Source organism: Photobacterium alginatilyticum (assembly GCF_009910675.1).
GTDB lineage: Bacteria > Pseudomonadota > Gammaproteobacteria > Enterobacterales > Vibrionaceae > Photobacterium > Photobacterium alginatilyticum.
Window position 1 is genome coordinate 230,685 of record NZ_RSEJ01000003.1, and the last position, 96,543, is coordinate 327,227.

Sequence of the window (96,543 nt, forward strand, 5' to 3'; positions counted from 1 at the left end):
GTCAACACTTCCTTCTTGTCTGTGACTGGAGTCATCTTCCATAGTACAAGTTGAAGAAACGGTCACCTCACTACCGCTTATGTCTTTCATTGAGGCTTTTACTTCAAGAGTTCTGACATGATGATCAGTTGAACCGTAGGTGACACTGTATCCCTGAACTGCTACGGAGGCATGAATTACGGATGTGCCGAAGTTAACTGGTTGGGTTTCACCTGACTTTACAGATACAGTTTTAAACTTTGTAATAGACATATTTTATTTTCCCTATTAGTAATAAGTGTTTTTGTAGCTATATCTTTCGCAATAGCTACTTATTCATAATTGTTTGATTGTTGTTTTAAATCTCTTTGGCGGTGTTAAATTAAATCTTTAATTTCTTTGAGTCTATTACAGATTATTACACCTAAGTTAAATACATATAACGCCATGAAAAGTTTATTTTATTTCACCTAATAAAAGTGGCTTGCAAGTGGCAAAAATTAATACTATTAAAGCTTGCATTGTTGAGGAGAGAGTATGAGTTCACCTCACACCCTCTTTTAATTTTATTGATTATAAAAAGATAAAGATACAGCTAAGCCGCTAAGCCGCTAAGCCTCTGGTATCTATCTCTAAGTGACTTCCTTTGATTATCTGATAGTCATTAATAGCAAGCCTGATGCGACCGCGCTTTCTTTCTATAAGATCTGGAATCATAATTCCTGTTGTTTGTCGTAACTCTGAAAGCTGCTTACGGGCACGATGTACCTGTATGTTAATGTGGGTTTCGGGTAATCCTAAGTCTTTTGTCAGCTGTTCAATTGAACGCCAGCCTTGCGAAGGCTCGGGTACATTTTGTTTTATATCTTCTGCCTTGTAGCGCGCGAGAATTGCGGTTAAGTAATGGTGGCTTCGAGCCTGACAATCGATAGACTCACTGGCACTTTGAATCATTAACTCGGTCAGTTCCTCATCTTGGCTAATATTAAAGACATAGCAAAGGTCATTTTTTTCTTGTGCTGACAGGCACAAGGTGTCCATATTTTCAGGGGATTCACACTTAAATAACTGCCATGTCTGCTTTGAGAACTTAAGTTGCTCCCCGTCATGTAAGGGGCTAAGTATACTGTTTTCAAAATGTTCACATTGCCATTGCTGAGACTCTTGATCATAAAAAACCACAAGCTCAGGAGAGGATTCATCGGGCAAAAAGTGATAGTGCTCAAGGTAAATGGGCTGAATGTCATGATCATCGCCACGTTCTTGGGAGGTAGGCAGCAAGATGTCCTTTGGCGGCTCTAGGCTTCTAACAATGAACGGAGTACATTGCGCACTCGAGAAGGTAATTTGATCGTTGATATGAAGCAATTGCGGGTGATTTGCCTTAATCAACTTACCGTTTACTCGTAACCCATTCTTACTTAAATCTCTGATATACCAGTGCTTTTGGAATTCAATAACAGCATGGATTCTCGACACATCCGGAAGTGCAATTGTCGTATCTACGGAAGAGGATAGGCGCCCGAACTGGTGGAAAGCTTTGAGGTAAACTGGGCTTGAGTATTTTTGATTAGTCAGAAAAGCCATGTTTTTTCTCACTCTATTAATTGCCAAATGTCGCTGAGATCAACTTGTGTAGCTAGTTGCATAGTAAATGGATTCTTGGTCTATAAGTGTATCCAACATTTCGAGATTTTGTTGGTAGTTTGGTAGCGTTTGAATAAGTTTCTCCATTGCTTTATTTAACTCGGACTCAACAACAGCCGTTGACTCAGAATTTGTCTGCCATTGGTTTTGTACTTTCAAGCATAAGGAATTATCTTCAGGGTTTATCCATAAAGAGGTTAATGTCCAGCCTGTTTCACGAGCGAGAGGAGGGAAAATAAGATTCGACATTTCTTTGAATTTCAGCTCATTTTCACGCTTGATTTCCAATGCTGCGATTAGGTTGAGTGACAGGTTCTCATTCATTATTTTGCTCCTTTCTGTAGGTAGTAGTGATAATCTTGCGCTATGGCTTCTGCCAGCTCTTGCCGGGACGTAAAGCCCAGTATTAGATATAAATCGTTTGGATCTTTTGTTGTGACTGTGTTTTGTTTTCGAGCTATATACCAATCCCACAATTCCTGCTCAGTTAGTGCTAAGTCGGAAAGAGGCTGTGGTGGATAAGCACGTTTGAACTCAATTTTCTTCTGGTATTCAGCGAACTGGTTTGTCAGCTTCAATATATCTAGCATCTCACTGGCTGTTTGGTGATCACAGTGATCTAACCAAGCCAATAGAGATTGGGTTTCCACTAAGCGATCGAATTCATTGGAACTGATTTGTTGGGAATTAGCCCAGTGAGCGAGTTTGGGAAAGTCTAATTCTTGTTTTTCGAGCGCAGATTGATGGAAAGCAAGCTCTAAAAGTGTACTCTTCTTCAGGTTATTTGTATCAGGGAGATGAGATACGGCAGAACGCAATGCGGCTTTTCTGGCTATAGCCTGTTGTTTATATTCGTGGTAGCGACCTTCGAGTTTGAGCTCTCTGTCTAACTCTTCTGCTGTAATTGAGTTCATTTCAAGCTTGCGTTGCTGATCTAATTTCGACACGAGCCTTTCCCAAGCGTCTGTTTTGGCAAAGTGGCTTCTTTTTTTATCAGGTATTATTTTATCTGCGTTTGAACTTGCTAAAGATTGAAGTAGTGATAACGCATCTTGTTGCTTTATATCAATAGGGTGGCAGTCGATAAAGTCACACAGAGGTTGTGATTTTGCTTTATCCATTAGCTTTTTAGCGTACTGTTTGAGAATGTCAAAGGAGCGTTTGGGGTAGTGGAGCTCTTTCAAGGCAAGTACAAGCTGAGCTGACTCATTAGCACCAATAATGTGCTGAGCAACAGCCGCATCTAGCGTCGCTCTAATATTAATCATGGGGGTAGATAGGCTAGGGTAGCCGAGTTCTGCAGGGCCATGAATTAAAGCAACTTCGTCGTCATCTTCTAAATGTCCAGAATGGAACTGTTCGAAGACAAAGCCAAAGCCTTTCATACCAAGGCTTGATAATTCCGCGGCTCGTAACGCGCCCATACTGGAACAGCCGTATACGTTTATTCCCAGAGAAATGGCGTACAGTATTTCTTTGTGCCAAACAGCTGGCACACTTTCAAAATAACCATCAATCAAAACAATACTATCAGGCTTATCATGCGTAGCTAAATATAGGTCACCTTGCTTCGCTGGTGGGCGGCAGTCCGCTTGAATAATGGTTGAAATCTTATCTGCGGTAAGGGTTGGCCCTGAGAATATGATAGTCCTCATTTTTCCCCTCCTTGAGTCAGTGAAATTTTAAGCTTAAGTGCACGTTGGCCCCTAACATATCCTGGTGACTCGTCAATCCCCTCCAAGCCAGGAACAACAACTCTGACAACAGGAATCTGATAGTCATCTTTTGTCAGGTTAACAACCCCGACTTGTTTTAACCCTATGTTATTAAGTTTGTGCAGAATAAGTTCAATGTCGTGCTCAAAGTGTTCAAAGTTCCAGCTAAGGATATCCTGAAAGCTTCTTGCGCCGTGAGTTGAGGTTGAGTCGATACATCTAATTGATGAGGTCGAAGTCTGGTAGTTGTTAGCTTCAATGTCATCTCTTGAGCCTGATATCATGGTTAACCGGGTTTGAGCCGCTTCGGTGAGTGCTCTTAATAACGCAATACTTTTACAGGGATGAGTGCCTGAGCCTGCAGACGGATAGTGGGGACCAGGTGTATTGCTTTTTGGTGCAATTTTGCAGTAGAAGCTTGGTAACCCTATATCTGATGTGACATCCCAAATCTGGATATTTATATCAGCTGCCTGGTATTTTCTTATTACCGAAAGGCAATCTAAGTCATCGACAGTATCAAGCTTGAGGAGGCGAGTGTCTTGTTGGCTTAAGTGATCCTTTTCTATTCGCCACAAGGCGAGGGCGTCTCGTTCTATGACTTCACACAGCCCATGTACGATTGCTTCCTCTGTACTATTTCCAGACGCAAGACCATTGGAGCTCATAACAAATGTTCCGCTTCCCGTTGGGAGTGGAAGTGTGTAATTACAGTGAGTGACATCATATGGAATGTAGATAGGTGTATTGGTAAAGAGTTCTTCACCCTCGATCCAGAGGCGCTGACGGTGCTCAGAAAAAGTACCGAAAGCCAATCTAGGCAAGTCAGTGACATCGACAACATGATGCTTTGACGACATTTGGTTATAGCTTGCTAACTTCAGAGGTAAATCAATGTGCTCTGCGTGGTAGGTTTCTATCGCTTCCATCGCCCCCGATACTTTTGCAGATATGAGATCCAGCCCCTTTCCTTGAGCAACAGATATCGCGCAAGACGCTGGACGACAAACCGTGACGACAGGGATCCCAATATGGTCTAGCCCTGTAATATTCGCAATACGGGTGATCCCCATCTCTTTTAAGAACGGGGAAATCTTATCGAAGGTAGATTGTGGAGACCGCGAGCGATGGGTTCCCCTCTGATGTTTTTTTGAGATCATCAAATATCCTTGGACTTAAGCAGTAATAGCCAAGCAAAAGCTTGGCTATTTGTTCTATTGCGACTTGTTATTTAAGGAAGCTTTGGAGGTTTGCTACCGTACAGACGGTTCCAACAAGCAGACTCTCTTCTTGAACATCTTTAGGATTAACGGCGCCGACTTGGACGCCGGCATCGCGATAATAGCGAGCCAAAGACTGTGCCGTGAGCGTGTTACTCTGCTCTTTTATCGACTCCAAGTAGGGGATGAGATCATCGCGATGATTGTGAATCGTGGCCTTCATCTCTGAGATGGCCTGTTGCAATTCGTTTAGGTCTTGTTGCTTTCCTGCCTCGAGATTTAAAGCATCTAAGCGATCAAGGTCATCAGTACTGAGATAGTGAATATGGTAAGGGTAAAATTCGTTATCGTCTCTTACCATCAAAGGATTGACGTAAGATACGATGTAGAGGTTCTCGCCAACAGCCTCTTTGAGTTGCTCCAGGGCTGAAGTGGGGATGTGGTCATTGGCAAAGCTCACTATTGGCTGGTCTGAATTAGGCTCTAAGTGACTGATTGGAGTATCCGGTACAAATGAAGGTTGGGAACTTTCACGCAGCGGAGCTCGTAGTCTGTTTAGTTGCAAAACGCGCAAATCGAGCAAATAGCCCGGCTTTAAGTCGTCGCGATTAACTCCTGCCGGGCACTGAGCCTTATCTAAGTTCCAAGGAACGATTTTGGTAAGTGCAGGGCCAATGATGTTAATCTGTTGTAACTTCTGTCCCTGATTCTGAGAGCCAAAGAAAAAATGGTAATCCGTTTCACTATAGCACCATTCAATTCGCTTAATCTCTTTGGCGGTATAGTCTTTGTGATTGATAAGAGTTGCTCGTTTCCCATCTTTTCTTATCACATAGATATCTTGCGAGCGGAGAGTAAGGTTTCCATTCTCATCAATGTATGGGCTTAACTCATTTTGCAGCTCTTCTAAAGATAGTTTTTCCATAATTTATCCTTGTTTATAGATAACCTAGCGTTTTTGAATGATTTAATGCCAATAATACAGACTGCTGGCAGTACTTTTGTTTACCTATGATGTTTCTACTATTAATGGCCTCCTTTAATGGGCTAATAACTGATTCCGGTAGTGCGTGTTGGCTCGAATCAAGTATGGTTTTGATTATATTAATGACACGATGGTGGGTGATATCTTGGGAAATAAAAGACACTGAACTGGCGATAAGTTCGAGTTCAATAAGTAAAGCCAACCATTGCAGAGGAAATGGAAATTCATTCGATAATGCTTTCCAAATATGGTTGCATTGTTTTATTAGTGTCTGACTGTGTTTATAGTCACCATCCTTGTAAGCGAGCCACGCTTCGGTGGCATTTGCTATCGCAATATAGTCATCCATACCCGAGTTCTGAGCAAACTCTTTCGCCTGACTTAAGTATTGGCGAGTTTCTATTCTATTCCCTTGGAGTCGAAACAGTACGGTTAGATAAGCTAAACAGCGAGTCTTCAGTGTAGTATCCGCGTATTCAGTTGCATTATTCAGTGCTTGTATTAAGTACTTTTGAGCGTCTGTATATTGCTGGCTAAATAAGCAGGTAAAGCCAAAAGTAAACAGGCAGTTATTTTGTAGCGGATAGTCCTCTGTTTCCTGAGATGCGATAAAGGCATGTTTTGCCAATTCCACATGTTGTCTCGTTAAGGCATAGCGAGTGTGACGAAATTCATACTGTAATTTGGCATCATAGAACTTTGCTTTAGCAGTAGGGTTGTCGAAGTCGACTACGTTTTCTTCAATGAGGTTGATGACGCTGAGCATATCCTGTAACTGGTTGCGCCAATAAAAGACATAGAGCTTTGCCATTTGCACAGACAACCACATTTGATGCCAGTATTTATCGGCTAACATGTCAGCATTTAATAAAGACTCTGCAGTCAAGTAGGCTTCTATAGCTTGTTCATGTAAGTGGTGAGTTTCCAGAGACTTACCATAATTTAGGAACAAACTTGCTTTTAGTAAGTTGTCTTCATCACAGCTTTCTTCAATAGCTGCAAGGTAATGCTGACGAGCTTGGGTATGTTTGGCCAGTCGAACCAAATTATCACTTAAACCAATAAGCGCTTGTATTTTTGTCTTCTTTGAAACGTGCTCAGAAATATCCTCGCTAGAGAGAGCGAGCGCTTTTTCATAATAGGTAATTGCATCTTCCACAATAGACGAGTGGGAAGATTGTTCTCCCGCTTGTAAGTAGTACGGTACCGCAAGGCTAGGGCGCTGGGCTTTTGCCCATTGCTCTGCAACCATGGCCGAAGAGTATTCCCCAGTATTGAAATCTTGTTCCATGGCACTTGCAATGTGGCTATGGATTGTTGGTTGTATGGTCGTGCTTTCATAAACGGCATCACGAACGAGTGCGTGCTTAAATTGATATTGGTTACCGTCTATATTGCGCTGAATATAGATTAATTGAGCTCTCTGAAGTTCTTCTAAATCAGATTGAAGTTGGATTGCATCTTTGTCAGACGCTGCATAAATCAACCGCTCACTAAACGTTCTACCAATCGCTGCAGCGAGTTGAGCCGTGTCTTTAGCGAACACAAGCCCATCCAGCTTTTGCTGTAATGACTCTCTTAGGTTTTCGGGTACCCGCGACTCAGGTTCAGAGACTACAAAGTCCAGCTGACCATTTACTTTTTTTATGAGCGCATTTCTTTGGGAGTAAGTAACTAATTCTTCAAGGAAGAGAGGGTTACCATCGCTTCGTTCGGTAAGTAAGTCTTCGACTTTTTTACTCACGGGTTGGTTATCAAGCAAATACCGAATGAAGCTGTGGCAGTCGGATTCTGTAAGTGCAGTTAATTCAACTATTGAGCAGTTTGACTCGACGAGCGCGCCAGGAAGTGGATTACGCGAACTATTTAGCCAGTGAATATGATGTTCTGCTAACCAGTCGGAGGCCACAAAATAATGAATAAACTCGACTGTTGTCGCATCAGCCCAGTGCAGATCTTCACACACAAAGAGTGTCGATGTTCTATGACCGTCACTTTGCTTCTCTCTACTGATTAAACAGAGAAGATGCGAAACAGCAATAAACAACAGCTTTTTTTGTTCATTAAGAGAGAGATTATCAAGAGAGTGATTTATCAGCTGTGCACTGTAGGTACTGAGACGGGAGTATGGCTGAAGCCATGCCCACAAAATAGCTGTGCAGTTTTCTCTTTCAACCAAAGGTGCTGATAGAGAGCTCATTGCCTGAGTTAAGTGGCGATCCGCTTCGGGACTGTTGAGATCAAAATACGCGGTGATGAGGTGTAAAATCGGGTATAAGGCGTTTGTTTTATACTCAGGTAAGCACTGGAGTGTCACCACGCTTGTATTTTTGTAGCTCTCTTTGAGTCCCAACAGGAGACGAGATTTACCGATACCAGCATCTCCGTGTAAGTGGAAGAGAGGCGTGGTGCTGCTAGGGCTATCTAGTAATGACAGTTTATCGAAGACATCTTGCCGACCAAACATTGCCCCGTGGGATTTGACAGTGCGCAAAAAGCCGAAAGATTCGGAGAATCGTTCGCCTTTGAGAAAATATTTTTGCAATGATGAAGATACTGATACACCTTCTTGTGGTTCGAATATAAGTTGTTCGCTGAGCATGCCTTGAAACTGGGCAGAGCAAACGATCTCATCTGGCTTTGCATTTCTAGCTAAAGACATGGCATCTGTTGCTACTCTTCCTTCTGGAATATTTCCGCCAATGCTTCGCATCATTCCTTTTGTGAGCCCAATTCTTAGCTCTAGATTCACGCCGTGCTTTTCAAACAGCTGTTCTTGTTTACTGTTTAAGTTATTCCAGATGTCGAGCGCAGCTCTCGCACAGAGGCGGCTGTCATTGTCACTCACGACAGGGTAGCCAAAATAGAATAGAGTGGTGTCGCCAATTGTACCCACTTGGCTTGCTCCATAACGCAATGCAATGTCTACACATTGGTGATGTTGGTCAGCCAAAAGCATTTCAATGATGTCTTGCTTTTCATAGGTAATGTAATCAGGTGTGCCTTCTGGCTCTGTCAAAATGACACACAGTGCAGAGATTTGTTTTCGTTCAATAAACCGAGAATAAGTTGATGAGTAGGTTCCCGTTTGAGTCGCGAGAATTTCTGTTGCATGAGCGCCCGCCTCATTGTTTAGCTTGGCAGAGGAAGGTACTAGGTCGGAGAAATTGAGTTTTTGAAACTCGTTATATAAGTCGACAGTATTTCCTGGGCGTTCAAGGGCTTTTTTATGCAGTACACGTCTAAAAAATGATGCTGAATGATGCCCAGCTAAGATGCCTAAGGGAACATTGGTAGAACTGAGTTGATGGTAAAATACCGTTGCAGCGCTAGTGCCTTTAATTGTTGAGACGCCAGTTAAGCACTCGATAAACACGAGTCCCCAAACATATATGTCAGTTTGGGGTAGCGATGGTTCTCCTCTTAGCTGTTCTGGAGCACTATATTTGGGGGTACCGAGCACTTCATCATTTAAGGTCAGCGTTTGAAAGTCAGTTTGCTTGGCATCGCTTTTAAGTGTACTGATACCAAAGTCGAGGATTTTAACATGCAGCTTAGCCCCAACTTTAAATAGCATAATGTTGGCTGGCTTAATGTCTCTGTGAACAATACCTAGTTCATGGGCATGAGCTAATGCATCAAGGACGCAGGCCATGATCTCCGCAGCATCTGTAGGCAGTAGCGGACCTTGAGAGTCCAAATGATCCTTTAGTGTTTCACCATCGACATATTCGTAAACGGCGTATAGCAGTCCATCACCCTGCTGACCTTTATCAATGAGAGAAACAATATTCGGATGATTAAGGCGACGCACCAGATCACACTCTCTATTAAAGCGTGCGATGCTCCTTTGCTTCTTCTGCTGAGACTCAGCTTCATTCAATCTTAGAAACTTGATCGCGACAAGTTTTTGAGTGCGTATTTGCCTTGCCTTATAAACTTGTCCGAAACCGCCTTCACCAATTTTCTCTAAGATGGTGTAGTTAGTAGAACAAAAGCGATCTTCTATAGTATTAAATGTTCCTTGCGCCTGATTCATGATATCGCTCTTGAAAGCCACTGATTCGTTAATCTTTAATTGGATAGCTTTGACTGAGTTATAGCTAACAGTGATGCATAGTACAAAACCAGGTGCATAACCACTAATGGTTTTGTGATGAAGTGTTAAGAATGTGATTTTTTTGGATGATTGTTTGAACGTTAAGTGCGTTATTTTCGTAGCGCATTGGAGCCGATGTGTTTTGGAGGTCGTTGAACTTGTGTAGGACAAGACATCCGTTGAGGCTTGCCCTGCAGTTGAATGAGCTCTGGAAGTCCCCCGGTAGTACGCATCCTAGTTGAGTTCTTAAATCAACAGCTTGTCCAGTACTTCAGAATCCGAGCTGCAGAAGTCAGCGCTGGTTTCCATCTCCGCTAGTGCGAAGTCGATAAATGTTCTGGCTGCGAGTGAGAGGTTGGCTAGTGGCTGATAAACCATCCAGCCATGGCCGACAAAAGGCTCAATATGGTCGAATAATCGGATTAATTCACCATGTTCTACATAACGGTTGGCGAGTTGCTCTGGCACATAACTAATGCCTCTGCCAAGGATACAGGCTTCAATGATTAGCGGCATGCTGTTCATGATCAGATCACCGGAAACTTCCAGTAATTCAGGTTCTTTGCCAATAGGTAGGCGTTCAAGGATATGGCCGTCGGGAAAGCGAAAACGGATAACGTTATGATTATCAATATCAGCAAAATTTGTCGGTAACCCGTGTGTCTCAATGTAATCTGGGCTTGCATATAGTCCCAGGTGAGCGGAGATAAAAGGGCGGGCGATGAGGTTTGGCTCATCTATCTTTTCACCGATGCGAAACGCCACATCAATGTGATTGTTCACTAAGTTTTTATCCTCAGTGCTGCTGATAACCTCGACAGTGAGTTTCGGGTGACGATCCATAAACTTGAAAATCGTGCTGCCAATGTTGAGCAGGTTAGGAAGAGGCAGTACCTGAATACGCAGATGACCGGTGATTTCCTGCTTAGGTGCTGTGGCTTTTTCTATACTGAGTTCGAGCTGGTTAAGAGCGGATTTGGAGTTTTCATAAAGAATGTTGCCGGCCTCGGTTAGCAATATCGAACGGTTCTGCCGGTGAAACAGCTGTAAATTTAGCTCATCTTCAAGCCCTTTTAAGCGTCGGCTGATACTTGATTTTGGCAAATTAAGGATTTTTGCAGCCTGGCTCATACTGCCGGTTTCTACTATTTGATGGAATAGTTTGAGGTCTTCCGTCTTCACTTTGTATTCCTAATTCGTATTAAATTGACCATCGTCCCGAATACCGGAACCGAGAGTCCTTAATCGTCTTGTATTTATGAACACTCTAGCACGATAGAATCGTTAGAGAAATCACAAAAATGGAAAGACTTTTATGAAATCAGCCTCTTTGAGCGCTCTCGCTTTACTGATATCAAGCACTCTTCTTACAGGGTGTGGCTTTGCTGAAAGTGCAGCCCCACAAGAAGATAAAACGCGTCCGGTAAAGCTCATGACTATCGGAGATGCATCTAGCCAACAGACTCGAATTTTCCCGGCCAGAGTAGCGGCCAGCCAGCAGGCTGATTTAGCATTTCGAATCGGTGGTGAGTTAGTCAACCTTGATCTGGTTGAAGGGCAAAAAGTGGAAAAGGGCCAGCTATTGGCGCTGTTGGATGATCGTGATGCCAAGAATGCCTTAATGGATGCGGAAGCCAATTATGAACTGGCAGCCGTCGACTTTAAGCGTAAAGAAGAGATCTATAAGCGCAAGCTGATCTCCAAGGCGGAATACGATACAGCCAAAGCAACACTTAAGTCAGCAAAGGCGGCATTGGCAGCGGCTCGTGACCAGCTTGACTATACACGACTGACCGCACCGTTTTCCGGTATTGTCGCGAAGGTCGCTCTGGATAACCATCAGATGATCCAGCCGACGCAGGTGGTTGTCTCACTTCAGGGAGACAAGCAGTTAGATGTGCAAATTCAGGTACCTGAATCTTTGTTACTGACGTTGAACGACAACGGTCTTAGCGAAGAGTATCAGCCTCTGGTTCGTTTCGGATCACAGAACAGCCTTTACCCGGTTAACTATAAAGAACATGCCAGCAAGGTTAGCCCAGGTACCCAGACTTACGAGGTGGTATTTAACCTTGTTCGTCCGGAAAGCCTCAATGTATTACCGGGCATGAGTGCCGAGCTGTTACTTGATATGGCGGTAATGAACCAGGAGACGAGCTCAGTTATTGCCGTGTTGCCCCAGAGCGCCATATTTCGAAGTGACGAAAAACAGCAAACTAGCGTCTGGCGCTACAATGTGGAAAACCAGAAGCTGGAATCAGTAGAAGTAACACTCGGACAGGTACGTGCGAAGGGAATTGAAGTACTGTCTGGCATCAATAAAGGCGATCAGATCGTCGCTGTCGGGGCCAGTGTGTTAAAGCAGGATATGGATGTGAAACCACTTCGTTGGGAGCGGGGCGTTTAATCCATGAATGTTGCTCATTACAGTATTAAGAACAAAGTGATCAGCTGGATGTTTGTCTTGCTGATGTTAATTGGCGGGGCTGTTTCATTTACGGGGCTTGGCCAGCTGGAATTTCCGGAGTTTACCCTCAAAAGTGCGCTGGTTGTTACGCCGTACCCCGGCGCCTCGCCGGAACAGGTAGAAGAAGAAGTGACGCTGCCGCTGGAAGATGCCATTCAGCAGATGCAGCAGGTAAAACACATCACATCGATAAACAGTGCTGGGCTGTCCCAGATTGAAGTGGAAATGCAGGAGCGTTACGACGTGACTATGCTGCCGCAAATTTGGGACGAGCTGCGCCGCAAAGTCAATGATGCTGTTGTAAAGCTGCCGCCGGGTGTTGTTCCGCCTATGGTCATTGATGATTACTCAGATGTATTTGGTATTCTGATGAACATCAAAGGTGAAGGGTATACATATCGTGAGCTTGAGAACTATGCCGATTTTCTGCGCCGTGAACTGGTACTGATCGATGGCGTAAAGAAAGTCTCTGTGGTTGGCGGACCGCAGGAGCAGGTTGTTGTTGAAATCAGCCAGCAGAAGCTAGCCGCAATGGGGCTGGATCAGAATTATATCTACAGCCTGATCCAGACTCAAAATGTGGTTTCTAACGCCGGTAAGATCCGCATTAGTGACGGCCGAATCCGAATTCATCCGACGGGGGAGTTTTCGGGCGTGAAAGAGATGGAACGTCTGTTGGTCAGCCCTCCGGGTAGCGGTGATTTGGTTTATCTGGGTGATATAGCCAAGGTCTATAAAACGATAACGGAAACGCCAGACCTGCTGTACCGCAACATGGGAGAGCGTGCACTGTCGCTGGGCATTTCGTTCAGCACCGGAGTAAATGTCGTTGATGTCTCCAAGGCGATAGCCGATAAAATCGAGCAGCTTGAGAGCCGTCTGCCAATGGGGATGGTATTGAATACTGTCTATGACCAGGGGGCTGTGGTCGATGTCTCGGTCACCGGATTTTTGGTGAACCTTGGCCAGTCAGTCGCCATTGTTATTGTTATTCTACTGGTGTTTATGGGGCTCCGTTCCGGGCTGCTAATGGGAGCGGTATTGCTGTTGACCATCTTTGGTACCTTCATTGTGATGAATGTGCTGGGGATACAGCTGCAAATTATCTCTCTGGGGGCATTGATCATTGCGCTCGGGATGCTGGTTGATAATGCCATTGTGGTAACTGAAGGTATTCTGATTGGCATACAGCGGGGCCAGACACGATTAGAAGCCGCTGGTGATGTGGTAAAGCAAACCCAGTGGCCATTGCTTGGCGCGACCGTAATTGCCATCCTGGCGTTTGCACCGATTGGCTTGTCTCAAGATGCGACCGGTGAGTTTTGTGCGTCATTGTTCAAAGTACTGTTGATTTCGCTATTTATCAGCTGGATCACTGCGATTACGATTACGCCGTTTTTCTGTTATTTGCTGTTTAAGGATGGCAACACCAGCGGCAATGAGCCTCAGGAGCTGTATAAAGGCTGGTTCTTTAATGCCTACCGCGGCATTTTGACCTTTGCCATGCGTTTTCGTGTACTGACTATCTCGACTGTGGTTGCGATGCTGGTTGCTGCCTTGTTCGGGATGGGCTATGTCAAAAATGTATTCTTCCCACCGTCCAATACCCCGATTTTCTTTGTGGATGTCTGGATGCAGGAAGGAACAGATTCACGCGGTACAGAAGCCTTTGTCAGTGATCTAGAAAAAGATTTGATGGCATATGATCAGCAGCATCATATGGGATTGAAGAATCTGACCTCTGTGATAGGCCAGGGCTCGCAGCGATTCGTATTACCTTATACGCCTGAAAAAGGGTATGCGGCTTATGCGCAGTTGATTATTGAAATGAATGACCGGGAATCACAGGTGGCTGCAATGCCTGGATTGACGGCGTATCTGAATGATAATTACCCTGAAGCCCATTTCCGGGTCAAGATGTTGGAAAACGGTCCGACACCTGCGGCGAAAATCGAAGCCCGTTTTTACGGAGAAGATCCGATTGTGCTTCGCCAGTTAGCTGCTCAGGCAGAAAAAATCATGAGGGATGAGCCATCTATTACCAATATTCGTCATGACTGGCGCAATCAGGTATCCGTTGTTCGACCACAATTAAACCCTGCTCAGGCAAGGGAAGTGGGGATCAGCAAGCAAGATCTCGACAATGCGTTATTGATTAACTTCAGTGGTAAATCGGTCGGCACATATCGTGAGCAGAGTCATCTGATGCCGATTGTTGCTCGTGCGCCCGAACAGGAGCGTTTGGACGCTGATAGTTTGTTGAAACTTCAGGTATGGAGTACAGAAAATACTGCTTTTGTCCCAGTGACTCAGGTAGTCAGTGATTTCGAGACTGAATGGGAAAACCCGCTGATCATGCGCCGTGATCGTAAGCGAATGATATCGGTGCTGGCTGATCCAGGGTTGGACAGTGGCGAGACGTCTGACTCATCGCTGCGTAAAATTCGCGATAAGGTAGAGGCGATTGCTTTGCCGGAAGGTTACGAGTTGGAGTGGGGGGGAGAGTACGAAACTTCCCGAGATGCTCAGGCGAGTATTTTCAGTTCGTTACCTATGGGATATCTAGCCATGTTCTTGATCACCGTGGTGCTGTTTAACTCAGTGAGAAAGCCATTGGTGATTTGGTTTAATGTACCGCTGGCAATGATTGGTATTACATCCGGTTTGTTATTGTTTAACGCGCCACTTAGCTTTATGGCAATTTTAGGTATGTTGAGCTTGAGCGGGATGATTATTAAAAACGGTATTGTATTGGTTGACCAGATCAATGTTGAGCTTGCCGAAGGCCAGAGTGAGTATGCGGCTGTTTTTGATTCATCGGTAAGTCGTGTTAGACCTGTTTGTATGGCTGCAAGTACGACAATGCTAGGGATGATCCCATTGTTCTTTGACCCGTTCTTTACCGCAATGGCAGTAACTATTGTATTTGGGTTGGGCTTTGCAACCATACTGACATTAGTGGTACTTCCGGTAAGTTACGCAATGATCTTCCGTATACCGAATCAGCAGCCATCGAATGATGAAAGTTTGGAAATGGCTTCCGTCCAGTAATTAATAAGAGGGGTAACTCTCCTCTTTTTTAACCAGGAAGAAAAAATGAAGCAATTAGTTATGCCAATTGTATTTCGCGCTATAGTCTTTGCTTTCGTTGTTATAGTTCCTTCTATTGTTGGCTTTTGGTTGTCAGGATATTTGGAAATATATTTTGCAAGTGGTATCCCTCAGGTTCAGGTAGTAGTTAAACCGCCCAAAATTCACCTATAAAAATAGTTTAATAACGTAATTAAATGCTTGTTTAATATCTATGCAGTAATGGCGTTTTGCCAGTTAATCACATCGATATCCACAGTCTATGTGATTAAGTTGTTAAAATGCATAGGGTCTTATTTGTTATGGTTATTATTGATACACATGGCAATAAGCATGGTTATGTTCAGCTATGATTCAATATTACGATGCTATATTTATTTTCAAGGCTTCATAGGAGCCACTGCTAATTGTTATTGTTATTTCTTTCTTTGCTGGGCCGGATGCCCAGCTTTTTTTTGCCTGTAATAAATGCTGCCAATAAGTCAGCTGCTTTTCAACAATTTAAATCTTGTTTAGCGTCATGTCAGCTAAAAGGAATGATGTTATTCCTTAATATTATTATGGTAATTAAACGTTGGAATAAAAAAAGGCGCCTGGAAGAGCGCCAAAACGTAGCAAAAACTTAATGAATGATCTGCTGTAAAAAGTTTTGGGTGCGATCAAATTGGGGGTTACTAAAGAACTCTTCCGGACTGTTTTGTTCAATGATCTCGCCGGCATCCATGAAGATAACGCGATCGGCTACTTCCCGGGCGAATCCCATTTCATGAGTCACACACAACATTGTCATACCGTCGGAAGCAAGTTCGACCATTACATCAAGCACTTCACGCACCATTTCCGGGTCCAGTGCCGATGTTGGCTCGTCAAATAACATCACCTGAGGTTGCATACATAGAGACCGAGCTATTGCTACCCGCTGTTGCTGGCCGCCAGATAACTGGCCGGGAAATTTGTGGGCTTGCTCAGCAATTCTTACCCGTTTCAAGTAATTGATCGCAAGCTCTTCAGCCTCTTTCCTGGGTATTTTCTTAACCCAGATAGGGGCCAGGGTACAGTTTTCCAGTACGGTCAGGTGGGGGAATAGATTAAAGTGCTGAAAGCACATGCCGACTTCCCGGCGAACCAATTCAATATTTTTTAAGTCTTCGGTCAGTTCTGTACCAGCGACTGTGATTTGCCCGAGTTGGTGTTCTTCCAAGTGGTTGATGCACCTGATCATGGTTGACTTCCCTGAGCCTGATGGCCCGCAGATCACGATCTTCTCTCCTTTTTTTACATCTAAATTGATGTCTTTGAGAACATGGAACTCACCGTACCATTTGTTGACTTTCTGTAGCCTGATCACTGAATCGGGGGCTACGGTCTGATAAACGCTCTTCTTTAACATGTTAACTTCCTTGTGAACTATCGATGGCCGGTGTGGAGCCTGTTTTCCAGATAAAGGCTATAACGAGACATACTGAAGCACATCAGCCAGAAAATAAGTGCTGCAAACAGATAACTTTCAGTCGAGAACCCGAGCCAGGCCGGATCACTGTTTGCGGACTGGGCAATGCCAAGGACGTCGAACATACCGATGATCAGTACCAGGCTGGTATCTTTCAGCAAGGCGATAAAGGTATTCACAATTGACGGGATACTGATTTTTAGCGCCTGAGGCAGAATTACCAAGCGGACTTTCTTCCAGTATCCCAGCCCGAGTGCGTCGGCTGCTTCGTATTGACCTTTGGGTATTGATTGCAATCCGCCGCGGATAGCCTCAGCCATATAGGCGGAGTTAAATAGCACAACTCCGATCAGGGCTCGCAGTAGCTTGTCGATTTCACTGCCACCCGACAGGAATAGGGGGAGCATGACAGAAGCCATAAACAATACGGTAATCAAAGGCACGCCGCGCCAAAACTCTATGTATACCGTACTCATACTACGTAGTACCGGCATCTCTGAGCGGCGGCCAAGCGCCAGTACAACACCAAAAGGCAATGAGACCAAAATACCTGTTAGTGCAATGATTAAGGTAACCAACAATCCACCCCACATATGGGTGTCAACGACAGGCAGGCCGGGAATACCACCGTAAAGCAATAAGGCTGTCAGCACAGGAAACGGCAGCATGATAACGCCTAGCGCCCACTTCTTATGAGGGATCCGCTCAACCAGCAGCCAGACAAGCAGGCTAGCCAGTAAGGCCAGGAACAGTATTGGTCGCCAGAGCTCATCTTCGGGGTAGAAGCCAAACATAAACTGTTCAAAGCGCGCCTGGATGAAGACCCAGCAAGCGCCTTCCCGGGAACAGGCATCGCGGCTGGAGCCAATCCAGTCTGCATCAATGACGGCCCACTGCGATATGCTGCTGGTTCCAATAAAGGTGATGGCTATTAGCACAGCGGTGATGAGCGTATTTAACGCGCTGGAGAACAGATTCTTTCTCAGCCAGGCTGATACACCCGTCATTTGAAATGGTGGCGGCTCAGACGGTGAAAAGTGAAATTTCTTCATAGTTTTTACCTCTCAACCAAGGCTATTTTTCGGTTATATATGTTCATCAATAACGATGTTAGTAAGCTCAGAGCCAGATAAACGGCCATGGTCATGGCGATGACCTCTATGGCTTGCCCGGTCTGGTTGAGGGTCGTTCCGGCAAAAACTGACACGAGATCTGGATAGCCGATAGCCATGGCCAGCGATGAGTTCTTTACCAGATTGAGGTATTGGCTGGTTAGGGGAGGAACAATTACCCGCATTGCCAGGGGAATGACAATCAGGCGCAAAGTATGGCTGGTTTTCAGCCCTAACGAACCGGCGGCCTCGGTTTGACCGTGGCTGACTGCATTGATACCTGAACGAACAATCTCAGCGATAAATGAGGCAGTATAGATACAAAGTGCAATCAAGAGAGCGAAGAGCTCAGGCATTACGCTTATACCACCTCTGAAGTTGAATCCTTTAAGCTCTGGGTATTCAAGACTGATGGGTTGACCCGCGATGAAATAGACAAGGCTGGGTATGATCACTATTACCCCTAGCGAATAGCGCCAGGCAGGGATTTGTAGCCCTTTATCTCGTTGCTGACGGTGAGCCCAGAGGTGGATGACCACCGCAATGTTTATGGCGAGCAGCAGTGCTGCAACGACCATCTGATAGCCAGATTCGAACAAGGGGGCAGGAAGGAAAAGGCCACGAACATTGAGGAAGGCGGCCTCACCGATTGCCAGACTCTGTCGTGGTGATGGAAGAGCCTGTAGCACCACGAAATACCAAAATAAGATCTGCAGCAGTAGTGGGATATTTCGAAATACCTCGATATAGACACTGGCCAGACGGTTGAGCAACCAGTTGTTCGATAACCGGGCAATGCCCACGATAAAGCCGACTATAGTGGCGAATAATATTCCCAGTACAGCTACCAGAGCGGTATTTAACAGCCCCACCAAAAAAGTGCGGCCGTAACTATAAGTCTCGTCATACTCGATGAGAGACATCCCGATCCCAAAGCCTGCTGTCTGGTCCAGAAAGTCAAAGCCTGTTGCAATACCTCTCTGATCGAGATTATCCAAAGCATTGCCAATGATGGTGTAGAGAAATGCGCCCACACAAGCGATGAGTAAGGTTTGAAAAAAGAAGGCTCTCAAACCTGGATGATAAGCTAACGACCGTACACTGACAGGTTGCTGGAGGCGGTTAGGTCGCGTGTTTTCTTTCCGTTCAGGTATCAGTTTGTTTATTCTGTTATCACGAGTGTTGGTGTCTCGTGTTTTATTGCTCTGATGAGCTGTGTTTTTCTGGCTGACAGAATCAAATCCTGCTTCACTCAATGCCATACGACTACCCTGTTGATTCTACCGAGATTAAGCCCATGAGCTGGAACATGGGGGTGGCGGATGGGGAGATCTCCCCATCGCGAGCTTCGAAAAAGCGTGCCTATTGCCTTTAGCGCACTGGTGGTGCGTACATGATGCCGCCTTCTTTCCATAATGCGTTTAGACCCCGGGCAATTTTCAAGGGCGAGCTGGTACCTACCGTACGATCAAAGCTCTCGCCATAGTTGCCAACTTGCTTAATCACCTGATAAGACCAGTCATCCGTTAGGCCAAGGCCCGTGCCTTTGGGACCATCCAGTCCAAGCAGGCGACGGACATTGGGGTCTTTGGATTTCATCATGATTTCAACATTTTGCTGGGATACGCCGTATTCTTCGGCATTGACCATCAGGCTGAGCGTCCACTTAACGATGTTGAACCACTTGTCGTCGCCTTGGCGTACAACGGGGCCAAGTGGCTCTTTAGAGATGACTTCGGGCAGGACAACCGCTGATTTCGGGTCCGACAACTTAATACGCAGGGCATAGAGCTGGGATTGATCGGAAGTCAGGACGTCGCAGCGACCGGCCTCAAAGCCTTTTGCGGTTTGATCTGACGTATCAAATACCACAGGCTTGAAACTCATGCCGTTAGCGCGAAAGTAGTCTGCTAGGTTTAATTCTGTTGTGGTGCCAGACTGGATACAGACGGATGCACCATCTAGCTCTTTGGCTGAGCTTATGCCGAGATCTTTGCTGACCATAAACCCCTGGCCGTCATAGTAGTTCACCCCGACAAAATTAATCCCAAGGGCACTATCTCGCTGAAGTGTCCAAGTAGTGTTCCGGGAAAGTACATCAATTTCTCCGGACTGGAGAGCGGTAAATCGCTCTTTTGCCGTCAGTGGAATAAATTGGACTTTATTGGCATCTTTCAATACCGCGGAGGCAACGGCGCGGCAGAATTCAACATCAATGCCTTCCCATTTTCCTTTCGCATCGGTGCTGGAAAACCCCGGTAGCCCGGTACTGACACCGCACTTTAATACACCGGCTGAGTGCACCTTTTTCAAGGTAGCTGAGCTGTCATTGGGAGCAGCCAAAACGCTGGTGGAAGCGCAAGCCAAGAATAATGACGACGCGATAAGAGTTGTGGGGAAATATCTCGATTTTTTCATTATGACATCCTGTCTGTAGTGCTAAATAAATGGATTTATATTTTTGTTAGTTTTTCAAATGTCTTCTAATAATGGTTACCACTGCCTTTAAATTAGTGATGTTGTTTCTAACGGAATTATTATGTTCTCGTATTTAATAGAGCAACAGGTGTGCCAAAATATAAACTGGGAGATTGTTTTGTTGTAATTAGTTTTATTCACTGGGTTTCTATTATATGGTGATTTAATCTACTGATATTTTGTTGTTTTTTGGTGGTCAGGTCTTCAGTGTGGAGTTATTAAAACGTTGGAACTATTATGGTGCAAAGCGTGCACCACTAAAGTGTTAGTTTTGGTGTAGGTTGCACTATATTGCGGCAGTTAAGTTCAAATGGGTGGTTAACAATTGGTTAATTCAATAGGTGATAAAATAACAGTTGATGAAATAAGGTGCTTGGTTATTATTTAAGTATGTTATGTGAGGAAGGAATCAACATGATTAAGAAACGAGTATTTAAAACGAAAGATGAAGTCGAAGTGACATTTGAATGGCCTGTCGATGATGATATTGATGTGATTTCCCTTGTCGCTGATTTTAACCAGTGGGAAGTGAAGCCGATGTCGTTAAATAAGCGAACGAAAACATTTAAATATAAAGTGAGGCTTGGAAAAAACCAAAGCTATCAATTTCGCTATTTGCTCAATGATAACGTATGGGAAAATGATCCTGATGCCGATAGCTTAGTGGAGAACGATTTTGGCAGCAAAAATAGCCTGCTGTCTACCTATTAATCGTGCTGACTATCATCGGTAGAAGCCGTTAGGCCTCTTGACTACAGACCGTATTCAAGAGGCTTAACCAAGGCGATGGAAACAGTGATTAGTCGCTGAAGTTGGTGCTTAGTTAAGGAATATCCTTTAAACACTACTGGCTATCTCTTTGACTTTTGAGATGTGCTCTTTAAGACCATGGTGATGGGAGTGATCGAAAATATCTTTGTCTCTACCGCAAACCAGACACTTTCTTCTTGGCATCTGGCAACCTGCTCTGGAAATTGTGTGTCCGTCAGTATCGGTGACATTCAAATCCATGAGCTGACCGAGCTTATGTGAATGCTCAATTTTTATCATTGCTGCCTTGAGAAGACTGGCTGAGGGAGTATCAATAACAAAAATGGCTTCAGGCCCTGTCGGCTTGTAGAGAATTTGCCTGGTTGTTACCGTCCAATCTCGCTCGGTACAGGCATTGTATAGAGCTTCAATACCCTGATCGAAGATAGTGTGTGAAAGGGCGGTATTATCGATGTTGTTCGGTATTTTAACGGTGAACGTGACTAAAGGCTGGCCATGACTTTTCAGCCACTCCTGCTGTCTATGTATTCTGTCTTCGACATTCACAAGGTGATCGAGCCAGCCAGTATCAGTCCTTCTATTTGCTCTGGAACGTTTAGCCATCATAATTTTTCTCCCATCAATTGTTCATATCTCAAAATCATTAACCTTGGCGATGTTTGCAGCCTGTTAAGGTGAATGCTTACTTGTCGACTCGCAGCCTTCGCAGGTAACTAACGTTAATGTACATTCAGCAAATTACAGGCCAGGTTTGGTTGTTAATGAACTTTCTTTGGGTTGAATAGATAGTGATGACTACGTTTAAAACAGGAACTATTTAATCATTCTGTTCAGGGGTGGTTTCTATTATATTCGGAGTGTTAATTCCTACTTTCTGCTTTGGAATTAGAAAATTAGTCTTCGAGGTAATAATGAGTAAATTAAATCTGAGTTGATAATCCTCGTCTATAAATAAATTAGCATCAGTGCAGATTGATTCTAAGCCATATCACACTATGGGTGATGTATCTTTACAGGGCTCAGTTGCTTCATTCAGGTGCGTCATAATTAACAAGCACTAGCTGCGCCGGGTGGTGCTGGGCGTAACTCCTACCACCTTTTTATAGGCTCGACTAAAAGCGGCTTCTGATTGATAACCTAGATTCAATGCAACTTCTAATATACTTTCTTTACTATGAACCAGTTGGCTAGTTGCTAGTGCCATACGCCACTGGGTTAAGTATTGTAGTGGTGATTCTCCTACCATCCGTTTGAAATGTTCAGCAAATGAGGTGCGTGACATCCCAGCTTCAGTGGCTAACTGGCCGACTGTCCAGCTTTTCTCCGGTTGATTGTGAATGCATATGATGGCTTTGCTGAGTCGTTTGTCGTGAAGTGCTGCTAGCCACCCATTATTATCCGTATCTAGTGTATCTAACCAGGCTCTTAATGATTGAATTACTATTATATCAGCCAGCCGAGTGATCACCGCTTCACTGCCGACACCAGTGCATTTGGCTTCAGTAGCCAGCATATTCATCGTGTTTTTAATGGTTTGGTTGTACTGGTGATGATCAGAATCGATCTGCACAAATTGTGGCATGAGTGCCAGCAGACGAGAGGCAATAGGGTGTTCAAAGCTCACGGCACCGCATAGTAGTACGGTTTTTTCACCTTTGCCGCCATAACGTAATATCTCGTAGTGCTTAGTTAGTTGCTCTATCGGCAAATCAAAGAGCGGAGCGCAATGTGAAGAGGCATGATCGAAGATGTGATGGCCTAATCCGTGCGGTACCATCAAAAAATCACCCTTCGATAGCTGTGTCGTTTGCCCCTTAACCATTACGTAGCAGTGTCCTTGTACCACGATATGAAACATTAGTGACTGCGGTATAGCAGGCATTTCCATTCCCCATGGCGAGGTCAGCTCTGAATGGGTATAAAACACACTCTTCATTGTTAGCAAATGAAATACATCACCTAAGGGATCCGGGTTTGGTGCATCTGTTTTTTGATGAACAGAATGGCGTTTTTGCTGTGCTATTGATTCAAGGCTTTTGATCATCGATGAAAATAAATTGCCGGACGATAAATCAAGAATAGCGTACTAATGGCAACTATTCATCCGGGAAGCCTCGTTATAGTTATCCTGTAAACCAAGTTACAGGAGAATATTATGAAGTCATTTCATTCATCAAATGCAGCCGCCGTCCCCATTCTGGTTGTCGGTGGTACGGGCAAAACAGGGAAGCGTGTTGTCCAAGGCTTACGTAATCACAATATTGCGGTCCGGGTCGGTTCGCGCACAGCATCGCCAGGCTTTGATTGGGATAACCCTGCCACATGGGCACCTGCGCTGCATGGAGTACGTGCTGTATATTTAACCTATTTTCCAGACCTTGCAGTCCCCCAGGCTCCTGCAGCAATCAGTAATTTTTGCGAACTAGCCAGGCGAGAGGGGGTAGAGCATATCGTTTTGCTTTCTGGCAGAGGTGAGCCAGCGGCTCAGCAATGCGAGCAGATCGTTCAGGCATCGGGCATGGCGTGGACAATCGTACGAGCGAGTTGGTTTAACCAAAATTTTAGTGAAGGTGCTTTCCACGACATGGTTCAGACTGGGACCATAGCATTGCCAGTGGGCAATGTCGGTGAACCGTTTGTCGACGCTGACGATATTGCCGATGTAGCAATTGCTGCTTTAACTCAACAAGGCCATGAAGGTCAGTTGTATGAAGTTACCGGACCTCGATTGCTTACCTTTGACGATGTTGCTACAGAGCTGAGTTCTGCTACCGGAAGCAATGTGCAATTCATGCCAATCTCTGTAGATAGCTTTATAAAGACAATGCTCCAGCAACAGGTTCCGAAAAATACCATTGATATGATGCTGTTCTTGTTTAGCGAAGTATTGGACGGAAGAAACGAAAAGGTTTGTAACGGTGTACAGCGAGCCTTAGGGCGTCCCGCGAAAGATTTTTCCGAGTATGCTGCGAGCTTACCTAAAGCGATGAAGGCGTAATAGGGAGAAAAACCATGCCACAGTACCTGATTGTTGTTGTTTATATTTTCGCAGTGGTATCGACTGGTATGATGGCCGGCATCTACTTTATTTTTTCAAACACCGTGATGCCCGCACTGGCAGGTATGGCCAAAGCCCCCGCGGCTGAGGCCATGCAGCTAATCAACAGACTCATTTTGAATCCACTATTTTTTGTACTTTTCATAGGCTCAGCACTGGCCGGTGTAACAATAGTGGCTTTCACGTTGGTCGGGAGCGGTAACTTAGGTGGTTATATTGGCCTTTGTGCTGCCTTATTGATGGTTACTACATTTATATCAACAATCGTATTTAACGTGCCGCTGAATAACAAATTAGAGGAAGTTGAGCTTAACATGGTAGAGGAGAATGAAATCTGGAGACTTTACCTCGATAGCTGGGTTAAGTGGAATCACTTTCGAGCTTGGTTGAGTGTTATATCGGCTATTTTGTACAGTGTTGAATTTGTAGGATTCACACATTGATAGTGCTGGTTTACCCGTTACCTGAAACTAAGTATCGGTAGGTTACGACCTGTGTTTGTCGTGCAAGGTGAAACCGGTTGATAGCTGTTCATTAATATTCAGCATCGATCTCATCTTGCAGCTTTTCTAGCTCATCCAGTATTCGGATGAACTTCATACCAAATGGAGTCACTTTGTACTCCACCCTTGGTGGAAGTTCGTTGTAGGCAATACGTTCGAGAATCCCAAACTCTACGTTTCTCTTCAGGCAGTCATTGAGTACTTTCGTACTGAGTCCTTCCGCACTGCGTACCATTTCTCCCGGGCGGTTAATACCGTTAGCTAGAAGTTGGTAAACGGTAAGCGACCACTTGCAACCGTAAATAGTCTCGACCATCCGCGCCGACTTCGCCGGGGATAATTTTCTCGAGAATTTTTTTTCATTTGTATTCATAAAGATGTACCAAAAAGTGCCTACCTAACCAATTTGTGCCCACTTTTCAGCAAGCTATGGGCGGGCCTAAGATTAAACCACCTAATCGAGACAAAGTGAAACAAGAGCGGAGAAAAGGCTATGGATTTTAATAAGACAGGTGTTGCGTTAATTGTTGGCGGGTCAAGCGGAATGGGCTTCGAGACCGCAAAAGTATTGGCAAAGCATAGTGTAGAGGTGGTGATTGTTGGTAATAATGAGGCCAAGTTAGAACAGGCGCTTACTGAGCTTAATGCGATCGGTCGGGCATCAGCCATTCAGGCAAACCTTTATGAGAAAGAAAGCCTGGAAAAGCTACTTGCGTACATCAACCAGCCAGAGACCAAGGTCGGATACTTGGTCAATGCCGCCGGGTATTTCAGTCCTAAGCCGTTTATTGAGCACAGTGAGGATGACTACGAGATCTACATGGGATTGAACAAAGCGATGTTTGTTATCTCACAGGCCGTGGCAACGAATATGTCACGTCATGGTGGCGGTAATATAGTCAATATTGGTTCGATGTGGGCACAGCAGGCGATCAAGGCCACGCCATCTTCGGCTTACTCTATGGCCAAAGCTGGCCTGCATGCCTTAACACAGCATATGGCCATGGAGCTGGCCGATGTCGGTATCAGGGTGAATGCAGTGTCGCCGGCAGTCGTTAAAACACCTATTTATGAAGCGTTTATTGATCCGGCAGATGTTGACGAGGCATTGGAAGGCTTTAACGGTTTTCATCCTATTGGCCGGGTCGGTAAAGCCGATGAGGTTGCCCAAACTATCGCTTTTTTATTGTCTGACCAAGCGCAATGGGTGACTGGCGCTATCTGGGATGTTGACGGAGGGGTGATGGCAGGCAGGAACTGATCCCCGCCTCTACGTAGCGCGCGGTTATTGAACTTAAATAGAGCGGCGGGACTTTTCACACCAGCTTGGCTATGCCGTCAGCTCAAACTCAACTCGTTTGCTTTCTTGCCCGTTAAGGATGATAGAAACCTGATGGGTGCCGGTATAGAGCTTTCTTGTTGTGATTGGCTTGAAGTTCTGCTTTCTCTTTATTTCGTATATCCGGCCAGGTTCAATTTCTCGCTCACTGATCTTAAAGACTTTACGCGAAAGATCGCCATTATGTTTTTTGTAGTAAAGCCCATATTCTAGGCGGAGCATTGTCGGTGATACTCCGCGGTTCAACAGTGAAAAGGTAAACTCCAACTGATTGCCAATTTGTACAGCAGGTGTCGTCACTCTAAAATCGGATAACTCAATATCTGTACTATCAAAGCCGAATAATTGAAGAACGTCAGGGTTCCCTTGCTTTAACAATGTCCGGCAGGCATGTTTGACAAGTGCATCGGTTTCCTTGCTGCTACCAAGCCATTCTCTAGCTCGTGCGATAACGAACTCCGGGTTGTCTTTAGAGATATCATTGAGGTTGTTGGCCGCACTTCTTCTGACCACTTCGCAGCTGTCATTTTTGAGGTTGTCTAATATAGGCCCGATGGGTTTGGGATCCTTTTTCAGGCTCGGCAGGGCCATGGCCCATGGCAGTCTGGGTCTTGTCCCTTCACTGGCAAGTCGTCTCACCTTGTTGTTACTATGGGTTGACCAGCTGAGCATCTGTTTTAGCATTTTATCTTGGTATTTCACTATGTACGGTCTGACAGCAAATTCGCAGCTGGTAAACTGGGTAACATACTCCAATGTCGAAATTGAATTTTCGTAGTCATCAATCCCATACATAGCGATGTACTCAGGGAAAAACATGTACTCAATGCTTTTCTCTCTGATGTCTGCCGAACGCAGGTTATCAATGAGCTGCTTGATGGTTTCTGCGGCGTCGCCGAAGTTTGCCGGTAGAAAGTGATGCAGAACTGTTGCGGTATGAGTCATTCGCTCTTTTAGCTCGAGTTCGGCAAATGCATCGTTGAAGATCAGTGTATTAAATCTCTCCTTGTCAAATGAAGGGAGAGTCAGCGCCAGGATCTGTGAAAATTCCTCATAAAAGGATTTTGAATAGATATCTTTGAATAAATTACTCATAACGTCCTGTTGTATGTATTTTCTTTATTTCTGCCCTTAGCCATCTACGAAGACGCTCGAAGCGCTTTGTTTCGGCGAAGCTGGCAGAGCAGACTAACCAATAGCTCGATTGCATGTTAACCGGCGGGCCGACTTTTTCCAGAAAGCCCGCTTCGAGGTCGTTTTCAATCAGCAGCGTTCGGCCTAGTGCGATGCCCATTCCGCTTATGGCCGCCTGGAGCATCAAGTCGGCGCGGTCAAACGGATGTTGGCGGGCGCTTACATCAGCAGCTGAATGGATTTGGGAGAAGTAATGAGACCAGCTGAATTCCGTGCTATCGACCTCTCCGCGTCTGTCAGACAACAATGGGGTGTCGGTAGCAAGCCGGCTTTTCTCGTCATTGCTTTCATTTGTTAAATCGGGATGACGTGCCAAGAATGCCGGGCTTGCGACGGGCTGGAGCTGGCATTGAGTCAGGCGGATAGAATACAGGCCGGGGTAAGGGCCGACTCCGAAACGAATCGCCACATCGGCCTCGCCTTGGTGCAAATCGACTAGGTCATCTCTTACTTCAAGTGAGATGGCCAATCCTTCTGCATTTGCCTTGGGGAGAATTGAGACGGCCCATTTCATCGCCAAAGATGATGGTAAAGAGAGCCTGATTGAGCCGGATGAGTCGCTCCGTTCTAATTTATCCAGAGCAGGTTGCCATTTGGACATAGACTCGATGGCGGCTGAACATAATATCTTTCCTGCCTCGGTGAACTGGAGGTGTCTTGTTGTGCGCTCGAAAAGCGTCAGCCCCAGTACCTCTTCCAAAGCCCTGATCCTATGACTGACCGCGGACTGCTGTACGTTGAGTCTTTCAGCCGCTTTGGTGAAGCTTTTTTCTTCGCCGATGGCCGCAAGCAGAGGGGATGCCTGCGCTAGTTTAAGAAGAAGATCGTTCCGGCTCTTATTCATGAGTAAACCTCATGTTCTTATGAGTTCCAAATGTTTATTGACTACTTATATCATGAAACGAATCAAAGCCGGAGTGAATGATAGAAGGAATACTTTATGACACAGTCTCATACCAATGTACGACGAGTGCGGGCGCAAATCGTCAATGGATTTGTTACGGGAAAAATTGGTGGCAACCCTGCCGGTGTTGTTCTGGATGCGGATAACTTGAGTGAAGAAGATATGCTTAACATCGCGGCTCAGGTTGGCCTGTCAGAAACGGCTTTTGTTTCTCAATCGGATGCTGCTGATTTTAAGTTGGATTTTTTCACCCCTAATCGACGTATTGCACATTGTGGCCATGCCACGATCGCCACCTTTTCCTACCTCACAGAGATCGGGCGAGTTTCAGAGGGGGAAACATCAAAGGAAACGGTCGATGGGCCACGTAAAATTCTTATTAAAAATGGTGCTGCTTTTATGGAACAACTGGCGCCGACATATCGCAAGCCAAGTGACTGGCAAAGCCAAGGAGTAACCGTTCAGGATGTACTCGCTTCTCTCGGACTAAGCGAGGGGGATTTGGATTCTCGTATCGACCCTGTTCTTGTTAATACAGGTAATAGTTTTATTGTTGTCGCCGTTACTGACACTAGCGTTTTAGGCGCTATAACCCCCAATTTTTCACAAATTGCCGATATTAGCGAGAAGCTTAATTTGATCGGTTATTACGTTTTCACAACTGAAACAGAGTCAACAGACCGAGATGCAACCACCCGAATGTTCGGCCCGCGTTTTGCGATAGAAGAGGAGTCTGCCACCGGAATGGCTGCAGGGCCGTTGGCCTGTCTGCTTTATGATTTTCTGGATCTTAAAAAAGAGACGTTGATGATCGAGCAGGGGAATTTCATGCATCCTGCCTCACCAAGCCAGATCTCAGTGGAGCTAATTATCGAGAATGCACAGATCAAAGGGCTCATGGCGGGAGGTTATGGCAAAGTAATGGCGCAGTTGGATATTACTCTTTAGCTAACGCTTTCACGCAATCAGTTTACTTTAAGTAAACTGATTGCGTATTACGTCCGTTTATCCGCAGTCGTCTAGGCTGTCTTTAAATACGCTTCGCGTACTTTATTTAATACCAGCCCTAAGCAGACGATCGCGCTGGCACCGATTAATACCGGCGTTATCAAAAAAGGCCAGCTTTGCCCGGTTAACATGATAAGCATAGGGTTTGCGCCCGCTGGCGGGTGGGTGGTCTTTGTTAGCAGCATTGTGGTGATGGCAAGTCCTGTTGCTAACGCCAGTGACCACGGATACACGCCAATAAACTCAACAAAAAGTACACCGATAAGCGCTGTAAGGAAATGGCCGGCAATGACATTCTTAGCCTTGGCAAGGGGACTGTCGGGTAGACCGAATACTAATACGGCGGTTGCACCAAACGGTGCCATTAACCATAGCCCGGTATGTGTCAGGTTATCGAGATAGGATAGGACGCCGATAGCCAGTGTGGCGGCGATACCTGCCGCGATCGGAAACAAAGCTTTGTTCATTTTAGTTCCTCAGTATGATTGGGAGACAGAGTTGTCTACTCATCAGGGTAGACAACTCTGTCTCCTTGTGTCAATCTGTTTCTAAAAAGGAGTTGCGAGATGAATGAAAAAAAATTGTTGCTGGTTAAGACGGCTCTGCGTCTTTTTTACTCTGCAGGGGTCAATTCGGTGGGTATCAACGAAGTCTTAAAAGAGTCGGGAGTGGCCAAGAAAACCCTCTATAACCACTTTGCCAGCAAAGAAGAGTTGGTGATGGCAACGCTGCAATATCGGGACGATATCTTTTACCGCTGGGTTAAATCGTGTTTAGACAGTGAGGTGTCCGCTAAACAGTCTATCATTGCCTTGTTCTCTGGGCTGGATGACTGGTTTAATGATCGGGTCACTGAGCTTGATGAATTCAAAGGTTGCTTTTTCATTAACACAGCAGCTGAATTCAGCGATCCGGCTTCGCCTGTCAGAGCGTACTGTCTGCAGCACAAAGAAAAACTTCGAGAGCTAATAAGGCTGAAGGTGAGGGCGCTTTCGCTTGAATCAGAAAAAGAGATGTTGGTAGTTGATACTATTTGTTTGCTCAAGGAGGGGGCCATTGTTTCTGCATTTGTCGGTGGTGACAGAAAGGCAGCGTCGAAGTGTATTCCAACGGTCTCAACGCTGATTGAGTTAGAGTGCTAATCTAACCCGTGGACTAATACGATAAGCGGGTTACTGTAAAATTTCTGAGTTTATTTTTCATAGCTCGAAATTATCGTTGTACTTTTCACCGAGCTTTCAAAGTAACGTGTTTTAACGTTTAGGTACTCTGCATCAGAAAAAAAAGCTTCCATGTCCGTTTGTTTAGGGAAGCTGATTGTAAAGACGCGATTAATGTCTTTGTTCTCGACTTCAGATTGCAGGACTTCGGAAACTTTGAAGTCATAGCCAAAGCGACCGCCAAATTGCGACAGGATCGGTTTCATTGCTGTTCTGTATTCTTGATATCGGCGATCATCAATAACGTTAAGGCCGACTAACAGTTCATAGGACATCTTGTTTTCCCTAAAGCAGATATTTATTGAATGCTCGTTCAAAATGCCTTTTCTTCTGCGAATATGCAAGGGCTATTGACTAACCAGCAGTCAATTATTGCTTTGGCATTTGTCTGATGAATGTGTAGACTGTTTTTTTCCCATTTTTGTACCGAGTCTTATGGATCCTTCTGTTTTATTAATATTTATCCCCACCTTCTTTGCCGTCTCAGCGACTCCGGGGCTCTGTATGACGCTTGCAATGACATTGGGTATGACCATCGGTGTTCGTCGAAGCTTGTGGATGATGGTCGGTGAGCTTGCGGGGGTGGGGTTAGTTTCTTTGTCTGCTTTGGTGGGGGTCGCAACAGTATTGCTGGCTCGGCCTAACCTTTTTCTGGCACTGAAGTATCTGGGTGGCGCATATTTACTCTATCTGGGGATCCAGATGTGGCGCTCTCGAGGGAAAATGGCTATCCCGTCCGATTTGGATACTCAGGTAAGCGTCAAGCCGCTTTCCCTGGCCACTCAGGGTTTCGTCACGGCTATTGCCAACCCGAAAGCCTGGGCATTTATGATCTCCCTGTTGCCACCGTTTATTGATGCGAGTTTGCCGCTGCAACCGCAGGCTGCTGTGCTGATCAGTGTGATCCTGTGCTTTGAGCTGATTTGCATGTTGCTATACGCTGCGGGAGGCCGGACTTTGCGGGGGCTATTACAGCAACGTGGAAATGTCATGCTAATGAACCGGATAGCGGGAAGTATGATGATGGGGGTCAGTGTCTGGTTAGTGATGGGCTGATGCTCTTGCTAAAAAGCCCCTGCTGAAACCTTACGGTATCATCAAGGGCTTAATGTCGGTATCTTTTTCGTGCTATTACTGTGCTAGCGAGTACCACTCATCGTACAGGCTGAGCGCCAGATCTTTATTGGCGGTAAAGAAGTACGGGATGCTTTCATTGTATGTTCCTTCATAGAATACAGTGAAGTCATCGTTGCCAAGATTGGTTGGCTGGATCACCCAGTCATCCCCTTCCATTACGCCTTGAATGATCATTTGGCCATTGTCAGAAATTGACCAATCTTGCTGTCTGGTTTCACCATCTTCAATGACATCAACGACATTATCCGTTGCGTCAAACTTTAGGGTCACGAACGTTGGTCTGGCTTTTTTGTTCGTTGAGTCATCCCATAGATGATAGAGTGTTTTGCCCTTGAACATGGTTTCGGTAGCGGCCTGAGCGGTAAAGCCGTTATCGATATTGGTCACTGTGTAGAAGATCATGTCATTGTCAGATGTGACGACCATGGTGAAGGCATCACTCATGTAGATAACTTCATCAAGCCCGTCGCCGCCCTTGAAACCGTTTGTGGTGTAGGTGATTGGCCACTCTTCGATAACTTTACCGCTGTCATCCAAATCGTGAACTTCTGTGTCGGTAAAGGTTGCAGTAACCATTCCCTCGTCCTTGAAGTATGACCCGTTGGTACTGACAGAGTAGAAGGTCTTGCCGGTAAAGTGCTCTTTGACCGTAGGGGGCATCGGAATTTGGCTAGCACTTCCGCTATCGTCAAAAGAAATAAGCACGTCATCCAACTCATCACCGTTGTTGATCGCAGTATCCAGCACAGTGATGATGTCGTTTGATTTGGTAATTAGCTTGTCAGATTCGCCCTGAGACTCAGAGATAGTGCTACCTAGTTCCAGAGTAAGAGAGCGGGCAACGGCATGGGCCTTTTTCGCCTCTTGTGCGACACCTGTGTCGGCCTTGCTCGCCACATAGTCACCAGAGATCACTTCTTCCGACAAGTTCAGCTTGGCTGCCAGTTCAGGAAGAGAAAGATTTTCAATTGCCGCCAGTGTCGTGAATGGCGTAACAACATTCGACCCTGCTGCTGCTGTCATTTCGACAGTCTGCGTCAGGCGTCCACCTTTGTCAGTATCGTATGTTTTACCGGCTATCGCTCTAACGATCACAGGGAATTGGGTGTCTGCAGCACTAATAGTAACTTCGCCCTTTTCATTGGTAAGGCTAGTAAGTTTCTCTCCTGAGTCGGCGACACCGTCTTTGTTACGGTCGATATATACTTCAGCGTCGACGAGGTAGCCGTCGATTGCCTTGATAACAGCTTCAGTAGCTGCACCAGGTGCTGTGTTAGCGTTTCCTGAATGACTGTCGCTACCACCGCAACCAGTGAGGGCCAAAGCTACAGACGCTGCAAGTAAACCGATTTTTTTCATTATGTAATTCCCTTATAGATCCGTACCGGATAAACATTGGTGTGTTGTTATAGGGGGAAATTACTGTTGTTCGGCATGGCAGACAAGGGACGGAAAAAAGGCAAAAAACCGCAATTTTTTGCCAATAATTTTCAAATTACGCCAAGAGAGGAGCGCTAAGCCATTTTCGACTGTAACCAACTGCGGGAAAATTTGAGGTCTTTTTCAATCAAACTGCTGCTGCATTGGAGAACTTCGCTGATTTCCTGGTTTCTCAATCCCAGTAAATACTTTAACTTCAGTGCTTCCGATTGGCGAGGGTAGTGCAGGCTGAAGGTATCTAGCATTTTGTTAACACTCAGCAGTTGCTCAAATTTGTCGTCGTGCGGTTGTTGAATAACGGTGACTTGCTGCCTTTTCTTTGCACCTAGCGTGCGGGCATGATCGATGAGGATTTGACGCATGACTTTGGCCGCCATCAGATAAAATTGGCGGCGGTTCTCTATCAGCGACAAGTCTGTACCTTCCAATTTGAGGTAGGCATCGTGGATCAGGGCGGTGGTGTTATTGATGCAGTCGCTAAGTACCTGATTGCTATCACCATATTTGTTTGCACTTCGGGCGCGCTCCTGCTGGGCAATTGCTCGTAGTTGCAAATAGGCAAATTGGTACAGCTCGGCTTCTGCTTGTTTGTCACCTGAATGCCACTGCTGGATGATTTGCGTGATTTGTTGACTCATGAACTATGACTCTTGATGGTGGTATTTCTTCAGCTCGGTGATTTGGTGGGTTTGCGCCTGTTGTTTGCCCTCTTTGTCGATCACTATATGTTGCTGCAATCGGTAAAGCACTCCCTGATCCCAGTTTGGGCCGCTTGGCAGGTACTCCCAACTGGTATAGCGGGCCTTTGATGTCTCATCATACCATTTTACCGGCGCATTGAGTTGGGCAAGGCTTGCCTCGGTATTGTCCGGTGCCAGCCACCACATATCGGCATGCTTTTTGGTTACGTTGTCACGATAAGCGCTCAGGTTTGTTGGACACTCTGTACCATCGGCGTTCGTCGACAGGATCCTGTCGGACGTTACCCAAAGGCATTGATTCGGGACATCACTGCTATTGCTGTAGTGGGTTTCAAGCCAGATCCCTTCGAAGTCGATAGATTGGTTGCTTTGATTATCATAGGTGAACCATATGTACTCGGCCTGGTTGGTGTGTGGCACAGTATCTTTCGGGCCCAGCCCCTGATTTTTCTGCATCAGCAGTCGGGTATGGGGATCATAGTTAATCGCGACAGTACGGTATTTCCAGTCGCCTTCATCGTCATAGTCATCAACCGAGAAACCGTTGAGATCTGAGCGAGTGCAGCCCTTGGCAGCACAGCCAATCAGCCCGTCCCATCCTTCAAATACCGAGATCGGCTCGAACATCACCTCTTTGTAACGGCGGCTATAGTTGAGCTCGCAGCTTGGCACTGAATTATCGGTACTGCCAAAGTAATCTCCTACGTCCGGGTATTCGTATATCCCTTTGGGAGTGATCATATAGGTCATACTGCCAATAGGGCCGAAATAGCCGGGAGCGGCCTTTCTGGCAACGTCATAGAAGCATAGGTTACCCTGCCAATCGCGTCTTTTAATAATGATATTCTTATATTTCACGTTCATTGGCTGCAGGATCACATCCTTTGATGTGAAGTTTTCTTCGATATAGGACTGGCTTTCATTTAAATGTTGAGCGGCTTCTTTAACGGAGACCAGCTCCAACCCAAGCACCTCATAGGAGGTGTCCAAGGCCTGTAAGTTAACCTGCTTGAGCCGCTGCTGAAAGTCTGGATCGGAGAGGGCTTTGCTGATTAGATGGATCTCTTCGCGGTTTTCGGGTGTGCTGTCCAGAGATAACAATAATCTTGTCATGTTAACACTGCGGCTTGGAGTGGTCGCAGCCAGTGTCGGAGTGATCACCTCCTGGCCTGACAGAGTCGCAAGCGGGAAGGATGTATCGTCATTGCCGAGAAAGAAAGTAATCACATCACCAGTGTTGTATTTGAATGCCCCTTTGTCGGTGAAGCCCTGGTAGTCGGAGCTGGTTTTATAGTAGAGGCCGGTGACAGGGGCATCGATAAAATACCCTGTCTGGAGTTCAGAAGCGGCGATCGCTGCGTTACTGGCGATCGCCAGGCCCGTTATCATCAAAGTCCGTTTAATCACTGTACCTTACCTTCTGTTGTTATTTGCGGGCAGTTAGGGTGGCAGCCCTCGGCGACCCGGGTTTTATCCGGAACTGGAGTCATCATTGCCAGCAGCATTTTTTGTTTTATGTGCTTAGGTAAATCGGGGTTAGACAATATCCGTCTGCGGGTCAGCTCCAGCATGTTCTGAACTGACATATATTTGTTGACGTCTCCTTTGCTGTGGAACAGCAGGCTGGTGACTTCGAACATCATGTTTTCTGCAATTGCCTTTTCTCGCTCTAGCTGGTGGTTTTTCTGGAGCAGGGCTGCTGAAAAAGAGATTGCACAAACCAGTAGGCTAAGGCTGAGAGCAGAGGAAAGTGGCCGTCGTTGGATTAGTTTTCTGACAACATAGAGCGGAAGGTGTGTTTTCTGGTTTATCGGTCTTTTGGTGAGAATACATTCGATATCTGCCATGAGCTCGATGACAGAGGTATACCGTTGGTTGGCATGATGCTGAGTTGCCTTATCCATCACAAGTCGCAAGTCAGTATGGGCTGGTTGCTGGCCAACCATAAAATGCAGTAGCTTGCCGAGAGAGAAAATATCACTCTGATTGGTCAGGTAGTCTCCTTTCTTCTGCTCCGGGCTGGCGAACTCCTCGCTGAAAGCCAGGAAAGGCGTGGAGTCTGACGTTGATAGCTGCTGTTTCTGGGTAATGTTGAAATCGAGCACTTTGGGCGCCAGATCATCATCAATCAGCACATTTTCCGGCTTGATATCGGCATGAAGGGTCTGGTTCTGATGAGCATGGGCGATAGCCTGACATATCTTAACGAAGAGTTTAAGCTTCTGATGTAAGCTCAAAGGTTTTGAATCTAAAACTTCTCGCAAAGTCCGGCCCTCGACCTTTTCCATGACGATATAGACATAGTCCTGATGCTCACCGCCATCGAATACTTTAGCCACATAGGGGTGATTCAGCCTTGCGAGGAGCTGTGCCTCTTGAAATAAGAAGGCTTTACCGAGAACCCGGGTTAAGGATGGCTGGATAAACTTGACGGCCAGTTGCTGGTCGAAGGTATCATCGCAGCGTGCAGCGGCATAGACAATGCCCATTCCACCACGGCCTATCTCTTCTTGGATCTTGTATTTATCAATGAGCAGTTGTGAGAAGCAGGCATCGTCTGAGACGGCTTGTTGGGCATGAAAGCCAAATAGCTCGGTAAGATGTCCGTTCTTCTGCGAGTCAGCCTGGAGTAGAGGCTGAATCTTATGGTATAGCTCGGGATCTTCGCACTTGAGTTCACTGAGATAGTGTTGCTGTTCCTCTTCAGTGAGATCCAGCAAGTGATAGAAGAGTTCTGTTGTACTGAGGTTAGATTCCAAGGTATTGATAGTTTTATTAATTCATACGCCCTTGTTTATATAAAAATGTCATAGCATTGGCAACACTTATTTAATCTGTTAACTATAAATTGAGGCGATTAGGTCTCTAGGTGTTCATCCTGTGCATAATGCTATTTCAACAGAATTTATTGTGATCAGCCTATCATTATTGAATAAAAGCTAGCCTATGGCGTGTTTTGTTTGTTGAGAGAATATTCACTATTGACGAATCATTCGCAAGAAAATGACTTTAACAGGCAGATAAATAGAAAAAGTACGGATAATTAATCGAATAATGAATAAAGTAATAATTAACTAGCTAAGTCTAGTGAAATAGTATTTTGATACTTATCACATAACACGTATAAATTTTCACATACTATATCGACACTTTCACTTCTTTGTTGAAAGTATTATCTGATATAAATATAAAAATCACTTAGATTTATTAAAATTAAAAAATAATAATCACTCCATAACATAGGAGGTACGATCATATGCGTATAGTATTAGCATTAGGTGGTAACGCATTACTTGCTCGAGGCCAGGCACTAACGGCTGAAAACCAACGAATTAATATTAAAAGGTCTGCAGCCAGTATTGCGGCTATTGCAAAGGAACATGAAATAGTTGTTGTTCACGGTAATGGGCCGCAAGTGGGTTTATTAATGGAGCAGAATGCGGCTTACCAGGAATACTCACCAGAAACGACGCCATACCCTATGGACGTATTAGGCTCGCAAACTTGCGGAATGGTGGGTTATATGTTGCAGCAGGAGTTGCGTAATATCGACTCCTCGCTTGATATCGCAACGTTAATCACACAGACAGAAGTTAGCAAAGACGATCCTGCATTTGCTAATCCGACAAAGTTTGTTGGCCCTGTCTATACAGAAGAACGCGCAAAAGAAATGATGGCTGACTCTGACTTGGTGTTTAAAGCTGATGGAGAGTACTTCCGTCGTGTTGTTCCGTCTCCGATGCCAAAGGATATTGTAGAGCTAAAGCAAGTTGAGACCCTACTAAAAGCGGACAACTTGGTTGTGGCTTGTGGTGGTGGCGGTGTACCAGTTTGCTTTGAACAAGGGCAAAGTGCCGGTGTCGAGTGTGTCATCGATAAAGATCTGACTGCTGAGCTATTGGCTGAGAAACTTGAGGCAGACTTATTTATTATTCTGACCGACGGTTCAATTTATCGAAATTATGGTAAAGAAGATCAGGCCGAGATGAAACAGGCAACGCCTGCCGGTTTGGCTGAATTCAATTTCCCAGCAGGTTCTATGGGGCCTAAAATTGAGGCGGTATGTAAATTTGTCGAAACCGGACTTGGTAATGCCGCTATTGGCTCGCTTTTTGATTTAGATAAGATTATTACTAACGAAGCTGGGACATTAGTCACCCAGGGAGAAGGAATTACTTATTACTAGTCATAAACATAATTACTCTTAATAAAGGTGACTAAAACAACCTTCAGATATACTATCTGGAGGTTGTTTTTTATTATCAAGTAATAGATAGGCTGGATCTTAATGGAAGGCTCAAAGAGAGAATTATTAGATAAATAACTCAAGGTAATATCATCAGACATTTACTTGTTTATTTATATTAAACGATTATTTATTCGCTAGTAAGTATGTGAATCAACGTGGCTCAATAGCCAACTTAGCCACACACAAACCATGAGTTTGCAGCTGCGGTAATATAAGCCATCCGGTGCCATTCTAATTGCTCTAATGTCGGTGCCGTTCTGATGTCACCTTTCAGCTTCGCCGTTGCGGCAACCTTAACCAAGCCATTGCCAACGCTATGTACCGTACCCAGGTAGGTGTAGCCTATGGTGGAATCTTTAGGCCGGTTGTAGAGGCAGACGACCGAACCTATGTTGGTATAGATATACTCGCTTTCTTCGTTCCAAAGCTCAGTTGCAACAGGTTCTTTTATTGGCTGAGGGATTTGTCCGACTTCAGGCGGGGTGATTAGTTTTCGGTACGAGGAGTAGGGTTGGTAGCCCAGGATCTTGGCGGCGTCATACCACACATCCGGGCTTGCCTCAGTATTTTCAATGACCTTCAAGGTGACAAATGGTCCGTCGAGGCACAGATCTGCCCACAGTGCGGTGCTCGATATCTTAGAGTAGAAAATTGGCCGTTCATCGACTGTGTTGGGATTATAGACACACCAGGTTCCGGTATCCTGATGGATGAGCTGGCCGACGTTGGCATCACAGACACGCTTGGACAACTGGTGGAATTCCTGGATATCGTTGTTAGCTTCCTGCTGGCTGTTGGCACAGTACCGATAAGTAAATGAGAACGCACTCTTGGGATAGAACAGTCCCTTATCTACAACCGCACCATTTTTGCGAGTATCGTTAAGCGCGATGAAGCTCTGGGTTGAATCATGAAAGCGGTATTCACTGGAGCTGAAAAATGACTCTGATGTTGAGCTACAGCCAACAACGAAAAGAGCTGTTATAAGACCGAGGATGCTGGACTGAAATTGGCGGACATGCATATACCATAATACCTGTAACCACTATGCCGAATACAGTTAAGTATATATAGCAAGCATAATTTCGCTATGGATGGCTCTCAATATTAAGCAATGGCTGAAGGCAGATAGCCGCTACACTGGATAAAGCCACCTTACTGGCGGCAGGGTTATTTCTGCGTGGACGCATTTTGGATGCTTAGGAGCCAACATGGCAGATATATACGGTTTTGATGCTTTTTCCCCGAAGCAGATTGCAGAGAAAGTCGACAATATTGGGGTGGCTAAAGCACGGTTGCCATTGCTGTCGATGGTAATGCTCGGAATTCTCGCCGGTGCCTATATTGGTCTGGGCGCGCTGTATTTTACTTTGGTTAAATCTGAACCCGGTTTTGGCTTTGCCACTGGGCAAGTGCTGGGCGGTGTGTCATTTTCGCTGGGCCTGTTGCTGGTTGTTGTGGCTGGCGCGGAGTTGTTTACCGGGAACAACTTACTGGCAATGGCCTGGGCGGATAAAAAAATAACTACCGCTGAGCTGCTCAATAACTGGGTGGTTGTTTGCGCGGCAAACTTTATTGGGGCAACGGGCCTTGCGGTGCTGGTTTTTTTGTCGGGCCATACCGATCTAAATCAGGGGGCCATTGCCGAGCAATACCTAAAAATTGCAGAGGCGAAATGCAGCTTGCCATTCTGGACGGCTTTTTTCCGTGGTGTGTTGTGTAATGTACTGGTTTGCATGGCAGTTTGGATGGCACTGGCCGGGCGTAGCGTGATAGACAAGGCTGTGGCAATTGTTTTTCCCATATCGGCTTTTGTTGCTGCCGGGTTTGAACACAGCATTGCCAATATGTATTTCATCCCTTTAGCGATGTTAATTAAGGCATTGGGTGATTCCGGAGCCGCCACTGTGGCCGAGTCGGTGACCTGGCTGGGGTTTATCGGCAATCTGATCCCAGTGATTCTCGGTAACCTGGTCGGAGGCAGTGTGTTGGTCGGCTTTGTCTATCATATTATCTACTTGCGGGAGCAGCCAGCATCCAAACCGGAAGATAAGCAATAAAGCATCATCTTGGTAAGCGGTTGCTATACTCAGACCAGTACCGGACATGGTGTGTAATGACTATGACTGCCTCGATTGTTAAAACTATTTGTCCATTCTGCGGAGTGGGCTGTGGTATATGCCTTAAAGTCGATGAACAACAAAATTTGATCGGTGTTGAACCACAGATCAGCCATCCAATAAGCCGCGGTAAACTGTGTGATAAAGGCTGGAGTACTGCCTACGCAATTCACCCCGTCAACCGAATTACCCAACCGTTGAAACGGATCAAGGGGCGATTCCAGCCTATTAGTTGGGACGAGGCCCTGGCGTCGATAGGGGATTCCCTAAAAGCCATATTAGATGAAACCGGACCTGAGGCAGTCGGGGTGATTTCCAGTGCCCGCGCAACCAATGAAGATAACTATGCGGCGCAGAAGTTTGCTCGTGCAGTATTGAAAACCAACAATATTGATCACTGTGCACGGATCTGCCACAGCCCGACGGTTGCTGGCCTGAAACAGACCCTAGGCTCAGGTGCGATGACCAATAGTGCGAGTGATATTTATAAAACGGATTTGATCGTGGTGATCGGTGCCGATCCGACGGAAAACCATAGCATTCTCGGCGGTCACATTATCGATGCCCAGCAAAAAGGGGCGCAGCTAATTGTCATTGATCCCAGGGTAACGCGGTTGGCAAAAGTTGCGGATATCCATGTGCAGCTCAAACCAGGCAGTAATATCGCACTTATCAATGCGATGCTGCACACCATCATTGCGCAGCAATGGCATAACCAGTCTTTTATTGATGAACGTTGTGATGGTTTCGAGTCCTTGGCAAGTAAGGTTGAACATGCGACACCGGAATCTGTTGAATCGGTTACTGGCGTCAGTGCTGATCTAGTCCGCAAGGTGGCCCGGGCATATAGTCAGGCAAACAGTGCGATGATCATGTATGGGATGGGTATTACCCAGTTTGTCAGTGGAACCCAGAACGTGATTGCTCTTGCTGATTTGGCCTTGGTGTGTGGGCAGGTGGGCCGCCCTGGCACGGGTATTAATCCGTTGCGCGGCCAGAATAATGTGCAGGGCGCCTGTGATATGGGTTGCTTGCCTAATGTGTATCCCGGTTATCAGGATGCCAGCGCCCCTGAAGTTCAGAGTAAATTTGCCAAGAGCTGGGGAGAAGAGGTTGCAGGCAAGCCGGGTCTAACCTCGCTGGGTATGACTAAGGCCACTCTGTCTGGTGATTTTCGTGGATTGGTGTTGTTCGGAGAAGACCCGGTTGTGACCGACCCGGATCAGAATCATGTTAAAGCGGCACTAAAGGCACTGGACCTGCTGGTTGTTGCCGAGCTGACCATGACCGAAACCGCCAAGCTGGCTGATTTTGTTTTGCCTGCGGCCTCGTTTGCCGAGAAAGCGGGGACTTTCACCAACTGCGAGCGACGAGTACAGCGAATATCGCAAGTACTGACTCCTCCCGGTACAGCGAAGAGTGACTGGCAGTGGTTAAAAGCCTTGGCTGAACAACTGGGTAGCCAGTTATTGAGCTGGGAGACAAGCGAGCAGGTATTTGATGAGATGGCAACGCTGACGCCAGCCTATCAGGGGATGACTTACACAGGGCTGGATCGGCATCAGGGATTGCAGTGGCCCTGCAATCAGGGGGCACCACAGGGGACTGAAATACTGCATTGCGACAGCTTTCCCATTGGAAAGGCCAAGTTATTGCCTGTTCACTGTATTGACATTGACGAACCTGCCGATGAGCAGTTTCCACTTGTGCTGACCACCAACCGTTTGCACTTTCATTATGGCTGCGGGTCGATGACACGTAAGTCGCCATTGCTGGAGAGAGAAACGCCTGCGGGCGTGTTGTTTATTAATCCGCATGATGCGAAAGCGCTTCAACTCCAGCGCTATTCGCCAATAGGAGTTCGCTCTCGTCGCGGGTATCTGGAGACGCGTGCCATAATAACGGATGATGTGCCGCCGGGCTTGGTCAGCATGCCTTACCACTTCAAGGAAGCCCCTTCGAATCAGTTAACCAATACGGCTCAGGATCCTATTACCAAAATGCCCGAGCTGAAAGCCTGTGCCGTATCGGTATTTCCGCTTCCACCTAACCAAGCCCCCAAAACTGTTCAGCAATTATGGGAGGAAAAGTAGGATGCAGCAGTACTTACTAGAGTCGCTTCATGAACTGCAACTTCATTTGTCCCGCTCCCGTCAGTTTTTTCAGGTCGTCGACGATGGCGGGGATCCTCATTGGCAGCATGTTGAGCAGGGTGAGTTTCAGCCAATAACCCATAACATGCCATTGAGTTCGGCTAAAAGCTTCTTCTTTGCTGAGCAAGAGCCGCTGTATGTTTTCGATGGTGAGTTTTTTCGCGAAACATTACCTGAGCCAGAGCCTTTCGTCCTTTTTGGGGTGTTGAGCTGCGATTTGATGGCAATTCACTATCAGGATATTTTCTTTGAGCAGGATCCCTATTATCAGGCCCGTCGACAGCGCGCACTGTTGGTGGGAATAGACTGTGTTCACCCTTGTCAGGAAGGGTTTTGCTACTTGGTCAATGCCGGGCCGGGTGTTCGGGATGAAACGGCAGATTTGATTTTGCATCCGTTGTCAGATGGCAATTGGTTACTGGTGGCTATTACTGCAGTGGGCAAAGAATCGCTTAAAGGTTTACCGCTTGTTCAGGCCACCCCTCATGATATAAGTCTCCGCTGGGATGATTTGAGCCATTGCGAACAGCAGTTTGAAGACCATTCGTATATCAGTACAGGGATCAACAAGCTTCATGCCGATGATATGTCGGCTTCATTCTGGCAGGACGTTGGTGTGCAGTGTCTTGGTTGTTCCGGCTGTACGACCTTGTGCCCGACCTGCTCTTGCTATGGAACGCAGAGTCTGCAAATTGATCAGGGTGCTAATAACTCCACTCAAGAGAGCCTGGTAATTCAAGGCAGCCTGGCAGGACAAGACTGCCTGAATGAGAAAGATCAGCCTGTGACTCAGCAGGTAAGGTTTTGGGATTCTTGCCTATATGAAGGTTTCCAGCGTGAAGCCAGTTTTCATAACCCGACTGAACAGGCTGGCGAGCGGGTGAAGCGTTTTTGGTATCACAAGTTCAGTAATGATTTTCTTCCCGAGTTTGGCCGTTATGGTTGCGTTGGCTGTGGTCGGTGCGAGCGAACGTGTCCGGGCGTTATCGGTGTTCACTCGATCATGAAGAGGATAGTCAACGATGCATAGCCTAACGCCTTTGCCAGCTGAATTAGTTGATTTCTACGATGACGGCGAGAATACGCGCCATTTTCATTTTCGCTTGTTAAAAGAGCCTCAGAAAGCGGTTTGTGAACATCAACCTCACTGGCAGCATACACAGACCGGGCAGTTTTTTATGCTCACCGTACCGTCCTTGGGTGAAGCTCCGTTCAGTTTTACTGAGGTGCCTGACGAGAATGGTCACTTTCGCGCTTTGATCCGCCGTATGGGGGGGGTGACCTCTGCGTTGTTTGAGCTCGAAGCCGGTCAAATATTGGGTGTTCGTGGCCCGTTTGGTGTGGGTTGGCCTATGGATGAAATTAGCAATAAACGCATACTGGTTATCGGAGGCGGCTGTGGCCTGGCGCCTTTGGTCAGTGCTGTCGATCTGCTTATTGAGCAGCAGAACTACACCCAATTGACACTGGTCTATGGTGCCCGTACCCGGCAGGCACAGATGCTGAATCCGGAACGGGAACGTTGGCAGCATATTATACCGGTGTACAACACCATAGAAGAAGGACTGACAAACGGCAGTGACAATGAATATCCCGGTACGCCGAGTGATATTCTGCCTTCGGTACTGGATACGTTTGGCGAATTGCCTGAAGTGGTGTTGCTGGCTGGGCCAGAAGCGATGATGTATTCGATAGCGGAGTATTTGGTTGCCTACGGTGTTTCGGCTCAGGCTATCTACTTGTCGATAGAGCGGCGAATGCACTGTGCAGTAGGAACCTGCGGCCATTGCTATATGGGTAGCCAATATGCCTGTACCGATGGGCCGACGTTTCGCTGGGATCAGTTGCCGAGCCATTAAAAAGGGCTACACGCGTAGCCCTAATCGGTATGGTTGGTGAGTATCAACAGTATTTACTGTGCAGGATCTACAGGCTGCTCAGGTTTTACCGGTGGTACAGGTTCCTCTGGAACAACCGGTTCTTCCGGCGTGACAGGCTCTTCTGGTTGTTCAACAACTGCCGGCTTACGCATCTGAAGCTGCCAGTACTTCGGATCCGTACTTTCTTCGTTGCTAAGAATTAATGTGTTACCGAGGTTGTATAGTTTCCATTGATTGTCTATCGCAACCGGTAGCTGATACATAAGCGGATCGCTTGACCAGTTTCCGCTTTCATTCCGGACTGCGGTACCATAGTTAAATACAGCAATTAGTTCGTTGGGCACATCAACGTTGTCGAGAGTAAATTGCATACCATCCTGTAAGCGAGCGTCAGAGCTGTATTGCCCTTTCATTTTTTCGCCAAACTTACCTAGGCGTTGATGACGTATGTGCTGTTCAATAACGCCTTCAACCTCGATATCAGCAATTTCAGCGACCTCAACATATTCATTTCTGGCTGCATCTTTGAGTCGGCCGGCATTAAACACGATGTGGCCATCGAGTTTGCGAGAGGCTACTGCATAGCTTTCGACAGTTGCAGTAACTTTACCATCGGCAAAGAGGTGTAGCTTAGGTAGTTCTGCAATAGAGTCCCATAGCCAGTAGCCAACGCCATCATAACTTCCAGTTTTAGAAACGAGACAACCTGCTCCAGAGTCCTTAAGTGCTGCCGAAACTGCAAAACTCAGTGTTTCGTTGCTACGGCAGAAGTACTCAGCATCACCCGGATAAGTAATTTCTTGGCTTGTAACCTCTAGCGTTTCTAAATCTAAGACACTGAGTACAGGCGCTCTATATGGACTGTAGTTCATCTGTTCTGTATCTAGGACAGCTATCTGTTTTGTGTTGGCCGGAGTTTGAATACGAACGCCAGGAATTTGTGCTTTTTGCTCCCATACCGCTGTTTCAAAAAGATAAACATATGGTGTAACGCCACTATCGCTATGGGTTACTACTAAGTTTCCGTTTGGTGTAAAGGCGAAGCTGTCATAAGTGAAGTTAAACTTCCCATTAGGGAAATCCGCCATGGCAATTTGAGTTAGTGCGCCGTTGCTCAACTGGTAACGGTAGTTTACTTCAGCTCCTGTGGCGTCAGTGGTTACCAATAATACATAGTCATAGTTATCGCTAATGATCTGATTTGATACAAGTTCAGAATCAGCAAGTACCAATATGGCTTCAGACTCGCCTTCCGATGTTAGTTGAGTAGCATAAATGCCGTCTTGTTCAGCGCCTTGTACTTGCCAGAAACGATATAACGAATTGTTACTTTGTATTGCTTGCACTAAGGTTACGGTCTCACCAACGGGAGCTTTTCCTGTCAGCGCGTTCCACTGGTATACATCTTGGTTATCCAGTATCTTGGCGTTTAAAGTCACTCTGCTTGGATAGTCATTTGCTGAAGTCGTGGCGCCCAGTTCTACAAAAATTTGCTGTAGTTCCACCGGAACATTTTCAATTCGTAATTTATCTTCGCCTGAACGAATTGCACGAATACGGTCGGCATCTTTATCGATGACTCCTACTTTGATTCCAGATGTATCAACTTGCCCTGTAAATCCATAGGATTCAAAGTCCAGCCCGTTCTCGGCTGCGGTAAAGACATGCTCAACGCCATTTGAGCGGACAAATTTAAAACCGTACTCAAGAGTTTCGCCTTCTTGTAAGGTCATTACCCCATCAACAAACGCTGGCGTGGAGGAAATGATCTTCGGCTGGATGACGGTGACGGTTTCTTCCAGGGTAAAGTCTTGATAGGTTGCGCTAACGACGGACTGGCCTTCTGCGATACCGGTGGCGACACCACTTTCATCGATAGTCAGGAACTCTGGGTTGCTGCTGCTCCACACAACACCATCGGTGACCACACTGACGCTACCGTCATTAAATTCGCCATTGAGCGATAATTGCAAGGTTTCGGCGCGTGAAATGGTGCCGTTGGGCAAGTTCAGACTAACGCGAACCATCTTCGCTTCCACATCAAATTCCAGTGTGGCACTGTACTCGCCAAATTTGGCGGTTATTGTTGCGGTGCCCACCGCCTTGCCAAGGAAACGACCGTTACCTAACGACTCCAGTATCGCTGGGTTGTTCGAGACCCATTCGGCTTCCTGGCTGAAATCCACAATGTAGCCATTCTGGTGTACACCGTGAGCGGATACTTGCCACTCATCTTCCAGATACTGCTGGCGTTTATCGGCATCTAAGCGTAATGAAACCAATACAGCATTGTCGGCATTAACACCGATTGTGGCTGTTTTACCTTGATATTGTGCTTGCAGGAGAATATTTCCTGGCTTGACGATTTGCATGTTACCGTTTGTGAATACAACGGCATCAGCAGGGCTTACTGCCCAGGCAGTATTTCCTGTTACTTCTGTTGTGTGCTCATCTGACCATATTGCGGACACTTGCGGGCGTAAAATATCACCGACGGTGACCTGTTGGTCAACACCACTGATGACGATATGCTCAACTTCAGCGATCGGCTCACCGGCTTCAATGGTTGTTTCTGTGGAAGCGCCTTGGTATTCAGCTGAGAGGGTGATAGTCCCAGCTTGTTTCACTTCCCACTGAGTGCCGTTTTGTACCAACGCGCCTTCAGGGGTGACGACGTAGTTGGCAAGCGCAGTCACATTGGTCGAGTGGGCATTAGACCATAATGCATTGACAGAAGGGTTGATAGTATCACCGACACTAACCTTTAGCGGTAAGCCTTCCATTAGGAGATAGTTAACGACTGGCTCAACGGGTTCTGTCGGGGCCGGGATGACAACGTTGTCATATTTCAGTTCCCAAGCTGCGAGATCAACGAAACGGCCGGCTTCTTGATCTAAAAACCAGGTATCGGCAAATAATGCAGCCCATGCGTCGCTGTAAGGTACGATATTGAGTCGGTACCATTCTTCCCAGGAGGTATCGTCTAGCAGGGCTCGCAACCAAATTGTACTATTGTCGAAGCCTGCCAGGGTGGCCGAGTAATCAATGATTGACTTTAAGCCTACGCCGTAGCGAACTACCATTTTTTCCGTGACATTACGGTCGATTTTTTGCAGCGCATTCCATTCCGCCTCGGTGACAAAATTATTTTTGTTCGCGTCGGCAAGCACATATTCAACGGTAGAAAAGTTAGTAATGAGGCTTTGATTATTTTTGCTCTCAAACGCTTCAGCTAAACTTTTTCCCGCGAATTGATAAAGGATAATATCATTACGTTGAGCATGGTAAGTGATTGGTTGTGTTTTGATTTTGTCGAACTCAGCAACAGGGATCGAGGCGTTGACAGAGTATTGGCCATTACTGTCTGTCTTTCCTGATGCGAGCAGGTTGTTACCGGCATAAATAGATACCGTGGTATCGGCCATTGGGCCATCATATACCGTACCGCTAAATGTAATCGTATTTTGTGGTGCTTTTTTTTCAAGTTCAGTTTTATTATCTGAATCTGAACCGCCACAACCAGTCAACATTGCAATGAGTGAAACACTCATCAATATAGGCTTGTGCATTCCATATCCTTAATGATTTAAACGCTACATTATTTTGAATAAAACAAATTCAAAAAAGTCATTCCTTACATGCGTTTTTAGTTTTGAGTTGAACTAAAAACAAAATTAACTTTTGTTGCTTCTTACCTTTGATTGTTATCTCAATATGAAAAATAACAATGTGGCGGGAGGTTAAATTTAGCTGTGTTATTGTTCAAGTTTATTTTTATTGATGGTTAGAATAATGGCGTACCAAATATTCGCTATAACTTTATTTACATTTATCTATTTAAGTAAACCTCTCAGTTATCATGTGTTTTTTGTTATTGTTGTTTTATATCATACACTTGCGTGTTGGTTGATGGTTGATGGTTGACAGGGGTGTATTAGTTGTAAGAACTGCTGCGATGTTTTAAATCCGGTTTGACTTATAATTATATATCAAAACGAGATGGCTATATGCTTTGTAAGGATTAATTTCGGTGTTTTTAAATCTCAGAGTTTCTACATGTTTTTTTGCAAAAAGATTAAAAACAATTACTCAAAGGATGAGGTTTGCGTCTAAATATAATGTCATGAAATTTATATAGCCATGCAACCAGATACCTGAAAAATCCCTCTACGGTTAAAGTGTTTGGTATATCACTTTCATTTATTTCCTTTGAGCTGCTTGAATGCTTTATCAATTTTATCTCGGATCCACTTGTGAACAGGGTCATTTTGGTGTCGCTCATGCCAAATTCCGCGAATGGTTACGACAGGAAGAGGGAAGGGACATGACATTAGCTCGAGCCCGTAAAATTGCTGACCTTGCCTGGCGAGTGACATCGGCAGGAAAGCAATTAGGTTTGAGTTTGGTAGCAAAGCTAACTGTGAATTGAGTGTCTCGGTATAGAGGCCAATTTGTCGTTCAGGCAGTCCTGCTTCTTTCCCATACCGCGTGACGGGATCATCTTTGTCATCGAGAAGGCTGGATTGGATGTGGGGATAGTGGAATATCGCGTTGCTATTCCAGTTTGCCAGCACTGGGTGGTGTTTATCCAGCAAGCAAACGAGTCCCTCGTCGGCGAGGTGCTTTTGCATAAAGCGGGGATTGGCTTGCAGGCCAGCACCAATGATCATCTCCAGCTCACCTTTATCCAGTTTCTGGTCGCTGTCGGCTGTTAAAATCTGTATATCAAAGATGATGTTTGGCGCTTCATCTTTGATCGCCCTGAAGGCGTCTGCAAGGTAAGTCGCAATGAGAAAGTCATGGGTTTGGATCCTGAACTGACATCTTACCGTCGCTAAATTCAAGGACTTCGGTGTCAAGAGGGTATCTATTTCATCCAGTATGAATCTCAGTTTGCCTGAAAGCTCGAGGGCGTAACTGGTTGGCTCTAGCCCTTTGGCATTACGAATGAAAAGCGGATCGCTGAAGGTTGTTCGTAGCCTGGTTAATGTGTGACTCATGGCAGACTGGCTCACATTCATTTTTGCCGCTGCCCGTCCGACATGCTTTTCTTCGAGCAAGGCGTGCAATGACTTCAAGAGGTTAAGATCAACTTTTGAAATATGATTTCTATTCATAATTGTTATCAAGCGTAATCACTAATACTAATAGTGGTGCGAGTGTAAGCTCTTTTCAACCCATCAATAGGATAAAGAGCATAATGAATATTTTTACTTCAGTAGTCACAGGGTTGCTTTCGGTATTTTTCTTGTTTGCCAGTTCTATCAAGCTACTAGGCTGGCAGAAGATGATTTTTGATAAGCAGTTAGCCTTTTTCCATTCGTACGGTTTTAACCGCCAGTTCATGTTTCTGGTCGGGTTAACGGAGTTATTTGGCGCTATTGCTATCTGGTTTCAGGGGAGTTTTTGGGGAGTGCTAGGCGCATTGGCGCTGGCTGGAACATCAATGGGGGCCATTGTCTGTCACCTGCGGTTTGATACATGGAAAGATGGGATCCCGGCGATGATCACCTTGGTTCTATCAAGCATGGTGGTCTATTTTTCATACTCTCTCAAGTAACACAATGTCAGCTTTTCGACAGGAATTAATAATGAAAACCAAGAAGATAAATACTGCCACCGTCGCCGCCTGTTTTTCCGTTACCGCTCAGGCGCTCATTCAGAAGCTGATTGAGTCGGGTACTCAGGTTGTTGGCTTCGGGCGTAAAGGAGACGAGCAGCGCGCTGCCGAGCTAGAAAGAAAATATGACGGGAAATTAACTGTCTTATTGGGGGATTTAACCGATGAAGAAGATTGTCGTCAACTCGTCTCTCAGTCGCAGGCTATCTTGGGCGGGGCAATATATGTTCACTATCACTGTACCGGCGTCTACTCCTGGAATCGATGGGAGGACGTGGAGGTGACTGAAGTTGAGCGCCTGTTCAGTGCTAACTTTACAACGGCTTGGATACTTGGCAGAGAGGTCTTTTCGGCAATGAAGCGAAGGGGAGATGGATCGATTATGTTTGTTTCGGCAAGAGATACGATTCGCAATATCCCTGCTGGTTTCGGGCCGTATATGGCATCGAAGCTTGCTCTGAACGGGTTGGTCGAAAGCCTTGCGGCTGAAGGCGCGCAATACGGGATCAAGGTTAATGCCGTGCTGCCAACTATTGTGGATACCGATGTGAATCGACAGGCCATGCCGGACGTTGACCCAATGACCTGGGTTGATCCGATTCAATTGGCTGAGATCATGATAGATCTAACCCAGCCATCGAAAACGAATGTGTCAGGCGCGCTGATACCGGTATCGGGAAAGATGCTGTAAGTCGTCAGTGCTTGGCTCATTAATCCAGATGGATACGCACTGCCGTATCCATCTGTTTAACTGCCAAGCTAGCTCAAGCTTTGGTCAGCGCCTGGTTTAGCCATTGGTCGAACTGGCCTTTAGGTAGCGCACCGTTGATTGTGTCGATAACCTGGCCGTTTTTAAACACCATAATCGTTGGAATAGAACGAATCCGGTATTGAGCGGCAAGCGTTTGCTGAGCTTCGGTATCAATTTTAACGAAGCGAATATCCCCGTCGCGCTCAGCGGCAACATCTTCAAAGATGGGTGCAAAGCCTACACAAGGGTTACACCAGGGGGCCCAAAAATCGACTACCACAGTTTTATCGCCCTGGATCAGGGACAGGAAGTTGTCGGTTGTGCCTTCAACGGGCTTACCGTCCAGTAACTTATCTTTGCATGCGCCACATGAGGCAATGTCGTTAACGCGTTCGGTCGGGAAACGGTTGAGTGCCTTGCAGTGTGGGCAACGGGTAGTCATAGTGGTCATTATTGCGTTCCATTAAGAGTCTTTGGCAATAATGTAACGACTACCCCAAGATTAGAAAAGCCGGAATAATAGATTGATACGATAGATTGTTTCTATCAAGTTAAAGTACTGGCTAACTTCACTTTAACGGACTTCGGTTAAGTACTTTGTTTGTTAGTGAATTAACCCCAACTCCTTTGCTTCCGCGATAGTCAGGCCGCTATCACGAATGTCGCGAAGCATTTCGATACGGCGTCTTGCTTCTGCCTTTTGGCGTTTGGATTGAGCTACGCTTGAGGCAGTTTCATCTTTGTAATCCCACTTAGAAGCAACATCTGCAATCTCTGTGTGGTCGATAGAATTGATAGACACAATTACCTCCTAAAGAAACCCTGCGTCGAAATCAACTTATCTTTACCAAACGAAATTGGAAGAGTTAAGACGATAAAATCCACTTTGTGACATATCGCATAATAGTGCAAATTGTATGAAAACATGCTTTGAATTAGACGAGTTTGGGGGTACCTTTGACTGTTCCAGCCCATGAGAAATTATGGGGACAGATCAAATTTTTCGCGTACACCTGTATTGTTTTATTCATCCTCTTTTTGTGTCATTTTCGGCCCATTTACTACCGTAGCTTGATTGTAATAAAACTGTTATATATTAATTGGTTACATCTTATCCGGCCGAGTTGAATCAATGGGAAGATGTTGCTGTATCCCAGTTGCATATCTGAACATTACCCCCACATAATATTCACTGCGAAAATGGCCAAGCGTTATGGCCAAGCACGTCTCCTTACTTGTTCCGAATCTGAACTCCCTGCTTCCAGCAATAAGATAAAGAGGATGATGAAGATTGGCATATGTCCGACAAGCTCATCCCAACCAGAAAGCAGAAAAGTTGTGGTGAATATCATCAGCAACAGGGCGTAAATTATCCGGTTGGCAAGATTGGCAATCAGGAGTAACCCGATAATTGTTTCACTTACCCCGACGAATAGGACGAAGTGAAGGTTGCTGATCTGGGGGAGGTTGAGTAGCGGAAAGAAATTGTAGTACTCATTTTGGTCGATAAATGCCAACGCCATGCCTGGAAGCATTAGTTTATTGTGGATCCCCAGTTCTAATAACTGAAGCCCAAGTCCTATCCGAATGAGATGAACAGCAGTTCTTCGCCACTGATTCTTATTCTGCCCCAAGGATTTACAAAGGCTGTAGTCATTTCTGTTAAGGCTCGGACCAATAAAAACCAGTGCAAGGCCAACGAACAAGAACTCGAACAGATAATCAAGCGCGATAAAAAAAGGAAAGAAAAGCAGCAGTGCAAGAGAAGTGATCACAATGGCAACACCCGTGAGGCTGACTGAAATTGCCATAAGGACGATAGCAGCAGCCTGGATGATGACACCGTACAGTGCAAGCTGGGGTGATAGAGTAAGGTTCGGGGCAAGGAATTCCCCCTGCAATAGGTTAATGGCAAGGTAACAGTTAAGAATCAGCACCAAGAAGTACCATAGCCATGGATGGGACGTTACGACAGGGCGAGTTAGACCCACTTTTAATGACTGCGGCACGATAGTGACTCGGGTAAACAGTACGGCTAAGGTGAACAGGCTGAGTGTTGTCACAGTAAGTGCAAGTGCTATTAGATCGAAGGGGAGGTTAACATCTGGGTTGGTGCCATCGGGGATAAACCACCTTACGTGGGCGTATCCGGGGTTGCTAAAACAAAGGCAAGCTAAATAGGCCGCAATAATTAGCCAAGCCTTACCATGAGGTAATTTCATTCTTTTCATTAATTGTATCCTCTCAAAGGTTTATCTCGGATCATTTGCTGACTCATCATTGGGATCTGCCGTCAGCGTCAAGAGAAATGCTTCGAGCTGGTTGAGTTGATAGGGCAATAACTTAAGTGCTGCGATGTCTGAATGTATGCCGATAGTCTTCGCAGCGCGGTTGTAGTACTGAAGTACGTCTTTAAGGGTGCTAAATTGTCCGGCATGCATATAAGGGGCTGTTGCCGAAATATTCCTCAGGCTTGGGACCTTCGTTGCTCCTTTGAGTTCGTCTGCGGCTCTTTTGCTGAACCGTAGTTCCTTGCATTGTGATGGCAGGCTGTCGCTATAGCGGCCCAGACAGTTGAATGGATCGGCAAAGGCAAGTTCAAGGCCACTCCAGTGTCCTTTTTGCGCATCAGGATGAGGTTCGGGAATGGTTGTGGCGTGAAATCCGCCATTAGATAGCAATGGGCCATTATGGCATCGGAAGCATTGCCCTTGCTCGCTGATGAAAATTTTAAGCCCAGCGACTTCTTGTGCATCCAGGAGAGGATCTCGAGTCGGAGCCGACTTCTCTGTTGCAGTCATTATTTGATCGACATAACGATCAAATCGGGTAGCCACCGGCCATAGGGTTGCCTGATAAGCAGCAAGAGATTTCCCAATATTCGCGAAAACCCGGTTAATGGCCTCTTGGATAGGTTTGTCTAGCTGGTGCCACAGTTGTTGCTCTACAGGATACTGGCTGCTTGGGGAGGCTTGGGCTGGCAGTACTGCACCGGTGAGCTCATCAGGAATAGGGCCAAAAATGGATTGGTAACGTTGTGAGTATTTGTCGAGGACGTGTAGTACATACTGAGTGCGTGTACCGCCGTGTTCGATGTGGTTCTCCAGGGGCTTCAGGGCCTGGGCCCAAAGGCTATCAGCCCTTCCGTCAAGCATGTACCAGTTATAGTTGGCTGCACCGAGCAATGACGGGACTTGCTTTGTTATTGATAGCTCATTTCCTGGTTTAAGAGTGAAATAATGTTCTGGCTGGTGGCAGCTAGCACAGGCAACTTGTTTAGATCTGCTTAGCTGGGTGTCACTGAAAAGTCGTTCTCCAAGCAATACCGCTTGTTTGTTGTGTAGATATAGATTTGAGGTGTCATTTACCTTCCATTTTGCAGGGAGGCGCAAGCTGCTAAGAATAGCCAACTCTTTTTGACTCCATTGTGCATCTTCAGGTGTTGATATATTAATTATTAGGCTAGTAGCTAATAAAGCCGTAGCACATGAGACTATTGATGATATTTTAATTAGCGTTGTCATGATCTAAATCAATTTCTATTTTTTGATAGAACTCTGAACTATTATTAATACCAATAAGTTCAATCTGCCACTTCCCGTACATATTAAATTTCACGCCATCAACAATGTATTTGCCCGGATTGATTTCATCAATTAGCTTTGGCTGGGAGGGGAGTCCGTGCTGGTGCTCAGGCATGCCTCCCTTGACAGTAAAATCTAAATTCTCAACTGGCTGTCCTGAAGTGTCATCAATGATGATGAGCCAGGAGTGTATGTTATTCAATGTGATAGGGAAGTCTTCTGGCGCAGCGTTGACGTTATAGTTGGCACTCTGCACGCTAATAGGCAGCGCAGTACCAGCAAACAGAGGATGAGCTAACATCAGGATGAAAGTCATTAAGATATATTTTATAAACACGGAAACCTAGCTTTATTAATTGTTGTATTTGTTGTTTTAGTATTGTTTTGGTGATAGTCATCTTCAATCTCAGCTTTGAGAATAACCACAATAAAAACATTGATAATAGCTGGCGGGTTAGCGTTATATTACAGAGTAAATAATATTGTTATTTTATATCTGAAGCTTAATGGTTTTTGTGCGCCTGTTTAAAACTAAATTACGTGAAAATATAGAAGCGACTTTTTGTCAATTAACTAATAATTGTTTGTTGATAATTTCTTCAATACTTCGACGGCCTGTTCGGCATCCTCGCCAACGATGGTGAAGATAAGCGTGTCGTTGTGCTGGATGTTTAGCGATAACAGGTTGTTGATATTTTTGGCATCAACAGATTGACCAGCTTTAGCCAGCCTTATTTGTGCGCTGAAAGAGCGAAGCGTCGTCGCAAGGGTTGCGGCGGGGCGGATATGGAGCCCGTGGGTGTGGTGAACCTTCCAGATAAAGGTTTGTGGTTCATGGTGGCTGGCAGTAACTTCTGCATTGTTGTTTTTTGGCTCTTCTGGTTTCAGTGGTTGCTCAAGCGCTTGGGTTTTGGCGGTAAGGGCATTGTTTGCCTCCTGGATGACCGCCTCGAGCGGCAAGCCTGATGCCGCTGAGACACTGGCGGCAATACAGCCCTCGACAATAGGGGCGGTACAGATTCGGACTGTTTTATGTAGACTGGGTTCGATGAGATCGAGCGCTGTTTCTGCACTGAGGATCGCACTGCCTAAATCGACCATTACCAGCACGCCATCCACTGAATATACAGCTTCTATCGCCTCCATGACCGCAACGGCATCTGTACCAATTGGGTTTTCAGGATCATCAATACCAGCGGCTATCGCAATATTGACCTTGCCCTGAGTTACCTGTCCGGCAAGCTCCAACAATCCTTGTGCAAGCTTCAGGCTATGGGAAACAATAACAAGGCTGACCATAAGCGTTGTTACAACTAGATGCCCCAGCGCAGGGCTGGCGTGTTAACGGGCTGGTCCCACAGTGTCAGCATCTCATCGTCTACTTTAAGCAGGGTGATGGAGACGCCTTGCATATCGAGCGACGTGCAATAGCTACCGATGAGCCTGCGCTCGATGTTGATCCCTGCTTGAGCCAGAACTTCTGCAGCTTTCCGGTAAACAGCAAATAACTCAGATAACGGTGTGCCGCCGAGACTGTTAACCAGCACGATGACCTTGTCTCCCTGCTCGATTGCCGAGGTTACCCATTGCTCATCCTGCCATTGATAGCTGCTGCCGTTCCAGCGTCGCACAGTGCGTTGATACGGTGTGTTGTCGAGCAGTTGCGCCATCATTTCATTGGTCGTTGTATTGCAGTCTGAATACGGTGCTTTTTTGATACCCGGTTCGCCATGAATGCCAACGCCAAACTCAACCTCGCTGTCTTTCAACTGAAACCCGGGTTTTCCAGCAGCGGGCACCGTACAGGCTGACAGGGCTACACCTATTGAGCGTGCCTGATTGGCGATACGTTTGGCCAGTTCGCAGCATTGCTCCAGGGTGTAGCCGACTTCAGTGGCTGCACCGAGTATTTTTTCTGCCAGAACGGTTGCGGCAACACCTCTGCGACCGGCTGTGTAAAGGCTGTCTTTTACCGCGACGTCATCATCAATAAGGGTGGCCTGAACGTTTATGCCATCAGCATGCAGCAGCTCAACGGCTGCCTCAAAGTTCATGACATCACCGGTATAGTTTTTGACAAGAAATAGTACCCCTTCGCCACGATCCACCTGTCGGCCGCATTCGTACATCTGATCTGGGGTAGGCGAGGTGAAAATCTCACCGGGGCATGCAGCATCAAGCATTCCATAACCCACGAAACCGCCGTGCATAGGTTCGTGACCGCTGCCTCCGCCAGATATCAAAGCAACTTTCGGACGTCCCTGAGACGAGCGACAGATATAATAAGGGTCAAGGTTTATAGTGAGCTCAGGATAGGCTTCGGCCATTCCCTCAAGCTGTTCTCTGACGACGTTATCAACGTGGTTGATCATCTTTTTCATTGGGGGCCTTTCAGACAGGGAAGCTGTCTGTTTATGTTAGTAGACGGTCGCCAAATTGCTTCATAGGACTGAACACAGAAGGAAAGGCTCCATAGAGGAGCCTTGAATAAGGGAGCACAACGTATCGCGAACGATAGCCGCTACTAGTCGATCTTAATGTCGAGCCCTTCAGCGAGAGCCTGACCTAATTCTTTGTCTGCCTGGTAGAAATGGAGTACTTGCTGTTTTTTGATCTGGTCGTTATCCACGTCGCTCATCGACGCCATGATGTTGCCGATGAGGCGTTGCTGCTGGTTTTTGTCCATCAGGCGGAACAAGTTCCCCGGCTGGCTGTAGTAGTCATCATCGTAGTCTCTGAAGTCGAAGTGCAGGGCTTCGCGCTCTAGCGCCAGTGCCGGCTCGGCATCGTGGCTCGGGGTATAGCTATTGTGGTGGTTTGGCGCATAGTTAAGATTGCTGCCGCCATTGTCATCGGCGCGCATACTGCCGTCGCGATGGGTTGTATTAACCGTAGGCTTTGGCTTGTTTACCGGTAGCTGGCCATGGTTGACACCGAGGCGGTAGCGCTGTGTATCGCCATAGGAAAACAGGCGGCCCTGCAACATGCGATCTGGCGAATAGCCTATTCCCGGAACGATATTGGCAGGGGTAAAGGCGGCTTGTTCTACTTCGGCAAAGTAGTTATCCGGGTTCCGGTTTAGCTCCAGGGTACCCACATCGATCAGTGGGAAGTCACCATGAGGCCAGACCTTGGTGAGGTCAAATGGGTGTATGGCATACTCACCGGCTTGCTTCTCGGTCATGATTTGGACTTTGACGTCCCATCGTGGAAATTGTCCTTCCTCGATACTCATAAACAGATCGACCTGAGAGGATTCCCGACTTTTACCAATGATAGTGGCGGCTTCTTCGTCGGTATAGTGGCGATGCCCTTGCTGGGTTTTGAAGTGGAACTTGACGTAAAAACGCTCATTGTTTTTATTAATGAAGCTAAAAGTGTGGCTGCCGTAGCCATTGATGTGGCGGTAATCTGTCGGAATACCTCGATCACTGAACAGGATCATGATCTGATGAAGCGATTCGGGATGGCGAGACCAGAAGTCCCAGGCGGCTGTTGCACTTCGAAGGTTTGTTTTTGGATTGCGTTTTTGAGTATGGATAAAGTCAGGAAATTTCAGTGGATCGCGGATGAAGAAAACTGGCGTGTTGTTGCCGACAAGATCCCAGTTGCCTTCATTGGTATAGAATTTCAGTGCGAAACCACGCACATCACGCTCGGCGTCGGCTGCACCTTTCTCGCCGGCTACCGTTGAAAAACGCAATAAGACATCGGTTTGTTTACCTACCTCAGAAAAAATATCGGCCTTGGTATATTGGGTGATGTCATGAGTTACCGTAAACGTACCGAATGCAGCAGAGCCTTTGGCGTGTACGACACGCTCGGGGATTCGCTCCCGGTCGAAATGAGCCAGTTTTTCCACAAGCCAGGTATCTTGTAGCAAGATAGGGCCCCTGGCACCGGCTGTCAGGCTATTGTCATTATCGACGACAGGCGAACCGTTTGCTTGAGTCAGTGTTTTCTTTGTCATGGGACAGCTCCTTTTGGGGTCTGAATTAAAGATAAGCTAGCCCGTTCAATAGGTGAAATTCGTAGTTTCTATCTTATCAATAAGTAAAACCACTTAATGAAAAGAGGTTACAAGCCTGAAGGACTTATGGTGGATAAGCGTTTGGTGCAAAGACGTTATGTGGACTGAGGTTATGAGGTGTTATGTCGAGAGTGGTAATGAAAGCCGTAAACGGGATACCCGCCCAAAGAGTAGGGTGGGTATCCTGCCGATAAGGGGGTTATGGTTTCTTAGGAAGAAAATCAACCATTCTGATCCCTCTTGTTGCGTTGTAATACAGTTTGCCTTTGAGTGCAGAGTACTCTTTTGAAGTCGCGTACTTTGGAAGCACAAGGTCAATACAGCGCAGTGAAGACTTTTTATCTTCAATGAACAGGCGGAAAAGAATATTGTCCTCTGCATTGTATACTTTTACTGCAGAAGGATACTTTGCCAGCGCTTTCTTGTTCGTTTTATAGTTCTTATAGATGCTTACCGTCGGGATTGCGACTGGCGTTGCGTCTTTTTTAGCGATGGCGACAGGGTTGATCAGCACAGCATTTTTCCCCATTTTTGCCCACCAGGCCTTGTGGCTCATTCCCGGTAGATAGTCGCTGGTCGATAGGGTCTTTTCCTTAATCTTGTCTTTCGGCATATCGTCAAGGCAAGTTGGGGGCGGTGGCTCGTTGGCAAATGCCTTGCTGAACAAGGCCCAGCGACTTTGCTTGATCGGACCAAGGGCGTCAACAATATCGACTTTATTGATATCGTAAGGCTCGCCGCCAAAGTTGATATAGTTCTTCGTCGGAAGCTTCTTGGGCGGGGTTTTACGCTTGTTGCTGGCTGTCTGGTTCTTCTTCTGCTGCTGTTGGTTCTGCTTTTTGCGCTCGTAATACTTGGCGGTTAAAAGCGTTGCATAGTGGTGATCGTAGTAGGCTTGCAGATCATCGAAGTTATAGAATTCCAGCAATTCTACCCGGCGGTTAAGGGCTTTTCCCGCGGCAGTTTTGTTGGAGGCGACAGGCTGGTATTCGCCTAGCCCTTTGTAATAGACATGTTTATTGTTGACCTTGAACGTGAGCAATTCGTTGCTGATTGACTTGGCTCTCTTATCAGAGACTTTCAGGTTCAAGTCAGCCTTACCGCTGTTGTCGGTATGGCCAAGGATCAACACATATGACTGCCTTTTGTTGATATTTAGCGAGCGACCGTAGAAGTAGCCCCGGTAAGAGCGGTTGGTGATCGTTGTCTCACCGGATTTGAATAATTTGAGAAACGTGGTTTTGGTGCCCACTTTCTTTTTGCTGCCGTTATTAGACAGGTAGATATCTTCAGTCCGGATGTCCATCTCGGATGCGTACATTTGAGCAAGTTGCTGGTCCGAATAGCCCTTTTTTTCGGTGGTCTTTACCTTATCGGTGGAAGAACAACCAGATAATACCAAGAGGAGACCCAAGCCTAAGAGTAGTTTTCTGGCAAGCTTCGAGCTGTTGTGTTGATAGCCAGTGAATACGTTAAGCACGTTGATAACCTAGTCCTTTTCAAAGTGGATCTTTTGCAGTCAGGGTTAAGTCAGCGATTGGACTACAAGATTCTATTTGTTTAAAGCAAACACCCAACAAGCCAACATAAGTTGGCTTGTTGGGTATTGAGTGTTACTTCATTTGGCTAAGTAACATAGGCCGCCCCATCCCCAGGAGCTTGGCATTACTTTGCTGGAAGTATCCCTGCCAGAAAGTCTGCAGTTGTTTCATCTTTTGAGTTGAAACATAGGACTGACCGCCAGGTAGTACGCCGGTACCAATGATGTAGATATCCGCATTCGCAAAGTCTGTAAACATGCTCTTTTGGCTAACCAGAGCAAGCTCTTTCTGCGGGTCAATCGTACGGATACGGCCGTTACCGTAGAAGGAGGTAATATCCGAGTTTTCCAGCATGTCGCTAACGAGCAGAACAACCTTACGCTTGGCAGAAGAGTTGGCGACAATCTGGCTGGCAATGTCACTTAGGGTGCCAATCAGCTCGGTATTGGTTGGGGTTTCCTGGGCAACAAAAGAGTCTTTCAGTGTTTGACCGATTTTGTTGACGAAGAACACCGACTGCTTCTTCAGGCACTTATCAAGCTTCGCCAGCTGAGATTTTCTGACATGGTTACGTTGCTCGGGCGCAAGTGGCAAATCCGTCTTACCCTGAAACGCGATATTGGTATAGCCATCGTTGTAGAACGACGAGAACTGAACCATTTGAACAGCATCACCAGGTTCAAGGAAGCGCTTGATCTGCTGATACATTTCGCTCTTCATGTTGTCATGCAGGCTGTGCGCCATCGTACGGTCGAGAACAATGAACAGTTCACGCTCATTCGAGTGGTTAACCAGCTCTTGAGGTAACGAACTTGTACAGCTCGGCACATCATTGCGATCAATCGCAGCATTGGCAGACAGGCTACAACCAAGAGTTAGCAGAGCCGGAAGAATCCATGATCTTTTCATTATGTGATCCTTGTTTATACCATTGCCTGAAGACGCGCCAGACGCTCTTCCGGCGTTTCTTCTTTCTGCTGCTTGATTTGTGCCATCGCTTTGATAACAACTTCGTCAGAAAGACCTTCGATATCGTGATTTTTCACTCGTGCAATAATAGCAGGATCAATATCACCTTCAGCTGAAGCAGCTGGGGCCGCGGGCGTTGGAGTAACTGGCGCTACAGCTGGCTGAACTGGTGCTGGTTTAGCCGTTTCAGCCAATGTAACTTTCTGGGTGTGACGCAGTACTTCCAGCTTGATGAAGTTGATGAAATTTCGGTTAGTCGGGTTTGCCGCAGCGTGCAGTACTTGCTGTTCACCAGAGTTCTTCTGGGCGTAACGAGAAATTTTAGCCTGCAGATGAGACAGTACGCGTTGCGCGATACGGGCGACTTCATCACGTTTCGCATTGTGGTGGGCGACGAAGCTGGTTACGTTTTCGAACTCATGAACGTAGCCGTAGGCATCTTTGGACTCTTTACCTGAGAAGGTTGTTTTGAAACCCAGGTAAATACTGTAACACTGCATCGCAATGAAGATAACGGCCAGGATGATGAAGGTTGTCCAGCCTGCTTTCTTGTGGGCTGACATTTTTTCTTGCAAGGCTTTCTTATCTGCAGCGTCGTTCGTTTCGATCGCTTCTGCTGGTGGTGCAAACGGGTCGTCAAAAGTGAATACATCATCAGTAGAAGAAACTTCTCCTTGAACTTGTTCAATGGCAAGTTTTTCAAGTACCTGTCCACGAACGTAGGTTGCGCCAGAGGCAACGATAACAATGAAGATCAACGTTACGATTGTCATCACCCAGGTTTTGGAGAAGTTGGCATTAACCTTGTCAAGACGGTTAGCCATTTGCTGCCAGCCCGGTTCATTGTCATCGATGTGGTTTTGCTTCGACTTCAAGCTCACACTGTTGTTTGGCTCGATGATGTTTGGCTTGTTAGGCGAGTTCTGCCAACGTAGTCGTACTTTGTCGATTTGCTGGTTACGGTATAGCTCACCACCCATAGCGTGAGTAAGTACTACCAACAAAGCACTGATCAGCATCGCAATCGCAATCGCTGCTTCTTTTTGCAGCGCTTCACTCGCGTCCTGAAGGGTAAAGCCAGCCAATACATAGGCAAAACCCGCTGCTTCGATGAGAACCAGAACCGATAGACCAAGCCAGTGGTACCATTTAAGTGGAGTGATCCCTTTGTCTCCGACTTTATCCAGGTAGATGCTTGCCTGTTGGTAGTGCTCTTCATCAGCGCTGTATTTGTCGTATTCGCGAACGAATGAGTTACAGACTTCACGTTCAGCGTTAAACCAACCCTGATCGTCTATTTCAAGACGACGTGATAGGCGGTTGTTGGTGCCGATGAGTGGAAGGCGGTAGGAAATTGACTTTAACCACAGTGAAATTCTACTCCACCACACGTAAGTAATTACCAAAAAGGACAGTGTGGATACCACAACAGACAGTAGCCCACGGTATTGTGAGGCTAACTGAATCAAATCGTTCATAGCTTCTCTCTTATTTTAGTGTTTGTTGATATACCTAGCATCATCAGTCCCTGATGATTGTTTAATGTTTGTTTCGAAAAACAGGCAGGCATTATCGATTGAACATTCACAAGTGAATGTAATTCAAAAAACATGCTGCTTATGAGTTATGAATATTATTACCAATGTTTATTTTGCTTGATTATTGTTCGCTTTCGAGCAGTTTGGTAATAGCAAGAACTACAAAACCTAGCCATGTAAATTTAGTTAGCTCTATTAGTTTCTTAACTAAATGATAATATCATAAACTATACTGATTTTTCCAGTTAGCTTTCATTTTCATTGTGTTACATTCTGGTCAGACGACTTGATCCGTGTGTAACATGAGCAATGTAAAGGCTATGTAAGTGCAGGTCATCCAGGCGGTAAATACTTACTGATTGCTGATCTTCTATCAAGGTACGGTTTTGTGATAAATGTACGTAAAATTTATTATGGAATTTATTAAAAGCACAAAAAATGCACACTTTTGATATGGGCTTATGGGAAGCTTTGCCATCATAGTATCGCTAGTGCCTTATCTCATTCTCAGTGAAACATCTCATCAATAATATTATCGAGGGTTTTCTTATCGCGGCTACAGCTTTCAGACTTGTGTTGGCTAAGCTGTTCTGTATATATCCAAGCTTCTGACAAAATTTTGACACTCTTGCTTGAATTGAGTCGCCCATTTATAAGCCGGATTGGTTGTATTATGGCAGAGTACGCTTTGTGTTTATTGCGATGGACATTATTGATGCTGGGCTGCTGGTTGATTGTTATCTCAACATCGGTTTTTGCCGAAGAGGGAGGAAGTGGCCATTACCTTCCCGGTTTTATGGCGTCGAGCATTGATATGTCACTGTCAAATGAAGCCGTTTTAGTGCGCTTGATAGCTAACACTTTTGAAGGAACGTCGGGCAATTCAAAGTTGCCAATGGCTGGTCAAACTGTAACAGAGGTGGATATTGAGACTGACGAGGTCGCCCTGGATCTTCGCTGGAGCCCTGCCGGTGAATTTGCCGACGGCTGGGTGTTTAGTGCGGGAGTGACATTTCCTTATCTTTCGCTGAGAGTATCGGCTGACATTGTGGATGAAACGGGGGGGCAAGATACTGTTTCTAGAAGAGTCGTATCAGAGCAAAGCGGCTTGGGGGATGTGATCATCCAGCCTCTGATGTTCTCTCATACAATCAACAGAGAGTGGTGGGGGGATTATCGGCTCGCTCTTTATGCCCCTACGGGCGATTATGAACTAGGGCGCTTGGCCAATACGGGTAAGAACTACTGGACCATTAGTCCTTCGCTGGGACTTGTGCATATCGAGCCTGCTATCGGCAGAGAGTTCTCAGTGTTTGGTGGAATAGATTTTAATAGTACTAACAGTGATGCCGATTACCAGACAGGGACACAAGCTCATATTGAGTCGACATTTGTTCAGAACGTTATCTTGCTTGGAGGCTTCACCGGTATCGGCGTTAGCGGTTATTGGTATCAACAGTTAACTGGCGATAGTGGCCAAGGAACAGTGCTGGGAGAAATGAAGAGCCAGGCTATTGGTATTGGCCCTGTATTGAGTTACCGAACTCAGTGGCATCGTACCAAACTTGCTGTTGAGCTGAAATGGCTTCATGACATAGAGGTGAGCCGGCGACTTGAAGGTGACACCATTTCAATAAAAGTACGCGCAGAGTATTAAAGGTTGCAGGCGGGTTTGTCTAAGAAAAAACAGTGGTGATGCGCTGCCTGCAACCTTTACCTTACATGTAATCTGTCTTAGAGTCTGTTATGACTTTGAGATTCTATTTAATTAGCTTAAAAGCATATATCTAGGCTTTCATAAACCACTCCGGTGGTATCCAAGAACCTTCAACATATTTATTTCCCCACCTTGCTAGCTCTTGAAGAATAGGCAAGATATCTTTTCCTTTTTGGGTTAATAGATACTCATACCTTTTGGGGCGATGTTGATATGCAACTTTTGAAATAATGCCTTCAGCTTCAAGCCGTTTTAGTCTTTCAGCCAGTCTATTAGTTGGGATCTTCTCTGGTGAGTTGACCAAATCATTATAGGTTTTCTTACCGCAATGAAGATCTCTCAGTACAACAAGTGTCCATTTATCTCCAACTATATCTAGGCTATTCACGATTGGGCAGCAGAGTTTTCACGAGAAAACTGCTGATAGTGGCAATGTGGTAAAAAGAGGGTTTTGCCCTAGCTGTGGCTGTCACATATATGCAGAAAATAGTGAAATGCCACTATTTGAGTTTATTCGGGTAGGTAGCTTGCACAATTTGGAGTTATTTAAACCTGAATTGGTCGTATATGGCAGTAGCGGAGCATCCTGGGACCATATGGATCCATCATTGCCGAAATTTGAGACGATGCCTGAAATGTAGTGATGCCACACAAGATAATAAGAAGGGCCTCCAGTAAAAAGCTGGAGGTTGACTATTGAACGATAATGCGATGCCTTTTCTTTTATCTTCCGCATTTTTTACTTACAAATCCATGAATAATATTTCAGCTATTGAGGCTTGAGTCACGCTATCTCTCACGCATCAAAATACACTTACATTTATAATGGTTTTGCGAACATTGGCGACGGGAATCTGAACGGATGTCGCCATCGTGATATTAAACTGGCCAGCTAGCTTGTAATGCCTAGTTAGCTTCTCAATTTGATATTGCGAGGATAGGCACATGGAAAAACTAGAGAGGGCTAAAGCACTGTTTAAGCAGCCGCTAACATTGGATGAGCTACGAAAGCTCGACCAGTTGGAACGCGCGGCAAAAGGAAAAGAAAGGATGTATATCGGTGCGCTATGGGATGCTGCTTATGCCGCTGTGGATCCCATCGTTTTGCACCAGGCCAGAGTTGAAGGCTTGTTGTAATCAAGCTGCCTGTTGTCAATAACAGAGGGCGTTCAACACGGCGACTAACTGATAATTGAATCGCTGAATAACTGAAGAGAAGCCGATCATATGATCGGCTTTTTTGTTGGCAGTGATAATGTGGGTACATACAGCTATCTCATTGCTGCAATTGTATGTCTCGATTCGGCTATTTTTCATGATACGGCCTGTGGCTAATATCAACTAGTAACAAAGAATCATCCATGGAAAAAACTTTAGTAATCAAATTCCTATAGTTCGTGTAATAAAGTGTAATCGTTTCCGTCCCTGATTGGCTATAACATCTCTTTTGAATTAGTCAGTCAAATAATAACACCATCAATCAGGAGACTTATTATGTCAAACAATGTCAGTAACGTTGGCGCTTACGGCTCTCTTCTTCTACCGGAAGAGTTTCCCTTACAAATGGTCGCGGCTTTCGAAGTGATGCACTCTATTGTGGGCGTTGATTACAAACCGCTTGCTGGTCAGCAACAGGTCGTCGCCGGTATGAATTATGTCTATTTCTGCCGCGCACAGCCTGTTTATCCTGATGCCGAAGCTTACATGGCTAAAGTACATATCTTTGTATCATTGCCAGACCAGGAAGGAAAAGTTCATTACTCCATTACTGAAATTGAACGTGTTGCACCTTAATGTCCGCGACCTGGATATTGATTAGATTGCTACAGCTTTGACTTAATGGAATAAGGAGCGACAAGTTATGACTATTGAAAAACAGGAAACTTTGCTTGTTTCAGGTGCAATAAACAAAGTTGCGTTGCATCAACTTGCTAACTTCATTGTTGATACGAATGCTTCGACTGGGTACACCTGGTCTGTGATCCCTGATAATTCAGGAACTTACGAACTAACACAAATTGTAAACCTGGAAACTAATATTGGTTTAATTGGTAGCCCGGGTAAAAACATTTATCAATTTGAAGCAATCCGTCAGGGAACAGGAAGTGTTTTATTTAAGCATTTCCCACCAGGCAGAAGCGAAGCGGTAGAAACGGTAGAAGTCACAATTGAAGTTGCTTAGACCATCGTAGGTATTGGTTGTGCGACATGGCAGGCTGTGCTTACAGCCTGCATTTTATTATTCAGTTATTTCTTAAGAATAAACTCTTCAATCACCAGGGCAACACCATCATCGTCGTTGCTGCTTGTGATATGGTTTGCCAGCGCTTTGGTATCTTCCGTAGCGTTACCCATTGCTACACCAAGCCCGGCGTACTTGATCATATGATGATCGTTACCGGCATCTCCCATACAGATTACTTCGCTAGCTTCAATCCCGAGGTGCTCTGCCAGCATGGCAACACCTGCGCCTTTGTTGCTTTTAGGGTTTAGCAGCTCCAGGAAGAACGGTGCACTTTGCACAATCGTGTACTGTTCGTATAGTGATTCAGGTAGCTGGGCAATCGCTGCGGACAGCACTTCAGGATCCGCGACCATCATAACTTTGATGATCTCTTCGTCGTTGTCGAGCTCGGCAAAATCAATTTCAGTGACCTCTACGCCGTTGATCGTCGATTCGTGCTGGGTGTAGGTGTTGTTTTGCGGAGTGATAAGGCCGCGAGCCGGTGAGAAGGCATGAACGAAAACGCCGAGATCATGGCCAAGGCTGGCAATGTTCTTGGCATCGCTGCCTTTCATGATTTGCTTTCTGATAATTTCTTTGCTTGCAACGCGCTGCACCAGTGACGCGTTATAGCTTAGTACATAATCGTCGTTGCTGGTCATGCCTAGCTGAGCGAGGTAGTCAGCCATTCCCTCTAGTGGTCGGCCAGAAGCCAATACGACATGAACGCCTTGTTCTCTAGCATCTTTAATTGCTTGCTTGGTACGTGCAGAAATCTCTTTCTGCGAGTTAAGCAGGGTGCCATCCATATCGAGTGCAACCAGTTTGTACATATTGTGTATCCACATTCAAAAATTTTTAGAACGCACATAATAATCAATTTATGTGATCAACTCGACATAAATAGATAGCTGGCAATATACCTGTTCGCTTATTTTCGATTGATAGCTTAGTTGGTAGCTACTTGTTAGCGAAGCTTTGCTTTCTTTTGAATGGTATGTTGCTTACAGTGAATAGATGAAACCAAGTCATGTTATAAGAACTAGGGTAGGGGAAGCTAAGTGAGTAAAACGGTATATACGCAAGATGTGCTGCAAGGCCGTCAGGTGATTGAACACCTCCTGGCAGAAGAGCTGCCCGAGGGGGTTCACAGTTTCTGGTTTCGCCCGCAAAACAACGGTATCGGTCAAAGCTGGCATTTACCCGTTATTGTTTTTCGGGGGGAGCCTCAAGTCGATGGCCCTAAGATAATGATCACTGCAGGCGTTCACGGTGATGAACTTAACGGGGTGATCACGGCACAAAAGATCATCCAGCAGTTGCAGGCACAGCCCATCAAGGGGACAGTAACGATTGTGCCGATAGTGAATGTATCAGGGATGCTTATGCACAGCCGTGACTTTATTCCGTCTGATCCCGACGCTTCACCTACAAATATCAACCGTATCTTTCCGGGCAACCCGGATGGTGATGCTGCCCAGCGATATATCGCGGCCATTTGGCAGAATTTGTTAGGGCACAATGCTGATCTTGCGATCGACTTACACACCCAAACCCGAGGTGCAGAGTATCCGTTATATGTTTTTGCTGACTACCGTATTCCCCAAACAGTAAAAATGGCTCGTCTAATGAACCCGGACTGTATTTTTGATGACCCCGGCGATGAAGGTGTACTTGAGACCGTCTGGAATCGTAGTGGTGTTCCGTCGATTACCGTTGAAGTGGGGGCTGGTAAGGTATTACAGCCCGACATGATCGAGCGCTCTTTGCAAGGGGTGTTGAATATTCTTAAAGCCGAAGGTGTTATCGAGGGCGAGCCAAAGTCTGCCACTCAGGAACACTATGAAGGTAAGAAAGTGATCACAGTACGTTCAGAAGTCGGTGGCTTTGCACTGCCTCAGGTGGAAATTGGTTCTCGTGTTGAAGCCGGACAGCTGGTGGCAATTCAATATGACAGCTTCGGCGATGAACTTAAGCGTTATGAGGCCCCGTCAAGCGGCTATGTACTCAGCGTCAACCAGGATCCCATGCGTGAGCCGGGAACCTTATTGGTTCGCTTGCTTAAGTAGTATCTCGCATTGATATAAGGAACTTGTGGATTTACAGGCATCGTGACGGTATAGTGCGAAACAATATATTAGAGGCGAATTATTCGCCTTTTATTTTGAATCTATACCGTACGCCATTCAGGGTGTGCGAAACGAAATTAGATAGAAAGAACTGTAAAGTCGTGAGAGTTGTAATGAACATAAAAGAAGAAGTGTTAATGGTAAGGAAGGCAACAGTTTCAACAATTGGTATGGCTGGTTGGGGGAGTTTCAAAAGGGCATTGAAAGCAGCAATTAGCTTTGTATTGATTGCGTTTGGAGGCACAGCCACAGCCGGTCAGGTATCACTAGGTGCGATAACCTCTTATGCGCCTGAAGTTTATCGGGATACTGATGCCAACGTCGTTGTTATACCTGCAGTTGGTTACGAAAGCGAACATGTGTTTTTTCGAGGTTTTTCCGCCGGGGTTAGGTTATATCCAATCGGTACACCGACAAATGTGATCTTCCGATTAGCTTATGATCCTAGAACACTGAAGCCATCAGATTCTAATGATGCTCAAATTCAGACGTTGGATGAACGTGAAGCATCGGTGCTTGGTGGTGTTAGCTATCAGGTGATTTCGCAGGTTGGTGTCTTTGAAGTCGGAGCCGGTACTGATCTTGGTAACAAGCACAACGGTTTGTACGCGGAAGTGTCTTGGAGGTTACCAATCAGGATGAACCGCTTCGGTATCACGCCACAGCTTGGTTATTCGTATAATAGCGATCGCATTAACAACCATTTATACGGTGTTTCAAATGAAGAGTCGCTCCGTTCTGGTTTGGATGAGTTTGAAGCTGACTGGGATGGCCAATATTTTGTGGGTTTGAGCGGACATATTTTTATTACTGAAAGCTTAAGGCTAAACGCAAGTGTCCGATACACCAACTTGGAGGGTGATATCGAGAAAAGCCCGATTATCGCGGCGTCAGTAACCAGCCAGGGTTCTGTCGGTATCTCTTATGTCTTTTAAGCTATTCGATTAAGGTTTTCGTTGAATGGTCAGTAAAGAATGATGACTTACTGACCTTTTTTATTGACTCCCTGTTTTACCTGCTCTCAGAATATATCTCGCCTACTGACTCGTTGGCTTAGCAAGCGAGCGAATTACCATTGGCTTTAACTTTATGATTTCGCTGGCCGAAAGTGCCCCTATTACAATCATCCCCATGGCGAGTGTTGTCGTGAGTGTCAGTGATTCGTCAAAGATCACGACAGCCATTACTGCGGCGACAACGGGAGTGAATGAACCTAAAGCTGCGCTCATCTCTGCACCAAGCCGCGAAATCGCATACCCATAGCTGAAGTTGGCGATGATCCCGGCGGCGATCCCCTGAATTAACAGGTGAAAGACGACATCACTGGCCGGGGCTGCCATCACGTTAAATTCAACCCAGTCCATCACATAGAAAACCGGTAATAACAGGCAGGCCGAGATTGCCAGTATGGCACCGCCAACAATGGGAGACAGACCACTCACCCGTATCCCAATAGTGTACCAGGCCCAGCTGAAACTGGCTGCCAGTAGTAACCCGTGCCCTTGTAGAATTTGATGCTGACCGCTCGATAACGAGTGGGCGATAAACAGGCCGATGCCAATAAATATCAAGCCAATACCCAGCTTCCTGATATGGGATATTTTTTCACGATAGCAATAAGCCGCGATGGATGACACGAAGAGGGGGAGGATCCCCGGAATTAATGAGGCACCATCGGCAACCGGTGCTAAACGTAGCCCGTTGGCCGCCAATAGAAAGAAAGGCAACCCGGCGCCGAAAGCGATGGCAAGAAGGTAGCGTTTGGGTGTCGCTTTGATTTGATTTGTCTTGGGCAGACTTAATACGCCGAATACCAACGCGGCAGGTATGAAACGTAGTAGAGCTATATCCCCGACAGTGAGCGGTGACTGACCTGAGGCCCTTAGTGAGATGAAGAAACTGGCCCAAATGAGTAGGGTGGCCAACATTGCGAGTAAACCCAGCGCTCTTTCCTTCTTTGCCGCTAGTTCCATTTTATAGTCCGCGATTTATTTGTCTGGAGTAACAGTATGAATAATTATCCAGGGTTAAAGTTGGCAAAAGGGCAGGCTATTGACACCTGTGTTGATAAATATTACCAATAAGTGATGAATAATTGGTTGTTTTGGTTAATGGGGTGGTGGATGGACAGGAAAGACAAGCAGATATTGGCGGAGCTACAGGGTGACGTACGGAAAACTACGGCAGAAATTGCAGATGCCGTCGGGTTGTCTGTTTCTCCCTGCGCCCGACGGATCAAACTGCTTGAATCTGAGGGGGTGATAGCAGGCTATCAGGTCAAGCTTAACCGGCAGAAGCTGGGTTTGATGATGACATTCTTCGTCAATGTGAGTTTAAGCAATCACCGTGACCAGGCTATCAGCGAGTTTGAAGATGCCGTTGAATGCATGCCTGAAGTGATCAGCTGCCATGTGATTTCCGGCCAATATGACTATTTGTTAGAAGTGGTGAGCAAAGATCTACAGCACTATGAAGCCTTTATGCGTAAGCTCCAGACTCTTAATATGGTCAAAGATATCAATACCAACCTTGCGATCCGCCCTGTGAAACAGGGAACACCGTTGCCGGTGACGTAGCAGAAAGTGTCTGCTCACTCTCAATAGGCTCATATACAGTTTCGTTATTGTCTGATTATTAGGCTATATATTCCTATAAATCAGATAGATGGAAAATTGTTTGCTGAATAGTGTTTATTTACGGTACGTCGTGCGTACAGTTGGTACGCAAATGCTGTGCTACAGAGTGTGGTAGAGAAGCTGCTGCTATTGAGGTTAATGTTGGTTATGTGCGAAAAATGCAATGCTGCAATGATTCGAGTTCACCGCAATTGGTGGCAAAGGTTGGTTTATGCGTCAATCTGGAAGTGCTCTAACTGTGAACATGTTATTAAGCTATGACGGATCAAAAGAGAATACGTTGGCAATAAAGAAGCCCACCACAATATGTGATGGGCTTACTGTTACTCGTTGCTAATTTCTTACTGATTACAGCGCTGCTTCTAAGATAGCTCGGCTGTCAGCAATGGCAATGTTTCCGTGCTCGCCCAGTGCTTTCATGCCATGTTTTTCAAGGCCGGCGACTAGGGTATCAATTGCTGATGCGTCTAGGTCAACATCTGAAAGACGTGTTGGCACTTCCATTTGCTTAAAGAAAGTAATGGTTTGGGCAATAGTGGCATCGATACGCTCATCAACAGAGCCTTCGGTAATACCAAAGATACGTTCGCCGTATTGAAGCAATTTTGCTTCTTTATCAGCACGGCGCTCTTGCATGACGGCTGGTAGCACGATGCTCAGCGTACGGGCATGATCGATACCGTAGTTGCCAGTAAGTTCATGTCCAATCATGTGGGTGGCCCAGTCTTGAGGAACACCGACACCGATCAGGCCGTTAAGCGCCTGAGTTGCCGACCACATAACATTGGAACGTACATCCATATCATCTGGAGTTGCCAGTGCTTTAGGGCCTTCTTCAATAAGGGTAAGTAATAGACCCTCGGCAAAACGATCCTGGACTTTGGCGTTTGCAGGGAAGGTCAGGTATTGCTCCATAACGTGAACGAAGGCATCTACAACACCGTTAGCAACCTGGCGAGGTGACAGGCTCAAGGTTGTTTTCGGATCCAGTACAGCAAAAATAGGCTGAACAAGAGGAGACATAAATGCCAGTTTGTCTTTACCGCGAGAGACAACAGCACCCATGTTATTTTCAGATCCTGTTGCCGGTAGGGTTAGTACACAGGCCAGTGGCACGGCTGCTTTTACCGCTTCATTTGCTGCCAGAATGTTCCATGGGTCCTCGCCTTCGTAGCTAGCTGCTGCAGCAATGAACTTTGTACCGTCGATAACAGAACCACCACCAACGGCCAGCAGGTAGTCATAACCTTCTGCTTTGATCATATCGACAGCTTTCATCAAGGTGTCGTATTGCGGGTTTGGTTCGATACCTGCAAACTCTCCCCATTGGTGGTCAGCCAGTGCTGCTTCTACTTGCGCGTAGACACCGTTGCTTTTGATTGAGCCACCACCATAGGTAACCAGAACTTTCTTATCTTTCGGAATATCATTGGTGATGGCAGCGATCTGGCCTTCACCAAAATGAATGCGGGTAGGGTTTTGATAAGTGAATTTGTTCATCATTGTTCTCCGGTGAGAGTCATTATCAGCCTTAGCACGGCGTTAAATTGATAGGGTATAGTCTAGGAGAGTTCAGGAAACTGTTTAATACACGATTCTCTCTAATGCTTGCCTAATTCTACTTTATTCTGAGAGGTGCTTGCATTCGTGTCTGTAACGGCGATGATGACTCTATCGGAGGTAGACATGAACAATACAGTCAGCTTAGCGACATCTCTATGTGAACAATACGGATTGGATAAGCAGATAGGGCGGGTCGATACCTGCTTACCGGGTATCAGGTTATTCAGAATTAATAAATATCATAAAGTGACGCCGCAAATGTACCAGCAGGGTGTGGTGATTATTTTTCAGGGCAACAAGGTCGGTCATTTAAATGATTACCGTTTTGAATACGATACGGAGCATTGTCTAATTGTAGCAACGCCTTATCCTATCGCCTGTGAGACCTTCGCGTCGGAAGACTCGCCGCTAATCGGTATTGATATAGAGTTTAATCTTACCGTTATCCAACAACTTGTTGAGCTTATAGAGCAACACGGCGGGTCAGAACTATTAAGAGTCGATCCTAATGGGCGTGGTGTTGCGGCAGCCCGCATCACGCCCGACATAACCAGTTGTATGTCTCGTCTGCTGAAGGCTTTACATAGCCCCCTCGATTCGACGGTGCTAGGGCCACAGATTTTAAGGGAGTTCTTTTATCTGCTCTTGCAGGGTGAGCAGGGCTATCTACTTGCCCAATACTGTAAGCAAGATAGCGCTCTATCCAGAGTGTCTAAAGTTATCAATCATGTGCAGGTTCATTATGAGCAAAAACTGGCTATCGATGAACTTGCTGATATGGCAGGGATGAGCGTGTCTGCATTTCACCGTGCCTTTAAGCAGGTTGTGACGGACCCACCTTTGCAATACATCAAAAAAATTCGCTTAAACAAAGCAAGAACCCTGATGGTACAAGACAGAATGCCTGCCAATGTCGCGGCTGTAAAAGTCGGTTATGAAAGTGCCACCCAGTTCAGCCGCGAATTCAAACGTTACTTTGGCCTGCCGCCAAGCAAGGCAGCCGATATCGGTTTTGTGCAATAGGCGTCGCTACTATTAATCCATTGTGTCTTGATTGGCTTTATCTGCTTCATTGGCGATCTCATGGCCAGCTCGGCGGCAGAGCTGGCAGGTGGTTATGGTGTTATCAGATATCCAGTACAAGTTTGTCGGCAACAGCGCGGGAAACGCAAGGGCACATTAAGTGTTGCTCGTTTCTTTCATCGGCTGAAAGTGCTGAGTCGCGATGGTCGGGACGCCCTTGGATGACTTTGACAGCACAGGACTTACAGTTTCCCGCCTTGCAACCATGTGGAATATTTACCCCTTCAGTCTGAATGGCATCCAGGATAGTCTGATCTGCCCTCACTTCAATCGATACACCAGACCGCGCTAACTCAACGTGGACTGGTTTTGCATCGCTAGGATTTTCGGCGCTAAAGCGCTCGAAGCGGAGTCGGTCTTCGTTGATACCAATCTCTTGGGCTGTAGCCAGTACTTCGTCAATAAGCCGGCTAGGGCCACACACGTAGAAAATGGCATTTTCAGGTGCAGACTTTAGAATCGCCAGAATATTGAGATGTTCACCGGCAGCCGAGCTGTAGAGAGTTATCTGCTGTTCAAACTCTTTTTGCAGGCGGTCTCTGTAGGGCATATCAGCGAAACTACGACCGGCGTAATGGAGCTGCATCGATACTCCACGGGTTACAAGTGCCTGTGCCATCGCCTTTATCGGCGTGATCCCGATACCGCCTGCGATCAACACCGCCGAGCGGTTATCTTGATGAAGCTTAAAGTAATTGGCTGGTAGTGGTGTACGAATTGTTGTGCCGAGCTGATAGCTATTATGTACGGCTTTGGAGCCTCCGGTTCCATCGTCTTCTCTTAGAACGGCTATTTCATAGGCATCCCGGCGGGCAGGGTTGGAGGCGATAGAATAATGCCGTGTTTCGACATTACCCGATTCCAACATGATGGGTATTTCAAGGTGGGCACCTGCTTCAATTACTGGTAATTCATTGCCATTTGGCGCGCGCAGTTCAAAGGCGCGTACACGGGGGGTGAGCTGGCGAATACCGCTGACGACCAGTTCCAGTTCGCCGTTACCCAGTACATTCGGCATGGATTTCACCATCGAGCTGGCCGCTTCTTTTAACTGCCGGTTTTCATCAAGCAGTGGGGCAAGCAAATTGTCAATGTCTGCCTCTGTATAGCGTGGGGTGATATGCTGCGGGCAGTTCCAGTCGAAGGCTTCGACGGTAATGATAAAACCACGCTCGATCCGGGCACGGTAATGCTCATTTTCGAGTAGGGCAAGCAAGTCGTGCTCATCCTGTCCGATCACTCGGACCCGGCCGAACATTTTCAGGCGCGTGCGATTTGGGTAATCCATAAAAAACAGTGAGACGCGATCATCGTTGATGAAGTTGCCCGTACTGATATATTGTCGATTACCTGAATAGTCGGCGAAGCCAATGGTCCGGGCATCCAGCACTTTCATAAACCCTGTCGGTCCACCTCTGTGCTGTACGTATGGCCAGCCAGTTTCCCCCACACTGGCCATGTAAAAGCTATCGCGGGAATGGATAAAAGTGGCTTCCCGTTCGCTAAGAAGGTGATTGTGATCCGGGCCTTGATCCATCGCTGAATAGCCATCTCGGCTACCATTTGCCGTTTGAATGTCTCGTACATTACGGGTAAATGCGATTTCTGCAAATTTATGTCCCATGGTTCTATCCTCGCTAGATTTGCTTCCGGAGTTGAATTGCGCCGCTACATTGGCGAGTAGCGGCGAGAGTGGGATTAGGATGCTTGACGGAGTGAGACTTTTGGAAAGTCGATATCGACCCGGCTGGCTTTGCCCAGAATATTGGTCAGTATGTTCATGCCGACATGGGTGATAATTTCCACAATATCGGACTCGCTGTAACCGGCATTTCGCACTGCCTGCAGTTCGGCCGTGGTGACCTCACCATTGTGCTCGGCCAGCGCCTTGGCAAATTTTACGGCTGCTGCCGCTTTTGCATCTTGGCTGGAACCAGCACGATTAGCTTCGATCTCTGCGCTATTGAGTCCTGCTTTCAGACCAATAGCCGAGTGGGCCGAAACACAATACTGACATTCGTTTTGTTGGGCGATGGCAAGTGCAATTCGTTCACGGGTTAGTGCGTCCAGGCTGCCTTCTCCGGCAATTCCGTGTAAGCCGAGAAAGGCACGCAGCGCGGCGGGTGAGTTGGCGAAAACTTTCAGAAAGTTGGGTACCATCCCGAGTTGCTTCTGGATGGCGTCTAATAGCTCAATTTGTTCATTGCTGGCATGGTTGCGTTCGATAGTGGTAATACGATTCATCATTATTTCCTCATGTTGGAAGATGCTTGTTGTGTTTACCTTGCTGTGTTGCGCCAGATGCAGGTAGGCATCGGATGAGATAACTATGGTTGATTTCGTTAAATTAAAGAATATCCTTTATAGGCAATTGATTATTTCATTTAGTGGAATTATGTATGGATCGCTTTCATCAGATGCAGGTGTTTCAGGCTGTCGCCGAGGAAGAAGGGTTTGCCGCGGCAGCCCGGCGGCTGCAAATGTCCCCGCCAGCGGTTACTCGTACCGTAGCTGCCCTGGAAGATCGGCTTGGCGTTAAACTGCTGAACCGAACTACACGTTACGTCCGTACTACTGAGGCGGGGGAGCGTTATCTGGAAGATGCTCGGCGCTTATTGGCTGAGGTTGAAGCGGCTGATGAAGCCGCGGCCGGAATAAATGCAGAGCCAAGAGGGCACCTAGCGGTAACGGCACCAGTCCTGTTTGGCAGAATGTTTGTCATGCCGGGTATTGTGGAATACCTTCAGCGTTATCCGGAGATGAAAGTGGATGCCACATTCCTTGATCGGGTTGTCAGCCTGGTTGAGGAAGGACTGGATGTTGGGGTTCGCATTGGTGAACTGCCAGATTCAAATATGCGTGCGCTGAGAGTCGGAACTGTTCGTATGGTGGTGGTGGCATCACCAGCCTATCTTGAACGGTATGGTGAACCGGCAATTCCGAGTGAACTACAACATCATGCTGTTATAGCCTCCAGTGCGGGTAATTTTTCGATAGGCTGGCGATTTACATCTCCAAGAGGAGAGCTGTCGATCAGGCTACAACCGCGTCTTACCGTTACAACCAATGATGCCGCGATAGAAGCTGCCGTGCAAGGATTGGGGATCACCCGTGTTCTGTCCTATCAGGTGGCAAGCCATATAGCTGACGGAAGCCTGAAAGTATTGCTTTCTGAGCATGAATTGAAGCCGCGCCCTGTACATATAGTGCACAGGGAAGGGCTCTATGCTTCCGTTAAAGTGAGAGCCTTTATTGATCTGCTGGCGCAGCGGTTAAGAAGTGATGCGGCATTGAATGAACCTGAGAGGTGAGAATACCTATGTATTATTAGGGATATCAGCAAATTTGACAGGTTGCTCTAAGTCATTTCTGTTCCAAAATTAGTTCAACTCACTAAATGGTCATCTCTCAGTTCAATCTCTTTACTTACATTTTCTAATATCAGATTAACCTCTCAATCACCATCGGGTTGATTATCCTCGGCACTGTCAGGAAACCTCTAAAAATCAACTCAGAGACCGGGTGATGCCCTGACGAGAAAGCTATGTTGGGGACGTCAGGTAGCGCAAAGGCTGATAGGTGATAGCTAGGTCAGTCTAGTGTGACCAACCTAACGACTTAGGGTTTGAAGATGGGGGGTGATCTAGTTGAAATGCTGTCAATTTATGTGTATCTTATGGTTATACCTGGTGACTAGGAGTATCTCCAGTCATTATGCTAGGTCCCTACAGGCTATAATTAATGTTGCCCTTACGTCATTTACTGTCTAACAAGTTAGTAAATGACGTAAGAATGTAACCTCTATCTTACGCTTACGCTCCCACTCCCACGCTCATTCCACTTCACTATTTTTGTTTCTGGTAAGTCTCTTCATAGTAGAGTGAGTTATACACTACCTCCCTATCACTACTAATCGCTAGCGAAATCGGATTTATCTCGGTAAACTATTGAAATAGGTTTCATTATATGAGCGGAAATTAATTGGAAGCTAATCAAAAAAGACCATTGATAGATATTTTTATATCGACGTTTCACGATAAAATGTCATTCAATGAGTTTCTGACACTCAATGTTAGCAATGAATTCAAGCGTATCCAACTGAACAAGAGGGAAGTGTATGCGCCATCACCAAAACTGAAGACAATCCACCGTTTTATCAATAAAACTATTTTAGAGTATGCAGATTATAATACTGAAGTTGTTTTTTCGTACCGAAAAGGTATTAGTACACGAGAAGCCATTGAGAAGCACTCTGCTAGCAACTACTTTTTTCAAACTGACATTTCAAATTTTTACAATAATGTCAGATTGGAAAACATTTATACATCTCTAAGAAAGCAACTAAATAACACCCCCGTTTTAGATATTGAAAACTACATTGATAATATCGTAAATCTTGTTGTTGTTGATGAACAATTGCCCACAGGCTTTTCTACATCTCCATTACTCAGTAATATTTGCTTGTTGGATTTCGACAACGCACTATTGAAATACTGTAAAGATAACTTCTTGATTTATACTAGATACTCAGATGATATAATAATCTCTGGCTCTGATGATGGATTTGCGGTCGAAATTGAAAGTATAGTATCTAATTACCTAAATAACTTTGTTAATGAAAAAATAAAGATCAATAGTGCAAAGACAAAGTTTCACAAGAGAGGACATGACTTTAAACTACTTGGTTTTTCAATTCTGCCAAATGGAATTGTTACAATACCAAGTTCAGATAAAAAGGAAGTTGAATCTTTAATTTATTTCTATTTGACCGATAATGAAAAGTTTGAAGACCTATTCAAGAAAATATCAGTAAATAAGAAGTTAGAAAATACTGAAGGAAAGCCTATACGAGACTTAGCTATATCATCATTATCTGGAAAGTTGATTTCGTTTAATTCTATGGATAAAGATTATATTTCAAAGTTAAGAAAAAAGTATGGTAACACCATAATTGATATGTTCATTCGAAAAGCGGTTAAGTAAAATTGAAAATCAAAATCACAGTTCAAGATGTTCAACATATAAAAAAGCAAGAAGTGACGTTTGATTTATCTAAGAATGGCATTACTTGTATTGCTGGTAAAAATGGAGTAGGAAAAACAACCTTAATCCGAGCAATTAGAAATTTACCTATAAATAGTACATTTCAAGAGACTGCAGCTCCTTATATTTTTAGTAAAAGTAGCTCAATATCCTACGCTATAGAGGGTATGGAAGAGATAGTTTTTAATTACAATCGGTTTATAAAAGCAATTGATACTAGGCAATCTATACCAGAAGCTATAAAAGAAATAATCAATGTTGAGTTGCCTATACCCCACGGAGAGAGATTTAAGCATTTCAAAAGTTTATCTGATAAGGATGAAGAAATTAGGGCTCATATTGCAAATACTAACTACAGCACTCCCTATGAACTCATCAGCTTGCTTAATGATATTTATGGGGAAGATCGGTTTCAATCCTTAAAAGAAATAAGCCTAAATAAGTTTATATACTATGTCATACTAAGAGATGAGGATGAAAGGTTTTATATTAGAGAAGACTATTTTAGTTCCGGGGAATACTTTGTTGTCAATCTATATAAGCAGATTAAGCAAGGGAAAAAGCTTATTGTTATCGATGAAATAGATATTTCATTAGATGCAATGGCACAAGTTAATCTCGTTAATTCCTTGAGGAAGCTATGTAGAGAGTACAATACTAATATCATTTTTACTACGCATTCATTGGCTCTGATGAAAACGTTAGAGAAAGGTGAAATATTCTATATGGAGTCTTCAAAAGATAGTCATGAAATAATAACTCTCCCTAAGTCATATAATTACATAAAAAGTGTAATGTATGGATTTACTGGATTCGACAAATACATATTAACCGAAGATGAGTGTCTGAAGAACTATATGCAATATTTGATAAGGAAGTCAGGAGTTGACACTTATTTCCAGTATGAAATTATATACATAGGTGGAGCTACGCAAGTAGTAGACTTGATGAAAAGAAATACTGAATCTAAATTTTTCTCAACTGAAGAAAATATAGTAGCAGTATTAGATGGCGATCAAGAGGGTAAAGGCTATCTAAAAGATGTGGGAAATATCATTTTTTTGCCATTTATCAATATTGAAATGGAAGTTTACAAACAATATGTAGACGGAAAAATTGTCATTGATGGTTTAAGGGAGATAAAAAATAAAAAGGAAACCGACAGAGCAAAAAATTTATATAGTCAGCTAACTAAATTTAGGCATGGTTCACCCCCTTTGATGTCAGAGCCCGATATTTACGCTCTCCTCGAAAAAACAAACCCAGAAGGGGTTTCTAAATTCCAAGAACAACTTATTGGTTTTCTGAGCTGATAGCATCCAACTTTAGATTTACGAATTGAACCAGCCAGCTATTTACTAGCTGGTTCAAATACGGTTACTGACTCACCTCAAGTACCAACTCCACCACATTCGAACTAACTTCTTTCAATCGACTCGAAGCCAGATGAGTATATCTGGTACTTGTTTTCGGTGATTGGTACTTTCCAGGCTTGAATTGGGGGCCAAGCGATTATGAGTAAAAAACTTCATGCAACTTTTTCGCACCAGCTTCTAAAGAACTTTCCAGCGTTTGTTGAGTCTTTTTGATTTCTCCATACTTGAGCTAATAGGTCTTTTGCTAAATTAGCAATACTATTGACATAGTTCTGTCCAGAGAAGTGTTACAGCTGAAATGCGTAACACCATCATTAACCATATCCGCTATTAGAAGAAATGCTAACAAGGCCAAGCATTTGGCTAGTTATGATTAACTATTCACTTAACTAACCATCTGTTTTATATTCACATACGCCATTAGGCATCAACTAAGTGGACATTAAGATAACCGACGGGATACTGACTTTTGCCGCTATAGAGAGCCGCTGGACATTGAGGCGATACTCGCGCTAAGAGCTGGCTAGCTTGTACCAATTTGCGAAAACGGACACGTAAGATCTTTATTATAATTCGATAATTGCTGATTACTAATGTGCATTGGGAGCTATGGAGGGAATCATGGCAGATAAACAGTATCTAATTCAGGTGATGACACCGGAGCAGCTAGACTTTGCCATTGACTGGGCTGCCCAGGAAGGATGGAACCCTGGCCTGCATGATGCGGATTCGTTCCGAAGTGCAGATCCGAATGGCTTTCTCGTCGGTTTGCTAGACGGAGAGCCGATAGCTTCGATATCCGTTGTGAAATACGGTGACTCGTTTGGCTTTCTTGGCTTTTACATCGTAAAGCCTGAATATCGCGGCCAAGGCTACGGGCTGCAGATATGGAAAGCGGGACTTGATTATCTGGACGGGCGAAATATCGGGCTTGATGGCGTTGAAGATCAGCAAGGTAACTACAAAAAATCTGGTTTTAAATTGGCATACGGTAATATTCGGTATGAAGGGCAGGGTGGAGGAAATGCGCCAACGGCCGAAGGGCTGGTCGATCTTACAGATCTCTCGTTTGAGAGTATTTACGCCTACGATCAATCGTTTTTTCCTGCAGAGCGAACGGAATTTCTAAAGCATTGGATAAACCAGGAAGGATCCTACGCCATTGGGGTTGAGCGTGAGGGGCAATTAGCAGGCTACGGCGTGATCCGTCCGTGTCGCTCCGGTTATAAGGTTGGCCCGCTTCTGGCCGAGAATGCAGAATTGGCGGAGGAGCTGTTTCTTGCTCTTAAGGCCAAGACAAAATCATCTGATCTGGTTTATCTTGATGTACCGGAAGTCAATGATAGCGCTGTTGCACTTGCCGAAAAATATGCGATGACACCGGTATTCAAAACGGCTCGTATGTATACCAAGGAATTTCCAGACCTACCACTGGATCGTACCTTTGGGGTGACGACATTTGAGCTTGGCTGAGTATATGGCCAGTGAATAAAGGCAAACACTGTATGTTTGCCTTTTCTCTCAGGAAAATAGCTAACTATTGATTTGCGTGAATATTGGCTACTGGTTTTGTGTCTTGGGGCTGCCCACAATTCCAGCCATAATAAAGTCTGTAGTGATATTAATCAGGTGTTCGCTAGGTTGAGCTGTCATCCAGTCTTTCTCTGCCCAAATCATGTTAACGGAGCCCTGTAGGCTTGTATAAAAACCAATGTATACATCTCTAAATGAACGCTTTGTAATTAAGCTTCTGTTCATCGCTTCATGTAATATCGGGCCAAACCAGTCTTCATAGCGTTTATTCAAGGAATCCATCACTTCAAACCATGAAGGGTCAATGCGTTCTTTAAATGCTGCGCAGTGAACATATTCCACAACATACCGATACTGCTTATGACTTCGATGGTACTGGAGGGCGCCCTGAATGATGGAGCGCATGTAGTCTAATAGATCATCATCAGTGATTTCGTAGTCGTTCGTTAAATGGTTGAACAATCCATGCTCGAATTGCATCGTGAGCCGAAAGAGTATCTCGTCTTTGCTGGAGAAATGCTTATAAATTGTTCCTTTGCCAATGTCTGCAGCGTGAGCAATCTTTGCGATCGTCACTGACTCCCAGTCTGGCTGAGAGAACAGCTCTAGGGCAACATCCAGGATATCACGTTCACGCTGCTCAAATTGACGCATTTTACGGTCTGATAAAGCCATAATTTTCCAATAAAAACACATTCCCTGCTCATTATGACTAACAGTCATAAAAAAACCAAATTGAAAATACCAAGTATTTCTTGAGTTTTGTGACCGCTGGTCATATCATTCGGCTCATGAATTTGTGACCGGTGGTCATAATATGACTGATGGTTTTGTTGTTGGGTGGTAAAAGGTGCCCGAGTGAGTTTCAGATGCTATGGATAGCCATTGAAGTTTTGAGCTTGTTTTACTGCTTGCTGTTGTTAGTGGGTTGATTTTTAGTGTTTGTATTGAGGGTGATATGAGAAGTGAATATAGAGCCGCAGCTGTGGCCTTGCTAACGACTTCGCTGTTAAGCGGTTGTTATTCAGCAGAAAGTTCGACTAGTTTGGCTCCCGTAGTTAGGCCTGTGAAGTTGTTGACTATTAAAAACACAAATTTGGAGCAGTCTCGAATGTTCCCGGCAAACATTGCTGCCCATCAACAGGCTGAGCTGGCATTCAGAATTAATGGTCAGTTGGTATCTCTTAGTTTGAATGAGGGGCAGCGGGTCAAGAAAGGGCAGTTGCTTGCGCAATTGGATGCGCGAGATGCTAAAAACACATTGCTTAACGCAGAGTCAAACTATGAGCTTGCAGATCTTGACTACAAGCGTAAGCGGGAACTACTGAAAAGAAAGCTGATATCTAAGTCGGAATTTGATATTGCAAGTGCCTCTTTTAAGGCATCAAAAGCGTCATTGCAATCGGCGAAAGATTATTTGCAGTATACCCAAATAGAAGCGCCGTTTTCAGGTGTCATCGCACAAGTGTCATTGGATAACCATCAGATGATACAGGCAGGCCAAACAGTGCTTACGCTGCAGTCCGAAAAACAACTGGATGTTACTATTCAGATGCCTGAGTCCATGTTGATTGATATGAACGATAACCAATGGCAGAGCAGTCACCAGCCTAAAGTCAGGTTCAACGGAAGTGCAGCTACCTATCCGGTTACCTATAAAGAACATGCCAGTAAAATCAGTCCAGGAACACAGGCATACCAGGTGACATTTACCTTAAGCCAGCCTGCAGAACTGAACGTTTTGCCTGGGATGAGCGCCGAGCTGCTGCTCAACTCTTCTGAATCTTCCAATGTTATTGCGGTTATACCGGTCGCTGCTGTGGTCAGTGATGACGATAGCGGTGAGACACTTGTCTGGTCTTATGACACTGAACTCGAAAAGCTTGAACGCCGCTTGGTGACACTAGGTCGAGTAAAGAGGGATGGGGTCGAAATTCTGTCTGGCCTAAAACATGGCGACAAGGTTGTTATCGCAGGCAGTAGTCAACTCACTGAAAACTCGGAAGTGAAACCTCTTCGTTGGCAGAGAGGTGTGTAATGAACATTGCTCAATACAGCATAAAAAACAAAGTTATCAGCTGGATGTTTATCCTGCTGATGCTGATTGGTGGCAGCATTTCGTTTACCGGGTTAGGGCAATTAGAGTTTCCGGAATTCACGATTAAGCAGGCTTTGATAATAACGGCCTATCCTGGGGCATCACCTGAACAGGTGGAAGAAGAAGTCACCTTGCCGTTGGAAGATGCACTGCAGCAAATGTCTCAGATCAAGCATGTGACATCGACCAATAGTGCCGGGCTGTCTCAGATTGAGGTAGAAATGCAGGATAAGTATGATTCGACTGTTCTGCCTCAGGTGTGGGATGAAATGCGAAAAAAGGTCAACGACACGACCGGACAACTTCCGACCGGTGTGGAAGCACCAATAATTATCGATGATTTTTCAGATGTTTTCGGGATACTGATCAACATCACCGGTAATGACTACAGCTATCGGGAGCTTGAGAACTATGCGGACTTTTTGCGTCGTGAGTTAGTACTGGTGGATGGTGTCAAAAAGGTGTCTGTTATTGGGGCACCGCAAGAGCAGGTTGTCGTCGAACTAAGCCAGCAAAAACTGACTGCGCTTGGGTTAGATCAAGCTGTCATTTACAGTCAAATCCAGAATATGAACGTCGTCTCCAATGCCGGTAAAATCTTCGGGGAAAATAATCGTATTCGTATTCACCCAACGGGGGAGTTTGCCAGTGTCAGTGAGATGAAGCTGCTCCTGATCAGCCCGCCAGGCAGTTCCGATTTGGTGTATTTGGGCGATATAGCCGATGTGTACAAAACATTGTCAGAAACGCCTTCGGTGATTTATCACAATAACGGCAATAAGGCATTGTCCTTGGGTGTTTCTTTCCGTTCAGGGATAAATGTCGTTGATGTGTCTGCAAGTCTTCGTGCCAAAATAGCAGAGCTTGAAACAGAGCAGCCTGTCGGAATTGAGCTAAACACCATTTATGATCAGGGTGCCGTGGTTGAGGAGTCTGTTTCCGGGTTTATCATCAACCTTGTTGAGTCTGTTGCTATCGTGATCGTTGTGCTGCTGATCTTCATGGGGGTGAAATCCGGCCTGCTTATCGGGACAGTATTGCTTCTGACGATACTAGGCACCTTCATTGTCATGTACATCTTCGGAATTCAGCTTCAGTTAATCTCATTAGGTGCATTGATTATTGCGCTGGGGATGTTGGTCGATAACGCAATCGTCGTCACTGAGGGGATCCTGATTGGCCTCCAAAAAGGCCAAAGTCGCTATGAAGCGGCAGGGCAAGTTGTAAAACAGTCGCAATGGCCGCTGCTCGGAGCAACAGTTATTGCCATTCTTGCTTTTGCACCGATTGGGCTGTCTGAAGATATGACGGGGGAGTTTTGTCGGACGCTTTTCTGGGTGCTGCTTATTTCTTTGCTTATAAGCTGGATCACGGCAGTCACGATAACTCCATTTTTGTGTAATGTTCTGTTCAAAGATGGCAGTGTGGCTGAAGGTGATGACCAGGAACTGTATCAAGGTTGGTTCTTCTCTTTCTTCAAGGCGATTTTGTCTTTTGCGCTTCGATTTAGAGTGCTCACTATCACCACTGTGGTGGCAATGCTAGTGGCTGCTGTAGTCGGTCTTGGGCATGTGAAGAATGTATTTTTCCCACCATCGAATACGCCGATATTTTTTGCCGATGTCTGGTTGCCGGAAGGAACGGATATCATCAGCACAGAGAAGTTTATTAGCCAGATTGAAAATGAGTTACTGCAGTATCAGGCTGAAAACGGTGTGGGATTAAAGAATGTGACAGCTGTGATTGGTCAGGGAGCACAGCGCTTTGTATTGCCATATACGCCAGAGAAAGCTTATGAAGCCTATGCCCAGCTGATAATAGAAATGGATGATTTGGAGTCGTTACAAGCCGGTTCGATAAAACTGGCAGATTACCTCAGCGAAACTTACCCTGAAGCGCAGTTTGGTATTAAGTTACTGGAAAATGGCCCAAACCCTCCGGCCAAGATTGAAGCTATGTTTTATGGCGATGATCCTGAGGTTTTGCGCCAGCTAGCGGCGAAAACAGAAGCGATAATGCATCAAGAGCCTAGCATTGAGAATATTCGTCATAGCTGGAGAAATCAGTCTCTCATTGTTCGCCCCCAGTTTAACCTGGCTAACGCAACGGAACTTGGCATCAGTAAAAGTGATTTGGACAATGCATTACTGGTTAACTTTAGTGGTAAGCCTGTCGGCATTTATCGTGAAAAAAGCCATTTGTTGCCCATTGTAGCCAGGGCACCGGAAAGTGAACGTCTTGATGCAGATAGTTTATATAAACTCCAGGTCTGGAGTAATAAGACTGGAATGTTTGTGCCTGTAACTCAAGTGGTCGACGACTTTGTTACCTCTTGGGAAAATCCGATTATTATGCGCCGTGACCGGAAGCGTATATTGACCGTGATGGCGAACCCGTCACTAAAAGCGGGTATGACAACAGATGAAGTGCTGAACCTCATTAAAAGCGACGTTGAAGCGATTCCACTACCGCCAGGTTATGAGCTTGAGTGGGGTGGAGAATATAAAACATCCAATGAAGCTCAGGGTAATGTTTTACAATCCTTGCCGGTGGGGTATTTGGCCATGTTTTTGATAACAGTGCTGCTATTTAACTCCGTTCGTCAGCCACTGGTTATCTGGTTCACGGTTCCACTATCGCTGATAGGAATTTCGTTTGGCTTACTGGTATTGGACGCGCCGCTAAGCTTTATGGCGATGTTGGGCATGCTCAGTCTGAGCGGTATGGTGATTAAGAATGGTATTGTGCTGGTTGACCAGATCAATGCTGATCTGGCTGGTGGCAAATTGCCGTTTGATGCAGTATTTGACTCAACAGTAAGCCGTGTCAGGCCGGTATGTATGGCTGCAATCACCACTGTGCTGGGGATGATCCCTTTATTGTTTGATGCCTTCTTTGTTTCGATGGCGGTAACCATTATCTTTGGTTTGTTGTTTGCGACTGTTTTTACATTAGTCATATTACCCGTCATTTATACGCTTATGTTTCGTATTCCGATAAAACAACCCAAAGAAGAGCAATTGTTAACTACTCAAACTGCATAACACGATCAGGTGAAGTTATTACCTCACCTGACCTTATCTATAACTGGTAGGGAAACACATTCATGCAATATGAAAATAAGATAAGCCCAAGTTATATAGTGGGTTATATTAAAAGCCTCATCGCAGAGTTTGCCGTATTTTGCTTTACAGTAATGGTCTCTATTATCTTCGGATATTATATTTTGCCTGAATTGTTTGATTTCTTAATGTCGTTGCACAATTAATCAACCCAGGGGGCTTTGGGTTGTACATAATGACTGGCCAAGTCTTGTTGTGAGGTAGTCCTCAGTGTTCCCTGAAAACTGCTACCTTAAAATAAACCCGCCTGTGTGAGGTGGGTTTATTCTTGTCTTCAAGTGCTAGGAGGTGAAGGTATGAAAGTGGTTTGCCGGAAACGATGGATGTGTCTTAAGACATTACTGGCAACTGTCTTGCTTTGGGGCGGAATGTCACAGGCGTTTGCTGATACAACTGATGCGCGTTGCGACATCCATTTGCCTGGCTCGGACAAGCCTTCGGCACAGTACCTTTGTGTCTTTTCTCAGCGTCAGGGCTATATCACTATTGAGCGTGATGATGGCGTTTACTATGATTTTACGCCTGTTGGAGACACTCCCGGGAATTATAAAGACAGCAGGGGGTATCCGGTGTACAGACAGTCAGGGCTAGGGCAGAAAGGGCTGATTTTTAAGCTGCAGGAAGAATCGGTTTATGTCTATTGGGACACTTCTGAATTAGAGTAAAGCCGCCGCTAGGCAAAGGGCCTGCGACGGCTTTTTCGGTAGTGATTTCTCGTTTACTCTATCTGTCCTCGTATTTCGCCTGGAGGATTTGCCGGGGTATGGACATTGATATAGTGTCCGCCACTGAGAAGCGTCTCGGCAGTGTCGTCATCAAGTTCAGTGTCCTCTGGCGTCGACCAGACGGTAACATCATCGGCATCCTGAACCAGGCCTACGACGACATCACCGTTCTCACCAATTGGCCCCTCGTGAACGTGGGCGGCTTCAGCATCATCTACGCCGGAAGTCACAACGTTAACCTGAAGGTTGTTGGTCTCGCTATTGAAGGTAGCGTAACCCGTACCGAAGGCCTCAGTTTCTACCGGTGGGACTTCCTGAGAACCGTCCAGTGGGAAGATGAACAAGGTGAAGTCTGACGTCAGTATCTGCCCGCGAATTTCTCCAGGAGGATTAGCCGGCGTATGGACGTTGACATAGTGTCCGCCGCTGAGCAGTAGCTCAATGATATCGCTGCCTAATGTCGTTCCATCAGGGGTTGTCCATTTACCCGGATCGTCAGGATCTTGCTCAAGTGCGACCACGATATCACCGTTTTGGCCTGCAAACCCTTCGTGCAAGTGGGCGGCAACAGCGTCTTCAGCTCCCGTTGTTATCACCTTGAGATCGACTTCTTCGGTTGCACTGTTGAAGGTAAGGTAACCATCACCGCTGGCTTCGGATTCGACCGGAGGCACTTCTTGGCCACCATCTAGTGAGAAGGTAATGAGGGTGAAATCGTTACTGAGGATCTGGCCGCGAATTTCTCCTGGTGGGTTTGCAGGAGTGTGAACGTTGACATAATGTCCGCCGCTAACCAGGCGTTGAAGTGTCTCATCATCCAATATCGACTCGTCAGGGGTTGTCCATACGCCAGGTGAGTCACCCTGAACAAGCGCTATGACAACATCGCCATTTTCACCGACAAAGCCTTCGTGAACATGTGCCGCCGTGGCATCTTCGGCATTTTCGGTGACGACAGTTAATTCAACCTCGTTGGTATCGGTATTTACAGTGGCATAGCCTGTACCCGATGCTTCGGAATCAACAGGAGGTACCTCTTGTGAACCGTCGAGGCTGAAGGTGACAATAACGATGATATTGCTATCGACTATCTGGCCCCTGACTTCTCCAGAAGGATTATCGAGAGTGTGAACATTGATATACCACTGGCCGGCTAATAGGTCGTCAGATTGCTCCTGGGTGATCTCAGTCGCTTCGACGGACATTGTACCGTCGCCGTTATCGATAAATTCAAACGCAACGGGACCGTTTTCGCCAATACCGCCTTGATGAATATGAGCAGCCTGTACGTCTTCTACCATACTGATATCGAGTTCAGCGCTGAGAGTGTAGGTTTGTTCGGGATCCGGTTCAGGCTCAGGATCGGGTGGAGTACCATCATCCTTATCTTTATGGCTGTAGGCAGAGTCGTCGTTATAGTTTGTTTTATTGTCGTCTTGTGTGTCGTTATCACCATAGTGTTTGTTTTTGTCACCATCGAGGTCCAGGTCAAGATCCAGGTCCAAATCAAGGTCAAGGTCTAAATCGAGATCATGATCTTTTCCATCACCGCCATCATCGCCGCTGCTTATTAATAAAGTCACTGTGGCTGTTGCCTGTGACTCCGTAATAACAGGCGGGACTTCCTGATCGCCAGAAAGGGCTACATCGAATGTAAGCTCTTCTTCCTGACAACCAAGTAGAGAAAATAAAGCCAACATGCCTGCTAGGCAGAGTCTTTTACTCATGGGTTGCTCCTATACGGTATTAATACCAACAGGAGTGTAGCCAGAGAGAGGATTCTCAGTTTTGATTCTTGGTCTTAGTGGTGAGGCGAAGATCTTGAAGGCGAGGAGTTTTCTAAAAGTCGAGTGAAAAGACAGATGGTTACCATTTGGGCGAGGGGCTATATTTTTTCATTATAAATTTGGATTAAATAGCCAGTAACACTGCAATAACTCATTATGGCGATGTATTGGTGTTTATTTGTGGCATATTTCAGTTGAATACAGCAAGAAGATAAAAGCCCCCGGGTTGGAGGCTTTTCAATGATTACTTTTTAGATTTCGCATTGTCCAGAATTTCTTTGATGCGTTTGTTCGATACACGCTTGGCCATAATTAAACTCCTTTTCAAAGATTACAAACATTTATGAAACATCAATAAATAACCTGAGATTTGGTGTGACGGTGTCACCTGTCGGTTCCAACTTCGGGGAGGATATACTCCCTAGATCCGAATGTTCCCAAAGGCTTAGATTCAATATACCGAAATGACAGGGGATCGGAATCCTTAATGTTGTCACTTAAGCTTATATGAAACTTGTCAAGTAACATGGTTGTACGAGAGATTATATGCAATCAGGTGATTTTAAGTCTGATTGTTATTGCATTGGTGTCTTAATGCAGCTGTAAGGCCTTTTTGTTGTTCATTTTATAGAGCTTCATACTTATTGCAAAAGTGTGACTCAGGTATAACTTTTAGGATTGGCTTTCACATGACATCCAGAATTCTCCCTCTTTATCGGCGCTCTGCCTTTTACCACTAAAACGCTCACAGGGTATACCTTGTCCTCATGATTGACCGAGAAAAGCGTATTCTAAACAATAGTATTATCAATATGAGCATAGGAATATCCGCTGAGAGGGTGAGGTCCATCGCATGACAGGAAAAAACAACTATAAATACTGGGTATATCATATGAGTAATGTTGCATGTGTTTTGTTGTATCTATATCTTGAACTCACTTTATAAATCAGTGGTATAGCTAGGTGAAAAGAAAGCGGATATGGACATCCAACATATAAAAGCGGTGAGCAGGGCAGAGACACTTTTTTACCCGTTGTCAGTATTGATGAACGCTGAACGAGATGACAAATGTAGTGTTGCCTTTGGCTCCGATTCCTTTGTTTGCTGGTCTCAATTTAAAGCTGACGTAGAAGCGTTAACCCAGGCTTTAGTGACGAGCCCGCAAGAAAAATGGGCTCTTTGTTTTGATGATAGTTACCATTTTGCTGTTGCCTTTATAGCAGCAGCTTATGCCAAAAAGCACATAATCTTACCGGGCAATCACCAGGAAGACGCATTGGCTGAGTTGGCCACTCATTTTGATGTGTTGCTTCATGACAGGTTCGAACTGTGTAAGTTCATTGGTCAGCATGTGTTGATGCCTTCGATACTTGACGCTGACGCTACCCATAACCCTGAGTTGGCCTTAAGCTCAAAGGCAGAATCAATAAACGATGGTTTAGATCATTCCTCTTCTCCCACCACTTTCCCATTTCTTTCTGAATTACCCTTGGACAAGGTCGCCATTACCTTGTTTACCTCCGGCTCGAGCGGACAGCCAAAAGCAGTTACCAAAACGCTTGAGTGTGTGAATGCCGAGATCGTAGAGCTTGAGAAAACCTGGGGCGAACTGATCAGCAACTCAAGAGTGGTTAGCACGGTTTCTCACCAGCATATTTATGGCTTGCTTTTTCGTGTTCTGTGGCCGCTTTGTGCCGGACGTCCATTTGGACGGGAGGACTTGAATTATCCGGAGCAGGTCATGGTACAGGCGACCGCGAATACGGTTTTGATCACCAGTCCAGCTTTGCTTAAGCGCCTGTTTGATGAACAAACCACCCGACCTTATCGCGCCGTATTCTCTTCCGGCGGGCCACTGAGTGAAGCGGCTGCCAGGCAAAGTCATGCTTTGTTCAGTCAGCTTCCAATTGAAGTCTTTGGCAGTACGGAGACCGGCGGTATGGCGTATCGCCAACAGCATCAGGCGAGCACGTCATGGACTGTCTTTGATGTCATTGACGTGGCACTTAACGCCGATGGTTGCCTGCGTGTCTGCTCACCTTTTATCGATCCGGATAATTGGTATCAGACTAGTGATCAGTGCCAGCTGATGGGTGAGCGCCACTTTGCCCTAAATGGCCGCTCGGATCGGGTTGTAAAGGTGGAAGAGAAGCGGATCTCCCTGACTGAAGTAGAGCACCGCCTGTGTCAGTTAAGCTGGGTTGAAGAAGCGGCTGTGTTGACTGTCGATGATTCCAGACGTGTGGTGCTTGCCGCCGTGATTACGCTGACGTCTGAAGGGCAGCAGCATATTCAGGCCATAGGCAAAGGGAAGTTCTGGCTCGACGTGCGACAACAGTTACGACGTTGGCTTGAACCTGTCGGGATCCCCCGCCGTTTTCGGGAGGTCGCAGAGATCCCGCTCAATAGTCAGGGTAAACGTCTGGTCCGGGATCTGGAACAGTTTTTCAACTAACACAAGAGCACAGTCACAGTGAATAAACGCAAGCCAACCGTTATCGATACCCAGCTTACGAACAACAGTGCCCTTCTTAGGCTCAAGGTGGATGCCGATATCGTTGATTTTCAAGGCCACTTTCCTTCCTACCCGTTATTGCCCGGTGTCACCCAGATTGACTGGGCGATCTACTACGGTAAAACCCTGCTGAAGACACCTGCCGAATTTGGGGGGATGGAAGCCATTAAGTTTCAGGAGCCAATTGAGCCAGACACTACTGTTGAGCTGTCGCTGAACTGGCACGCGGAAAAAGGGAAGTTGCAGTTCAGTTTTTATTCTGTCAGCGACAGAGCTGAAGAGCGTGTAACTCACTCTTCGGGAAAAATTAGACTGGAAGCAGCGCAATAGCCGTTTTGTTGTATTAGTTGTAAGGAAGATGATGATGGGCACCATTCCAACGCAGAGCCCGGTATTGGATGCAGAAATAACTCTGGTGACGTCTTTTAACGACGCTGATCCGATGGGGATTGTCTACCACGGTAACTACTTTCGTTTCTTTGAGGAAGCGCGCCGGGTGTTAATGGACAAGCTTGAGTATGGCTACCGCGAGATGAAGGCATCCGGCTATACGTGGCCGGTGATCGATGCACAGATCAAGTACATCAGGGCGATCCCTTTTAATCACGAAATCCGCGTGATAGCAACTTTGGTGGAGTGGGAGAACCGACTGCGGGTTAACTATGTGATCCAAGATGCCGAGACAGGCGAGCGGATGAGCCGGGCACATACCGTGCAGGTGGCCGTTGGCATAGATGACGATGAAATGCGACTGGCTTCACCCCGCGTGTTCACCGACAAGGTCGAGGCGTTGAGCGCCCACGTTTAATGATTCATTGATAGCCTTGAATACAAGCGCCGTCGATATAAAAAGCGAAGGATAGCAATGACTACGAAAATAGCGACATACACTTCTACACCGGTTTATATTCACGGGTGCGGATTTAACTCAGCGTTGGGTGACAATCATCAGGATATTCACCAGCGGCTTCGGGATGGCTCATATCCCCAATTGCAGCCGGTCTCCGATTTGCTTAATAGCGGGTCAGATACCGTGATCGGAAAAGTGGCTGGTGAACTTCCCGAGATCCCCGAAAATCTTCAAATCTATAATGCTTATAATAATAGGTTGGCACTGTCTGCCTTGTTGCAAATTGCCGATTCGATCCAGCAGGCAATTAATAAATACGGCCGTGATCGCGTTGCCGTTATTGCCGGTACCAGCACTTCGGGAACGTCTGACAGCGAAATCGCGCTAACAGAGAACTTAGAGTCCGGCCAACTGCCGGAGCACTTTGATTACAGTGTGCATGAAGCGAATAACCTCGGTGAGTTTATCGCGGCCTATTTTGACCTGAGCGGGCCGGTATATACGATTTCGACAGCGTGCTCATCGAGCGGACGGGTGTTTATCTCTGCCAAGCGGCTGCTCAAGGCCGGCATGGTGGATGCAGTGATAGTCGGTGGCTGTGACTCATTGTGCCAATTCACGCTAAACGGATTCAGCGGTCTGGAGGCCATGTCCGATACATTCTGCAACCCGTTCAGTGAAAACCGCAAGGGAATAAACCTTGGTGAGGCGGCGGCGTTTATGCTGTTGTCACTGGCGACAGAAGACTCCGAGCACACAAAAAACGTCCCGCCGATTGCGTTGCTGGGAGCCGGAGACAGCTCCGATGCTCACCATATTTCAGCCCCGCACCCGGAAGGTAACGGTGCCGAGGAAGCAATGCGCAAGGCGCTCGATGATGCAGGCCTGCAGCCTGAGAGTATTGGCTACATCAATGCCCATGGAACATCGACGCCGCTCAATGATGCCATGGAATCCAAGGCGATTAACCGTGTATTCGGCGCCAATACCCCCGTCAGCTCGACTAAACCGCTTACCGGGCATACGTTGGGGGCGGCGAGTGCGGTAGAAGCCGCCATTTGCTGGCACGTTCTTCGCTATCAGTTGCCATTGCCGTTTCAGGTGAATGATGGCCAGATAGATCCATCATTGGCACCGGTGGCATTGGTTAAACCTGGAACACCGTTGGTTGAACCTGCGCTGCTGAGCAACTCGTTTGCCTTCGGCGGAAACAATATCAGTTTAATCTTCGGGTATGCCCATGGCTGAATATCCTCACTTGCATCAGTTGCTGCCACATGAATCGTCGATGGTACTGGTTGACGAGCTGGTGGATGTTGGCGACAACCATGTTCATTGCAGGGTGATCGTAGGCGAGCAGAATCTGTTTTTTGATACCGAGAGCCGGGCTATTCCCGGCTATGTCGGGGTCGAGCTGATGGCACAGACTGTTGCCGGTTGGTCGGGCTACCATGCGGCAAACCGGGGAGAAGCATCCCCTGTGGGTTTTCTGCTTGGTTGTCGTCGCTATCAGGCCGAATGCAGTGCTTTTGAAGAAAACCAGGCACTGGATATCTACGCCGAGCAAGTGATGGAAAATAACGGTATGGCTGTGTTTGCCTGCCGCATAGAACATCAGGGGAACTTGCTCGCCAGCAGTCAGTTGAACCTATTTATACCGTCAAAGAAAAAGTTGGAACAAACGATAAAAAAGGACCCTATATGATTCGTCAGGTGCTAGTGACAGGCGCAAGTAAAGGAATTGGACGCGCTATTGCCATCCAGCTTGCAAAAGATGGTTTTACAATCGTCGTCCATTATATGGGCGATCACGCCGGGGCTGAATTAACCCTGACCGAGATCCGGCATCTCGGCGGGGAAGGACGGTTGATCCAGTTTGATATCCGTGACCGACAGCAATGTCGTGACGTCATTGAGGCTGATATCGCCGAACATGGTGCTTACTATGGGGTTGTCAGCAATGCCGGTATATCGCGCGATACGGCGTTCCCGGCAATGAACGAAGATGATTGGGACGGCGTGGTGCATACCAATCTGGATGGCTTTTACAACGTCCTTCACCCCTGTGTAATGCCTATGATTAAGCTGCGCAAGGGAGGACGGATTGTCACCTTGGCGTCAGTTTCCGGCATTATGGGAACCCGTGGCCAGACGAACTACAGTGCGGCCAAGGCCGGGGTGATAGGAGCATCCAAATCGCTAGCACTGGAATTGGCGAAACGCAAAATCACCGTTAACTGTGTGGCGCCGGGGCTCATTGATACCGGCATGGTGGAAGAGCATGTCAAAGAGCAGTCTCTGCCCATTATTCCGATGCGCCGCATGGGCGAACCGGAGGAAGTCGCGGGGCTGGTGGGCTACCTGATGTCAGACGTTGCTGCTTATGTCACCCGCCAGGTGATATCGGTAAATGGTGGATTGATATAGCGGCTGGTTGAGTTCTGGCACGGGATAGACAGTAAACCACTTTTTGGGCACGTTTTTTTCGATTTAGAGGTTTATCCCGCCCACTATATTCCTTAAACTTGCATTTAATCTGATTGTATTGTGAGTCGATGGAGCTTGTCGGCTCGTAATCGATCTATCTAACACGCAAGACGTAGGTCTGAGGGATAACAAATGACAAAAGCTAGAATTGGTATTGTAACGGTCAGCGACCGTGCAAGTGCTGGTGTGTACGATGATATTTCGGGCAAGGCAATTATCGAAACTTTGAATGACTATCTTGTGTCGGAGTGGGAGCCTGTCTACGAAGTGATCCCTGATGAGCAGGATGTTATCGAAGCAACGCTGATCAAAATGGCCGATGAACTAGACTGTAGTCTGATCGTGACAACGGGCGGTACTGGCCCTGCCAAGCGAGATGTTACTCCTGAGGCAACAGAGGCTGTTTGTGATCGCATGATGCCGGGCTTTGGTGAGCTGATGCGTGCCGAGTCGTTGAAGTTTGTACCGACTGCAATTTTGTCACGTCAGACGGCAGGTCTTCGTGCTGACAGCCTGATTGTTAACCTACCAGGTAAACCTAAATCTATTCGTGAATGTCTGGATGCCGTTTTCCCTGCTATACCTTACTGTATCGATTTGATGGAAGGACCTTACCTTGAGTGTAACGAAGAGGTGATGAAACCTTTCCGTCCTAAAAAGAAATAATCGTAACTGATATGCTGGTAGCCGCTTCGGTTGCCAGCGTTACTCGGAGGGATGTCGTGAAGGTTAAAGCACTTATCGTCGCCATGAGCTTACTGACAATGCCAGCGCATGCTAGTTGGGAGAAGATAAAAGAAACAGCCTCGGATATAGGCAGTAAAGTCAGCGAGAGCTCAAAAAAAGCCTGGGATAGCGTGTCGGAGTTTTCGAAAGAGACTTGGGATTCGGTATCAAGTTGGGGTGAGGAGGCGTTTAATACTGCCGGTGAGTGGACCGATGCTTCTATCGAGAAGGGCAAAGAGTGGCTGGAAGCTGGCGAAGCTAAGCTCGATGAGATGCTGGAACCTGAAACCCCCGAAGAAGCACGATTGGCTCTGGATACAATGTCAGATACCGCGCTGGTGCGATTGTTCAATGAGCACCCCTCAGCCAAACTTTTGTTTGATAACGCCTATGGCTATGCCGTTTTTGATTCGCGCAAGTTCTCTTTGATGCTTCATACCAGTCAAGGTGCAGGTGTTGCCGTTAACCGTAAAACCGAGCAGCGTACCTACATGAAAATGTTTGGGGCAGGACTGGCGGCTGGGATTGGCGGTAAGTTTTATCAGCAGGTTATTTTGTTTGAAGATCAGAAAACCTTCGACGGTTTTGTCGATGATGGTTGGGAAGCGACATCCGAAATGGGTGCTGTCGCTGGTACCGAGAGCGCCGAACTAACAGCCAAGTACAATGGTGGAATGGCGATCTATCAGATTGATGAAAAGGGACTGTTGCTCGATGCCAATATCTCTGGTTCTAAATACTGGATAGATACAGATTTGACGCCTAAATAAAGACTATACCCAAGCTACCTCAAGATGCTCGTTTCAGCGAGAATTACTTGGCTTGTAGGCTAGGCACCGATTTGAAAATCTAGTGGCTCTAAATTAATGATCGGTAACAACGCATAGAAGCCAAGTAAACTCGCCCTTTGGGAGTGAGCCAGCAAACCCATTTCTGTGTCAAATAACGTTGAAAGGGAAAAGCCATTCCTACCGTC

General features: G+C 46.0%; 86 protein-coding genes (1 of these 86 cut by a window edge). 41 read left to right on the forward strand and 45 right to left on the reverse strand.

Annotated features, from left to right (window positions below; all coding sequences use genetic code 11):
- The 8 genes from EIZ48_RS04770 to EIZ48_RS04805 all read right to left on the reverse strand — a co-directional run.
- Positions 1 to 252, reverse strand: the 5' portion of a protein-coding gene (locus EIZ48_RS04770) for a hypothetical protein (RefSeq protein WP_160648936.1). The gene continues 30 nt to the left of window position 1, outside the view; the window shows 252 of its 282 coding nt (coding positions 1-252); the start codon lies at positions 250 to 252; the stop codon falls past the left edge of the window.
- 330 nt (positions 253 to 582) lie between these two features.
- Positions 583 to 1,566 carry an FHA domain-containing protein gene (locus tag EIZ48_RS04775; protein ID WP_160648937.1) on the reverse strand — a complete coding sequence of 328 codons (984 nt, stop codon included), beginning with the start codon at positions 1,564 to 1,566 and terminating at the stop codon, positions 583 to 585.
- Between the two features lie 39 nt (positions 1,567 to 1,605).
- A complete protein-coding gene (locus tag EIZ48_RS04780) occupies positions 1,606 to 1,950 on the reverse strand; it encodes a hypothetical protein (protein WP_160648938.1) in 345 nt (114 codons plus the stop codon).
- Entirely contained in the window at positions 1,950 to 3,281 is a 1,332-nt protein-coding gene (locus EIZ48_RS04785; RefSeq protein WP_160648939.1) for a TfuA-like protein, read from the reverse strand. Before EIZ48_RS04785 ends, EIZ48_RS04780 begins: the two co-directional genes overlap by 1 nt.
- The gene (locus EIZ48_RS04790) at positions 3,278 to 4,501 is read right to left on the reverse strand and encodes a YcaO-like family protein (protein ID WP_160648940.1); all 1,224 of its coding nucleotides are present in this window, start codon (positions 4,499 to 4,501) and stop codon (positions 3,278 to 3,280) included. Before EIZ48_RS04790 ends, EIZ48_RS04785 begins: the two co-directional genes overlap by 4 nt.
- A 67-nt stretch (positions 4,502 to 4,568) precedes the next feature.
- The gene (locus EIZ48_RS04795; RefSeq protein WP_160648941.1) at positions 4,569 to 5,486 is read right to left on the reverse strand and encodes a hypothetical protein; all 918 of its coding nucleotides are present in this window, start codon (positions 5,484 to 5,486) and stop codon (positions 4,569 to 4,571) included.
- Positions 5,487 to 5,499: 13 nt separating this feature from the next.
- On the reverse strand, positions 5,500 to 9,585 hold the full coding sequence (locus tag EIZ48_RS04800) for a protein kinase domain-containing protein (RefSeq protein ID WP_160648942.1): 4,086 nt from the start codon (positions 9,583 to 9,585) through the stop codon (positions 5,500 to 5,502).
- 306 nt (positions 9,586 to 9,891) lie between these two features.
- The gene (locus tag EIZ48_RS04805; protein ID WP_160648943.1) at positions 9,892 to 10,827 is read right to left on the reverse strand and encodes a LysR substrate-binding domain-containing protein; all 936 of its coding nucleotides are present in this window, start codon (positions 10,825 to 10,827) and stop codon (positions 9,892 to 9,894) included.
- Between the two features lie 133 nt (positions 10,828 to 10,960).
- On the opposite strand from EIZ48_RS04805, the gene EIZ48_RS04810 reads away from it, so the two are divergent.
- The 3 genes from EIZ48_RS04810 to EIZ48_RS04820 are packed head-to-tail and all read left to right on the forward strand — an operon-like array spanning position 10,961 to position 15,376.
- A complete protein-coding gene (locus tag EIZ48_RS04810) occupies positions 10,961 to 12,052 on the forward strand; it encodes an efflux RND transporter periplasmic adaptor subunit (protein ID WP_160648944.1) in 1,092 nt (363 codons plus the stop codon).
- A 3-nt stretch (positions 12,053 to 12,055) separates the two neighbouring features.
- On the forward strand, positions 12,056 to 15,163 hold the full coding sequence (locus EIZ48_RS04815) for an efflux RND transporter permease subunit (protein WP_160648945.1): 3,108 nt from the start codon (positions 12,056 to 12,058) through the stop codon (positions 15,161 to 15,163).
- 45 nt (positions 15,164 to 15,208) lie between these two features.
- Positions 15,209 to 15,376 carry a hypothetical protein gene (locus EIZ48_RS04820; RefSeq protein WP_160648946.1) on the forward strand — a complete coding sequence of 56 codons (168 nt, stop codon included), beginning with the start codon at positions 15,209 to 15,211 and terminating at the stop codon, positions 15,374 to 15,376.
- A 448-nt stretch (positions 15,377 to 15,824) separates the two neighbouring features.
- On the opposite strand, the gene EIZ48_RS04825 is transcribed toward EIZ48_RS04820, so the two are convergent.
- The 4 genes from EIZ48_RS04825 to EIZ48_RS04840 form a co-directional block, all read right to left on the reverse strand.
- The gene (locus tag EIZ48_RS04825; RefSeq protein WP_160648947.1) at positions 15,825 to 16,592 is read right to left on the reverse strand and encodes an amino acid ABC transporter ATP-binding protein; all 768 of its coding nucleotides are present in this window, start codon (positions 16,590 to 16,592) and stop codon (positions 15,825 to 15,827) included.
- 17 nt (positions 16,593 to 16,609) lie between these two features.
- Positions 16,610 to 17,704: an amino acid ABC transporter permease gene (locus EIZ48_RS04830; protein WP_160648948.1), complete on the reverse strand. Its 1,095-nt coding sequence runs from the start codon at positions 17,702 to 17,704 to the stop codon at positions 16,610 to 16,612.
- A gap of 5 nt (positions 17,705 to 17,709) precedes the next feature.
- Positions 17,710 to 18,921: an amino acid ABC transporter permease gene (locus EIZ48_RS04835; RefSeq protein ID WP_439126571.1), complete on the reverse strand. Its 1,212-nt coding sequence runs from the start codon at positions 18,919 to 18,921 to the stop codon at positions 17,710 to 17,712.
- Between the two features lie 214 nt (positions 18,922 to 19,135).
- The gene (locus EIZ48_RS04840) at positions 19,136 to 20,182 is read right to left on the reverse strand and encodes an amino acid ABC transporter substrate-binding protein (protein ID WP_160648950.1); all 1,047 of its coding nucleotides are present in this window, start codon (positions 20,180 to 20,182) and stop codon (positions 19,136 to 19,138) included.
- A gap of 474 nt (positions 20,183 to 20,656) precedes the next feature.
- Here EIZ48_RS04840 and EIZ48_RS04845 point away from each other — a divergent pair, with 474 nt between their 5' ends.
- A complete protein-coding gene (locus tag EIZ48_RS04845; RefSeq protein ID WP_160648951.1) occupies positions 20,657 to 20,953 on the forward strand; it encodes an isoamylase early set domain-containing protein in 297 nt (98 codons plus the stop codon).
- A gap of 126 nt (positions 20,954 to 21,079) precedes the next feature.
- Here the strand turns inward: EIZ48_RS04845 and citX are convergent, their stop codons facing one another.
- Positions 21,080 to 21,619, reverse strand: a complete 540-nt coding sequence (gene citX / locus EIZ48_RS04850) for a citrate lyase holo-[acyl-carrier protein] synthase (RefSeq protein WP_160648952.1) — start codon at positions 21,617 to 21,619, stop codon at positions 21,080 to 21,082.
- Between the two features lie 451 nt (positions 21,620 to 22,070).
- A complete protein-coding gene (locus EIZ48_RS04855; RefSeq protein ID WP_160648953.1) occupies positions 22,071 to 23,057 on the reverse strand; it encodes an AraC family transcriptional regulator in 987 nt (328 codons plus the stop codon).
- Between the two features lie 111 nt (positions 23,058 to 23,168).
- On the opposite strand from EIZ48_RS04855, the gene EIZ48_RS04860 reads away from it, so the two are divergent.
- Together EIZ48_RS04860 and EIZ48_RS04865 are read left to right on the forward strand one after the other, a co-directional pair.
- Positions 23,169 to 24,011 (forward strand): NAD(P)H-binding protein, encoded by an 843-nt coding sequence (locus tag EIZ48_RS04860; protein ID WP_160648954.1) that lies wholly within the window; start codon positions 23,169 to 23,171, stop codon positions 24,009 to 24,011.
- 14 nt (positions 24,012 to 24,025) lie between these two features.
- The gene (locus tag EIZ48_RS04865) at positions 24,026 to 24,514 is read left to right on the forward strand and encodes an anthrone oxygenase family protein (RefSeq protein ID WP_160648955.1); all 489 of its coding nucleotides are present in this window, start codon (positions 24,026 to 24,028) and stop codon (positions 24,512 to 24,514) included.
- Positions 24,515 to 24,605: 91 nt separating this feature from the next.
- Here the strand turns inward: EIZ48_RS04865 and EIZ48_RS04870 are convergent, their stop codons facing one another.
- Positions 24,606 to 24,947 carry a winged helix-turn-helix transcriptional regulator gene (locus EIZ48_RS04870; protein ID WP_160648956.1) on the reverse strand — a complete coding sequence of 114 codons (342 nt, stop codon included), beginning with the start codon at positions 24,945 to 24,947 and terminating at the stop codon, positions 24,606 to 24,608.
- Positions 24,948 to 25,067: 120 nt separating this feature from the next.
- On the opposite strand from EIZ48_RS04870, the gene EIZ48_RS04875 reads away from it, so the two are divergent.
- A complete protein-coding gene (locus EIZ48_RS04875) occupies positions 25,068 to 25,835 on the forward strand; it encodes an SDR family NAD(P)-dependent oxidoreductase (protein WP_160648957.1) in 768 nt (255 codons plus the stop codon).
- 69 nt (positions 25,836 to 25,904) lie between these two features.
- Here the strand turns inward: EIZ48_RS04875 and EIZ48_RS04880 are convergent, their stop codons facing one another.
- Positions 25,905 to 27,008 (reverse strand): DNA alkylation repair protein, encoded by a 1,104-nt coding sequence (locus EIZ48_RS04880; protein WP_160648958.1) that lies wholly within the window; start codon positions 27,006 to 27,008, stop codon positions 25,905 to 25,907.
- Positions 27,001 to 27,951, reverse strand: a complete 951-nt coding sequence (locus EIZ48_RS04885; RefSeq protein WP_160648959.1) for a LysR substrate-binding domain-containing protein — start codon at positions 27,949 to 27,951, stop codon at positions 27,001 to 27,003. Before EIZ48_RS04885 ends, EIZ48_RS04880 begins: the two co-directional genes overlap by 8 nt.
- A 96-nt stretch (positions 27,952 to 28,047) precedes the next feature.
- Here EIZ48_RS04885 and EIZ48_RS04890 point away from each other — a divergent pair, with 96 nt between their 5' ends.
- Positions 28,048 to 28,959: a PhzF family phenazine biosynthesis protein gene (locus EIZ48_RS04890; protein WP_160648960.1), complete on the forward strand. Its 912-nt coding sequence runs from the start codon at positions 28,048 to 28,050 to the stop codon at positions 28,957 to 28,959.
- A gap of 71 nt (positions 28,960 to 29,030) precedes the next feature.
- Here the strand turns inward: EIZ48_RS04890 and EIZ48_RS04895 are convergent, their stop codons facing one another.
- Entirely contained in the window at positions 29,031 to 29,486 is a 456-nt protein-coding gene (locus EIZ48_RS04895; RefSeq protein ID WP_160648961.1) for an HPP family protein, read from the reverse strand.
- 99 nt (positions 29,487 to 29,585) lie between these two features.
- Here EIZ48_RS04895 and EIZ48_RS04900 point away from each other — a divergent pair, with 99 nt between their 5' ends.
- Positions 29,586 to 30,161, forward strand: coding sequence for a TetR/AcrR family transcriptional regulator (locus tag EIZ48_RS04900; protein WP_160648962.1), 576 nt, complete (start codon positions 29,586 to 29,588; stop codon positions 30,159 to 30,161).
- Positions 30,162 to 30,211: 50 nt separating this feature from the next.
- Here EIZ48_RS04900 and EIZ48_RS04905 read toward each other — a convergent pair whose 3' ends face one another.
- The gene (locus tag EIZ48_RS04905; RefSeq protein WP_160648963.1) at positions 30,212 to 30,514 is read right to left on the reverse strand and encodes a DUF1330 domain-containing protein; all 303 of its coding nucleotides are present in this window, start codon (positions 30,512 to 30,514) and stop codon (positions 30,212 to 30,214) included.
- Between the two features lie 160 nt (positions 30,515 to 30,674).
- On the opposite strand from EIZ48_RS04905, the gene EIZ48_RS04910 reads away from it, so the two are divergent.
- A complete protein-coding gene (locus tag EIZ48_RS04910; RefSeq protein WP_160648964.1) occupies positions 30,675 to 31,295 on the forward strand; it encodes a LysE family translocator in 621 nt (206 codons plus the stop codon).
- A 75-nt stretch (positions 31,296 to 31,370) separates the two neighbouring features.
- On the opposite strand, the gene EIZ48_RS04915 is transcribed toward EIZ48_RS04910, so the two are convergent.
- The 4 genes from EIZ48_RS04915 to EIZ48_RS04930 form a co-directional block, all read right to left on the reverse strand.
- On the reverse strand, positions 31,371 to 32,735 hold the full coding sequence (locus EIZ48_RS04915; protein WP_160648965.1) for a hypothetical protein: 1,365 nt from the start codon (positions 32,733 to 32,735) through the stop codon (positions 31,371 to 31,373).
- A 155-nt stretch (positions 32,736 to 32,890) separates the two neighbouring features.
- Complete coding sequence (locus EIZ48_RS04920; protein ID WP_160648966.1) at positions 32,891 to 33,454, reverse strand: ECF-type sigma factor; 564 nt, start codon at positions 33,452 to 33,454, stop codon at positions 32,891 to 32,893.
- Between the two features lie 3 nt (positions 33,455 to 33,457).
- On the reverse strand, positions 33,458 to 34,924 hold the full coding sequence (locus EIZ48_RS29375; RefSeq protein WP_338046894.1) for a chromosome partitioning protein ParA: 1,467 nt from the start codon (positions 34,922 to 34,924) through the stop codon (positions 33,458 to 33,460).
- The gene (locus tag EIZ48_RS04930; protein WP_160648967.1) at positions 34,921 to 36,276 is read right to left on the reverse strand and encodes a serine/threonine-protein kinase; all 1,356 of its coding nucleotides are present in this window, start codon (positions 36,274 to 36,276) and stop codon (positions 34,921 to 34,923) included. The genes EIZ48_RS29375 and EIZ48_RS04930 overlap by 4 nt, the downstream gene beginning before the upstream one ends.
- A 497-nt stretch (positions 36,277 to 36,773) precedes the next feature.
- Here EIZ48_RS04930 and EIZ48_RS04935 point away from each other — a divergent pair, with 497 nt between their 5' ends.
- Positions 36,774 to 37,703 (forward strand): carbamate kinase, encoded by a 930-nt coding sequence (locus EIZ48_RS04935; protein ID WP_160648968.1) that lies wholly within the window; start codon positions 36,774 to 36,776, stop codon positions 37,701 to 37,703.
- Between the two features lie 235 nt (positions 37,704 to 37,938).
- On the opposite strand, the gene EIZ48_RS04940 is transcribed toward EIZ48_RS04935, so the two are convergent.
- Positions 37,939 to 38,790, reverse strand: coding sequence for a hypothetical protein (locus EIZ48_RS04940; protein ID WP_160648969.1), 852 nt, complete (start codon positions 38,788 to 38,790; stop codon positions 37,939 to 37,941).
- A gap of 187 nt (positions 38,791 to 38,977) precedes the next feature.
- Here EIZ48_RS04940 and EIZ48_RS04945 point away from each other — a divergent pair, with 187 nt between their 5' ends.
- The 4 genes from EIZ48_RS04945 to EIZ48_RS04960 are packed head-to-tail and all read left to right on the forward strand — an operon-like array spanning position 38,978 to position 43,898.
- On the forward strand, positions 38,978 to 39,826 hold the full coding sequence (locus tag EIZ48_RS04945) for a formate/nitrite transporter family protein (RefSeq protein WP_160648970.1): 849 nt from the start codon (positions 38,978 to 38,980) through the stop codon (positions 39,824 to 39,826).
- A 56-nt stretch (positions 39,827 to 39,882) separates the two neighbouring features.
- Positions 39,883 to 41,979, forward strand: a complete 2,097-nt coding sequence (gene fdhF / locus EIZ48_RS04950) for a formate dehydrogenase subunit alpha (protein WP_240152865.1) — start codon at positions 39,883 to 39,885, stop codon at positions 41,977 to 41,979.
- Between the two features lies 1 nt (position 41,980).
- Positions 41,981 to 43,069 carry a 4Fe-4S dicluster domain-containing protein gene (locus tag EIZ48_RS04955; protein WP_160648971.1) on the forward strand — a complete coding sequence of 363 codons (1,089 nt, stop codon included), beginning with the start codon at positions 41,981 to 41,983 and terminating at the stop codon, positions 43,067 to 43,069.
- Complete coding sequence (locus EIZ48_RS04960) at positions 43,062 to 43,898, forward strand: FAD/NAD(P)-binding protein (RefSeq protein WP_160648972.1); 837 nt, start codon at positions 43,062 to 43,064, stop codon at positions 43,896 to 43,898. The genes EIZ48_RS04955 and EIZ48_RS04960 overlap by 8 nt, the downstream gene beginning before the upstream one ends.
- Before the next feature lie 53 nt (positions 43,899 to 43,951).
- On the opposite strand, the gene EIZ48_RS04965 is transcribed toward EIZ48_RS04960, so the two are convergent.
- Both EIZ48_RS04965 and EIZ48_RS04970 read right to left on the reverse strand, forming a co-directional pair.
- The gene (locus EIZ48_RS04965) at positions 43,952 to 47,488 is read right to left on the reverse strand and encodes an Ig-like domain-containing protein (RefSeq protein ID WP_240152866.1); all 3,537 of its coding nucleotides are present in this window, start codon (positions 47,486 to 47,488) and stop codon (positions 43,952 to 43,954) included.
- A 627-nt stretch (positions 47,489 to 48,115) separates the two neighbouring features.
- On the reverse strand, positions 48,116 to 49,036 hold the full coding sequence (locus EIZ48_RS04970; protein WP_160648973.1) for a LysR family transcriptional regulator: 921 nt from the start codon (positions 49,034 to 49,036) through the stop codon (positions 48,116 to 48,118).
- 83 nt (positions 49,037 to 49,119) lie between these two features.
- On the opposite strand from EIZ48_RS04970, the gene EIZ48_RS04975 reads away from it, so the two are divergent.
- On the forward strand, positions 49,120 to 49,479 hold the full coding sequence (locus EIZ48_RS04975; RefSeq protein WP_160648974.1) for a DoxX family protein: 360 nt from the start codon (positions 49,120 to 49,122) through the stop codon (positions 49,477 to 49,479).
- A gap of 31 nt (positions 49,480 to 49,510) precedes the next feature.
- Entirely contained in the window at positions 49,511 to 50,230 is a 720-nt protein-coding gene (locus EIZ48_RS04980) for an SDR family NAD(P)-dependent oxidoreductase (RefSeq protein WP_160648975.1), read from the forward strand.
- 73 nt (positions 50,231 to 50,303) lie between these two features.
- Here EIZ48_RS04980 and trxC read toward each other — a convergent pair whose 3' ends face one another.
- From trxC to EIZ48_RS05035, 11 genes are all read right to left on the reverse strand, one after another.
- Positions 50,304 to 50,741, reverse strand: coding sequence for a thioredoxin TrxC (gene trxC / locus EIZ48_RS04985; RefSeq protein WP_160648976.1), 438 nt, complete (start codon positions 50,739 to 50,741; stop codon positions 50,304 to 50,306).
- 153 nt (positions 50,742 to 50,894) lie between these two features.
- On the reverse strand, positions 50,895 to 51,092 hold the full coding sequence (locus tag EIZ48_RS04990; protein WP_160648977.1) for a hypothetical protein: 198 nt from the start codon (positions 51,090 to 51,092) through the stop codon (positions 50,895 to 50,897).
- Between the two features lie 409 nt (positions 51,093 to 51,501).
- Positions 51,502 to 52,521, reverse strand: a complete 1,020-nt coding sequence (locus tag EIZ48_RS04995; protein ID WP_160648978.1) for a hypothetical protein — start codon at positions 52,519 to 52,521, stop codon at positions 51,502 to 51,504.
- A gap of 21 nt (positions 52,522 to 52,542) precedes the next feature.
- Positions 52,543 to 53,700, reverse strand: coding sequence for a cytochrome-c peroxidase (locus EIZ48_RS05000; protein WP_240152867.1), 1,158 nt, complete (start codon positions 53,698 to 53,700; stop codon positions 52,543 to 52,545).
- 97 nt (positions 53,701 to 53,797) lie between these two features.
- Positions 53,798 to 54,190, reverse strand: coding sequence for a FixH family protein (locus EIZ48_RS05005; protein ID WP_240152868.1), 393 nt, complete (start codon positions 54,188 to 54,190; stop codon positions 53,798 to 53,800).
- A 257-nt stretch (positions 54,191 to 54,447) separates the two neighbouring features.
- On the reverse strand, positions 54,448 to 55,173 hold the full coding sequence (dhaM, locus tag EIZ48_RS05010; RefSeq protein ID WP_160648980.1) for a dihydroxyacetone kinase phosphoryl donor subunit DhaM: 726 nt from the start codon (positions 55,171 to 55,173) through the stop codon (positions 54,448 to 54,450).
- 14 nt (positions 55,174 to 55,187) lie between these two features.
- A complete protein-coding gene (gene dhaK / locus EIZ48_RS05015) occupies positions 55,188 to 56,255 on the reverse strand; it encodes a dihydroxyacetone kinase subunit DhaK (protein ID WP_160648981.1) in 1,068 nt (355 codons plus the stop codon).
- A 143-nt stretch (positions 56,256 to 56,398) separates the two neighbouring features.
- Positions 56,399 to 57,844, reverse strand: a complete 1,446-nt coding sequence (locus tag EIZ48_RS05020) for a catalase (protein ID WP_160648982.1) — start codon at positions 57,842 to 57,844, stop codon at positions 56,399 to 56,401.
- Positions 57,845 to 58,103: 259 nt separating this feature from the next.
- The gene (locus tag EIZ48_RS05025) at positions 58,104 to 59,384 is read right to left on the reverse strand and encodes an OmpA family protein (protein WP_160648983.1); all 1,281 of its coding nucleotides are present in this window, start codon (positions 59,382 to 59,384) and stop codon (positions 58,104 to 58,106) included.
- Positions 59,385 to 59,517: 133 nt separating this feature from the next.
- Entirely contained in the window at positions 59,518 to 60,354 is an 837-nt protein-coding gene (locus EIZ48_RS05030) for a hypothetical protein (protein ID WP_089153686.1), read from the reverse strand.
- Between the two features lie 14 nt (positions 60,355 to 60,368).
- Positions 60,369 to 61,892, reverse strand: coding sequence for a hypothetical protein (locus EIZ48_RS05035; RefSeq protein WP_240152869.1), 1,524 nt, complete (start codon positions 61,890 to 61,892; stop codon positions 60,369 to 60,371).
- A gap of 733 nt (positions 61,893 to 62,625) precedes the next feature.
- Here EIZ48_RS05035 and EIZ48_RS05040 point away from each other — a divergent pair.
- Entirely contained in the window at positions 62,626 to 63,609 is a 984-nt protein-coding gene (locus EIZ48_RS05040) for a SphA family protein (RefSeq protein WP_160648984.1), read from the forward strand.
- A 130-nt stretch (positions 63,610 to 63,739) separates the two neighbouring features.
- Here EIZ48_RS05040 and EIZ48_RS05045 read toward each other — a convergent pair whose 3' ends face one another.
- On the reverse strand, positions 63,740 to 64,057 hold the full coding sequence (locus EIZ48_RS05045) for a winged helix-turn-helix transcriptional regulator (RefSeq protein WP_338046895.1): 318 nt from the start codon (positions 64,055 to 64,057) through the stop codon (positions 63,740 to 63,742).
- Positions 64,058 to 64,103: 46 nt separating this feature from the next.
- On the opposite strand from EIZ48_RS05045, the gene EIZ48_RS30050 reads away from it, so the two are divergent.
- The 4 genes from EIZ48_RS30050 (at position 64,104) to EIZ48_RS05065 (ending at position 65,851) form a co-directional block, all read left to right on the forward strand.
- Positions 64,104 to 64,310 (forward strand): GFA family protein, encoded by a 207-nt coding sequence (locus tag EIZ48_RS30050; protein ID WP_369127459.1) that lies wholly within the window; start codon positions 64,104 to 64,106, stop codon positions 64,308 to 64,310.
- 304 nt (positions 64,311 to 64,614) lie between these two features.
- Entirely contained in the window at positions 64,615 to 64,806 is a 192-nt protein-coding gene (locus tag EIZ48_RS05055) for a hypothetical protein (RefSeq protein ID WP_075765859.1), read from the forward strand.
- 357 nt (positions 64,807 to 65,163) lie between these two features.
- A complete protein-coding gene (locus tag EIZ48_RS05060) occupies positions 65,164 to 65,463 on the forward strand; it encodes a hypothetical protein (protein ID WP_160648985.1) in 300 nt (99 codons plus the stop codon).
- Between the two features lie 67 nt (positions 65,464 to 65,530).
- A complete protein-coding gene (locus EIZ48_RS05065) occupies positions 65,531 to 65,851 on the forward strand; it encodes a protease inhibitor I42 family protein (RefSeq protein WP_160648986.1) in 321 nt (106 codons plus the stop codon).
- 65 nt (positions 65,852 to 65,916) lie between these two features.
- On the opposite strand, the gene yidA is transcribed toward EIZ48_RS05065, so the two are convergent.
- Positions 65,917 to 66,726, reverse strand: a complete 810-nt coding sequence (gene yidA, locus EIZ48_RS05070) for a sugar-phosphatase (protein WP_160648987.1) — start codon at positions 66,724 to 66,726, stop codon at positions 65,917 to 65,919.
- A 228-nt stretch (positions 66,727 to 66,954) separates the two neighbouring features.
- Between yidA and EIZ48_RS05075 the strand changes: the two genes are divergently transcribed.
- Together EIZ48_RS05075 and EIZ48_RS05080 are read left to right on the forward strand one after the other, a co-directional pair.
- Complete coding sequence (locus EIZ48_RS05075; RefSeq protein WP_160648988.1) at positions 66,955 to 67,962, forward strand: succinylglutamate desuccinylase/aspartoacylase domain-containing protein; 1,008 nt, start codon at positions 66,955 to 66,957, stop codon at positions 67,960 to 67,962.
- 230 nt (positions 67,963 to 68,192) lie between these two features.
- A complete protein-coding gene (locus EIZ48_RS05080; protein ID WP_160649024.1) occupies positions 68,193 to 68,957 on the forward strand; it encodes a MipA/OmpV family protein in 765 nt (254 codons plus the stop codon).
- A gap of 102 nt (positions 68,958 to 69,059) precedes the next feature.
- On the opposite strand, the gene EIZ48_RS05085 is transcribed toward EIZ48_RS05080, so the two are convergent.
- Positions 69,060 to 69,995, reverse strand: coding sequence for a DMT family transporter (locus EIZ48_RS05085; protein WP_160648989.1), 936 nt, complete (start codon positions 69,993 to 69,995; stop codon positions 69,060 to 69,062).
- Between the two features lie 150 nt (positions 69,996 to 70,145).
- On the opposite strand from EIZ48_RS05085, the gene EIZ48_RS05090 reads away from it, so the two are divergent.
- A complete protein-coding gene (locus tag EIZ48_RS05090; protein ID WP_160648990.1) occupies positions 70,146 to 70,598 on the forward strand; it encodes an Lrp/AsnC family transcriptional regulator in 453 nt (150 codons plus the stop codon).
- A gap of 408 nt (positions 70,599 to 71,006) precedes the next feature.
- Here the strand turns inward: EIZ48_RS05090 and EIZ48_RS05095 are convergent, their stop codons facing one another.
- Positions 71,007 to 72,158 (reverse strand): iron-containing alcohol dehydrogenase, encoded by a 1,152-nt coding sequence (locus tag EIZ48_RS05095; RefSeq protein ID WP_160649025.1) that lies wholly within the window; start codon positions 72,156 to 72,158, stop codon positions 71,007 to 71,009.
- A 186-nt stretch (positions 72,159 to 72,344) separates the two neighbouring features.
- On the opposite strand from EIZ48_RS05095, the gene EIZ48_RS05100 reads away from it, so the two are divergent.
- Complete coding sequence (locus EIZ48_RS05100) at positions 72,345 to 73,244, forward strand: AraC family transcriptional regulator (RefSeq protein ID WP_160648991.1); 900 nt, start codon at positions 72,345 to 72,347, stop codon at positions 73,242 to 73,244.
- Positions 73,245 to 73,347: 103 nt separating this feature from the next.
- On the opposite strand, the gene EIZ48_RS05105 is transcribed toward EIZ48_RS05100, so the two are convergent.
- Both EIZ48_RS05105 and EIZ48_RS05110 read right to left on the reverse strand, forming a co-directional pair.
- Positions 73,348 to 74,928, reverse strand: a complete 1,581-nt coding sequence (locus EIZ48_RS05105) for a 2Fe-2S iron-sulfur cluster-binding protein (protein ID WP_160648992.1) — start codon at positions 74,926 to 74,928, stop codon at positions 73,348 to 73,350.
- A 74-nt stretch (positions 74,929 to 75,002) separates the two neighbouring features.
- A complete protein-coding gene (locus EIZ48_RS05110; protein WP_205298573.1) occupies positions 75,003 to 75,551 on the reverse strand; it encodes a carboxymuconolactone decarboxylase family protein in 549 nt (182 codons plus the stop codon).
- 152 nt (positions 75,552 to 75,703) lie between these two features.
- Between EIZ48_RS05110 and EIZ48_RS05115 the strand changes: the two genes are divergently transcribed.
- The 4 genes from EIZ48_RS05115 (at position 75,704) to EIZ48_RS05130 (ending at position 81,196) form a co-directional block, all read left to right on the forward strand.
- Complete coding sequence (locus tag EIZ48_RS05115) at positions 75,704 to 76,615, forward strand: LysR family transcriptional regulator (RefSeq protein ID WP_160648993.1); 912 nt, start codon at positions 75,704 to 75,706, stop codon at positions 76,613 to 76,615.
- A gap of 670 nt (positions 76,616 to 77,285) precedes the next feature.
- Positions 77,286 to 78,287: a reverse transcriptase family protein gene (locus EIZ48_RS05120; protein ID WP_160648994.1), complete on the forward strand. Its 1,002-nt coding sequence runs from the start codon at positions 77,286 to 77,288 to the stop codon at positions 78,285 to 78,287.
- Between the two features lie 2 nt (positions 78,288 to 78,289).
- Positions 78,290 to 79,660, forward strand: a complete 1,371-nt coding sequence (locus EIZ48_RS05125; protein WP_160648995.1) for an AAA family ATPase — start codon at positions 78,290 to 78,292, stop codon at positions 79,658 to 79,660.
- A gap of 684 nt (positions 79,661 to 80,344) precedes the next feature.
- Entirely contained in the window at positions 80,345 to 81,196 is an 852-nt protein-coding gene (locus EIZ48_RS05130) for a GNAT family N-acetyltransferase (protein WP_160648996.1), read from the forward strand.
- Positions 81,197 to 81,283: 87 nt separating this feature from the next.
- Here EIZ48_RS05130 and EIZ48_RS05135 read toward each other — a convergent pair whose 3' ends face one another.
- Positions 81,284 to 81,979, reverse strand: a complete 696-nt coding sequence (locus EIZ48_RS05135) for a TetR/AcrR family transcriptional regulator (RefSeq protein WP_160648997.1) — start codon at positions 81,977 to 81,979, stop codon at positions 81,284 to 81,286.
- A gap of 388 nt (positions 81,980 to 82,367) precedes the next feature.
- On the opposite strand from EIZ48_RS05135, the gene EIZ48_RS05140 reads away from it, so the two are divergent.
- The 3 genes from EIZ48_RS05140 to EIZ48_RS05150 all read left to right on the forward strand — a co-directional run bounded on the left by EIZ48_RS05140 (position 82,368) and on the right by EIZ48_RS05150 (position 87,141).
- Positions 82,368 to 83,294 carry an efflux RND transporter periplasmic adaptor subunit gene (locus EIZ48_RS05140; RefSeq protein ID WP_240152872.1) on the forward strand — a complete coding sequence of 309 codons (927 nt, stop codon included), beginning with the start codon at positions 82,368 to 82,370 and terminating at the stop codon, positions 83,292 to 83,294.
- Positions 83,294 to 86,398, forward strand: coding sequence for an efflux RND transporter permease subunit (locus tag EIZ48_RS05145; RefSeq protein ID WP_160648999.1), 3,105 nt, complete (start codon positions 83,294 to 83,296; stop codon positions 86,396 to 86,398). Before EIZ48_RS05140 ends, EIZ48_RS05145 begins: the two co-directional genes overlap by 1 nt.
- Positions 86,399 to 86,799: 401 nt before the next feature.
- On the forward strand, positions 86,800 to 87,141 hold the full coding sequence (locus EIZ48_RS05150) for a hypothetical protein (protein WP_192928459.1): 342 nt from the start codon (positions 86,800 to 86,802) through the stop codon (positions 87,139 to 87,141).
- A gap of 53 nt (positions 87,142 to 87,194) precedes the next feature.
- On the opposite strand, the gene EIZ48_RS05155 is transcribed toward EIZ48_RS05150, so the two are convergent.
- Positions 87,195 to 88,928 (reverse strand): CHRD domain-containing protein, encoded by a 1,734-nt coding sequence (locus EIZ48_RS05155; RefSeq protein ID WP_240152873.1) that lies wholly within the window; start codon positions 88,926 to 88,928, stop codon positions 87,195 to 87,197.
- Positions 88,929 to 89,968: 1,040 nt separating this feature from the next.
- Between EIZ48_RS05155 and EIZ48_RS05160 the strand changes: the two genes are divergently transcribed.
- The 8 genes from EIZ48_RS05160 to EIZ48_RS05195 all read left to right on the forward strand — a co-directional run bounded on the left by EIZ48_RS05160 (position 89,969) and on the right by EIZ48_RS05195 (position 96,337).
- On the forward strand, positions 89,969 to 91,444 hold the full coding sequence (locus EIZ48_RS05160) for an AMP-binding protein (RefSeq protein ID WP_160649001.1): 1,476 nt from the start codon (positions 89,969 to 89,971) through the stop codon (positions 91,442 to 91,444).
- A gap of 18 nt (positions 91,445 to 91,462) precedes the next feature.
- On the forward strand, positions 91,463 to 91,834 hold the full coding sequence (locus EIZ48_RS05165) for an ApeI family dehydratase (RefSeq protein WP_160649002.1): 372 nt from the start codon (positions 91,463 to 91,465) through the stop codon (positions 91,832 to 91,834).
- A 34-nt stretch (positions 91,835 to 91,868) separates the two neighbouring features.
- Positions 91,869 to 92,312 carry an acyl-CoA thioesterase gene (locus EIZ48_RS05170; RefSeq protein ID WP_160649028.1) on the forward strand — a complete coding sequence of 148 codons (444 nt, stop codon included), beginning with the start codon at positions 91,869 to 91,871 and terminating at the stop codon, positions 92,310 to 92,312.
- Between the two features lie 57 nt (positions 92,313 to 92,369).
- Complete coding sequence (locus EIZ48_RS05175; protein ID WP_160649003.1) at positions 92,370 to 93,602, forward strand: beta-ketoacyl-[acyl-carrier-protein] synthase family protein; 1,233 nt, start codon at positions 92,370 to 92,372, stop codon at positions 93,600 to 93,602.
- Positions 93,595 to 94,059: a hotdog family protein gene (locus EIZ48_RS05180; RefSeq protein ID WP_160649004.1), complete on the forward strand. Its 465-nt coding sequence runs from the start codon at positions 93,595 to 93,597 to the stop codon at positions 94,057 to 94,059. Before EIZ48_RS05175 ends, EIZ48_RS05180 begins: the two co-directional genes overlap by 8 nt.
- Complete coding sequence (locus EIZ48_RS05185; RefSeq protein WP_160649005.1) at positions 94,056 to 94,781, forward strand: 3-ketoacyl-ACP reductase FabG2; 726 nt, start codon at positions 94,056 to 94,058, stop codon at positions 94,779 to 94,781. Before EIZ48_RS05180 ends, EIZ48_RS05185 begins: the two co-directional genes overlap by 4 nt.
- Before the next feature lie 192 nt (positions 94,782 to 94,973).
- The gene (gene mog / locus EIZ48_RS05190; protein ID WP_075765793.1) at positions 94,974 to 95,507 is read left to right on the forward strand and encodes a molybdopterin adenylyltransferase; all 534 of its coding nucleotides are present in this window, start codon (positions 94,974 to 94,976) and stop codon (positions 95,505 to 95,507) included.
- Positions 95,508 to 95,518: 11 nt separating this feature from the next.
- Positions 95,519 to 96,337: a lipid-binding SYLF domain-containing protein gene (locus tag EIZ48_RS05195; RefSeq protein ID WP_192928460.1), complete on the forward strand. Its 819-nt coding sequence runs from the start codon at positions 95,519 to 95,521 to the stop codon at positions 96,335 to 96,337.
- Positions 96,338 to 96,543 lie beyond the last annotated feature (206 nt).

Bases quoted from the DNA above. Each gene is read 5' to 3' on its own strand.
- fdhF (WP_240152865.1), top strand. From the start codon at position 39,883: ATGACTATGACTGCCTCGATTGTTAAAACTATTTGTCCATTCTGCGGA.
- EIZ48_RS04960 (WP_160648972.1), top strand. From the start codon at position 43,062: ATGCATAGCCTAACGCCTTTGCCAGCTGAATTAGTTGATTTCTACGAT.
- EIZ48_RS05155 (WP_240152873.1), bottom strand. From the start codon at position 88,928: ATGAGTAAAAGACTCTGCCTAGCAGGCATGTTGGCTTTATTTTCTCTA.
- EIZ48_RS04890 (WP_160648960.1), top strand. From the start codon at position 28,048: ATGACACAGTCTCATACCAATGTACGACGAGTGCGGGCGCAAATCGTC.
- EIZ48_RS04775 (WP_160648937.1), bottom strand. From the start codon at position 1,566: ATGGCTTTTCTGACTAATCAAAAATACTCAAGCCCAGTTTACCTCAAA.
- EIZ48_RS05020 (WP_160648982.1), bottom strand. From the start codon at position 57,844: ATGACAAAGAAAACACTGACTCAAGCAAACGGTTCGCCTGTCGTCGAT.
- EIZ48_RS05030 (WP_089153686.1), bottom strand. From the start codon at position 60,354: ATGAAAAGATCATGGATTCTTCCGGCTCTGCTAACTCTTGGTTGTAGC.
- EIZ48_RS04940 (WP_160648969.1), bottom strand. From the start codon at position 38,790: ATGCATGTCCGCCAATTTCAGTCCAGCATCCTCGGTCTTATAACAGCT.
- EIZ48_RS05170 (WP_160649028.1), top strand. From the start codon at position 91,869: ATGGGCACCATTCCAACGCAGAGCCCGGTATTGGATGCAGAAATAACT.
- EIZ48_RS04905 (WP_160648963.1), bottom strand. From the start codon at position 30,514: ATGTCCTATGAACTGTTAGTCGGCCTTAACGTTATTGATGATCGCCGA.
- EIZ48_RS04790 (WP_160648940.1), bottom strand. From the start codon at position 4,501: ATGATCTCAAAAAAACATCAGAGGGGAACCCATCGCTCGCGGTCTCCA.
- EIZ48_RS04900 (WP_160648962.1), top strand. From the start codon at position 29,586: ATGAATGAAAAAAAATTGTTGCTGGTTAAGACGGCTCTGCGTCTTTTT.
- EIZ48_RS04945 (WP_160648970.1), top strand. From the start codon at position 38,978: ATGGCAGATATATACGGTTTTGATGCTTTTTCCCCGAAGCAGATTGCA.
- EIZ48_RS04965 (WP_240152866.1), bottom strand. From the start codon at position 47,488: ATGCACAAGCCTATATTGATGAGTGTTTCACTCATTGCAATGTTGACT.
- yidA (WP_160648987.1), bottom strand. From the start codon at position 66,726: ATGTACAAACTGGTTGCACTCGATATGGATGGCACCCTGCTTAACTCG.
- EIZ48_RS05145 (WP_160648999.1), top strand. From the start codon at position 83,294: ATGAACATTGCTCAATACAGCATAAAAAACAAAGTTATCAGCTGGATG.
- EIZ48_RS05195 (WP_192928460.1), top strand. From the start codon at position 95,519: ATGCTGGTAGCCGCTTCGGTTGCCAGCGTTACTCGGAGGGATGTCGTG.
- EIZ48_RS04935 (WP_160648968.1), top strand. From the start codon at position 36,774: ATGCGTATAGTATTAGCATTAGGTGGTAACGCATTACTTGCTCGAGGC.
- EIZ48_RS04880 (WP_160648958.1), bottom strand. From the start codon at position 27,008: ATGAGTAATTTATTCAAAGATATCTATTCAAAATCCTTTTATGAGGAA.
- EIZ48_RS05100 (WP_160648991.1), top strand. From the start codon at position 72,345: ATGAACAATACAGTCAGCTTAGCGACATCTCTATGTGAACAATACGGA.
- EIZ48_RS04865 (WP_160648955.1), top strand. From the start codon at position 24,026: ATGCCACAGTACCTGATTGTTGTTGTTTATATTTTCGCAGTGGTATCG.
- EIZ48_RS04820 (WP_160648946.1), top strand. From the start codon at position 15,209: ATGAAGCAATTAGTTATGCCAATTGTATTTCGCGCTATAGTCTTTGCT.
- EIZ48_RS04825 (WP_160648947.1), bottom strand. From the start codon at position 16,592: ATGTTAAAGAAGAGCGTTTATCAGACCGTAGCCCCCGATTCAGTGATC.
- EIZ48_RS05150 (WP_192928459.1), top strand. From the start codon at position 86,800: ATGTGTCTTAAGACATTACTGGCAACTGTCTTGCTTTGGGGCGGAATG.
- EIZ48_RS04980 (WP_160648975.1), top strand. From the start codon at position 49,511: ATGAAAACCAAGAAGATAAATACTGCCACCGTCGCCGCCTGTTTTTCC.
- EIZ48_RS04915 (WP_160648965.1), bottom strand. From the start codon at position 32,735: ATGAAAAAAATCGGTTTACTTGCAGCGTCTGTAGCTTTGGCCCTCACT.
- EIZ48_RS04785 (WP_160648939.1), bottom strand. From the start codon at position 3,281: ATGAGGACTATCATATTCTCAGGGCCAACCCTTACCGCAGATAAGATT.
- EIZ48_RS04975 (WP_160648974.1), top strand. From the start codon at position 49,120: ATGAATATTTTTACTTCAGTAGTCACAGGGTTGCTTTCGGTATTTTTC.
- dhaK (WP_160648981.1), bottom strand. From the start codon at position 56,255: ATGAAAAAGATGATCAACCACGTTGATAACGTCGTCAGAGAACAGCTT.
- EIZ48_RS05085 (WP_160648989.1), bottom strand. From the start codon at position 69,995: ATGGAACTAGCGGCAAAGAAGGAAAGAGCGCTGGGTTTACTCGCAATG.
- EIZ48_RS04910 (WP_160648964.1), top strand. From the start codon at position 30,675: ATGGATCCTTCTGTTTTATTAATATTTATCCCCACCTTCTTTGCCGTC.
- EIZ48_RS04885 (WP_160648959.1), bottom strand. From the start codon at position 27,951: ATGAATAAGAGCCGGAACGATCTTCTTCTTAAACTAGCGCAGGCATCC.
- EIZ48_RS05115 (WP_160648993.1), top strand. From the start codon at position 75,704: ATGGATCGCTTTCATCAGATGCAGGTGTTTCAGGCTGTCGCCGAGGAA.
- EIZ48_RS04995 (WP_160648978.1), bottom strand. From the start codon at position 52,521: ATGAAAAGAATGAAATTACCTCATGGTAAGGCTTGGCTAATTATTGCG.
- EIZ48_RS04845 (WP_160648951.1), top strand. From the start codon at position 20,657: ATGATTAAGAAACGAGTATTTAAAACGAAAGATGAAGTCGAAGTGACA.
- EIZ48_RS04970 (WP_160648973.1), bottom strand. From the start codon at position 49,036: ATGAATAGAAATCATATTTCAAAAGTTGATCTTAACCTCTTGAAGTCA.
- EIZ48_RS05180 (WP_160649004.1), top strand. From the start codon at position 93,595: ATGGCTGAATATCCTCACTTGCATCAGTTGCTGCCACATGAATCGTCG.
- EIZ48_RS05130 (WP_160648996.1), top strand. From the start codon at position 80,345: ATGGCAGATAAACAGTATCTAATTCAGGTGATGACACCGGAGCAGCTA.
- EIZ48_RS04810 (WP_160648944.1), top strand. From the start codon at position 10,961: ATGAAATCAGCCTCTTTGAGCGCTCTCGCTTTACTGATATCAAGCACT.
- EIZ48_RS05055 (WP_075765859.1), top strand. From the start codon at position 64,615: ATGGAAAAACTAGAGAGGGCTAAAGCACTGTTTAAGCAGCCGCTAACA.
- EIZ48_RS04780 (WP_160648938.1), bottom strand. From the start codon at position 1,950: ATGAATGAGAACCTGTCACTCAACCTAATCGCAGCATTGGAAATCAAG.
- EIZ48_RS04875 (WP_160648957.1), top strand. From the start codon at position 25,068: ATGGATTTTAATAAGACAGGTGTTGCGTTAATTGTTGGCGGGTCAAGC.
- EIZ48_RS05080 (WP_160649024.1), top strand. From the start codon at position 68,193: ATGGCTGGTTGGGGGAGTTTCAAAAGGGCATTGAAAGCAGCAATTAGC.
- EIZ48_RS04870 (WP_160648956.1), bottom strand. From the start codon at position 24,947: ATGAATACAAATGAAAAAAAATTCTCGAGAAAATTATCCCCGGCGAAG.
- mog (WP_075765793.1), top strand. From the start codon at position 94,974: ATGACAAAAGCTAGAATTGGTATTGTAACGGTCAGCGACCGTGCAAGT.
- EIZ48_RS05185 (WP_160649005.1), top strand. From the start codon at position 94,056: ATGATTCGTCAGGTGCTAGTGACAGGCGCAAGTAAAGGAATTGGACGC.
- EIZ48_RS04830 (WP_160648948.1), bottom strand. From the start codon at position 17,704: ATGAAGAAATTTCACTTTTCACCGTCTGAGCCGCCACCATTTCAAATG.
- EIZ48_RS04920 (WP_160648966.1), bottom strand. From the start codon at position 33,454: ATGAGTCAACAAATCACGCAAATCATCCAGCAGTGGCATTCAGGTGAC.
- EIZ48_RS04895 (WP_160648961.1), bottom strand. From the start codon at position 29,486: ATGAACAAAGCTTTGTTTCCGATCGCGGCAGGTATCGCCGCCACACTG.
- EIZ48_RS05140 (WP_240152872.1), top strand. From the start codon at position 82,368: ATGTTCCCGGCAAACATTGCTGCCCATCAACAGGCTGAGCTGGCATTC.
- trxC (WP_160648976.1), bottom strand. From the start codon at position 50,741: ATGACCACTATGACTACCCGTTGCCCACACTGCAAGGCACTCAACCGT.
- EIZ48_RS04840 (WP_160648950.1), bottom strand. From the start codon at position 20,182: ATGAAAAAATCGAGATATTTCCCCACAACTCTTATCGCGTCGTCATTA.
- EIZ48_RS05040 (WP_160648984.1), top strand. From the start codon at position 62,626: ATGGCAGAGTACGCTTTGTGTTTATTGCGATGGACATTATTGATGCTG.
- EIZ48_RS05035 (WP_240152869.1), bottom strand. From the start codon at position 61,892: ATGAACGATTTGATTCAGTTAGCCTCACAATACCGTGGGCTACTGTCT.
- EIZ48_RS04860 (WP_160648954.1), top strand. From the start codon at position 23,169: ATGAAGTCATTTCATTCATCAAATGCAGCCGCCGTCCCCATTCTGGTT.
- EIZ48_RS05090 (WP_160648990.1), top strand. From the start codon at position 70,146: ATGGACAGGAAAGACAAGCAGATATTGGCGGAGCTACAGGGTGACGTA.
- dhaM (WP_160648980.1), bottom strand. From the start codon at position 55,173: ATGGTCAGCCTTGTTATTGTTTCCCATAGCCTGAAGCTTGCACAAGGA.
- EIZ48_RS04815 (WP_160648945.1), top strand. From the start codon at position 12,056: ATGAATGTTGCTCATTACAGTATTAAGAACAAAGTGATCAGCTGGATG.
- EIZ48_RS05005 (WP_240152868.1), bottom strand. From the start codon at position 54,190: ATGACTTTCATCCTGATGTTAGCTCATCCTCTGTTTGCTGGTACTGCG.
- EIZ48_RS04800 (WP_160648942.1), bottom strand. From the start codon at position 9,585: ATGAATCAGGCGCAAGGAACATTTAATACTATAGAAGATCGCTTTTGT.
- EIZ48_RS05095 (WP_160649025.1), bottom strand. From the start codon at position 72,158: ATGAACAAATTCACTTATCAAAACCCTACCCGCATTCATTTTGGTGAA.
- EIZ48_RS05105 (WP_160648992.1), bottom strand. From the start codon at position 74,928: ATGGGACATAAATTTGCAGAAATCGCATTTACCCGTAATGTACGAGAC.
- EIZ48_RS05065 (WP_160648986.1), top strand. From the start codon at position 65,531: ATGACTATTGAAAAACAGGAAACTTTGCTTGTTTCAGGTGCAATAAAC.
- EIZ48_RS05160 (WP_160649001.1), top strand. From the start codon at position 89,969: ATGGACATCCAACATATAAAAGCGGTGAGCAGGGCAGAGACACTTTTT.
- EIZ48_RS05135 (WP_160648997.1), bottom strand. From the start codon at position 81,979: ATGACTGTTAGTCATAATGAGCAGGGAATGTGTTTTTATTGGAAAATT.
- EIZ48_RS05110 (WP_205298573.1), bottom strand. From the start codon at position 75,551: ATGATGAATCGTATTACCACTATCGAACGCAACCATGCCAGCAATGAA.
- EIZ48_RS04955 (WP_160648971.1), top strand. From the start codon at position 41,981: ATGCAGCAGTACTTACTAGAGTCGCTTCATGAACTGCAACTTCATTTG.
- EIZ48_RS05060 (WP_160648985.1), top strand. From the start codon at position 65,164: ATGTCAAACAATGTCAGTAACGTTGGCGCTTACGGCTCTCTTCTTCTA.
- EIZ48_RS04795 (WP_160648941.1), bottom strand. From the start codon at position 5,486: ATGGAAAAACTATCTTTAGAAGAGCTGCAAAATGAGTTAAGCCCATAC.
- EIZ48_RS04855 (WP_160648953.1), bottom strand. From the start codon at position 23,057: ATGATCAAAAGCCTTGAATCAATAGCACAGCAAAAACGCCATTCTGTT.
- citX (WP_160648952.1), bottom strand. From the start codon at position 21,619: ATGATGGCTAAACGTTCCAGAGCAAATAGAAGGACTGATACTGGCTGG.
- EIZ48_RS05175 (WP_160649003.1), top strand. From the start codon at position 92,370: ATGACTACGAAAATAGCGACATACACTTCTACACCGGTTTATATTCAC.